Below are 112364 nucleotides of genomic sequence, written 5' to 3' on the forward strand. Positions count from 1 at the left end.
CAAAAGTCGAAATGCCGAACAGTGTGACTGTAGAGGCATAACGCTGGCATAACCGGATCAAGTGACGCCATGGTTATCCGCCGGCCGCTCAACTTCGGCTCCTACGGCCGGGACCCGCCCGGCCCGTCCGAGGGGGCCACGCCATGGCGTCCGTCCTCGCTTCGCGGCCACCGTCCGGCCACCGCCTGTTCACGGCCGTGCTCGTGCTCGCCGCCGCGCTGCGCGTGCTGGTCATACTCGGGTACGACACCGCGATGGTGTACTGGTACGACTCGTTCACCTACCTCGACACCGCCGTGCGCCTGCGGCCGAACGGGGCCTTCCACCCCGCCGGCTACTCCGCCTTCCTGTGGCTGCTGCGGCCCTTCCACAGCGTGGAGCTGGTCGCGGGGGTGCAGCACGCGATGGGGCTGGGCGTGGCCGTCATGATGTACGCCCTGTTGCGCTCGCGCGGGCTGCCCGGCTGGGGCGCCACGCTCGCCGCCCTCCCGGTGCTCTTCGACCCGTCGTTCGTCCGGCTGGAGCACGCGATCCTGTCCGACCTGCAAGTGATCTTCCTGGTGACGGCCGCGCTGCTCGTGCTGGCCCGCCGCGAGGAGGTCAGCACGCGGGCGGCGGCCGCGGCCGGCCTGCTGCTCGCCCTGGCCGGGCTCACCCGCACGGCCGCGGTGCCGCTGATCGGCATCGCCACGCTCTGGCTCCTGCTCCGGCGGGTCGGGTGGCGGCGGGCGGCGGTCCTGGCGGCGGTCCTGGCGGTGGCCGGCGCGCTGCCCCTGCTCGCCTACGCCGGCTGGTACGAACGCCACCACGGCCGGTTCGCCCTCAGCGGTTCCGACGGAGTGGCGCTGTGGGCGCGCACGATGACGTTCGCCGACTGCTCGATCATCCGGCCGCCGCCCGAGGAGGCGAAGCTCTGCCCGAACGGCACCGTCGTGGACGCCGCCTCCGAGTACGTGTGGGCCCCCGGCGCCTCGCTCAACCTGCTGCCCGGCGACCGCTTCGCGCACAACGACCTGGCCAGGTCCTTCGCCCTGCGCGCCATCGCCGCCCAGCCGCTCGACTACCTGCGGGAGGTGGCCGCGAACACCGCGCTCGCCTTCACCTGGGAGCCGGTGCCGCACCCCGACCGGATGACGCCGACCTCCAGGTTCCCGTACGGGGTCTGGACCGTGCCCGGCAACGAGCTGGTGCGGCGGGTGCGCGCCACGTACGACCCGGACATCCGGGGCATGCGCTCGGTGGAGCCGTGGGGCTCGGCGCTGGCCGCCTACCCGTACCCGTGGTTCCTGCACGGGACGCTCTTCGGCGTGCTGCTGCTGGCCGGGGCCGCCGGCTCCGCCGGGCGCCGGCGGCCGGCCGCGCTGCCGTGGACGTTCGCCGTCTTCCTCCTGGTCGCGCCGGTCGCCGCGCTCGACTTCGACCACCGCTACGTGCTGCCCGCGATCCCGCCGGCCTGCGTCGCCGCCGCGCTCGCCGTACACGGGATACCGCGGGCGCGGTATCGCCCGGCCGCCGTGGAGCGCACTACCGTACGGGTGTGAGGACGCTCGCCCTGGTCTGCGGCATGGCGGTGGTCGTCCTGTACTCGACCGTCATGGCCTACGACAACCAGCCCGGGGCCACGCCCCTCGGCCCGCCCGGTTACGCCCTGCTCTGCGCGGCCGTGCTCGCGCCGGCCTGGCTGCCCCGCAGGCCGGAGGCCGCGCTGGCGGCCCGCCCGAGGCCCGCGACGCCCTCGCCGTGATCCGCGACAGCAGCCGTCAGGCGCTGGCCGAGATGAAGGGCGTGCTCGGCGTGTTGCGGCCCCGGCCTGCGGCACCCCCCGCCCGGCGTCGCCCAGCTCTCCGCCCTGGCCAGGGGTGCGCCGGCTCCGCGCCGAACTGCCCGAGCCCGTGCTGGTGGCCGGGGCCACGGCCGCCGCCGTCGACTTCGCCCGGCACGCCGCCGACCGGTTGCCATGGATGGCGGGCGCGGTCTTCCAGTGGGACGTGCTCGGGCTCGGCACCGGAGGGCCGATCGACGCCTGGGTGCCGATGATGCTGTTCGTGATCACGTTCGGGCTGTCCATGGACTACGAGGTGTTCCTCATGTCCCGCATCCGCGAGGAGTACCGCGACGGCCTGGACAGCGGCGCCGCGGTCGCCGCCGGGCTCGCCAGGACCGCACGGGTGATCATCGCGGCGGCGGCGATCATGTTCTGCGTGTTCGCCGCCTTCGGCGCGTTCGACGACCGGGCGCTGCGCGTCATGGGGGTCGGGCTGGCCGCCGGAGTGCTGGTCGACGCCACGATCGTGCGGCTGGTCCTGGTGCCCGCCGCGATGGAGGTGCTCGGCGAGCGCGCCTGGTGGTTCCCCGGCCTGTCCTTCGCGAGGCTGACACCCGGGCGGGATGTTTCGTAGTATCCGGAAAAGCGGAGCTTGGGGGCGCCAAGGTGCCAGGGCAGAGCGTGGGAGTGGTCGTCGATCCGGCGGTGCCGCCGGGGACAGCCGGACTCCTGCGCGCCAACGCCCCGCTGCTGGGCCGGATGCGCGCGGGGTGGGTGCCGCCGGCCGGGGCCGAGCCCCAGCGGCGCAACCCCTCCAGCGTGGTCCTGCTGGCCGCCACCCCGCTGGTGATCGCGCTCATGGCGGTGCTGCTGGAGTCGCCGGCCGCGCCGCTTGGGTTCCTGCTGCTCGGCGGGTTCGTCTTCCTCGTCCTCGTCAAGATCGCCGGCATCAGCGAGGTGACCGAGGAGCACCGGCCCCATGAGCGGGCGCTGTACGACAAGGCGCGCCGGCACGAAGGCCGCTACCTGATCCCGCAGGACTTCGACGAGGAGGCGGCGGCCGTGCTGCGCCGGGCCCAGCAGGCCATCGCCACCGTGCTGCGCTCCCACGTCCACGCCGAAGGGCTGCTCGACGCCGCGCGCAACGCGATCCTGCTGCCGGAGCAGGAATGGGAGATCGCCCGCCTGCTCGCCAAGCTGTCGGCGCTGCGGAGCGAGCACCGCGAGATGCTCGCCCGCGGCCTCACCCCCGAGGCGGCGGCCGTGGTGAGGCCCCTGCAGAGCGCGCTCGACGGCAGCGCGGCGGCCGTGGCGGAGCGCGTCGAGGCGCTGGAACGTTACGCCGCCCACGTCGCCGAGGCCGAACGCGCCTACCAGGCCCGCGAACAGATCGCGGAACTGCGCGCCAGGCTGCCCCGCTACGAGGAACTGCTGGCCGAGGCCGGCGCGGGCACGATGGCCGTGGCCGAGATCGAGCGTCTGGCCGAGGACGCCGACACCGTGGAACGCGCCCTGCGGCGCAATGTCACCTCCGCGCATGAGGCTTTTCGCTATTTGGAAGGCTGACGTTCGGACAGACCGCCACATAGGATCCTTGATGTGCCGGGTCGTCATGCGAAGGTCGTCGTGGAGCCGACGGTGCCTGCCGAGACGGCCGACCTGTTCCGTGATCACCGCAAGCTGCTGCTGCGCATCCGCGCCGGGTGGACGCCCCCGGGCAAACGGCGTCCGCCGGCACTCGGGCTCGTCGCCCGGATCACCACCACCCTCGTCGCGCTGCTGGCCGTCGGCGCCGGGCTGGACTTCTTCATGGCCGGCCGCTACACCCCGTTCGTCGTCGTGATGACCCTGGCCGCGCTGCTCATCGTGGGCGTGCTCGCCAAGCCCCGCCCGGACGCCGACGCCGAGCGGCGGCAGGCGGTCGAGCGGCAGGTCTACGACAGCGCCCGCAAGTTCGCCGGCCGCTACGTGCTCCGCGAGGACCTCGACGAGGGCGCCCGCAGGCTCATGGCCCGCACCTCGGCCGCGGTCGACTCCGTGATGGAGTCCCACGTCCACGCCGAAGGGCTGCTCGACGGGGTGCGCAACGCGGTGATGCTGCCCGCCCAGGAGTGGGAGATCGCCCGCCTGCTGGCCAAGCTGTCGGAGCTGCGCGCCGGGCACCGGCAGGTCGTCGGCGAGGGCGTCACCCCCGAGGTGGCCGCCGTCGCCGAACCGCTCGCCCAGGCGCTCGACAGCAGCGAACGCGCCGTCGTGGCCCGCATCGAGGCGCTGGAACGTTACGCCGGCCACGTCGCCGACGCCGAGCGGGCCTACCGCGCGCGCGAGCAGATCGCCCGGCTCGGCGCCCAGCTGCCCCGGTACGAGGAACTCCTGGCCGAGTCCGGCGCCGGCGACTCGGCCGTGCCCGAGCTGAAACGTCTCAGCGACGACGCCGACCGGCTCGAACAGGCGCTGCGCGACAGCGTCAGCTCGGCCCACGAGGCGTTCCGTCACTTACGCGGGTGACGGCCTTTCACCCGCCGACCGCCACAGGGAGGGACGCACGCCGTTTGTCGTACAGAGAATCGAGCCCCGAGGGCAGAGTTCGCCTAGGATCCGGGTTTGTGGAAGTCGTGGTGGAGCCGGGGGTGCCGCCGGAGGACGCACAACTGATCAGGGACAGCGGCCGGATCCTGCTCAGGATGCGGCGCGGCTGGATCCCCGAGCCGCCGCGCCACGGCGTGGCCCGGTCCAGGGGCGTGGCCGTCACCGTGACCGCTGTCGCCCTCCTGCTGATCATGCTCGGCCTGATGAGCCGGGGCATCGGCCTGCTGCTGCTCGCCTTCGTCGGCGTGCCGGTGCTCCTCGTCGCGTTCGTCCGCCACGACCTCGCCGACGACGACGAGGAGGCCGTGCTCGACCGCGAGACCTACGAGCACCTGCGCTGGTACGAGGGCCGCTACGTGTTCGCCGAGGACCTCGACGAGTCCGCCAGGAGGCTGCTGGCCCGCGCGCAGCGGGCCATCGCCACCGTCAACCAGTCCGCCGTCAACACCGAAGGGCTGCTCGACGGGGTGCGCAACGCGGTGATGCTGCCCGCCCAGGAGTGGGAGATCGCCCGCCTGCTGGCCAAGCTGTCGGCGCTGCGGGCCAAGCACCGCCAGACCGTCACCGGGGCCGCCGCCCCCGAGGTCGCCGCCGTGGCCGAGCCGCTCGGGCGGGCGCTCGACAGCAGCGAGGAGGCCGTGGTGGCGCGGGTCGAGGCGCTGGAGCGATACGCCGCCAACGTCACCGAGGCCGAGCGGGCCTTCCACGCCCACCAGCAGATCGAGGAGCTGCGCGGCCGGCTCCACCAGTACGAGGAGCTGGTCGCCGAGACCGGGGCCGACGCGTTCGCGGTGCCGGAGATCGCCCGGCTCGCCGAGGACGCCGACCAGCTGGAGCAGGCGCTGCGGCGCAGCCTCAGCTCCGCGCGCGAGGCCTTCGGCCACCTGGAGCTGAGAGAACCGGGGGAGCGCGGCGAGCCGGGGGAGCCGGGGGAGCAGGGGCGGTCGTCCTAGCCGGCGGGCTGGGCGGCCCTGGCGGGCTGGGCGGTCTGCAGCAGCAGGTCGCAGAGCGCGTCGGCGGCGTCCACCCGGCCCAGCTTCTGCGCCGCCTCGCCCATCGCCGCGCGCAGGCCGGGGTCGGCCAGCAGCGGCATCAGCTCGGCCAGCAGCTGGTCGGCCGTCGGGCGCGGCTCCAGCAGCGCCCGCGCCGCGCCCGCCGACACCAGGTAGCCGGCGTTCTTGCGCTGCTCGTCGCCGCCGGTCGGGATCAGCGGGACCAGCAGTGACGGCTTGCCGATCGCGGTCAGCTCCGACACCGTGCCGGCGCCGCTGCGCGAGATCACCACGTCGGCCGCCGCGTACAGGTCGGCCAGCTCGCTCCCCACGTACGGCACCGGGTGGTAGCGGTCGGCCAGCTCCGGCGGCAGCTCCACGGCCCGCATCTGCTCGATCCAGGCGGGGCCGCACTGGTGGACGACCTGGGCGTGCGGCAGCAGCCGGGGCAGGATCTCGGCGATCAGCGTGTTGATCTGCTTGCTGCCCTGGGCACCGCCCGTCACGTAGATCAGCGGCACCTCGAACGTCAGCCCGAACAGGTCGTAGGCCGCGGCCCGCTTGCCCTGCAGCAGCTCGGGCCGGATCGGGTTGCCCGTCACCACGGCCTTCGCCCTGGCCTGGGCGGGCAGGTGTTCGAGCGACGACTCGTGCGACAGCGCGATCCGGGTCGCCAGCCTGGAAAGGATCCGGTTGGCCAGCCCCACCACCGTGGTCTGCTCGTGCATGACCAGCGGCCTGCGGATCAGCTTGGCCGCCACCCCGATCGGCACCGCCACGTAGCCCCCGGTCGACAGCACCACGTCGGGCAGGTAGCGGGCGGCGTGCCCGATCGCCTGGCACACCCCGACGGGGATGCGGAACAGGTCGGCCAGGTTGGTGCCGAGCTCGCGCAGGTTGGGGCGCCGGCGCAGCTTGCCCGTCGTGATCGCCTTGAACGGGATGCCGTGCTCGGCCGTGATCCGCGCCTCCAGGCCGTTGGCCGTGCCCACCCAGAGCACGTCGTGCGGCACCCCTCGGCGCTGGATGGCCGTCAGGGTCGTCAGGGCCGGGTAGGTGTGACCACCGGTGCCGCCGCCGGTGATCAGCAGTCGCAGGGTTGGTGACATGGGCTCAGACTATGGCCGCGCACCGGAAACCCGTGTGCCCGGTCGCCGAGTCGGGGGTGTTGGCGGTGCGCGCGGCCAGCCGGTAGCGGTTGCAGTAGGAGTCGTGGCACATGTACGAGCCGCCCCTGATCACTTTCATCGTGCCCTCGGCCGGCCCTGTGGGGTTCTCCGCGTACGGCTCCCAGCGGGTGTCCCACCAGTCGGCGGTCCACTCCCACACGTTGCCCGCCACGTTGTAGAGGCCGTAGCCGTTCGGCTGGAACGACTTGACCGGCATCGTGCCCCCGCTCGGCGCCGTCGGGAACGGGCCCTGCCAGATGTTGCACCGCTGCCGCCCCTTCGGCGCCAGCTCGTCGCCCCACGGGTAGCGGGTCCGCTCCCGGCCGCCGCGGGCGGCCATCTCCCACTCCGCCTCCGTCGGCAGCCGCTTACCCGCCCAGTGGGCGTACGCGGTCGCGTCGTGCCACGAGACGTGCACGACCGGGTGGTTCTGGCGGTCGCCGATCGAGGAGCCCGGCCCTTCGGGGGATCGCCAGGTGGCGCCCTCGACGCCCACCCACCAGGGAGCCTGCGGCACGCTCGCGTCCATGACGCCCCGCGAGGCGAACTGGCGGAACACGAACGACCAGCCGATCCGCTCGGCCTCGGTCACGTACCCGGTCTCCTTCACGAACCTGGCGAACTGGGCGTTCGTCACGCAGGCCGGGTCGATCAGGAACGGGTCCAGCGTCACCTGGCGGACCGGGCCCTCGCCGTCCTCCGGGTTGGCGTCGGGGTCGTCGCCGCCCATCGAGAACGTCCCGCCGGGGATGCGCACCATCCCCCGCGGCGGCTCCCGCCGCACCGGGCCAGGGCTCACGAGAACCGGCGCCCCGGGGGTGTCCGCCCCGCCGGCGCCGTCCCTGCTCGGCCCGCAGCACGCGCTCATCCGGCTCCTCCCAGGTGTCGACGACCTCTAGGAAGGGTAGTCGCCCCGGCCGGTCCGTCAGGACGCGGCCGTCACCCGCCGCCGGTCCCCGCCGTGCGCTAGAGGGCCGACGGCGGGCGGCGCTGCCGGGTAAGAGGGTTATGGCGCCGCACAACGCCCAACTGACCGCGGTGGAACTGCAGCGGGCGGGCGCCGACGGGAAACCCTGACAGGGTGTGGACGCTGCTCGCCGCGATCGGCTCGCTGCTGATCGCCCTCGCCCTGTCGTTTCTCGCGGTGGTGGTCATCGCGGTGGTCGTGCTCGTCTGGCTGGGGCTGATGGCCTCCATGTCGGCGAGATCGTCCTGACCTCCGTCGTCCTGACACATGGCGGCTCCGGGGTGGCGGAGCGGCCGTGAACCAGGACGAACGCTCACGTGGTGATGAAGTGGGGCCCCGCCGCGCCGGGCGAGTAGCGCAGCCGCTTCTCCAGGCACACCACCGCGCCGTTCTCCCGCTTGTTGGTGAAGCGCACGTCGTCGGCCAGCGCCCGCATGATCTGCAGCCCGCGCCCGTGCTCCGAACCGGGGGTCGCCTCCCGGACCGCCGCCGGGTCGAAGCCGTGGCCGTTGTCCGTCACCCGGATCACGCACAGGTCGTCGTAGACCATGGCGCTCACCGTGTACTCGTCGCACGGTTCCGCGTGCCGGATCACGTTGGAACACGCCTCCGTGAGCATGAGCTCGATGTCGTCGCGGATCTGTGGCTCCACGCCGAGCGAGGTCAGCGTGCCGTCCAGCATCTGCCGGATCAGCGGCACGCTCGCCGCGTCCCTCGGCAGCCGGAGCGCCATCGTCGTCTCCACTGACGCCCTCCTTCCGTGTCGAGGATGCCTCTTCCCTTGATCCGGGCGGGCAATCGTCACGGCGGGGACCGGCCTGGCGCCTCAGTCCGGCGGCAGGTGGAACAGCCGGTCGAGCGCGGTCATCCGCAGCAGGCTGCGCAGATAGGGCGTGGCCGCCACCACCCGCAGCACCGCGTCCTCGGCCGCCGCCCGCTGGTAGAGCCGGACCAGGGCGGCCAGGCCCGACGAGTCGATGAAGCCCACCCCGGACAGGTCGACGTCCACCCGCTCGACCCCTTCGCTCAGCGGGACCGACGCCAGCTCGCCCGCGGTGTCGAAGTCGAGATCACCGATCAGCGCGAGCTGGACCGTCGTGGCGTCGGGTGTATGGACCTCTATCTGCAGCGGAGTCTTGTCCAGCACCCTGACAGCCTAGCCACCACGGAAAACGTGGCGCGCCAGGAGGGTGATATCCGCGACAATCAACCCATGCATCAGCTCAGCCGCCCGAGGCTGGCGGACGCCCCGGCCATTCACGAGCTCAGCGCCGCCTGCGACACCGCGGTGCTCGGTCACCCCGACCTCACCCTCGACGACATCGCGGGCGAGCTCGCCGAACCGGGCTTCGACCTGGACCGCGACAGCTGGCTCTGGCACGGCCCCGACGGCCGGCTCGACGGCTGGGCGTGGGCGCGGCGGCCGGGCGACGGCGAGATCGTCGACGTGGACGTGCTGGTCCGGCCCGGCGTGACCGGCCTGGCCCAGCGGCTCTGGCCGCTCGTGCTGGAGCGCGCCGGCCGGCTCGCCCACGACGGCGGCCACGCCGCCGCCGTGGTCGACGTCGTCGTCCTTCGGGCCGACCACGTCAAGCGGGAGACCGTCCGGGCGTACGGGTTCGCGCCCGCGACCAGCTTCCACCGCATGCGCGTCGACTTCGACCGCCCCGTCCAGGCCCCGGAGCCGCCGCCCGGCGTCACCTTCCACGACGGCCGGGACGAGCGGGTCCGCCGCGAGGCCCACCGGGTGCACCAGGAGGGCTTCGCCGACCACTTCGGCCACGCCCGCGTCGGCTACGACCTCTGGTACGAGCGGCGGCAGGCGCACGCCACCACCGACTGGGGGCAGCTCGTCCTGGCCAGGATCGACGGCCGGCCGGCCGCGATGGTGCTCGGCAACGACCAGTTCGCCGCCGACGAGGGCTGCGGCTACGTCGCCACCCTCGCCGTGCTGCCGGAGTTCCGCGGCCGCGGCCTGGGCCGGTTGCTGCTGCGCACCGCGATCGCCGCCGACTGCGCCCGCGGCCGCAAGGGCACGATCCTGCACGTCGACGCCAACAACACCACCCCCGCGCTGGGCCTGTACGAGTCGGAGGGGATGCGCGCGGTCCTGGTCGCCGACGTCTGGCGGAGCACCGTGTAGTTCACGTCCAGATCACGTCTGGATCCGGTGCGCGGCCAGGTGGTCCAGCACCGCCTGGTTGGCCTCCCAGCCGTCGGGGAACTTCACCGGCACCCCGAGCTGCACCGGCTCCGCCGACGGGTGCGCGTCCAGCAGCTCGGCGATGCCCGCCCTGGCGACCACCACGCACGCGTGCCGGTGGCGCGAGGCCAGCACGCACAGCCGCCCTGACTCCAGGTGGAACGCGGTCGCGTCGCGCCGCCCCGACAGCGGGTGCAGCACGATCGTCATGTCGTACTCGCGGCCCTGGAGCCGGTTGGCGGTGTCCACGGTGATCTCCGGCGGCAGCCCGGCGTTCCTGATCGCCGCCACCTGGTCGCGGTGGGCCGCGCCGACCGCGATCCGGCCGGCCGTCACCGGCCGCTCGCCCTGCTCCGAGGTCGCCACCGCGCCGCGCTGCAGCAGCCTGGCCGCCAGCAGCGCCACCGCCTCCACCGCCTCGGCGTCGGTGCGCACGGTGTGCCGGTCGGGCAGCTCCAGCAGCGCCCAGCCGGACCGGGCCGCCTCCTCCAGCGCCCGGTCGTGCACCGTGCCCATGCCGCCGGTGACCAGCTCCAGCCGCCGGTCGTCCGGCCCGGTCCCCGACCGGAACCCGGTGAACGGGTAGAACGCCCGCGACACCACCGGCGCCGCCGACGCGGGCAGCCGCCACGACACCGGCAGCCGGTGCACCGGCAGGTCCGGGTTGTGCCGCAGCAGCACCGACACGGCGCTCTGCAGCGGATCCCACGACAGGCCCGACCAGCGGTCGCCGTCCACGATCGAGAACGGGTCGAGCTGTCCGGGATCGCCCACGAACAGGGCCCGCTCGAACAGCCCGGCGATGCGCAGCAGCTTGTCGGAGCGCATCTGGTAGGCCTCGTCCACGATGGCCCACGGCCAGGTCCTGCCGCTGATCCAGGCCCACTTGTCGGCGGTGGCGATGACGACGTCGGGGTCGCCGAGATCCTGCACGCGGGTGCCGACGGTCACCCCCGGCAGCTCCAGCATGCGCTGGGGCGGCACGTACCCGCCGGCCGAGAGCCGGCCCACCGTGAGCCGCGGATGCCTGTCGCAGATCCGGGCCACCAGGTCGTCCACCTGCTCGTTCGTCTGGGCGACGATCATCAGCGGCTCGCCGGTCGCCGCCAGGTGCGCGGCGGCCCGCACCACCAGCGTGGACTTGCCGGCGCCGGGCGGCGAGTCGACCACGACGCCCCGGTGCCGGGGCAGGTCGTCGAGCACCCGCCGGACGACCTCCTCAGGCGTCGGCTCGGCCTCGGGCTCGGCCTCGGGCTCGGTCACGACCACTCCTCGCGGGCGTCCTCGTCGGTCGGCTCGTACGGGCGCGGCGGGCCGCCGTGCGTCCACGGCGTCTCCTCGGGCTCCGGCAGCGCCGCCGCGCCCTGGAAGTCGTCGGTCAGCGAGCTGTAGCAGACCCGCTCGCCGACCTCGGGCACCGCACCGGGCGCCGGGGTCCTGCCCCGCCCCATCCCTTTGGTGATCTTCAGGGTGACCAGGCCGTCCAGCGCCGACACCAGCTCGGCCCCCTGCCCGCGCCGCTGCGGCGTGCCCAGCGCGGTCCCCGGCGGGATCCGTACGAGATCGTCGGTCTTGACCGTCACCAGCGGGCGCAGCTTGCGTGAGCGGCCCTCGCCTTCGGTGTGGTCGGGAGCCGTGTCGACGACCTCGCCCGCGAACGCCTCGCCCGTCAGCCGGTACTCGGCCATCACCAGCGGGTCGTCGTAGGCCCGCTGCACCTCGTAGGCGGCCTGGGCGCGCTCCATGCGCGCCAGCCGGGCCGCGGCCGCGACCGCGCCGTCGCGCCTGGCCTGCGGCGGCGCGCCCTCGGCGAGCTGCGCCATCATGCCGCTGTAGGAGGCGCGGTCGTGCTCCCACCGCTGCGCGACGCTCGCGCCCGGCGTCAGCTCGCGCAGCAGGCCGATCGCCCGCCACACCAGCCGCCACGTCGGCTCCAGCTGAGTGCGCAGCGCCTCGGCGATCCGCTCGGCGGAGCCGCTCTCCATCGCTGGCGCCAGCACCTCGGCGTCGAAGCCCGGATCGGTGGCGGGGCCGGCCGGCGGCCAGATCAGCGGGTCCTCGGCCGCGTCGTCGGGCCCTTCGGTGATCCAGGCGAGCAGCGCGGCCAGGTTGGCGTCCTCCAGCGCGCTCTGCCCGCTCGCCCAGTGGCGGCCCAGCTCGTCGGTCACGGCCGGCATGAGGGACGAGCCGGGGTACGCGGCGCGTTCGGCGAAGTACGTCAGCCACCGGCCGAGCAGCGGCACCCCCTCCGGCACCGGGAACGGCCCGTCGGTGCGCCGGAACCGGGTGGAGCGGCCGAGCAGCCGGGTGAAGGCGACCCCGGCCCGGTTCGGCACGATCAGCTGCGGCGCGTCCAGCGTCCGCTCGTACGGGTCGGCGTTGCGCCGCTCCACCGTCTCCGTCTCGCCCATGAAGCCCGTCACGTACGGCAGCAGCGCCCCGGCGAGCTCGCCCGCCCAGGCGAAGCGCAGGTCGCGGTTGCGCGGCTGGGTCACCGCCAGCAGCCGCGGCTCGCCCGGGTCGGTGCCCAGCATGGCCGCCAGGGGCGCCGCCGCCTCACCCGACAGCTTCAGCGGGATGAACACCATCGGCCGCGCCGACAGGTGGAAGTGGCGGACGGTCGCGATCGGCTGGGCGACCCCCTGCTCGATAGCCCGCAGCCGGGCCAGCGAGGTGAGCAGGCTCACGACGGGCTCCTCCCGCTCACGCCAGGCACTCCCGCCGCAGGCGTTCGGCGCCGCGCAGCAGCCGGGCGATCTCCTCCTGGCCCCGCTCCGGGGCGCGCGAGCCGTCGGCCAGCGCCAGCGCCTCCCGCACCGACGCCACCCCGCCCAGCGCGTCGCGCACGTCGCGGCCAAGCAGGTCGGAGGCGCCCTCCTGGCGGGCCTCGTCGCGGCAGAAGAAGCACAGGTCACAGGTGGACAGGCAGTCGGGCGCGTAGCGTGCCTCGGTCGCGCGGACGGCGTCGGCGAGCTCGGCGACCGGCCGGGCCGGCCGCCCGTCGCCGTCCGGCTCCAGGTCGAACGTCACGTTCTCCGGGAGCGCGGCCAGCAGCCGGTCCAGGCTCGTCATGCGGGCCAGCTGACGGCGCAGCACCGCGAGCTGCCTGCGCACGTCGACCAGCGTGGCCACCGGGCGGTTGGCGAAGTTCTCCGGGCAGACCAGCACCACGTCGTGCGCCACCCGGAGCGGGTCGTGGCCCAGCTCCTCCAGCAGCGTGCGCAGCGCGAGCACGTACACCGCCGCCTGCCGCGCCGCGGCGGCCACCGCCGCGGGATCGGCCTGCCCGTCGACCACCGCGAACGACTTGATCTCCACGATGTGGAACCGGCCGCCGAGCTGGAACGCCACGACGTCGGGCTCCAGGTAGGCGGTGTGGCCGGCGATGGCGAGCGTGAACAGCGGGTGGTCGTAGACGGTGCCCGTGCCCTCGCCCCTGGCCGCCCGGTCGATCAGCGCGCGGGTGTGGGTGTGGCGCAGGTGGGCGCCGACGTTCTCCACGTCGTGGTAGGCCACCTCGTCGATCGGCAGGCCGAGCAGCTCGCGCAGCATCCGGATCAGCTCCGCGCACCCGTCGGCCTTCACCAGCGCCTCGAACGCGTTCCCCCGGGTGATCGCGAACGGCGACTGGCCGAACGGGGCGGGGTGGCCCAGGTGGCGGGCGAGTGCGTCCTTGTCGATCCCGGCGCCGTCCATGAGCGCCCGCCGGGCGCAGCCCGGGTTGGCCGCGAGCGCGGCGATCGCGCGGGCGTCGTGCGGCTTGGGCGGCGTGGTGCCGCGCAGCGCGTCCAGCTGGTTCATCGGCCGCCTCTCATAGCCGTGACTGATCTTGGAACAGTGGTCAGCGTAGCGGCCCCGAACAGCCGGGCCAGGTCATCGAGCTGGGTTCCGGCGCGTCCGGCCAGCTCCTCCCGGTCGGCGGCGTCGCGCTCGGCGTGCACCGCCAGCTCCCGCCGGGCCGCCTCGGCCACCCGCGCCGGGTCGGGGGGCACCTCGTCGCCGGCGCCGGGGATGTTGCGCGCCATCCGGACTAACAGGCGCTCGCCCTCGGGCGAGCGCCCGCCGGGCCCGGCGGCGTGCTCGGCGATCGAGATCGCGCAGGTGAGGAAGTCGACGCGGGGGCTGAGCGGCCCGACCACCCGGCGCCGCACCGGCCACGTGCTGACGGTGAGGTAGCCCCGGGCGGGGGAGAGCCGGTCGGTCAGCGCCGCGCACAGGTAGTAGGGCCGCCCGAACGGCGACGAGCGGAACGAGCGCTCCTCGTCCCTGCGCAGGCTGGTGAGCTGGGAGCTGCGGATCGTGCCGGCCAGGAACGCGCCGCTCACCGCCACCACCAGCCGGGCCTGCGCGGGCGCGCCCAGCAGCGCCAGCGCCTGGTGGACCTGCTCGCGCACGGTCACCAGCCGCGCCCCTCGCGCCTTGGCCGCGGGCTGCTCGCCGCTCACCAGCGTGTCCCACGCCTGCTCGGCCGTGCGGAGCTCGGCCCGCAACGCTCTGGCGGCCACGCCGTCCCTGGCCCGGACCGCCCTGCGCACACCGGCTCTGAGCTCGTCGATCCGCCGTTCGAGCTCGTCCAGCCGGTCACTCATGGCGCGAGAGTATCAGGGGTTCCAGTAATTACCAGTATTTCGGTGCGTGTCTCGCGCACGCGGACGCGGGCCGCACCCGGGAAGGGCGCGGCCCGCGTACGGAAGGGTCAGGCGGAGGTGGTGACGCGGTCGGCGGGCGGGAGGCCGAGCTGGTCCGTGGGGACCTTGTGCGTCTCGCGGGCGGTCGCCACCGCCACCGCGCTGATCGCGCACAGGATGGCGGTGAAGACGCCCACGCCGACCCAGCCCTGCAGGCCGAGCCAGCCCTCGGGGGAGACGATGCCGGCCGCCGAGGCGACCGCGAAGCCGGCGATGGCGAAGCCGATCTGGGTGCCGATGGCCATGCCCGACAGCCGCACCCTGGTGGTGAACATCTCGCCGTAGAGCGAGGGCCAGATGCCGTTGGAGGCGCTGTAGACGACGCCGAGGGTGAGGATGCCGACCAGGAAGATCATCGGGTAGCTGCCGGAGTTGATCGCCGCCAGGTAGGCGAAGATCATGATCGGGCTGCCGACGGCCCCGATGAGGAACACCGGTTTGCGGCCGATCCGGTCCGACAGCGTCGCCCACAGCGGGATGGCCAGCAGCGCGGTGGCGTTGGCCACGGTGCTCACCCAGAGCATGGTGGCCCGGTCCAGGCCGACGTTCTCGACGGCGTAGTTGAGCGCCCACACGGTGAAGATCGTGCTGACCGTCGCGATCAGCGCCGCGCACACCACCCGCAGCACGCTCGCCCAGTGGTCGCGGAAGAGGATCGACAGCGGCATCCGCGGCACCGTGCCCTCGGCCACCTCCCGCTCGAACGCCGGCGTCTCCTCCAGCTTGCGCCGGATCACCCAGCCGACCACGGCGACGACCACGCTCATCCAGAACGGCACCCGCCAGCCCCACGACAGCAGCTGCTCCTCCGGCATGGCCGCGACCGGGATGAAGACCACGGTGGCCAGGATCTGCCCGAACTGGGTGCCGTTGAGTGTGAAGCTGGTGTAGTAGCCGCGCCGGTGCTCCGGGGCGTGCTCCAGGGTCATGGAGTTGGCGCTGGCCTGCTCGCCGGCGGCCGACAGGCCCTGCAGGATGCGCAGCACGACCAGCAGCACCGGGGCGAGGTCGCCGATCTGGTCGCGGGTCGGCAGGCAGCCGATGAGGAACGTCGACACCCCCATGAGGATGAGGGTGAACACCATGATGCGCTTGCGGCCGAACCGGTCGCCGTAGTGGCCGAGGAAGAACGCGCCGACGGGCCGGGCGGCGTAGGCGACGCCGAAGCTGGCCAGCGACTGGAGGGTCGCCGTGGTGGGGTCGGACTCGTCGAAGAACACCTTGGAGAAGATGAGGGCGGCGGCGCTGCCGTAGATGAAGAAGTCGTAGTACTCCAGCGCGCTGCCGATCCAGGCCGCGACGGCCGCCTTGCGTGGCGTGCCCTGGTGGGCACCGGGGGGTTGGTCGGTCACGATGGCTCCCTGAGGTGCGGCGTCGTCAGTGCGGGCCCGTGCCCCCCGTCTCGGGCCGCTCACTTGTTACGAACTAGATAGTTAATTGATCGCCATGCTCCTGTGACCGCCATCTCGTGTCAAGGGTGTCTTCACGGGACGGTCCTCGGGATGTTATGACTAACTCACTAGTTCGTACATAAATCCTGAGGGTGAGCATGACCTCCTACCTGATCGGGCTCATCGGCTCCGGCATCGGGCCGTCGCTCAGTCCCGCCCTGCACGAGCGGGAGGCGTCCCGCCTCGGCATCCCCTACGTCTACCGGCTGATCGAGGCCGGCGCCGCGGACGAGGTGGGGGAGCTGCTCCGGGCCGCGCGGCGGCTGGGCTTCGACGGGCTCAACATCACCCACCCGTGCAAGCGCGCCGTGCTCCCGCACCTGGACGAGCTGTCCGCCGACGCGGCCACCCTGGGCGCGGTCAACACGGTGGTGTTCGACGGCGACCGCGCCGTCGGGCACAACACCGACTGGACCGGCTTCGCCGAGTCGTTCGCCCGTGACCTGCCCGGCGCGCCCACCGGCCGGGTGACACAACTCGGCGCGGGCGGGGCCGGGGCGGCCGTCGGGCACGCGCTGCTCACCCTGGGCGTGGACGAGCTGACGGTGGTGGACGCGGAGCCGGAACGGGCGCGGACGCTCGCGGCGGACCTGGCCGGGAGGTTCGGCGAAGGCCGGGCGCGCCCCGCCGTCCCCGGCGACCTGCCCGCCCTGCTGCCGGACGCGGACGGGCTGGTGCACGCCACCCCCACCGGGATGGCCGACCACCCCGGGATGCCGCTGCCCGCCGCCCTGCTCCGCCCCGGCCTGTGGGTGGCCGACATCGTCTACCGGCCGCTGGAGACCGAGCTGCTGCGCCGCGCCCGCGCCCTGGGCTGCCGCACGCTCGACGGCGGCGGCATGGTCGTCTTCCAGGCCGCCCACGCCTTCCACCTGTTCACCGGCAGGAAACCGGACGCCGAACGGATGCTCGCCCACCTGACCGAACTCGTCACCGCCTGATGTTCGTCACCGCCTGACAGGAGGACGCCATGCGCAAGTCCATCGCGACCGTGTCCGTGAGCGGCACGCTGCCCGAGAAGCTGGAGGCGGTCGCCGCGGCCGGCTTCGACGGGGTGGAGGTGTTCGAGAACGACCTGATCGCCTGCCCGCTGCGGCCCGAGGAGATCCGCCGGCGCGCCGCCGACCTGGGCCTGGGCATCGACCTGTACCAGCCGCTGCGCGACTTCGAGGCGGTGCCCGGCGACGTGCTGCGGGGCAACCTGCGCCGGGCCGAGCACACGCTGGAGCTGATGACCCGGCTCGGCGCGGACACCCTGCTCGTCTGCTCGAACGTCTCCCCGGACGCCCTGCCCGACGACGCGCTCGCCGCCGAGCAGCTCCACCTGCTCGCCGAACGGGCCGCCGGTCACGGCATCCGGATCGCCTACGAGGCGCTCGCCTGGGGCCGGCACGTCAGCGAGTACCTGCACGCCTGGCGCATCGTGCGGATGGCCGGCCATCCGGGGCTGGGCGTCTGCCTGGACAGCTTCCACATCCTCTCGCGCGGCTCCGACCCCATCGGCATCGAGGCGATCCCCGGCGAGAAGATCTTCTTCCTGCAGCTCGCCGACGCGCCCCGGCTGGCCATGGACGTGCTGCAGTGGAGCCGCCACTACCGATGCTTCCCCGGCCAGGGCGGCTTCGACGTGACCGGCCTGGTACGGCACGTGCTCGCCACCGGGTACGCGGGGCCGCTGTCGCTGGAGGTGTTCAACGACGTCTTCCGCCAGTCCGACGCCCGCAGGACCGCGCTGGACGCGATGCGCTCGCTGATCGCGCTGGAGGAGACGCTGCTGCCGTCCGGCGCGCCGCCGGTCGTGCCGTCGGGGTTCGCGTTCGCCGAACTGGCTACCGGCGGCTCCGCGGAGCTTCCCGCCCTCCTGTCGGCCCTCGGCTTCGCCCGTACCGGAACCCACCGCACCAAACCGGTCGACCTGTGGGAGCAGGGCGGCGCCCGCGTCCTCCTCAACGCGACCCCCGCGACGGAAGAGACCTCCGGGGAGCCGGGACTGGTGGCGATCGGACTGGAGACGCCGGACCCGGCCGCGTCCGTGAAGCGGGCCGAGACGCTGCTGGCGCCGGTGCTGCCGCGCCGGCGCGCGCCCCGCGACGCGCCGCTGGACGCCATCGCCGCCCCCGACGGGACCGCGCTGTTCTTCTGCCGCACCGGCCACGCCGACCACCCCGACTGGACGGCCGACTTCCCGCGTGAGTCGCCCGTACCGGACGGGGACGTGACCGGGATCGACCATGTCGCGCTCACCCAGCCGTGGCAGCACTTCGACGAGGCGTCGCTGTTCTACCGCAGCGTGCTGGGGCTGCGCCCGCAGGAGAGCATGGAGGTGGCCGACCCGTACGGCCTGCTGCGCAGCCGCGCCCTGGCCGGCGGCGGCACCCGCCTGGTCGTCAACATCGCCAGGGTGGTGGGCGCCCACCAGGCGCCCCGCCAGCACGTCGCGTTCGCCGTCCGCGACCTGCGGGCGCTCGCCCGGCGGCTGCGCGCCGAGCATCCCGGCCTGCTGCTGCCCATCCCGGCCAACTACCACGACCATCTGGAGGCCAGGTACGCGACCGACCCGGAGATCAGGGAGCTGGGGCTGCTGTACGACAGGGACGAGCGGGGAGAGTTCCTCCACCTGTACACCGTTACCGCCGGGCGGGTCTTCTTCGAACTGGTGCAGCGGATCGGCGGCTACGACGGGTACGGCGCCGCCAACGCGGCCGTCCGGCTGGCGGTGCAGCACGCGGAGCGGTCATAGGATGAGGCGCATCGTCCCCCCCGCCGTCCCGTGGAGCCACATGACCTCGCAGCCAGCCACCGGTGAGCGCCGGCGCGACGCCGACCGCACCAGGGCGGAGATCCTCGAGGTCGCCCTGCGGGAGTTCGCCAGGCGCGGCTACGCGGGGGCGCGGGTGGACGAGATCGCGGAGCTGATGCGCACCACCAAGCGCATGATCTACTACTACTACGGCAGCAAGGAGAAGCTCTACATCGCCGTCCTGGAGCACGCCTACTCGGTGGTCCGCGCCGCCGAGCGCGACCTCGACGTGGAGCACCTGGCGCCGGTCGAGGCGATCCGCACGCTGGCGGAGCTGACGTTCGACCACCACGACGCGCACCGCGACTTCATCAAGCTCGTCGCGATCGAGAACATCCACGAGGCCGAGCACATCCGCAAGTCGCAGGCCCTGGCCAACCTCGGCACCCCCGTCCTCGGCGTCATCGAGCGCATCCTGGAGGCGGGCAAGGCGAGCGGCGACTTCGCCACCGAGGCCGACGCCGTCGACGTGCACATGATGATCAGCGCGTTCTGCTTCTTCCGGGTGGCCAACCAGCACACCTTCGGCGCGCTGTTCGGGCGCGACATGACCGCGCCCGAGCACCGCGACCGGCTGCGCCGCATGGTGGGCGAGATGACCGTCGCCTACCTGCGCGGCGATCAGCCACCGCCTCAGAGCCCGTAGGTCTCCAGCAGCCGCAGCCACACCTCGCTCACCGTCGGGAACGACGGCACCGCATGCCAGAGCCGCTCCAGCGGCACCTCGCCGATCACCGCGACGGTCGCCGAGTGCAGCAGCTCGGCCGTGCCCGGCCCGGCGAAGGTGACGCCGAGCAGCACCCCGCGCTCCTCGTCCACCACCGCCTTGGCCCGGCCGCGGTAGCCGTCGCCGAGCAGGTAGGCGCCGGACACGCTCGCGAGGTCGTACTCGACCGCCCGCACCCGGAACCCGGCCTCGCGGGCGGCGGCCTCGGTGCGGCCCACCGAGCAGATCTGCGGGTCGGTGAACACCACCTGCGGCGGCCCGGCCCCGTCGGCGGACGCGCGCATCGCGGGCAGGTCGTCCGGCGCCCCGGCGGCCCTGGCCGCGATGACGTCGCCGCACGCCCGCCCCTGGTACTTGCCCATGTGGGTGAGCAGGTTGCGCCCGTTGACGTCGCCCACCGCGTACAGCCAGCCGTCCGCCACCCCGGTCGCGCGCAGGCTGTCGTCCACCTCGACCGGCCGGTCCTGCGGCAGCCCGACGGTCTCCAGGCCCAGGCCCTTCGTGGCGGGCCTGCGGCCGGTGGCCACCAGCACCTCGTCGGCCACGACCGGCGGGCCCTGCGACAGGTGCACGGTCACCTCGCCGCCCGGCTCGGGCCGCTCCACCCGCTCCACCCCGGTACGCAGCCGCACGTCGATGCCCGACTCCTTGAACGACTCGGCCAGCAGCTCACCCGCGAACGGCTCCATGCGGTCCAGCAGTCCGCCGCCGCGCACCAGCATCGTCGTCCGCCGGGCGCCCAGCCCGTGCATGGCCTGCGCCATCTCGCAGCCGACCACGCCGCCGCCGATCACCGCCAGCCGGCCGGGCACGGAGGTGGCGGCGGTCACCTCGTGGCTGGTCCACGGCTGCGCCTCCCGCAGCCCCGGCACGGGCGGCACCGACGCGACGCTGCCGGTCGCCAGCACCACCGCGTGACGGGCGGTCAGCACCCGCTCGCCGCCGCCGGGAAGGTCGACGACCACCCGGCGCGGGCCGTCGAGCCGGCCGCGACCGCGCACGAACGCCGCAGGCACGCTCTCCACCCACCGCACCTGCCCGGCGTCGTCGTACCCGCTGACCGCCTCGTCGCGGCGGGCGAGCACCGCCCGCGTGTCGATCGGCGTCGTCTCCAGGCCCGGCACCCGGGACACCTCGGCGGCCAGCTCGACCGGTCGCAGCAGCGCCTTGCTGGGGATGCACGCCCAGTAGGAGCACTCGCCTCCGGCCAGGCGCTCCTCCACGATCACGGCGGACAGCCCGCCGCGCACCGCCCGGTCGGCGACGTTCTCCCCGGCAGGGCCGGCTCCGATCACGATGACGTCGTACTCGTCGGACACGTCGACCTCCCGGATGGCGTTTCCCCTGGGGGCAGTCTGCCAGCCGGCCGGCCGCCGCTCCAGGGTGCCACCCCCCCGAGACCGGAAGGCCTCCGGCTCGCCGTCAGTCGCCGAACCGGGACAGCTTCCCGTGAGCGCGCGCGTACCGCAGAGCCCACCCGAACAGCGCCACCGCCGCCCCCACGCACGCCACGCTCAGCCCGGCCGCCCACGCCATCCGGTCCCACGGCACCGCGCCGCCCGCCATGACCGTGCGCATCCCCTCGAACACGTGGGACGCGGGCGTGAACCACGCCACCACCCGCAGCGGCTCCGGCAGCACCGAGACCGGGTAGAAGATCCCGGCCAGCGGCTGCACCACGAACACCAGCGACCAGGCGATCACCTGGGCGTTCTCGCCGAACCGGAGCACCGCCGAGATGCCGACCAGCCCGAGCGACCAGCCGAACACCAGCAGCACCCCCATGAACGGCACCAGCCCCACACCCAGCCCCGTCACCCCGAACCCGTACAGCGCGTAGGCCAGCCCCGCCATCACCGCGACCGCGAACACCACCTTGCCCAGCGAGAACAGCACCAGGCCCGCCAGGTACTCGACGCTCGACAGCGGGCTCACCTGCACGTTCAGCAGGTTCCTGGACCAGATGTCCTCCAGGAACGCGATCGAGATCTCGTTGCTCGCCTTCTGCAGCACCTGCCACAGCAGCACGGCCCCGATCAGGAACGTGACCACGAACGGCACCCGCTGGGTCTGCAGGAACAGCGTCACGAACCCCCACAGCAGCAGCTCCACCGTCGGCCAGAACAGGATCTCGAACATCCTGATCGGGCTGCGGCGCAGCGCCGCGAAGTCGCGCCGCACCACGCCGAGGATCCGCTGCCACCGCGCCGGCCAGCCGAGCGGCGGCAGCGTCATGGCCGTCATCCGCGCGCCACCTTCAGGAACACCTCTTCCAGGTCCTCGGCCCCGTAGTGGCCGGCCAGCTCGGCCGGCGTCCCGGTGGCCACGATCCGCCCCGCCGCCATGAAGTGGATGCGGTCGCACATCCGTTCCACCTCGCGCATGTTGTGCGAGGTGATCAGCATCGCGCCGCCGTCCTCCCGCGACACCCGCGACAGCAGGGCGCGGATCCGGTCGCCCGCGTCCGGGTCCAGGTTGGCCGTCGGCTCGTCCAGCACCAGCAGCCGCGGCGCGTTCAGCAGCGCCTTGGCCAGCTGCACGCGGGTGCGCTGACCGGACGACAGGTCCATCATCCGCCGGTCGCGCAGCGGCCCCAGCTCCAGCAGCTCGATCATCTCCGCCACCCGCGCACGGGGCCGCCGCACCGCGTACAGGCGGGCGAACGCGTCCAGCACCTCGTGCACCAGCAGCGGCCCCGGCAGGTCCACGTAGCTCGCGGCGAAGTTGACCTGGCTGAGCACCTCGGTGCGGTGCCGCGCCAGATCCAGCCCGAACACCCGCACCTGGCCCGCGTCGGGAGTGATCAACCCGAGCAGCATGTGCAGCGTCGTCGACTTGCCGGCGCCGTTGAGCCCCAGCAGCCCCACGACCTCCCCGTCGCCGACCTCGAAACTCAGCCCGTCGACCGCGAGAACCGGGCCGAACCGCTTGACCAGCTCGATCGCCTCCAGGATGGCCACCGCCTCAGACTGCGGTGCCCGGAGCACTCAGCGCAAAGGGTTTTCCTCCAGCATGGCCAGCAGGTCCCACTCGTTCTCGCACACCCGCCGGCCGATCGCCGCCAGCTCCACCGACCGCGACTCGCCGGACAGGTGCCGCCGCGCCTGCACGGCGCAGATGACCCCCCACTTGAGCACCCCGAACGTCTCCCACCAGCGCAGGGCCTCCCGGTCCACCGGGTGTCCCGACGCCTTCTCGTACGCGGTCACGAGGTCGTCGTAGGACCCGAAGCCGCCCACCGGCAGCGGCGACCCGAACCGCCACGCCTTGACGCACAGCCAGCCGAGGTCCTCCATCGGGTCGCCCACGTGCGCCAGCTCCCAGTCGAGCACCGCCCGGACGCCCTCAGGGCCGACGATCAGGTTGCCGTTGCGGAAGTCGCCGTGCACCACGGTCCGCCGGCCGCTGTCCGGCCGCGCGGCGGCCAGCCTGCGCAGCGCCAGCTCGAAGACCGGATGCGGCTCCCCGGTCGCGTCCAGCGCCTCCCGGTACTGATTCAGCGCGTCACCGGAAGCACCGGAGCCGCCCCGACCGGCGGTCTGGGGGAGCGCCGACACCGGCATCCGGTGGATCGCCGCCAGCGCCTCCCCGCACTGCCCCGCCAGCCTCGGCAGAGCCTCCCGGTAGGCGTCGTCGCGCAGGATCCGCCGCGGGATCGTCTCACCCTCGATCCGCTCCATGAGCACGTACGCGTCACCCTCGGCCAGCACGCCGGGCACCGGAACCCCGGCCTCCCGCGCGGCCCGCATCAGCCGCGCCTCCGCGCTCAGCCCGGCGCCCAGCCCGCCCTCGGCCCCCGACCGCAGGATCAGCGGATGCCGCACCCCGTCGGGCGTGACCGCGTCCAGCGCCCACGTCTCCCGCGACGCCCCGCCGGGCAGCCGCACCAGTCCCTCGACCGAGGCCCCGCCGCCGAAGGCCTCCCGCACCACCGCGCCGGCGTCCGTCATCGGAGACCGAACTCCCAGTTGCCCCCGCCCGCGTACTCGCCGAGGATCCGCCGCCCCACCGAGTCGACGTGCACCTCGTCCGGCCCGTCGTAGATCCGCCCGGCCCGCGCGTGCCGGTACATCCGGTCCAGCGGCGTGTCCGGCGTCAGCCCCGCCGCCCCGTACACCTGGATCGCCCGGTCGATCACGTTGTGCAGCACCCGCGCCCCGACGACCTTGATCGCGCCGATCTCCACCCGCGCGTCGCCCCCGGCGTCCACCGCCTGCGCCGCCTGCAGCGTCAGCAGCCGCGCCGCCTGGATCTCCGCGTACGAGTCGAACACGTGCTGGCGCATCAGCTGCTTCTTCGCCAGCGGCTCGCCGAACGCGGTCCGCTCGTGCAGCCGCCGGCACATCAGGTCGAACGCCCGCTGCGCCTGCCCCAGCCACCGCATGCAGTGGAAGATCCGCCCCGGCCCGAGCCGCTTCTGCGCGATCACGAACCCGTGCCCGCGCCGCCCCAGCAGGTTGCCCGCCGGGACCCGCACGTCCTCGTACCGCACCTCGCAGTGCGAGCCGTGCAGCCCGAGCACCGGCGTGTCGCGCACGATCGTGTAGCCCGGCGTGTCCGTCGGCACGAGGATCATCGAGAACGCCAGGTGCGGCGGCCCGTCGTCCTCGGTCCGGCACATCACGGTCGTGTACGCCGCCTGCGACGCGCCCGTGGTGAACCACTTGTGCCCGTTGACCACCCACTCGTCGCCGTCGAGCACCGCCCGCGTCGCGAGCTGCGTCGGGTCGCTGCTCGACACCGCCGGCTCGGTCATCGCGAAACTCGGCGAGATCTCGGCCCGCACCAGCGGCGCCAGATAGCGCTCCCGCTGCTCGCCGGTCGCGTGCTCGTACAGCATGAGCGAGTCCTGCAAGGTGTACGTGCCGAGCGCGAGCTGCCCGTACTCGCTGCGTCCCTGCACCTCGTTGACGTACACGTAGTCGAGGAACGGCAGCCCGCCGCCGCCGAGCTCCTTCGGGTGGCCGAGCGCCCAGAGCCCTTCCTTCTTCGCCTCCTCCTGCAGCTCGCGGAGCGCCTCCCGGCCGCCCTCGTGCAGCGCGGGCTCGGCCGGCTCCACCCGCTCGGTCATGAACGCGTACACGGCATCCCGCAACGGGCGGACCCTGTCAGGAACGGCGAAACTCATGCAAGGATCTCAACCGAAAACGACTGTCCGGTCAACGGAGAACGGCATGCATGACGCCCCGACATCCGCCCAGATGGTCGCCGCGGTCCGCGAGTTCCTCGCCTCCGACGTGCTCCCGGCGACCGAGGGCCGGGTCCGCTTCCACACCAGGGTCGCGATCAACGTCCTTGCCATGGTCGAACGCGAGATCGAGCTCGGCCCGTCCCAGGCCCTCGACCACGAGACCCGCCTGGCCGCCCTCGGCGTCGCCTCCGACGCCGAGCTCGCCGCCGCGATCCGCGATGGCCGCCTCGACGACAACCCCATGCTGACGCCCTTCCTCCGCGACGCCGTACGAGCCAAACTCGCGGTCGCCAACCCTGACTACCGCTGAAATTTTCAGCCCGTACGAACCAGCTTCGGAAAGCCCTTTCCCCAGCTCATTCCCAGGTAGGCCCGCACACTTCGGGGCCTTGACAATGCGTCGTCATTGGCGTCGCCTCTCGTTGTCAGATACCGTCATCCGCACGGAGCGCTCCCACCCCCGGCCCCCTACCGGAAGACGGAGACCGCACAATGTCCCACGCCGGACTTCGCCACCGGGCGCGGCGCATCCTCGCCCTGCTCCTCGCCACGGTGACCCTCCTCGCCCTGCCCCTGACCGGCACCGCCTCGGCGCACGGCTCGGTCGTCGACCCCGCCTCCCGCAACTACGGCTGCTGGCTGCGCTGGGGCAGCGACTTCCAGAACCCCGCCATGCAGCAGATCGACCCCATGTGCTGGCAGGCCTGGCAGGACAACACCAACGCCATGTGGAACTGGAACGGCCTCTACCGCGACAACGTCGGCGGCAACCACCAGGCCGCCGTCCCGGACGGCCAGCTCTGCAGCGCCGGCCGCACCCAGGACGGCCGCTACCGGTCCATGGACACCCCCGGCGCCTGGACCACGACGAGCCTCGGCAGCTCGTTCAACCTGCGGCTGAACGACCAGGCCCGCCACGGCGCCGACTACATCAGGGTCTACATCACCCGCCAGGGCTACGACGCCACCACCACCCCGCTGGCCTGGAACCACCTGGAACTCGTCCGCGAGACCCCCCGGTACGCCCCCGCCGAGAACTACCTGATCACCGGCCTGACCAAGGGCTCCCGCACCGGCCGCCACGTCGTCTACACGATCTGGAAGGCGTCCCACATGGACCAGACGTACTACTTCTGCAGCGACGTCACGTTCAGCTGACCTGGGTGCGTTTCGTGAGCGGTCACGCGCATGGACACGTGGCCGCTCGCGGAGTTGTGATGGCGATCCGCCTCACTCATCCGCCGTAGCGGGCCTTCTCCGCCGCCCTCTATGGATTGCCTTGGTCTTCGACGACGAAGCTTCCCATTCCTGGCTCGGTATAGATCAGGCCGTCCTCGCGGAGTTTCCTGTAGACCTTCTGCGCGGTCACGTTGGCGATCTGAAACTCTGCCACCAGCTCCAGCACGGTGGGGATCTTGGCGCCAGGAGAGTACGCACCGGTCTCGATCCGAACCCGGATGATCTCGTACACCTGGCGCCACTTGGGGCGATTGGGCCTCAGCCTGCGTCCTGATCGTCCCCATCCCGGGCGTGGAGGACGCTTACGCGGTGCGTGACTCGAAGAACCCGGATGCCGGGACGCTCCGGTTCACCGGTGACGAGCTTCGCGCCGCCGGCCTGTCCATCCTTTAGACCTCACCCGCGAAGACGGCGGTCCCTGCCTGATCTCAGCAAGCAGGGGCCGCCGCCCCCCCAGACCTTACCGGGAGCGCCTCACCATGCACTGGCACGCCTATCACTGGACAGGCCCGGGAGTGGAACGTGCCAACGAGGCCGACCGCCGCCCCACCTCACCCGGTTTCCCCGCCTCCCTGCTGCCGCCCATGCGCACCGGCGACTGGCTGCTCAAGCCCAGGTCCCGGATGGCCGCCACCTTCGAAGGGGTGGCACCGGCGGTCGCGTGGCTGGCCGACGAGTACGGCAAGACACGCACGGCGCTGCCGCTGCCGGACCGGGTCCCGGTCGAGGAGCGACTGGAGACCGCTCGGGACCTGCTGTCACGGGGCGTGGACGTGCAGTGGGGCGAGTGGTTGCACGGCGGCCGGTTCGTCACCCTCGGCATGATCTGCTGCCCGAACCGGCACGTTCCCCATCCATGTCCTGCCCAGGGCCGCTCTTCTTCCGCGTCCGCCGGGCTGTGAGGGTGGCCCGACGGAGGGTCAGTGGGAGCCCCTGGCTGCCCGCTGCCTCTTTTCGGCGAGCGAGCGTCATGCGCCGAACCGGCCGCTACGTAGTGGGGCGACCGACTCCACCAAGCCGGCCCTCTCCAGCGCGCTGAGCACGTCCCGGATCGTCGCCGGCGGGTTGACGCGGGAGTCCACGATCTGTTGGACACAGGCCCACACGATCCGGTCGTCCAGTTCGATCTGATCAAGGATGAAGTCGTCCGGCGACTGGGCCTCCATATCCCAGGTAGTTAGTTCCTCCGCCGGGAAGTCCTTGATATTGGATGTGACAATGATCCGGGCGCCCGCCTTGATCGCGGCCTCGAGTCGTCCACTTGGCTTGCACGATGTCGGCCTGGGCGATGCGGATGAGGAGATCCCGGAGAGTGTTGCCGTAGAGGACATTGGCGTCGTGGACCACGACGAAGGCCACGTCAGATCCCCAACTCCTGGCCGGGAGCGGCGAGGTCATCGGCAGCGGACCGCCGCTTCAGATCATCACGTCGTTTGTACGCCATGAGATCCTCAACGGTGATGCGACGGTGCTTTCCCACCATCCGGTAGGGGATGGCGCCATCCTCCAGCAATCCGATCAGGTACGGCCGGGACACGTTCAGCATGTCCGCCGCCTGCTGGGTGGTGAGTTCGGCGTGGGACGGAACAACCGACACACCCCGGCCCTGCGCGGCCTGAGCCAGGATGTACGCCAGCAGACTCACGGCGTCACGCGGGAGAATCAGGGCTTCTTCGTTGCCGACCTCCCCGGCAACCGGGATGACCTCCTTCTCGGGATGTCTCATCAGATAGTCCTTGATCCGTCTGACGGCTCGGGCCGCGACCTGGGCGTCCATCGACCCGGGCTCGATCGAGCGCTTGACTTGGATGCCTGCCATGGTGACTCCTTCCCTACAATCGCATTATCCGCAACAATCGAAACAAGTGCAATCAAGGCTTGTGCGGCGCGGCGTCAAGCCCGTGTCACGGATGGCTGCCGCCTTCGAAGAGGTGGCCGCGGCGGTGACGTCGACCGGCATGTCCCCATCCGTGTCTGACGCAGGGCCGGTCTTCTTCCGCGTTCCCGGGCTGTGAGGTGGTCCGACGGCAGGAGGGTCAGTGAGAGCCCCCGGCTGCCTGCCGCCGGAGCGATGCAGGGCTCTGGGATCGCTTGCCGGCAGATGCGCTCCGATCGAGCACCGACCTTAGTTGATCTTGAGCGCGGGATGACAGGACCCGTTCTGCCAGAATCTTGGCGAATAAGACGAACATCTAGCGGCGTTCGAGGACTGACAGTGCCCACGCCGAGGATTTCCGAGAAGGGATGACGATGTCAGCTGAGCGGAAGCCGACTGCCGTAAGACAGTTGCGGCTCGTGGTGGAGGCGGAGGACTACGAAGCGGCCGTCGCCTTCTACCGGGATGTGCTGGGCTTGCCGGAGCAGGCGGCCTTCTCCGGAGGTGACGGAGCCGAGGTGGTCATCCTGGAGGCGGGACGGGCGACGCTGGAGATCGCCAACCCGGCGCAGAAACGGATGATCGACGACGTGGAGGTGGGCCGTCAGGTGGCGCCCAAGTTCCGGGTCGCGTTCGAGGTGGACGACACGCGGGAGACGACCGACCGCCTGCTGTCCGCCGGGGCCGACGAGGTCGCGCCGCCCACCGTCACGCCCTGGCAGTCGTTGAACGCCCGCCTCGACGCCCCCGGCGGTCTGCACATCACGGTCTTCCAGGAGCTGAAGAGTCTTGAGGAACGGGAGACGCTCGACGGATTCGGCACCGGGAGCTGACGGCTCCCGTCTTGTTCAACCGGTCCGTACGGTGAAGGACAGGAGGAGCGCGGCGGTCCGCTCCGGGTCCTGGAGGATGGGCGTGTGGCCGACACCGGGCAGCAGCTCGACCCGCGCGCCGGGGACGGCGAGGTAGTCGGCGGCGGAGGAAGCCCGCCACCTGCGGTCGTCCTCGCCGAAGATCACCAGTAACGGCCTGCCGAGGACCGCGAGCCGGTCCGGGAGCGGCTGCTGCCGCAGATAGTCCGTGGTGCCGTTCAAGAACGCCCGCGGGATCTGGTAGCCGGCGCGGCTGAACCCGGTGCTCGCGAACCGGCGGATCTGCTCGTCGGTCGGCGGCCACTGCGCGGGGCTGATGGCGGCCTCCGATGGGATGAAGGCGTCCAGCGCCCATGGAGCCGGTTCCGGTCATAGCTCGGTCTGGCAAGTCGCATTCCGCCAGCAAGTGATCACTAATTTCGCTCTTGTCGAGTGATCATGCAAAGGTTACGCTTTGTCCGTTTGCTCTACAGCTCTGAGCCGAGCGAGTCAGGCGTCCCAGTTGCTGGCGGCCGGATGGGGTTGACGGTCGGCGTCTTTTGATGCCTCGTTGGGTCGGAGAGTGATGGCGCATGCGCCGGACTTTGGCATGGGCTCGTTCGGCTTGGTTTATCTCCTTTATGCTGGCGGCTCTCCTGCCGGGGCTGTTTACACTTTCAGTTGGACCCGCACAGGCTAATCCCCTTGTAGCGGCCACGGACTACGCCGCCCAGGGCGAGTTAGTCGTACCGGTGCAGATGAGGGGAACGTCCGGCGTTCTGCCAAGTGTGGTAAGTAAATCGGCCACTCACGTCCAGGACGTGGCCGAACGGCATGAGCACGTCACGCAGGCGCCGGTGCGCGGCGCTCTGCCATTGGAGGACCGGCTTCCTTCGACAGGCGAGACGGCTGCAAGGGGCCTGCCATCCGGCGTCATCCGCGCCGAGCAACGCGAGCAGGCGGTCCTGGGCTGGCCACTGATCGACGACACGTATCCGGAACACGGCACACTCGTGGGAACGGTGACGCCCCTCCTCACTGTCGAGGCCACCAGCATGGGCGGGGGGACCCAAGCTGATTTCGATTTCTTCTACAACGTATGCGAAGTACTGGAAGAAGAGGAAGCCGGGAATCCGCCACCCACCCCGGAGTGCTTCCAGTCGGGCAGGCAGCAGGGAAAGAACACCTGGCGTGTCCCGGCGGGCAGGCTCAAATGGGGTCAGCAATACGAATGGTGGGTGCGGGTTGTCGACCCCGCGACCAACAGTTCAGATCAGAGCGACAGGCAGTCGTTCACCACCGGCGCGCGTCAACCATTGAGCAGTTCCCTCCTCGGAACATCGGGATCCGGTGAGTTCTCCTCGATCCTCGGAAATTACGCGACGACAGTAACGGACGCACAGGTATCTGTAGCCGGCCCCCCTCTTGCCGTGACCAGGACATACAACAGCCTGGACACCCGGACGGAAGGAATCTTCGGTGCGGGCTGGTCGACCGTCTGGGACATGAAGTTGGTGGAAGAACCCGAGGGGCTCCTGGCTCACTATCCCGACGGCCGACGGCTGCGCTTCGCTGACAAGGGAGACGGCACTTACCAACCACCTCCTGGAATGCACGCCCTGCTGGCCGAAGTGGACGGTGGTGGCTGGCGCCTCATGGACAAGTCGTCGACCAGCTTCTACTTCGACTCCTCCGGACGGCTGCAGCGTATATCAGACGCACGGGGGCGTGAGCAGACCTTGGAGTACGGCAGTGACGGCAAGATGAGCCGCGCCACAGCCACGGGAGGGCGGTCCCTGCACTTCACCTGGTCGGGCTCACGAGTGGCGACGGTGTCCACCGATCCGGTGGATGGCGAGAGCGCCACCTGGACCTACAGCTACAGCGGCGACATCCTCACATCGGTTTGCGCTCCGGTCGCCGCGCCGAACTGTGCGACCTACTCCTACCAGGATGGATCACGCTACAGGGGACTCGTCCGCGACTCCGACCCCGTCGGCTACTGGCGCCTTGGAGACGCTCAGTACGACCCGGCGGCCAACGAGGGCAGTGACGGGCGTGCCGGCGTCTACAAAAGCGTGACCCCGGGCCGGCCCGGTGCCTTGGGGGGTAGTACGGACACCGCCGGCGGTTTTAGTAAGTCGTATGTCCAACTACCGTTCTATCTGTTGTCGCGGCTCCAGGACCGAGTCTCCATCGAGGCTTGGTTCAAGACCTCGCAGAACGGCATCATCTTGTCCGCAGGTGAGCTCGGTTACGAGTTCGGGGCGACTGAGCCTGTGGTGTATGTCGGTACCGATGGACGACTCCGCGGTCAGATGGGTTTCGTCAGTAACAGCAGTGGATCGGGGTTGTACACGCCCGTCACGAGCCCGGGACCGGTCAATGACGACCAGTGGCACCACGTCGTGCTGAATGTCGATGGGGCACGGCAGCAGCTTTTCCTGGACGGCCAGTCCGTGGGGGTGCTCAACGGAACTCTTGAGCCCCGATTCCGAGCCGAGGCCTTCATCGGTAGTGGCGATCGCGCGAGCCGATGGTCGATCGATACGCCCGGAGGGCCCAATACCTCTGGTGCCTTCGCCTTCAAGGGCTCGATCGATGAGTTCGCCATCTACGGCAAACCTCTTCCCGAGGCCGAAATCCAGGGGCACTACGCGGCTCGTGTCGTTGCGCCGAACAAGCTGAAGAAGATCACCCGGCCTTCGGGACGGGTTTGGGCGGAGAACACCTACGACACAACCACTGATCGCCTCAAGGCGCACACCGACCACCACGGAGGGACTTGGCAGCTCGGCAAGCCGAGTTTCGACTGGACGACAAAGATTGCCACCGTCAAGGTCACCGATCCGCGCAACGGCGCGGTTACCTACGGATATGACGAATGGCGTGGCAACCGTATCGTTCACGAGATCGACCAGGACAACTTCAAGGCCGAGTACAAGTACGATACCGGCGGCTTCCTGAGCAAAATCACAGATCGGAACGGTAACGTATCCCGTCAATACAATGACAAACGCGGCAACGTGCTCAGCGTCAAGACCTGCCGAACCACAGATACGTGCTATCGAGAATACGCCACCTATCACGTGGACGAGGATGACGAGTTCGATCCGCTGAACGACCGCCAGCTCACCTATCGAAACGCGCGCTCGTCGAGCGAGACGGACAACAGATACCTCACCAGGATCGAGTACAACGAGTACGGCGAGCAGATCAAGGAGACGACCCCCGCCACCACCGACTTCCCCAACGGTCGATCGATCACGGTGGCCTACACCGACGGAACCGAACCGGCCGTCAACAGCGGAACGGTTCCAGCCGGCCTGCTGAAGACCTGGACCGACCCGAAGAACAACACCTGGACCATGCGCTACACGGCATCCGGTGACCTAGGGGAGCAGACCGAGCCGACCGGGCTCGTGAGCCGGTTGGAGTACGACGCCCTCGGCCGTGTCACATCAAGCAGCCAGATCTCGCAAGCCCACCCCAATGGCGTGAAGACCACCTTCACCTACGACAACCTCGGCAGGCCACTAACCCAAACGGGGCCGGGGGTGGTCAACGAGATCACCGACGTCAGGCACACCGCTCAGATCCGCTACACCTACGACCCGGACGGCAACAATCTGACCGAGACCGTCGCCGACCTGACGGGTGGCGACCCCGAGCGCACCACCACCTACACCTACGACGCCCACGGCAACGGGGAAACCAGCACAGGCCCCGAGGGGGGCGTTGTCCGCAGCACCTGGAACAACCTCGGTCTGGTCGACACGATCACTGACGAAGTGGGCTCGATCTTCGGCCACACCTACACCAAGCGGGGAGAACTGGCCACCCGCACCCTCAAGAACTGGACGGGCAGCCCCGTCAACCCGCAGCCGGCCACCGAGATCGTGCTGGAATCGCGCTCCTACGACGCCGGCGGACGCCTCGCAGCCACCGCCGACGCGATGGGCCGCAAGACCTCCTACACGTACTACAACGACAACCGGCTCTCGCAGGTCATCGCGGACGACGTCAAGCTCAACGGTTCGACCACTCCCAGGGATGTCATCCTGGAGGCGAACACGTATGACGCCGCGGGCAACCTCACGCGCAAGGTGACGGGCGGCGGCATCACGCGTGCCGACTACGAGTACGACGCGGCCGGGAGGCTCTCCTCCACCGCCCTCGACCCCAGCTCGCTCAACCGGCGAACCGTCTTCGAGTACGACGCCAGCAACCTGACGACCAAGGAGACCCGCTCAGGCGCCGGCAGCACCCGCCAAGAGATCATCAGCTACGCCTACAACGCCGCGGGCATCAAGACACGCCAGACGGTCGAGAACGGCGACCAGGACCTCATCACCACGTGGACCGTGGACGACCGCGGGCTGGTCACGGCGGTGACCGATCCGCGAGGCAACGCGGACGGCGCGACAGCGGCGGACTTCACCGTCGACAACCGTTATGACGCGCTCGGCCGCCTCATCGAGGCCAAGGCGCCGACCGTTCAGGTCGAGAAGGCGGGTACGGCAGCGACCAGCGCGAGGCCGATCGTCCGCTCCGGCTACGACACGTCCGGCAACCAGACACACCAGGTGGATGCGGAAGGCCGCACTGTCACCACGGCCTACGACAAGGCCGGCCGAGTCGTGACGGTGACGTCCCCCGCCTACACCCCGCCAGGCGGCACGGCGCTCACACCGAAGATCACCCACCAATACGACCCGGCAGGGCGTCTTACCAAGACAACCGACCCGCGCGGCCACGACACCAGCTTCGACTACGACGCCCTCGGCAACCTGGTACGCACGACCGACCCAGGTCCATCGGGACCGGGCGGTGTCTACGTCGCGGAGTACGACCTCGTAGGCGAGCAACTAGTGGCCGTCGACCCCACCGGCGCCCGTGTCCAGGCGACCTACGATGACCTCGGCCGTAAGATCACCGAGACCGCGGTCGAGCGCAAGCCGACCAACGCGGCATTCACCACCACGTTCACCTACAACGACGCCAGCATCCTGACGAAGGCTGCCGCCCCCGGCAACAAGACCACCTCGTACGTGGTCAACGCCGCAGGCGAGGTCACCTCTGCGACCGACCCCGCCAACAACACCACCACGAACACCTACGACCTGGCAGGCCGGCTGCTGCAGGTGCGTGACGCCACGCTCAACGCCACCGCCACCAGCTACGACCTTGCTGGTCGCCCCATCGAGGTCAAGGACCTAAATGGCTCCGGCACCACCCTTCGCACGATCGGCCTCGGCTACGACCCGGCCGGCAACGTGATCAGCGAGACCTCCGCCGAGCAGCACACCGTCCGCCACGCCTACGACGCCCTCAACCGGCTCACCAGCCTCACCGAACCGGTCAAGGCGAACGAAGAGATCGTCACGCGCTTCGGCTACGACGCCTCGGGCGCCCGGACCCGCCTGACCGACGGCCGTGGCAACGCCACCTGGACCACCTACAACAGCCTCGGCCTCGTCGAGCGCGTGATCGAACCGGCGACCGCCCAGCATCCGAACGAAGCCGACCGTACCTGGACCTACAGCTACGACCAGGCCGGCAACAACACGGCGATTCTGCAGCCGGGCGGCGTCCGTATCGACCGCACCTACGACCACCTCGGCCGCCTCACCCAGGAGAACGGCGCAGGGGGCGGCACCACCACCGCGGAGCGCACCTTCGGCTACGACCCCGCCGACCGCCTGACGACCGCGGGTGACTACACGCTCGAGTACAACGACCGCGGCCTCCTCACCAAGATGACGTCGCCGTCGGGCCAGCCCATCACCATGGCCTACGACGCCAACGGCAACCTCACCCAGCGCGTGGACGCCGCCGGCACCGCGAACTTCACCTGGGACAACGCCAACCGTGCCGCCACCGCGACCGACCCGGTCACCGGCCGCACCTGGACCTACGGCTACGACAAGGCCAACCGCGTCACCAGCCTGACCTCCGCGAACCCGGCCAACATCCACTCCATCAGTTACGACGACATGGGCCGCGCCACGTCCCAGACCCTGAAGAGCGGCTCCGGCAGCGAGTTGGCCAAGGTCACCTATGGCTGGGACCTCGACGACAACCTCACCACCAAGACCACAACCGGCTTGGCCGGGGCTGGCACGAATACCTACGGCTACGACCACGCCAACCGGCTTACTTCCTGGACGGCGCCCAACGGCACCACCACCGCTTACGAATGGGACGCCGCCGGAAACCGCACCAAGGCCGGTGACAAGACCTACACCTACGACGAACGTAACCGCCTGACCTCCGGCGACGGCACGGACTACAGCTACTCTGCCCGCGGCACGCTCGCGAGCCAGACCAAGGCAGGCGTCACCACCCAACTCACCTTCGACGCCTTCGACCGTCTGATCGCTGACGGCGACAGCCTCTACAGCTACGACGTCTTCGACCGCGTTACCAGTCGCATCCGCGGCACTACTAATCAGACCTTCGCCTACTCCGGCCTCGGCAACGACCTGGCCGCCATTAACGCCGGCGGAGCAGTCCAGGCTAAGTACGCCCGCGACCCCTTCGGCGCACTTCTCGGACTTCAGGAAGGAGCCACCCCGGCAACTGCTGCGTTCAGCGACATTCATGATGACCTAGTCGGTACCTTCACTGGCACCGGTGTAACCGGCTCTACTGCATTCGGTCCATTCGGAGAGATCACTGCAGAGACAGGTTCCAAGGCAAGCCTCGGCTATCAGGGCGAGTACACCGATCCGGACACCGGAAAGGTGAACATGCATGCCCGCTGGTATCAGCCTGGTACCGGCACTTTCGCCAGCCGTGACACGGCAAGTCTCAGTCCGAACCCATCCGTCCAGGCCAACCGCTACACCTACGCCAATGCTTCACCGTTGACCGGCACGGACCCGACCGGTCACTCCACAGTCCGGAGCTCCTTCGGAGGGCCGGGGGGCTGGGGCGATACTTCGCCCGGCTACTCGGGCAATCTCTGCGGCATATCCGAGGGTATTGACGTATGCGGCGGCAGTGGTGGGGACGGGGGCTTGGCCGTCGGCTATTCGTACAGCGGAGGCGGGCCTATCGCATGCGTCGGGACCTACGGCCTGGCGCTATGTAGTCCTATTAACTTCAATGTTATATATGCTTTCCCGGAGGCAGAGCGCCAAAAGCGTAATATCCTGCCTAATGGATTGAACGCACCATCTGGGTTCTGGTCGGCAAGCAGAAGAGATCGTGTTGCCTTAGAAGCTGCCGCATCCACTCCCCACATGACCGAAGACGATGTAACGTTCTTGTGGGGCGTAATTCTGGGTCCACAGGCCGCTGGTGGTTCAGCTTGGGCTGTGCAGGATCCTGACCATTCCCGACCGTATACAGTCTGGTGGAACGGTAAGTCTATCACCTTTCCATCGATAGGGGCGGCCATCAAATATATAAACGAGATGGCCGAAAAGGGTGAGCGTAAGGGTGGCATCTGCCTGCATCCGGACTGCATAGACCAAGGGGGTTATTGGATCGGCAGAACAGAAGAAATTCTAGAAGAAGAGTACTGTGGTAGAAAAAGTAGTATCTGTCGAGCTGACCCCGATCGAGCGCATCAAGAAAGTCGCGTGCGCCACCTCTTGCTGAAATTCGGCTTTAGTGCTTTCTCGATGATGCTTTGGAATGGAGAAACAGGATTAGGTCAGCAAGGGGTTAATACGGGTATTTATATTCTTGTGGACAAAAACGGGTCACCGCTCAAAGTGGGCAGAAGTACTAATCGGACCTTTGACCAAAGGCAGGGAGATTACAATAACAATCAGACGTGTAAAGCTCTAGGAGGTTGTAAAGTGATGAGAATCATAGCTACAAGAGACTTGAACCAGATCTTCGGACTTGAGGATATCTTTTTCGATGTGGGTGTTGAATTAGGGGCGTGGGCACTGCATGACAAGTTCAATGGGCAGCGACCTATTGCGGTCAATTCAGAGAATCGTCCATATTGGGTTACAGAGGGGTTGAAGAAATTGCGCCAGATGTCCGTAGGGCTACGCCTTCCTCCCGGTACGACTCTGAAACCAAGACCTGGGCAATATCAGATTCGCCCAGGGGGGATCGGCTCTGGAACCTTTGGGACGTACTCGAAGGGCTCTTCCAGTCGCTGGGGAGCTCCTCGAATAGTAATCGGAGGAACTGACAGGGGTATTAAATAGAGTCGCGGGCAGGGCGAGGACTCGAATTATTGTGTTATACGGTCGAGATAGTGAGGCGCGTGTAGCTGCAGTGAAGGATTTTTGGCTGCTCATAGAGCAATCTAAAGCAGGTAAGACGAAATCGGCCCAGGCTGAATGGCTTCGCAGACATCTCTTGCGCTACACGAGGGCCAATGTCGAAGACTTCTATCTCTGGGTGTCCGAGAGGATGAAAGATGTCAATACTTATGACATGTATGCCGCGTTCTACAATGTGTTCGAAATTGGTTCACTGGATGGCTTCTTTGAATTCCAGTCGTGGTTGATAACCTTGGGGAGGGATGCTTTCGGTCCCGTAGCTGCCGAACCGGATAATCTGATTGATATTCCTCAGGTACGCTTCCTGTTGCACCTGCTTGAGTCCGGCCGCGGATGGTCACTCGAAAATAGTCCCGGATTCGGTGGTCTGGATGCAGCTGTTTGCGATTCATATACAGCACTAGGAGGAGATGTAAACCATTTGGAGCGCCTCGTCGGATTGCAAAATCTGAATGTGTCAATCTTTGAGCTAGAGGGTGATCGATGGGATATGGACGATCCAGATCAAATTCGAGCCAGGTTGCCGAAAATCTATCGATATAAGTATCAAAAGAATGCTTAGGTCGAATGATCGTTTGCATCAGAAAATATCTGATGAGGAAGTACTAAGCAGAAACTGGGCTACTGGACCGTAGCTCGCTTGCCGGTGACGTGATGTAGAGCAGGTCTCGATCACGGAAGAAGCTGCGGACTATCTCGGGTTTCACCTGAAGTCGGTCGACAGCTCGCTCGATCCTGTCGGTCAACTCCTCCATGGACCGGACGACTGCGCGGCCCACTCGATCGTGCTTGATATTCTTCCAGACCCACTCGTCGGGATTGAGCTCCGGCGAGTACGGGGTCAGGAAGAAGATGCGTAGTCGCCCCTTGGTGGACTTCACGAATGGCTTTCGTCTCCGCCGACCGATGCGCCGGATGCCCATCGAGGATCAGGAAAATCTTTCCGGGAATGTCGTGGAGCAGCGTCTTCAGGTAGTCGATGAAGGCCGCCGAATCGATGGAGCCGACGAAGTCGAAGTGCAGCTTGCCTTGCGTGTTCACCACAGAAATCATGTTGACCGAATGCCGCCGGCCGGTGCCGCGGACAATCGGGGTATCGCCGACCGGTCCCCAAGTCGTGCCCGCGTGATGATTGGTGCGCACGCTCGCCTCATCCAGGAAGTAGATGCCGACGCCTTGGCCGATGGCCTGCGCGCGGATCGTCGGATACTCCTCCTCTTTCCGCCGGCGCACCCGTTCGGGCTCTTGTTCATACGCGCGGACCAGAGGCTTCTGCGGCGACAGGCCCAGCCGCGCCACAGTATATCCGTTCCCTTCCTAGGCCTTCCGCCGGTCCGCCGGCTCGCGAGACGGACGCAAACCTTCCCCGAAATACGCCGTCAACCTCCTTCCCTCCGGACAGCAATGCCAGAACTGAAACTGATCCCCAAGCCGGGGCTGAAGGATCAGTATCGCCCGCTGTCTATTCCCGCTGTTCGGGAACCGGATGGTGCAGGTGGCTGTGAAGATCAAATCGTGCTCGAGCCGGTCTTCGAGGCCGACATGGCCGACTGCTCGTTCGGCTTCCGCCCGCGACGGTCAGTGCACGACGCCCGCTGCGGGGTCGCGCATCTTCCAGGCCAGGCGGCGTGCCCGTGGGCGGATGGCCACCCGTTCCTTGACGGTGACGGAGAAGACGCCGCAGGCCGGGTAGGCAAAGATCGGCAGATCGGAGACCCGCTATTCGGTAACTTGCGCGATGTAGGTGCCTTTTGCTGGCAACGTCATCACGAGTCCGCGGTCGCGAAGCTCTTGAACGGCCCGTCGAACCGTGCCGAGCGCCACGCGGTACTCCTGGGCCAGGTCGCGTTCTCCAGGGAGTCGCGCGCCTGGAGAGAGTTCGCCGCTCCCGATCCTCGCGGCGATGTGGTCTGCAACCTGGACGTAGACGTAGCTCGGGCCGACTGCATCGGGGTCGAAGGTGGGCACGCTGCTGCTCATGACAACAGCCTAGAACTGGGATCAGCATCCTATATGCGTAGGTAGCGTCATGGCGCTTCACACCGCTGTATGCCGCTCTATGTGAGCCGTGAATTCCGCACCGGGAGGGGTTGGCAATGAGCGTGGCGCCGGATTTTCATGGCCCTCACGTCGGTCCTCTCCCGGAAGGTGCAGACGGGATCGAATGGCGTGAACTGTCGCCGCGCTTCTGCCGGGTCCGAATCCTTGGGCACACCTGCGAGTGCAAGGCGCGCATCTACGAACTCTGTGCTTCCGCTGGGCTCGCCTGGATCCGCAGAACCGATCGGTCCGGTGCCACTCCATCTGTTCGAGAGACTCGCGCCACATCCTATGGCGAGGCTGAGAGGCTGTGGGGCAGGCTTCTCATGGGCCAGGCCAGATAGCCGTCGAACGACTTCTCGCGCGCTCGACGGCCGCCGCCCAACGAGGGAGCGGGAGTGATCTCCTCCGCTACCTGTACTGCGGTCAGGAGGCCGGTGCCAAGGAAAGGCATCGGTACGGCGGCAGGCTCGTCGGTGCTCCTATTGAAGAGGAAGATGTGCTTGGCCCTGAAACATGACATGAGACGTCCTCTTTTCCCGGAAGCCTGTCCAGCATGATTGCTTTGGTGGCGGGTGCGACCCGCGGTACAGGACGAGGCATCGCCGTCGAGCTCGGCGCTGTCGGGGCGACGGTCTATTGCACGGGCAGGAGCACGCGGGAGCAGCGTTCGGAGATGGACCGGCCCGAGACGATCGAGGAGACGGCCGAGCTGGTGACGAAGGCCGGGGGCACCGGCATCCCCGTGCAGGTGGATCACCTGGAGGCGGACCAGGTCATGGCGCTGGCCGAACGGATCGATCGGGAGCAGGGCAGGCTCGACGTGCTGGTCAACGATGTCTGGGGCGCCGATGGGCTGTGGAACTGGAACACTCCGGTCTGGGAGCAGGATCTGGAGAAGGGGCTGAAGATCCTCCGGTTGGGGGTGCACACCCATCTGATCACCAGCCACCACGCGCTGCCGCTGCTGATCAGGAACGAGGGCGGCCTGGTCGTCGAGGTGACCGATGGCACCTGGGACTTCAACGCCCCCCGCTACCGGGAGAACCTCTACTACGACCTGGCCAAGATGTCGGTGAACCGGCTCGCCTTCACCCAGGCCCACGAGCTGCGTCCGTACGGCTGCGCGGCGGTGGCGCTGACGCCGGGGTTCCTGCGGTCGGAGGCGATGCTGGAGAACTTCGGCGTCACCGAGGCGAACTGGCGCGACGGGGCGGAGCGGGAGCCGGCGTTCGCGGTGTCGGAGACCCCGGCGTACGCGGGCCGCGCGGTCGCGGCCCTGGCCAACGACCCTGACCGGATGCGCTGGTCCGGCAAGTCGGTCGACAGCGGCACGCTGGCCAAGGAGTACGGTTTCACCGACGTGGACGGCAGCCGTCCGGACGTGTGGCGCTACCTGGCCGACACCGAAGGCGGCAACCAGGCGAACCCGGACGACTACCGGTAGAGCCACGGCCCGGGATGGTGCACCTGCCCACGACGAAGCTCCACGCGCACGTTACCGACCTTGGAAACGGCCGGGCGGGGTAGCAGTCGCCGTCTACGCTGATCAGCGGCAGGTCGGCCAGACGGTCCGTGTCCAGCCGGTCTGCCGGTCAGGCAAAGGGTCCGTGGAAGAACGTGTTCATTCCACGTCTGCCGGAGTACAATAGAGCTGTTGTTTCTGGAGGGCGGATGGCATATCGACTGGTGTTGACCACTCAGGTACGCGACTGGCTCCACGAGTTGCGTACCGGGGATCTGGTGACACGGAGGCTCGTGGCCGAGGCCATCGACCGACTCCTGGATGAGGGCCCGACTCTGGGACGCCCATTGGTGGATCGGATCAACGGCTCCGACCTGCACAATCTCAAAGAGCTGCGGCCCGGGTCCAGCGGAACCCAGCGAAGTGCGCATCCTGTTCGTCTTCGACCCTCTCCGAAATGCGGTCCTGCTGATCGCGGGCGACAAGTCTGGGCAATGGAACCAGTGGTACCGACAAGCTATCCCGCTCGCCGAGCAGTGGTATGAGGCGTACTTGAAGGAGCTGCAATGAGCACCGAGTTTCACTCCTATACGCGCGAGGAGTTCATCGCCGAGTTCGTCCACCCCGACGATCGTCAGGCGTTGGAGGAGGCGCACGAGCGCCGGGTGGCTCAGGTGCGTGGGGGGTTCCTGGCCGACATGCGCAAGAAGGTGGGACTGACCCAGGCCGAGGTGGCCCAGGCCATGGGGGTGTCCCAGCAGCGCGTCTCGGCGATCGAGAACGGGGCCATCGCCGAACTGGCCACTCTCAGCCTGTACATCCATGCCCTGGGCGGAGAACTGAAGGTCATCGCCGATTTCGGGGACACCTGGCAACGCGTCGCCTGACTGGATCTGCTGAGATCCGGCACCCCGTCCGGGTGGACCATCTGGAGACGGCCAGGTCAGGGCGCTGGTCGAACGGATCGACCGCGAGCAGGGCAGGCTCGACGTGCTGGTGAACGACGTCTGGGGCGGTGACGGGCTGTGGGACTGGAACACGCCGGTCTGGAAGCAGGACCTGGATAAGGGCCTGAGGATGCTCCGGTTGGGCGTGCACACGCACTTGATCACCAGTCATCACGCGCTGCCGCCTCACCCAGGCCCACGAGCTGCGTCCGTACGGCTGCGCGGCGGTGGCGCTCACACCCGGGTTCCTGCGGTCGGAGGCGATGCTGGAGAACTTCGGCGTCACCGAGGCCAACTGGCGCGACGGGGCGGAGCGGGAGCCGGCGTTCGCGGTGTCGGAGACCCCGGCGTACGCGGGCCGCGCGGTCGCCGCCCTGGCCACCGACCCCGACCGGATGCGCTGGTCGGGCAGGTCGGTCGACAGCGGCACGCTGGCCCAGGAGTACGGGTTCACGGACGTGGACGGCAGCCGGCCGGACGTGTGGCGCTACCTGGCCGACACCGAAGGCGGCAAGCGGGCGAACCCGGACGACTACCGGTAGAGCGCTGACATGCGGGCGGCGGCCTCCGCGGCCAGGTTCAGGGTTCAGCGGAGCAGGCGGGCGGGGGTCGTTACGCCGTTGGCTCTTGGGCGCCTATGGGGGTGTGCGCCCTCAGTCCTGCTTCGGCTGGGCGGAGGACAGCGCGCCGATGTGGTCGGCGAGCGCTGTCGGGGCGTCGAGGTGTACGAAGGTCCGTGCCCCGGGGACCTCGATGAACGTGGCGTTACGGAATGCCCTCCGCAGACGCTGACCGAGTGCGGGTTTGAAGGCGCGGTCGGCGGTGCCCCAGACGATCTGCACCGGCCCGGCGAAGTTCTTCAGGCGGGTGGAGACATCGAGCAACTCCTTGGCGTCTATGGCCTGGAGGAATCGCACGGCGTCCCGGCGGATCTCCTTGCTCCGCAGACTCGGCTCGATCCATGCCTTGGTCTGACCGGGATCCAGCTTGTTCGCGAGCAGGCCGAGCCCGAGGGGCGAGTGGCGGAAGGCTCGCCATCGCATGGGCTGGAGGTTGATCCGCATCAGGCGTTCGCCCCGGAGGAGCCGGAAGATGACGTTGTAGGGAAAGGGTGGGAAGGTGTCGAAGGCGTCGCAGTTCGTGAGCACGAGCCGGCCGATCCGGCTGGCGTCGATGTCGAGCAGGAACTGGCACAGCGCGCCCCCGGTGTCGTTGCCGACCAGTGTGACGTCGCGCAGATCAAGAGCCTCGAGAAAGGCGGCGATCTGCCGGGCCACACCGCGCGGGGATTGGTCGGCGTCGGGCCGCACCGGTACGCGGTGGGCCCCCAGCGGCCAGTCAGGCGAGTAGGAGCGGATGCCGCGGGCGGCCAGCTGGTCGGCGACGCCGGACCAGACCGACCCGTCCACGAGAAACGCGTGAACGAAGACCACCGGGGGAGCGGCTGCATCCGCGGGGCCCGCGATTCGGTAGCTGACGGTGCCGTGCGGCAGGTCGATCGTCGTCATCGGATGCCTCCGAGGAGACCCCCGCCTTCAGGCGGGGGAGGAATCGGACTCCTGCGGAGCAGGACAGGGGCAGCCGATTCGCCGCCAGGCCAACCGGCGTCTCGAACATGTGCACGATACTTGGCTGATCGCGCGCTAAGATCTGAGGCGTGGCGCAGACCGTGAAGCGGGCCTTCAGGTACCGCTTCTACCCGACCCCCGGGCAAGCTTCCGAGCTTGCCCGGACCTTCGGCTGCGTCCGCTTCGTGTACAACAAGGCACTGGAGGAACGCACCCGCGCCTACGTCCAAGAGGGCCGCCGGGTCTCCTATGTGGAGTCGTCGGCCGCCCTGACGGCGTGGAAGCGCAACGGCGAGTTCGACTTCCTGTCCGAGGTGTCGTCGGTGCCGCTCCAGCAGGCGCTGCGGCATCTTCAGGCGGGGCTCGCGAACTTCTTCGCCAAGCGCGCCAAGTACCCGGCGTTCAAGAGCAGAAGGAAGTCGCGGGCGTCGGCGGAGTACACCCGCTCGGCGTTCCGCTGGCGCGACGGCCGGTTGACGCTGGCGAAGATGGACGCGCCGCTGGACATCGTGTGGTCGCGCCCGCTGCCCGAGGGAGCCGAACCGTCCACGGTCACGGTGTCGAAGGACGCGGCCGGGCGCTGGTTCGTGTCCCTCCTGGTCGAAGAGAAGATCAGCCCTCTGCCGCCTGTCGCGTCGAAGGTGGGGATCGACGCCGGAATCACCACACTGGCCACGCTGTCCACCGGCGAGAAGATCGCCAATCCTGGCCACGAGCGCCGCGACCGGCGCAAGCTGGCCCGTGCTCAGCGGGTGCTGGCCCGCAAGGAGAAGGGTTCGGCCAACCGGGCCAAGGCCAGGCTGAAGGTGGCCAAGGTGTACGCCCGGGTCGCCGACCGCAGAAGGGATCACCTGCACAAGGTCACGACCCGGCTTGTTCGCGAGAACCAAGTGATCGCCGTGGAAGACCTGACCGTCCGCAACCTGGTCAAGAACCACAGTCTGGCCCGCGCCATCTCCGACGCGAGCTGGCGGGAACTGCGTTCCATGCTGGCGTACAAAGCCCGGTGGTACGGGCGGAGCGTGGTGGTGGTGGATCGCTGGTTCCCCTCCAGCAAGTTGTGCTCCGTGTGCGGGGCGCTGCGGGAGAAGATGCTGTTGAACGTCCGGGAATGGGAGTGCGCTTGTGGCGCGGTCCACGACCGGGACGTGAACGCGGCCAGGAACGTGCTCGCCGCCGGGCTGGCGGAGAGCTGAAACGCCTGTGGAGCTGGTGTAAGACCTCAACGAGAGTCCTCTCGGGCGGGCAACCGGCGGTGAAGCAGGAAGCCTCACGGGCGACCGTGGGAATCCCCCTCGTTTACGAGGGGGAGGAAGTCAACTGCGCTCCGTTCGGAGGAGCGATGCGATCAGCAGGTCGTAAGTGATCACTGATGCTGAGTCCTCGCGTTCGGATCGGGCCCTGAGGTGCCGGTTGCCGGGCTGTCCCAGCCGGAGACGAACCATTGGACCGCTCCCGTGGCCGGATCGTACGACCGCCGGTTGAGGATGCCGATGTCCCCTCCGTAGACGTGGATGCCGATGGTGGGCTCGTCGCCGACGGCGGTGACGGCGTGGACGTCGTCGTCGGTCGTACAGCAGACGGTGACCTGCCCGCGTTCCCACACCTGCTCGCCGGCCGGCGTCAGGGCCCTGCCCGTTTCGGACGCCGTGGGTTTGACGTAACGCTGCTCGCGTTCGGCTCCCGAGTAGACGCCGACGACGCCCCAGGTCTCGTGTCCGTGCACGGGTGTGCGCTGGCCCATGTTCCAGACCACGCACGCCAGCGACCAGCTGCCGTCGGGAGCGATGTGGAGCGGGTACGTGACATGGCGCTCGTTCGAGGGCCGTGTGACCTCCGGGGGAAGCCGGTAACCGCTGACCAGCAGAGCGGACAGCAGCTCGGCGACCCGAGCCGTGATCTCGTGCTCGTCGCCGGTGCTGCCGACGATCAGATCCACCTCGTGGATGAAGGCCTGCAGGTGATCAGGCTCCATGGTCCGACTCCTGAGCTCGCTCATCGGGCCTCCTCGGTCGGTTCGGCGCCGCTGCCCCGGCTCCGTCAGGCAGTAGTCGAAGCCGGCCCGGCCATCTCGACATCACTTGGCGGATCAGAGGCCCGCACGGGTGAACGTCACATGCGTCACTCCGCTGGGCGAGGAGACGGACTCGACCTCGTAGTTCCCCTCCAGGCCCTCCAGCCCGTCCCAGAGACGTACGCCTCGCCCCAGCAGGATGGGGACCACCACGAGGTGCATGTGGTCGATGAGCCCGGCGGCGAGGAAGTCGCGGATCACCGTGGGACCCCCGCCGATGCGGACGTCCTTGCCGTTCGCGGCCTCGCGAGCCATGTCGAGCGCTTCAGCAGGTGAGGCGTCGACGAAGTGGTAGGTCGTGCCGCCTTCCATCTCGATCGACGAGCGCGGGTGATGAGTGAGGATGAAGGTCGGCGTGTGGAACGGTGGGTTGGGGCCCCACGCGCCCTTCCACTCCGGGTCGTCGTGCCATCCAGGGTGGCCGAACTTCCCGGCGCCCATGATCTCGGCGCCGACCCCGGGATCGTGCAGCTGCACGAAGGCGTCGTCGACGCCGCCGGTGCCGCCCGTCCCACGCCACTGGCGGGTGGCGAACATCCATTCGTGGAGCCTGTCTCCGGCGTGACCGAACGGCGCCTCATGGCTCTGACCCTCACCGGTGCCGAAGCCGTCGAGTGAGACGCAGAAGGATTGGACTCGGGTGAGTGACATGGGCGGTGGTCCTTCGCTGGCGTGAGACGGATATCGATCGCGGCCTGGAGATGACCGCCGGCCGACTCCGGAAACGTTGTTCCGGATCCAACAGCCTCGCAGGTGAGAGGTGGTGTGACCAGGACCGCAAGCGGACATCTCCCGGACTTGTGGCCGTGAACCTCATGCGCTGGTACGAGCCCACGCGTTTCGCGAAGCCGGCGGGGGCCGACAGACAGGCCCGGGTTACCGGTAGAGGGCCGACATACGGGCGGCGGCTTCGGCGGTCATCGCCCGCAGCTCCGCCGGCTCCAGCACCTCCGCCTCCGGCCCGAACCGCAGCACCTGCGCGTACGCCACCTCGATCGACTCCACGCCGAGCCGGACCGTGCCGTCGGGCTGGAGTGAGGCGAGGGCGTCGGGCAGCGCGGCCGGGTCGGCGATGTGCCGCAGCATCCGCCGTCCGGCCTCGGTGAGCCGCAGCGTGATCGAGGTGCGCAGCAGCGACCGGCCGAACTCGGCCGCCTGCTCGGCCCAGAACGCGGCCAGGTCGAAGCCCGGGTCGCGGGCGAACACCTCGTCGCGCACGGTGATCTCGCCGAACCGGTCCACCCGGAACAGCAGGAACCGGGTTCCAGAACGCGCCGCGAGGTACCAGGCCCCCGCCTTCAGCACCAGCCCGTACGGCTCCAGCGCGCGGGTACGTCCCTTGTAGTCGGCCGTCACCACCCGGTCGTTCCACACCGCCCTGGCCAGCGGCGGGAGCTGCGCCGGCGGCGGGGAGTCGTGCGCGAACCAGCCGGGCGCGTCCAGGTGGAAGCGCTGCGCGGCCACGGCCGGGGCGTCGCGCAGGCCGGGGGAGAGCGCGGCGGCGGCCTTCAGCCGGGCCGTCGCCGCCACCTCCTGCAATCCCATCTCGCGCAGCGCGGCGGGCACCCCGGACAGGAACAGCGCCTCCGCCTCCGCCCGGTCCAGCCCGGTCAGCCGGGTCCGGTACCCCTCCAGCAGCCGGTACCCGCCACCGCGCCCCCGGTCGGCGTAGACGGGGACGCCGGCCGACGACAGCGCGGCCACGTCGCGGTGCACGGTCCGCTCGGAGACCTCCAGCTCGCGGGCCAGCTCCGCCGCCGTCATGCCGCGCCCGCCCTGCAGCAGCAGGACCAGCGCCATCAGCCGGGCGGCGCGCACAGCGGCATGATCACGGCGGAGGGGTGATCGGGGGAGTGGAGGACCTCGACGTCGTTCGGCACCATCGGGCCGCCGGGCCCGCCGAGCGGGTCGCCGGTGCCGGGGTTGCGGGCGATCGTCGGGTAGGCGCCCGCGGCGACGTGCACGCGGACGCGGTGGCCCCGCTTGAACCGGTGGCCGATCGGCCACAGCTCCACCCGCACCCTGCGCACGTCCCCCAGCGTATCGGCGTCCATCGGGCCGAGGCGGCGCACGCCCTCGCACACGTTCATCGAGCGCCCGTCCGGGTGCACGTCGCACACGCGGACGACCACGTCCGCGTACGGGGTGCTGGATCGGACGTGCAGCTCCGCGCTGACCGGGCCGATCATCTCCAGGTCGGAGGTCAGCGTGGGGGAGCTGTAGACGAGCACGTCGCGGCGGGCCTCCAGGCGGCGCTGGTCGCGCGGCCGGGAGTCGGCCAGCAGCACCGGGCCGCCGATCACCGGCGTCGGGTGGTCCGGGTGGTAGCGGAACCGGTCCGGCTCCGACTCCAGCGGACCGTCGGGGCCCAGGCCGAAACCGTGCTGCAGGTGCCAGCGCTGCCGCCGCATGCCGGGGACGGGCCAGTCCGGGTACTCGCGCCACTCCTCGGCCCCGGTCACGTACAGCCGCACCGGCTGGTCGCGCAGCTTGGAGAAGTCGCCCAGCAGGTGGGCGCGGAACCAGGCGAGCGCCTCGGTCATCGCCGGCATCGTGTGGTGGCTGTCGACGTGGTACCAGGGACCGATCGTCAGGTACGGCCGCCGGCCCGCCGCCCGCATCGCCAGGTAGTCCTTGAGCTGCCAGGGCAGGAACACGTCGTACCAGCCGCCGAGCATGGTGACGGCGGCGTCCACCTCGCCGACCTTGGGGGAGTGGTCGCGGCTGGTCCAGTACGGGGCCGGGTCGGCGTGGTGGGCCAGCAGGTCGCGGTAGAAGCGCAGCGGCCGGCCCGCCGACGCGAGGTCCAGCTCGGCCACCGGCCGCCCGGACAGCCCTGCCAGCACGGCCCGCCGCGTCACCCGCGGCGCGGTGATGGCCGCCGTGCCGCCGAAGCGGCGGCCCATGTGGTCGGTGAGGGTGGTCCAGCTCAGCGTCGACTCCAGCGCGAACGCGCCGCCCACGTACGCGGCGTCCCGGAACTGGGAGGCGGTGATCTGGGTGGCCATCGCCTTCAGGTCGGGGCCGGCGTACGGGGCCACGGCCCACTGGGTGAAGCCCAGGTAGGAGGGGCCGAACATGGCGAACGAGCCCCCGTACCAGGGCTGCTCGCGCATCCACGCGATCGTCGCCAGGCCGTCGTCGTGCTCGTGGCCGAGCGGGTCGAGGTCGCCGCCGGAGCCGAAGCCGCCCCGGCAGCTCTGCATCAGCACCTGGAAGCCGTTCCAGGCGAAGCCGCGCCCGTACAGCAGCCCGAACAGGCCGCGGCGGCCGTACGGGGAGCGGATGAGGACGACCGGGGCCCGCTCCGCCCCGGCCGGGACGTAGTGGTCGGCGAGCAGGGTGACGCCGTCGGGCATCCGTACGGGGACGTCACGGTGGACGTGCGCGTGTCGCATTACTAACCAGTAACATACGCGGTCCGGTGATCGGTAGCCCGGGGGACGGGCGTCCCCCGGGCCACCGGGCGCGTCACGGCGCGGTCTTGTCCGGCCGCTCCGCGATGCGGATCGCGTTGACGATCGTCGCCCCGTCACGGGCCGCGAACCTGACGTTGAGCTGGCCGTCGGTGACCCGCACCGTGTACTGCCTGCTCACCGCCGTGTACGTGCCCGCCTCCAGGGCCAGGTCCAGGGCCGGGATGGCGAGCTGGCCCTCGACCAGCACGTCGAACACCCGCCGCCCCATCGCCATGTTGCGGATCTCGGCGAAGTCCAGCTCCACCGTGTAGACGCCGTTCGGCACCGCGTCGAAGCGGTACTCCAGCATCCGCTCCCTGGCGGTCCTGAACAGCGCCTGGTCCTGGGTGTTCCTGATCGTCTTGCTCGTGCTGTAGGTGCCCGTGGAGGTGGCCACGTAGCCGTACGAGCCCGCGCTGTAGCGCCGGTCCGGCGTCCAGGCGTCACCGGCGGAGTCGGTCGAGCCGCGGGTGGCGCCCACGTCGATCGCCACCTGATGCTTGGGCACCACGACGGTTACCGCGACCTCGATCACCGGCTGGCGCCCGCTGGCCGACCTGATCAGGAGCTTGCCGGTGCGGGCCGTGCCCGGCTGCACGCCGTCGCTCGACGCCGTCACCCGCAGTGTGGCCTTCTGCCCCGTGGCCAGCTCGCCGGCGGCCGGGGTGACGCCGAGCCAGCCGCCCGCCGGGTCGGTGGTGACCGTGTACGGGGTCGGCGCGCCGAGGTTGGTCAGCTCCAGCGTGCGGGTCCTGGTCTGGCCCGCCGGCATCACCACGGTCAGCTCGGCCGCCGAGGCGGCCACCCGCCCGGTCACCAGCGCCGTGTCGATCCTGGTCACCGAGGCCGGCGGGATCGTGACGGACCGGGTGAACGTGCCGTAGTGCTCCTTGGACACCACCACGTCGTAGTCGCCCGCCAGCACCTGGCCGTAGAAGGCGCCGTCCGCGCCGGTGGTGAGCGTGGCCACGTCGCCGATCCGCACCGTCGCGCCGGGCAGCGGGTCGCCGTCGTTGGCGTCGGTCACCACGCCCGTCACCAGGCCGTGCCTGCTGGCCGTGATGGTCACGCTCTGGCCCGAGGCCAGCGCGGGCTCCTCGTACAGGTAGAGCAGCGCGTCATCGCCGGTGGCGTTCTCCACCCCGACGGTGCCGAACGCGCCCCGCTCACGGTCGCCCTCCAGGTCCTTGTAGCGGAAGCCGATCGAGCCGTCCTCGCCGAGCAGGGCCGCGAACGACACCCGCTGCGTCTGGTCGGCGTAGAACTTGACGTTGCGCCACTCCACCACGAACCGCCGGTGCGGCGCCGTCCCGGTCACGCCCGTGTACACGCCGCTGTCGGCGTCCACGATGAAGTCGTCCCAGAGCGGGTAGACCGCGTGGTTCGGGGTGGCCGTGCTCGGCAGGCGGCTGTTGCTCGGCGTCGTCAGCCGGGTCTCGGCGAAGGTGAGGAACCCGTTGGTGACGACCCACGCCCGGCTCTGGCCGGCGCCGTAGAACGGGACCGGGAACGGCAGCGTCACCTGGACCGCCTCGTCGTCGCCGGTCAGCGCCAGTTTGTCGGTGCCCGCCACGTACGGCTCGGCGCCCGCGCGGCAGGTGTAGCCGAAGTTGTCGCCGCGCAGCGGCAGCTCCACGTCCCGGGTCAGGTCGCCGCCGACCGTCACGGGCACGGTGGCGGCCGTGGAACAGCGTGAGGCCGGCGTGACGGTCAGCTCGTACGTGCCGTGCGGCAGCGTCAGCTCGTACCGGCCGGAGGCGTCGGTCACCGCGCTCAGCGGGGTGCCGGCCGCCGCGACGCGGGCGCCCGGCTCCGGCGTGCCGGCGGTGGTGACCGTGCCGGAGACCGTGGCCGTCGCCAGCGGCGTCATGGTCAGGTCCACGGTGACGGTCTGGTCGCCGGTCACGGTCGCCGTCGCGGTGCCGCGCTCGAAGCCGAACTTCGCCGCCGTCACCGCGTACTCGCCGGGCAGCAGGCGGACGAACGAGAACGCGCCGTCGTCGCCGGTCACCAGCGTCCTGTCGGTCGGGCCGTCGATCGTGACGGTCGCGCCCGACACCGGCTGCCCGCCGGCGGTGACCACGCCGCCCAGCCCGCCCAGGCTGTCCTGCGGGGTGGCCTGCACCGCGGCGTAGGCGTCGAGCCGGCCCTCGCCCCACACGTTGTTGTCCGCGGCCGTGCCGCCGCAGCTCGTGTCGGCGGTGTCGACGGCCGTGCTGTCCAGCAGCGGCCGGGTAGCGGCGATGGCGCCGTGCAGCCGCGGCGAGGCCGACCACATGAGCGCGACCGTGGCCGCCACGTGCGGCGAGGCCATCGAGGTGCCGGTGGCGGTGCCGTAGCGGTTGCCGGGCAGGGCGGATCGCACGCTCACGCCGGGGGCCGCGATGTTCGGCTTGATCTCGCCGTTCTCACCCGCACCCTTGCTGGAGTTCACGTACAGGGCGTTGTTCACGTCGAACGCGCCGGCGCTGTAGCTGATCTCGTACTGGCCGGGCGAGCCGCTGCTCTGGCAGGACGGGCCCTCGTTGCCGTTGGAGAACGCCGGGAAGATGCCCGCCGTGACCCACGCCTCGACCGTCTCCTTGTACCAGGGGTCGAACCCGTCGCCGCCCCAGGAGTTGTTGACGATGTCCGGCGCCAGGTCCGTCCGCGGGTTCTCGCCGGCGGCGTCGGTCGGCGCCAGCACCCACTGGCCGGCCGCCAGCAGCGAGGCGTCCGTGCAGGTGTTGACCTCGCAGCCCTTGGCCGCGATCCAGCGCGCCCCCGGGGCCACGCCGAGGCCGTTCGCGCCGACCATGGTGCCCATCGTGTGGGTGCCGTGGCCGTTGTTGTCGCACGGCACCGCCGTCGGGCAGATCCCCGCCGGGTCGAACCAGTTGTAGTCGTGGGTGACCGTGCCGTCCGGGTTCCTGCCCCGGTACGCGTCCCGCAGGTCCGGGTGGTCGAACTGGACGCCGGTGTCGATGTTGGCCACCACGATGCCCTCACCGCGGTTGCCCAGCTCCTCCCACACGCGCGGGGCGTTGACCCGGTCGATGTTCCACTCGACCGCGTTCACCCGCGCCTGCGCCTCGGCCGGCGCCGGCTTGGGCAGCGTCAGGGTCCTAACCGGCTCGATCCGCTCGACCTCCGGCAGCTCGGCGATCTGCGCCGCCAGCTTGGACCCGGCCGTGACCTTGACGGCGTTGACGATCCAGAACGGGGTGTACTCGGCGCGGTGCTGGTCGAGCAGCTTGCGCAGGCCCGCCTGCGTGGCGTCGGCCTTCTCGGTCTTGGCCTCGTAGACCCGCTCGGCCTTGTCCTGCTTGCCGGTGGCCCGGCGGGCGCCGCTCAGGTCGGCGTCCTCCTTCATCCGCACCCAGAACGTGGCCTTGTCGTCGCTGTCCAGCTGGGCCTGGACCGCCTTGCTGACCTTGTCGGGATCGGGTGCCGCCTGGGCCACTCCGGTCGGGACGAGCAGAGCTGCTGCGGCGACGGCTCCCATCAGGAGCGCGCGCCAGCGGGGGGTGTTCGGCACAAGCTCTCCTTCGCGCCTTCGGGAAAGAGCTGATCTTTCCGGCTCTGTGGAGAAGAGTGAAGAGAGCTTGTCGGGAATGCAAGGGGAAATCCTGACAATGCGCGCTATGTAACAAAATGTAATGTGGTCAGTTGAATTGTTGCCAGCGGTCCCAGGCGGCGCTCCACGGCTGCCGCAGCCCCCGGCACAGGAACACCGGAGTGTCCTGCTCCTCGTTGTCCACCCCCACGCCGTTGTCGACCCTGGCCCGCAGCTCACAGGACTCGTACTGCTGGTCGCGGACCATCCGGCGGACGTTCACCATCACCCCCGGGTCGCCGTCGTCCGGCGGCGGCCCGTACTCCCAGAGCTGGTTGTGGCCGGAGTAGACCCGCGTCAGGCCGCCCTGGACGAGCGAGCCGTGCTCGCCGTAGTTGCCCGTGACCACGACGGCGCGCCGCCGTTCCTCCGGCGGCAGCGAGTCGAGCACGCCGGTGACCGCGGCGTTGAACGCCGGCCAGCCGACCGACTCGCGCGCCACCTCGTTGATCATGGGGATCGGCGTGCTCCCCAGCACGGTCAGCGGCACCAGGGGCAGCGCGACCAGCGCGTTGCCCAGCCCGTTCGCGCCGAGAGACCACCCCGCCGACTTGATCCTCTCGCGCCCCGCCGCCTCGGCCGCCACGCAGCCCGCCGCGAACAGCGGCAGGATCAGGCCCGCCGTGTAGTCGAACCGGCCCCCGCTGACGACCGTCAGCACCGCGGCCGCCGGATAGGCGACGGCCAGCGCCCGCACCCGGGGGTCACGCCACAGCCGCACGAACCCGAACCCCGCCATGACCGCCACCACCGGCCCGAACAGCAGGAACTGCATCGGCACGAACAGCATCCGCATCGTCGCGCCCTCGTCCTCGCTCAGCCCGGCCGCCATCTTCAGCTGCGGCCAGTCGTGGGTGAGCTGGTAGAGGAAGTTCGGCAGCGCCAGCACGACGGCGACCAGCGCCCCCGCCCACAGCCAGCGGCTCAGCAGCAGCCGGCGCGGCCCCGCCACCAGCACGCCCGCCGCCAGCCCCAGCACCAGCATGGCGATCAGCAGCTTGTTGTACGTGGCCGCGCCGATCACCACGCCGGCCGCGAGCCACCATCGCCCGTCGCGCAGCAGCGCCCGCAGCACGAACAGGATGGCCGCCGCCCACAGCGGCAGGTCGAAGCTCACGGTCAGCAGCGTGTGGCCGCCGATCAGCGGATAGGCGCCGGTCGCCGTGCCGGCCGCGGCCAGCGTCTGCGCCACCCCGCGCCCGCCCAGCTCCCGGGCGATCAGCGCCGCCAGGACCACCAGCAGCGCCGCCGCCAGCGCGGGCAGCACCCGCAGCGTGCCCGGCGAGTCGCCGAACAGCGCCAGGGACACCCTGGCCGCCAGCGGCGTGAACGGCGGCTGGTCCACGTACCCCCAGTCAAGGTGGTCCGCCAGCACCCGGAAGTACAGTTCGTCGCGGTGATAGCCGTAATGAGGGCCGAGGGCCAGCAGCACGGTCACCAGCACGGCGCAGACCGCCGCCACCGGCCGCCACGCGAGGGGGGTGTTCATGACAGCCAACCTACGCGGCCGGCCTACGCGACGCTGATCGCCCGCGCCCTCGTCCGCGTGCCCCCGTTGCGCGATCTTGATGGGCGGGAGTAGCCTTTCCTCATGCGACATCACTCCTCGCTTCAGTGGTGGCGCCGCTCCTAGGCGGCGCGATTCTCGCATACCTCTAAAAGGCCGCCCCGGTTCGGCGGCCTTTGTTGTGTTCGCCCCCGGGGCTCGTTGATCGAAGTGCGCGAAGGGGCAGCAGTGGAGACGAGCGGATATACCACCGCCAAGGGCATCGGCGTCGAGCTCGAGGTGCGCGCGGTGTCCGAGGACGCGCTCGAAGAGATCGTGACGGCGCTGGGGGACAGGCGCGGCGGCGCGTTCTCCTCGGGGATGGACTACCCCGGCCGCTACAGCCGGTGGGCGTTCGGCTACGTGGACCCCTGCCTGGAACTGGTGGCCAAGGGCCGCGTCATCTCGGCGCGGGCGCTCAACGAGCGCGGCCGGGTGGTGCTGCCCGCCGTCGCCTCCTGCCTGCTGGCCGCGGGCAAGCCGGTCGGCGAGCCGACCGGCGACTTCGTGCAGGTGCACGTCCCGGAGTCGGAGGACCTGCTGCCGGAGGAGATGCGCAGCCGCAGGCCCACCGTCTTCACCGCCATCCGCGAGGTCATCGCCGCCTTCAAGGGCGACGACCCGCACCTCGGCCTCTACGGCGCGTTCGGCTACGACCTGGCCTTCCAGTTCGAGCCCATCAAGCACCGGCTCGAACGCCCCGCCGACCAGCGCGACCTGGTCCTGCACCTGCCCGACCGGCTCGTCGTCATCGACCGGCAGCGCGAGACGTGCTTCGAGCGCCGCTACGAGTTCACCGTCGACGGCCGCGGCACCCGCGGCCTGGAGCGCACCGGCGAGGCCCGCCCGCCGGTCGCCCCCGCTGAGGTGCCGCCCAACCCGCCCAGGGGCCAGTACGCCGAGGTCGTGGCCGCCGCCAAGGAGCGGTTCAAGCGCGGCGACCTGTTCGAGGTGGTGCCAGGCCAGGTGTTCCACGCCACCTGCGCCGACCCGGCCGGCTTCTACCGCGGGCTGCGCAAGAGCAACCCCGCCCCGTACGAGTTCATCATCAGCCTCGGCGAGGGCGAGCACCTCGTCGGCGCCTCGCCCGAGATGTACGTGCGCGTCACCGGTGACCGGGTCGAGACCTGCCCGATCTCCGGCACCATCGCCCGTGGCGCCGACCCGGTCGGCGACGCCGAGGCCATCCGCACCCTCCTGACCAGCGTCAAGGAGGAGTCGGAGCTGACCATGTGCACCGACGTCGACCGCAACGACAAGTCGCGCATCTGCGTCCCCGGCACCGTCAAGGTCATCGGCCGCCGCCAGATCGAGCTCTACTCGCGGCTCATCCACACCGTCGACCACATCGAGGGCCGGCTGCGCCCCGAGTTCGACGCGCTGGACGCCTTCCTCACCCACATGTGGGCCGTCACCGTCACCGGCGCGCCCAAGACCTGGGCCATGCAGTTCATCGAGGACCACGAGGCGACCACCCGCCGCTGGTACGGCGGCGCCATCGGGTTCATCGGCTTCGACGGCTCCATGAACACCGGCCTCACTCTGCGCACCGCCCAGATCAGGGACGGTGTGGCCACCGTGCGGGCCGGCGCCACGCTGCTGTTCGACTCCGACCCCGAGGCCGAGGAGCGCGAGACCGAGCTGAAGGCCAGCGCCCTGCTCGGCGCGCTGGCCACGGTCGGCTCCGAGGACGCCGAGCCCCAGACCCCGCACAGGGAGCAGCCGGGCCTGGGCATGAAGGTGCTGCTCGTCGACCACGAGGACTCCTTCGTCAACACCCTCGCCGACTACTTCCGCCAGGAGGGCGCGGACGTGGTGACGCTGCGCCACGGCTTCCCCGCCGCCATGATCGACGAGATCGGCCCCGACCTGATCGTGCTCTCGCCCGGGCCCGGCTGGCCGTCCGACTTCGGCATGGCCGCGCTCATCGACCAGATCTACGCCCGCGACCTGCCGGTGTTCGGCGTCTGCCTGGGCCTGCAGGCCATGGTCGAGCACGCCGGGGGCACGCTCGACCTGCTCGACCACCCCGAGCACGGCAAGCGCGGCCAGGTCTCCCGGCTCGGCGCCGGCGCGCTGCTGGACGGGCTGCCGCAGGAGTTCACCGCCGCCCGCTACCACTCGCTGCACGCCAAGCGGCCCGGCGTGGTCGGCTTCACCCCGACCGCCGTCACGCCCGACGGCAACGTGATGGCCATCGAGGACCCTGACAGGCGTCGCTTCGCCGTGCAGTTCCACCCGGAGTCGATCCTCACCGCCGAGGGCGGAGCCGGGGCGAAGGTCATCCAGAACGTGCTGCGGCTGTGCCGCCGGTGACTCGGTAAAACGACCACGGACGCGTGCGGGGCGGCCTAGAGTCTCCCGCATGCTCCCCGTAGACCTTCCCGACACGGTGCGTGACGCCCTTCTCGCCCCGCTCGTCGACCACGCCTGCCACGGGGTGCGCCGCGACGAGCTGACCCGGAGCCGGTTCGAGCTGCTGCTCAACGAGGGCGGCAGCCCGGCCCCGCCGGGCACCACGCACTTCGACACCCCGCTCGGCGCGGCCGTGCGGCGCTGGTGCGCGCCCGTGCTCGGGCTGGAGGCGCACGCGCCCCCGCCGGTCTACCTGGCGCGCCGGGCCGAGCTGGGCGCGGCCGAGGTCAACCGGCTCCTGCTGCGGGCGGCGGGCGTGTCGGCGTTCCTCGTGGACACCGGCCCCGAGGGCGCGGACCTGCTGACGGCGGGGGAGATGGGCCGCGACGGCGGGGCCGCCGCCGACGAGGTCGTCCGGATCGAGCAGATCGAGCAGGACGTGGCCGAGCTGGCGTCCGGCGGCGGGAGCGTCCTCGACTACCTCGCCGGCCTCGGCGACGAGCTGACGGCCCGCGCCGCCCGCGCCGTCGCGCTGAAGACCGCGCTGGCCGGGCGGTGCGACCTCGACCTGGACCCCGGCAGGCCGAGCCGGGGGGCCGTGCTCGCCGCCGCCAACCGGCGCCTCGCCGACCCCAAGCAGCCGCTCGCCGAGCCCGCGCTGGCCCGGCACCTGCTCTGGGCCGCCGCCGACGCCGCCAGGGACCGCGGGCTGCCGCTGCAGGTGCAGACCGGCATGGGGACGGGCATGGGGGCGGGGGCGGGCGACGCCGGGGCGCAGCCCGCCGGCCCTGCCCCGCTCGCCGGGTTCGTCAAGGCGCTGCAGCCGGCCGGGGTGCCGGTCGTCCTGCTCACCTGTTATCCCTACCAGCGCGAGGCCGCCTGTCTCGCGCACGCCTTCCCGCACGTGTACGTGGACGTCGGGCTCGCCCTGGCGCACGCCGCCGCGGGCGCCGCCCGGGTGCTGGCCGAGCTGCTGGAGCTGGCTCCGTTCCACAAGCAGCTGTACGGGTCCGGTTGCCGCGGCCTGGCCGAGACGTGCCATCTCGGCGCGGTCTACTTCCGGTGCGCGCTCGGCGCGGCGCTGAAGGCCAGGCTGGACGCGGGGGAGTGGGCCGCCGCCGACGCCGCCAGGGTCGCCCACATGATCGGGTCGGGGAACGCCCGCCGGGTGTACCGCCTGTGAGTTATTGAATCGTGATTTGTCTGGATGTCAGGTGGGCGGTGATTATCGGGGGCGCCAGAGTTCCCAACGCACACCTGGAGGTGTCGTGTCCTGGCGTCCCCCCGCTCTCGCCGCCGCGGCCCTGGCCGTCGTCCTCGCCTTACCCGGTCCCGCGCTGGCCGACGACCCGCCGCCGCAGGTCGAGCCCCGGGCCGGCACCGAAGCCCCGGCGGAGGTCAGCGGCCTCGCCGAGCCCGCCAGGGCCGGCGACCCCGTCGCCGCGGCCAGGGAGCATCTGACCAGCCCGCGCTACCGCATCGACCCGGCCGACCTGGTCCCGCTGCACACCGTCGTCGACGGCGGCGACGAGACGGTCAGGTTCGCCCAGCGTCACCGCGGCCTGCCGGTGCTCGGCGGCCAGTACCTGGTCCACTTCCGCACCGAGGGCGGGAAACGGACGGTCACCGGCGCGGGCGGACGCTACCTCACCGAGCTGGACGTCGCGACCACCCCGGCGATCACCGCCGAGCTGGCCGGACGGCTGGCCCTGGCCCGGCTCATCCCCGACCACGCCACCCGGCAGACCGCCAGGGCCGGGGCCGGCGAACTCGTCGTGGTGCCCAGGGGCGCGGGCGTGCTCGCCTGGCGGCTGCCGCTCACCGGCCGCGACGTCCGGCGCGGGCTGCCGCTGCTGCGCGACGCGTACGTGGACGCGCACACCGGGCGGCCGCTGTTCAGCGTGGACCGGCTGCGCCTGGCCGGCCCTGCCGAGGGCGCCGGCACGACCGTGTACGGCGAGCGCGTCACGCTCCAGGCGTACCAGCGCGACGACGGCGCCTACGAGCTGAGGGACCGCTCCAGGCCGATGTGGAACGGCACGACCGGCGAGATCATCACCTACGACGCCAAGGGCGCCGACCTCTTCGACGTGCTCGGACCCGGCATCCCGCCGGGGCTGGAGCCGGCCCGCTCGGCGACCCCCGAGTTCGGCCCGGAGCACACCGCGACGGGCGCCGTGGACGCCCACCACGGCGCGGGCCTCGTCTACGCGTTCTACCGCGGGCTCGGCCGTGAAGGGCTCGACGGGCGGGGCGGCAGCATGCACTCCGTGGTCAACGTCACCTGGGACGGCGAGCCGTTCATCAACGCTCTGTGGGACGGCACCAAGATGATCTACGGCGGGGGCGGGCCCGACTTCCACCCCTTCGCCGCCGCCCTGGACGTCGTCGGCCACGAGCTGACCCACGGGGTCATCGAGCACAGCGCCAACCTGCTCTACCTCAACCAGTCCGGCGCGATGAACGAGGGCCTGGCCGACTACTTCGGCAACGCCGTCGAGGTCGACACGCTCGGCGTGCCGATGACCCACCCCGACGCCAGCCTGCTGGGCGAACGGCTCTGCAAGACCGCCCCGCCCGCCGACTGCCCGACCCGCGACCTCGACGACGGCCGGCACGCCACCCGCGACTACCTCGGCGTCACCGTGGGCTTCGACGGCGGCGGCGTGCACCTCAACTCGACGATCTTCTCCGGCGCGCTGTGGGACATCAGGGAACGGCTCGGCGGCCCCAAGGCGGACCGGGTCGTCTACAAGGCGCTCACCGAGTACATGACCCCGCTCGACGACTTCGTCGACGGCCGCCGCGCCGTCGAGTCCGCCGCCCGCGCCGCACGCCTGACCGCGAGCGAGCGGCTCGTCGTGGCGGCGGCCTTCGACCGGCACGGCATCAAGCGCGGCTGGGACCGCCGCATCCCCACCGACAGCCAGGTGGTCGCCGACGACCTCATGGCGGCCTTCACCCCTCCCGGCCTGTCCGGCGACCGGTACGTGGTGACCGACGCCGCCGACGACGGCACCGGCCCCACCTACATCGTCACCGGAAGCCTGCGCGGCGGTGACCCGGTGCGACTGTCGCAGAACGACGACGTCAACGACCTGCCCGCCACCGACGGCCGGCGCGGCGTGTGGGCGTCGATGGAGACCGGCCAGGAGGTCACCTTCCGCGTCCTGTCGCGGCCGCTGGACCGCCGGTCGCCCGAGACCGTCGTGCACGAGTCGCCCGCCCTGGTCAACACCGTGGCCGTCGAAGGGGACACCGTGGTGTGGGAGGGCGTCGATCCGGTCTCCAGCGAGATGGAGGTATGGGTCAGGCGCGGCGCCGCCGCGCCCGTCAACGTCACCGCCGAGGCCGGCGTCGAGGGCTACCAGCCCACGATCAAGAACGGCAAGATCGCGTACCTGCGCGTGTGGGCGGAGGGCGACCACTTCCACACCACCCCGGCCGTCCACGACGTGGCGAGCGGGACCCAGGTCGTGCTGCCCGAGGCGCCCGGCGCGGGGGACAGGCCGTCGTCGTCCCTGCGGCCCGTCGTCACCTCGGGGCACGTGGTCTGGCTGACCGACATCGACGGCGACGGCACCGCCGCCGTCATGCGGGCGGCCACCGACGGCACGGGCGTCACCGCGCTCGTCCCCGACGGCCCGGACGCGCCGATGGCGTTCTGGCTCGACGCCGGCGACACGGCCGTCACGCTCGACGTCCTGCCCGGGCCGACGATCCAGAACCGCGACCTGCCCAAGCTGTTCCAACTGCCGATGGCGGGCGGGGCGCTGGAGCGCTTCTCCTGCAACCGGGGTGAGCAGTTCCTGCCCGCCGCCGGCGACGGCAGGCGCGTCATCTGGTTCGACGGCACCGCGGGCGACACCGACCTGGTCACCCGCGACCGGCCCGCGCGCCGCTGCTGAACACCCCCAGGTGGGGGCCCGGACGGGCTCCCACCTGTGGTTTGCTTGGGTCCCGTCACCACTCCACCGAGCACGGGGGTCAGCATGGGCAGCGTCGAAGCCGAGATCAAGTTCCGCAGCGACATGGACGTGGAACTGGTCAAATCCGCCGCGTCGGACGCCGACGTGCTCTGGGCGGCCCGGGTCTCCACGAAGGGGGAGAGCTCGCTGGCCGAGATCGAGGCTGACCCCGAGCGGTCCAAGGGCCTCATCAACTACCTGATGCGCGACAGGCACGGCACCCCGTTCGAGCACTCGTCCATGACCTTCTACGTCAGCGCGCCGATCTTCGTCTTCCGCGAGTTCATGCGTCACCGCACCTTCTCCTACAACGAGGAGTCGGGCCGCTACCGCCAGCTCGTGCCCGTCTTCTACGTGCCGGCCCGCGACCGCAAGCTGGTGCAGGAGGGCAAGCCCGGCAAGTACGTCTTCACGGACGGCACCCCCGAGCAGCACGACCTGGTGACCGAGGCGACGACCGGGAGCTACCGGCAGTCCTACCGCGCCTACCTGGAGATGCTGGAGGCCGGGGTCGCCCGCGAGGTCGCCCGGACGGTCCTGCCGGTCGGCCTCTACTCCTCGATGTACGCCACCTGCAACGCCCGCGCCCTGATGAACTTCCTCTCGCTCCGCGTCAAGCGCGAGGACTCCGCCTTCCCGTCGTTCCCGCAGCGCGAGATCGAGATGGTGGCCGAGAAGATGGAGGCGCTGTGGGCCGGGCTCATGCCGCTCACGCACGCCGCCTTCGAGGCCAACGGGCGCGTCTGCCCCTGAGGTCTGTCCCTGAGCTCTGTCCCTGAAGTCTGTCCCTGAAGTCGGCCCCGGTCAGGCCAGGGCGGGCAGGACGTACACCTCGGCGCCCGGCGGCAGCGCGCAGTCCAGTCCGCCGAGGCCCCGGGCGTTCTCGCCGCACACGACCATGCTGATGTGGCGGCGGATCCGCCCGTACTCGTCCCTGATCCGCTCCTCCAGCAGCGGATGGGTGCGGCGCAGCACGTCGAGCGCCCCGCCCAGGGTGGGCGGCGAGTCGCGGTCGGTCCCGACCGCGAACACCTTCACCTCCGTGCGGCCGCTCACCCACCGGCGCAGGGCCGCGGGCAGCACGAACACGACCAGCATCACCGGACGGGCCATGGCTCAGAGCACCGCCGCCCGCACCGTCAGCACGTCGGGCAGGTGCGCGACCACCTGCGACCAGCTCTCGCCGTCGTCGGCCGACCAGTAGACCGAGCCGTCGCGGGTGCCGAAGAACAGGCCCGCCTCCGTGGCGGTCATCGCGTCACGCAGCACGCTCGCGTACACCGGGCCCTCGGGCAGCCCGCGCTCCAGCGGCTTCCACGACTCGCCCGCGTCGGTGCTGCGGTAGACCCGGTAGCGGTGGCCGACCGGCGTGCGGTCCATGTCGGCGTTGAGCGGCAGCACGTACAGGGTGCCGGGCCGGGACGGGTGCGCCACGACGGGGAAGCCGAAGTCGGACGGCAGCGCCGAGCCGACGTCGTGCCAGGAGCCGCCGAAGTCGTCGCTGCGGTAGACGCCGAAATGGTGCTGCAGGAACAGCCGGTCGGAGTCGCCGGGGTCCATCGCCACCTTGTGCACGCACTGGCCGAACTCGGGATACTGCTGCCCCTCCGGCAGGAACGGGGCGCGGATGCCCTGGTTGGCCGCCTCCCACGACAGGCCGCCGTCGGTCGTGCGGTAGAAGCCGCCGGTGGAGATCGCCACCCCCATCACGCGCGGGTCGCCGGGGTGCGGGACGATCGTGTGCAGGCACAGCCCGCCGCCGCCGGGCTCCCACCGCGGCCGGTGCGGATGGTTCCACAGGCCCTCCACCAGGCGGTAGGTGACGCCGCCGTCCTCCGACCTGAACAGCGCCCCCGGCTCCACCCCGGCCCACACCACGCCCTCCTCCGACGGCGACGGCAGGAGCTGCCAGACGCGGGTCAGCGTGGTCCCGCACGCGTCGGGGAAGGCGATCGGCGGCCGGTCGGCCTCCTGCCAGGTCTCACCGAGGTCGTCGGAGTACATGACCGAGGGGCCGAAGTGCCCGTACTCGATCCCCGCCAGCAGGCGGGGGAGCGGGCCCCGGGTGTCGATCGCCACCGAGTGGACCCCGACGGTGGAGAACATGATCGGCTCGACGCTGAACGCGCCCCCGCCGGTGGAACGCGCGAGGAACAGGCCCTTGCGGGTGCCGATCGCGAGCATCGCGTCCGTCATGGCGTCACTCCCATAAGTCGCTCTCGGATGTCGCTCCCAGGAGGCCGGTCCGAAAAGCGCTCCCGGAAAGTCGCTCGCTTCCCGGCCATCGTGCCACGGGAGTCGCCGGCCCGCTGGTCGCCGGGTGATTTGCCGCGCGATTACCTGCGAGGTAATAGTCCGCATTCCCTGCATATCGCTAATGTTCCGGATATGGGAGCGGTGGCCGTACAAGAAGAGAATTTCGGGGAGCTGTTGCGAGGGTGGCGGCAGCGGCGCCGGGTCAGCCAGCTCGACCTGGCGATCGAGGCCGACGTGTCCGCCCGGCACATCAGCTTCCTGGAGACCGGGCGCGCCCGGCCCAGCAGGGACATGGTGATGAAGCTGGCGGAGGAGCTGGAGGTGCCGCTGCGGCACCGCAACCGGCTGCTGGTCGCGGCGGGGTTCGCGCCGGTGTTCGCCGAGCGTGAGGTGCGCGCCCCGGAGATGAGCGTGGTACGGCAGGCGCTCGACACGATCCTGGCCGGGCACGAGCCGTACCCGGCGCTGGTCGTGGACGCCGCCTGGAATCTGGTGGCGGCCAACGAGGCGGCCGGGATGTTCATGACCGGGGTGCCCGCCGAGCTGCTGAAGGAACCGGTGAACGTGATGCGGCTGTCGCTGCATCCGCAGGCGATGGGCGGCCGGCTGGTCAACCTGGCGGAGGTCCGCGCCCACCTGCTGCACCGGCTGCGCAGGCAGGCCGAGATGTCCGGCGACGGCCGGCTGACCGAGCTGCACGACGAGCTGGCGGGCTACCGGTATCCGGGCGTGGACCTGAACGTGGCGCACGTGCCCGGCCCCGGCGACATCCTGCTGCCGCTGCGGATCAGGCACGGCGACCGGGTGCTGTCCATGTTCACCACGATCGCCACCTTCGGCACGCCCGTCGAGGTGACCGCCTCGGAGCTGGCCATAGAGACGTTCTGGCCCGCCGACGAGGAGACCGCGGCCGCCTTCCGGTGATCAGATCTCGCCGTGCGCCACGTCCTGGTGGATGCGCGCGGGCGGCACCCCGTCGGCCCGCAGGTTGCGCACGGTCTCGGTGACCATCGAGGGCGGGCCGCACACGTACACCTCGTGCTCGCTCCAGGAGTGGAAGCGGCGCGTCACGTCCGGCAGGCGGCCGCGCATCCCCTCGTAGCCGGGCTGGTCCGACACCACGGGCAGCACCCGCAGCCAGGGGAACGAGGACTCCAGCCGGACCAGGTCGGGCAGGTCGTACAGCTCCGCGGCGGTGCGCGCGCCGTAGAGCAGGTGCATGGTGGGGCGGCGGCCCGAGGCGATCACCTGCTCGATGATCGCCTTGAGCGGCGCCAGCCCGGTGCCGCCGGCCACGAAGAGCAGGTCTCTCGCGCCGCGCTCCGGCGCGGCCATGGCGCCCATCGGCGGCCCCAGCATGACCGTGTCGCCGATGCGCGTGTCGCGGATCAGCGTGGTGGACACCCAGCCGCCGGGCACCGAGCGCACATGCAGCCGGATCGTGTTGTCCGGACGCGGCGCGTTCGCGATCGAATAGCTCCGCCACACCCGGGGCCAGCGCGCGGTCTGCACGGTGACGTACTGGCCCGGCCTGTACGGCAGCCGCTGCGCCGGGCGCAGGGTGAGGACCGCGATGTCGTCGTGGCGGCGCTCGTGGTCGATCACCTGCGCCAGCCACCAGGCGGGGGAGACGCCGGCGTCGGCCTCGGCCGCCTCGATCATCAGGTTGGCGGCGGCGGTGTAGGCCGACGTCCACGCCGCCTCGACCTCGGGGTTCCAGCTGTCGGTGGCGAAGCACCTGACCGTGGCGAGCAGGGCGCTGCCGATGGCGGTGTAGTGCTCGGCGACGACGCCGTACTTGCGGTGGTCCCTGCCCAGCTGGCCCAGGAAGGAGCGCATGCTCTCCGGACTGTCGACGCTCCACGCGATGCGGGTCAGCGCGCTGAAGAGGCGGTCGCGCTGCACGTCCATGGCCGGCGGGAACATCCCGCGCAGGTGCGGGTTCTCCGCGAACAGCCTGCCGTAGAAGTAGGCGGCCGCCTTGTCGGCCACCGGCTCGATGATGGAGAAGCTCTCCTTGACCAGGCTCGGATTCAATGACATATACCCAACCCGTCCTATTGACCGGAAAACCATTCCGGTCGTCTCGTCCCACCTCCCTGGCGGCTCCGGGTGAGAGCGTCCGGCCTGCCCCGGCACGTCCGAGCGCTCGAAATCCAGTCTTACACCGCCTCCGTGGCGTCACAACCTATTCGCCCGATGAGGTGCAGATCTGAACTATCAGTAATGGAGTTATGATTATCCGCATTCACCGTAATGGCTTGTCTGGACATGGAATGTGAAGAGAAATCATATTCGCCTTTAGCGGGAAATTTCGGGACCTGGGTGGTCTGTGCCCTGCTCCGGCCGTCCGGCCCCCGCCTCCCCGGCCCTCCCGCGACCCCGGCGGCGGGTTCCGGACGGACGGCCCCCGGGAGACTTGCGGGACAAGCGACATAACCGAAATGGAGTGCGCCATGATGGGGCATGCGCCTGCGCGCCAGGCCACCCCCGCACGACGCTCCCCTGGAGATGTGATGTCCCGACCGCTGATAGGCGTCAGCGCCTACTACGAAGCCGCCCGATGGGATGACTACGTGCGGGAGGCCGTGCTCTCCCCGCCCTCGTACGCCAGAGCGATCGAGCGGGCCGGCGGCGCCCCCGTCGTGCTGCCGCCGATCAACGGGCACGCCATCGCCGACTACGTGCGCGGGCTGAGCGGCATCGTGCTGACCGGCGGCACCGAGGTGGGCGCGGCCACGTACGGCGACGAGCAGGACCCGCGCGCCGGCGAGCCGCAGCCGCACCGCGACCGGTTCGAGCTGGCCCTGGCCCGCGCGGCCGTGCAGGCCGACCTGCCCGTGCTGGGCATCGCCCGCGGCATGCACGTGCTCAACGTCGCCCAGGGCGGCAGCCTCATCCCGTGGCTGCCCGAGATGCTGGAGCACGAGCGGCACAACGACCCGGGCGTGCCGCACCGCATCCAGGTGAGCGTGTCGAGCAAGCTGGGCAAGGCCGTCGGCGACCGCGTCGAGGCCGTCGCCCCGCACACCCAGTCGGTGCGCCGCCTCGGCGCCGGGCTGCTGGCCGTGGCCTGGGCCGACGACCAGATCGTGGAGGGCATCGAGCTGCAGGGCCACCGGTTCGGCGTGGGCGTGCAGTGGCACCCGGAGCGCGAGACGGGCAGCGGGACAAGCGCCGGGACGGGCAGCGGATTGTTCGATGCGCTCGTCGAGGCGGCCCGCTAGGCTTCGATCATGTCGCTGCACCCCCAGGCACGCGCGTACGTCGCCGCCTACCCGTCGGACCTGGGCGTCGACCCGGCCGCGCTCGACCTGGAGCGGATCCGCGAGATGCGCGCCGTCGACGGCCTCGCCTCCCAGCGCGGGCCGCTCACGCAGCTGCCCTCCGTCCGCGACGAGACGGCCGAGGGCGTGCCGATCCGCATCTACCGCGCCGACCGCGGCGACGGCCCGCTGCCCGTCGTCGTCTACTTCCACGGCGGCGGCTTCGTCTTCGGCAGCGTCAGGCGCAACGACGCGCTCGGCCGCGACCTGGCCATCCGCACCGGCGCGGTGGTCGTCTCGGTCGACTACCGGCTCGCCCCCGAGCACCCCTTCCCGGCAGCCGCCGACGACGCCTGGACCGTCGTGCGCGACGTCTTCGCCCGGCCCGCGTTCTACCAGTGCGACGGCAAGGTCGCGGTGGTGGGCGACAGCGCCGGCGGCAACCTCGCCGCGGTGGTCGCCTGGCAGGCGCGCGACGCCGGGCTCCGCCTGGCCCACCAGGTGCTGATCTACCCGGTGCTCGACGCGCGCATGGACACCCCGAGCTACCGCGAGTTCGCCAACGGCTACGGCCTGGACGCCGCGGAGATGGCCTGGTTCCTGCGCCAGTACGCCGGCGACGCCGACCCCGCCGACCCGCGCCTGTCGCCGGCGCGGCTGGCCTCCGCCGCCGGGCTGCCGCCCGCCACCGTGCTGACCGCCGAGTGCGACGTGCTGCGCGACGAGGGCGAACGCTACGCCGCCCGGCTGGCCGAGGAGGGGGTGCCGGTCGACCTGCGCCGCTTCGACGGCGCGGTCCACAGCTTCTTCGGCCTGCCCCGCCTGTTCGACCAGGCGGCCGAGGCCCGCGACCACGTCGCCGCCCGGCTGAAGGAGGCGCTGTGACCTACGAGCGGCTCAAGACCGACACCCCCGCCGAGGGCGTGCTGCGGATCACCATCAGCGAGCCGCGCCGGCTCAACGCCGTCGACCGGACCGGCCACCGCGAGCTGGCCGAGATCTGGCGCGACGCCGACCGCGACGACTCCGTCAGGGCCGTGCTCATCCGGGGTGAGGGCGAGGCGTTCTCCGCAGGCGGCGACCTGTCCATGATCGAGGAGATGACGCGCGACCACGACACCCGGCTGCGCGTCTTCGCCGAGGCCCGCGACATCGTCTACAACGTGCTCAACTGCGCCAAGCCGGTCGTGTCGGCCATCCAGGGGCCCGCCGTCGGCGCCGGGCTGGCCGTCGCCCTGCTCGCCGACGTCTCCGTGGCCGGCCGCACCGCCCGCATCATCGACGGCCACACCCGCCTCGGCGTCGCCGCCGGCGACCACGCCGCCATCATCTGGCCGCTGCTGTGCGGCATGGCCAAGGCCAAGTACCATCTGCTGCTCTGCGAGCCGGTCACCGGCGAGCAGGCCGAGCGGATGGGCCTGGTCAGCCTCTGCGTCGACGACGACGCCGTGCACGACACCGCCCTGGAGATCGCGGTCAAGCTCGCCGCGGGCTCGCAGGAGGCCATCCGGCTCACCAAGTACGCGCTCAACAACTGGCTGCGCCTGGCAGGGCCCGCCTTCGACGCCTCGCTGGCCATGGAGTTCCTCGGTTTCACCGGGCCTGACGTGGCCGAGGGCGTGCGGGCGCTGCGCGAGAAGCGCCCGCCCCGCTTCTCTTGACCTGAGGTGGTTTCGCCGTCGTGCCCCGGGTAGGCGCACAGACATGGAACGCATGGCCAGACCCACACGACGGGCCTGTCCGCCGGGGCCGAGAACGCAGCCTCGGGGGACGAAGCAGCGGCCCGCCGCCGGGTCACGGCCGGGGGGCGGTCAGAAGCCGCGAGGGAGGCCGAGCACCTGCGTCGCGAGGTAGTTGAGCAGAAGCTCCTCGGTCACGGGTGCCACCTTCCCGATCCGGGCGTCGGCGAGCAGGCGGGCCACCGGGTACTCCAGCGAGTACGCCATGCCGCCGTGCGTCTGGAAGGCGGCGTCGGCGGCCTCCCAGGCGGCCTGGGAGGCGGTCAGCTTGGCGATGTTGGCCTCGGTGCCACATGGCAGCTGCTGGTCGAACGACCAGGCCGCCTTGTACAGCATCAGCCTGGCCAGCTCGATCTTCGCCTTGACCTGGGCGAGCGGGAACGCGATCGCCTGGTTGGCGCCGATCGGCCGGCCGAACACCTCGCGCTCCTTGGCGTACTGCACCGCCACCCGCAGCGCCACCTCGGCGCCGCCCAGCGCGGAGGCGGCCAGCAGGATGCGCTCGGGGTTGAGGATGTCCCACAGCACCGCCGCGCCCTGGTCGACCTCGCCGACCACGTTCGCGGCCGGCACCCGCAGGTCGTCGATGAACACCATGTTGGACGGCGTCGTGTTGGCGCCCATCTTCGGGATCGGCCGGAACGACAGCCGCCCGGCCGCGACCGCGTCCGGCACGTTCACCAGGAAGACCGTCAGCCCGTGGCTGCGCGGCCTGGCCTCGGCCGCCGGGACGGTCCGGGTGACCAGCAGCATCCAGGTGGCCCGCTGCACGCCGGTGATCCAGATCTTCTGCCCGTTGAGCACGAACTCGTCGCCGTCGCGGCGCGCGGACGTGGAGATCGCCAGCGCGTTGGAGCCCGCGTCCGGCTCGGTCAGCGCGAAGCACGTCTCGATCTCCCCGGTGGCCAGCCCCGGCAGCAGCTCGTCCTGCTGCCGGCCGCTGCCGTGGCGGGTCAGGGTCATCGCCCCGAACCCGGGCGTGAGCACGTACGTGAAAGCCGATCCGCCCGCCGCGCCCGACGCCGAGATGGTCTCCGTCGCCACGGCCAGCTCCAGCAGGCCCTGGCCGCCGCCGCCGAACCGCTCCGGCACCGCCAGGCCCAGCCAGCCGCCCTTGCCCAGCTCCTCCCACACCTCCTCGGGCCAGCGCTTCTCGCTCTCGCACCGCTGCCAGTAGTCCAGGTCGTAGCGGGAACAGATGTCGGCGACGCCCTGCCGCACCGCGAGCGCGCTGTCGGGAAGAGTGAAATCCATCAAGCCATAGTAGAAGGAAGCTCTGTTCGCGGGCGAGGTCTGCGCGCGTGGAAGACGAACGCCGGCGGCGCGTTGCGCCACACCGTCCGCCCGGCCACCACCTCCTCGAACCGCTCGGACAGCAGCGCGCGGAAGCGCCGCGCCCGGCTCAGCGGGATCGCGTGCACGTACGAGAAGGTCGTGAACGCGCCGGCGTGGCTCATCACCGACGTCACCGCGCCCATCAGCGACAGCTGCAACTGCTGGGGGAAGGCCGCCCACGGCAGCCCGCTGACCACCACGTCCGCCTGCCCCAGGCTGCGCTCGGCCAGCAGCTCCGGCAGCCGGGCGGCGTCCCCGTTCACCACGTCCACGGCCGGGAAGCGCTCGGCCAGCAGCGCCGCCATCGCCTCGTTGAGCTCCACCGCCAGGTGATGGCCGCGCCCGGCCAGCCTGCGCTGGATCTCCGCGGTGAACGGGCCCGTCCCCGGCCCCAGCTCCACCACGGTCGGCTCGCCGCGCTCGGGCACCGGCGTGCAGACCGCCGCGGCGAGCCGCTGCGAACTCGGCGCGAGCGCCCCGATCGTGCCGGGTGAGCGCAGGAACTGGCCCAGGAAGAGCGAGGTGTCGTTGGCCATGGCTTGACCGTAGAGGCGAAGATCGAGTTGTCGTCTCCCCCGAAGGGACGGAGATCCGGCCAGTTGGAGGAGGGGTCATCCTCCGCCGGGAGGACTGTCCACGGGGTCCGGCTGGATACCTTGGTGGCATGAGTTGGCGTTGGCGCGGTGTGCCGTTCGACCTGCTCCTCGCCGCCGCGGGCGTCAGCCTGGACCTGCTGATGTCCGGTCAGGCGCTGAAGGGGGAGCTCCCGCCGTCCTACACGGTCGTCCCTCTGGCGTTGCTGGTCGGCGCGCCGCTCGGGTTCGTGCGGCGGTGGCCGCTCGCGACCGCGCTGTGGCTCGCGGGCGCCCTCGTCGTCACCGACCAGATGGCCGCCTACAGCTCCAACACCGCCCAGATGCTGCTGCTGGTCGCGGCAGGGTTCACCGCCTACCGGGAACGCGCCCGCGCGACCGGCGTGGCCATGGTCGCGGCCGCCGCCGCCACCGCGGCCAACCTGGCCGACCCCGGCCTGCCCTTCACCCTGGAGAGCGGCCTCTACTGCGTGGGCATCGCCGTCTTCCCGGTCGTGGTCGGCGGCTACCTGCGCGGCTCGGTGGGCGAGCTGGAGCACCGCGACGTCACGCCCGACGTGCTGCTCGCCGCCGGCGGGCTCGCCCACACCATGCTGAGCACCTGGACGAGCTGGCACTCCGGGGCCCAGCCCGCCTGGGTGACCGGCGTGCTCGCCGTCGCCGCCGGGCTGTCGCTCGGCGTGGCCAGGCGCCTGCCCGGGCTCGTCTTCCTGTTCCAGGGCGTGCTGCTCGTCGCCGCCGACACCTATCTGCCGCAGGTGGTCAACGCCAGCCTGGTGCTGGTCCTCATCGCGCTCGGCGTGTTCGCCATGCGGGTCGCCTCCTGGGTGTGGACGGCCAGCGCCTACCTGGCCACCTGCCTGCTGGCCGCGGTCGCCGTCGTCGGCCCGGACAGCGAGCCCACCGTCTTCCGCGCCGCCATCGTCTGCGCGCTCGTCGTCACCCCGGTCGCGATCGGCCGCTACCTCGGCGTCATGCAGGCCGCCGCCGCGGCCGAGCGGCTGCGCGCCCGCGAGTCCACCCGGCTCACCGTCGCGCAGATGCGCGCCGCCCAGCTCGCCGAACGCGAGCGCATCGCCCGCGACGTGCACGACATCGTCGCCCACCACGTCGGCGCGATGGTGCTGCGGGCCAGCGCCGCCCGTTACACGGCCCCCGACGGCCCCGTCGCCGACGCGCTGACCGACATCCGCGAGACCGGACACCAGGTGCTGGAGGACCTGCGCGGCCTGATCGACCTGCTGCGCGACCCCGACCGGCAGTCCAACCTCCTCGCCGACCCCAACGACGTGATCCGCGAGTCCGCCGAGCGGATGGCGGCCGCCGGCCTCGCGGTGGACCTCGAACTCGACCCGGGGACCGACCACGCCCCGCTCGTGGCCCGCACCTCGGCGGCGCGCATCGTCCAGGAAGGACTCACGAACGTGCTCAAACACGCGGGACCGGGCACCAAGGTCCGTGTCCGGGTCAGCGCCGACCGCGACGGCGTCGGCGTGGAGATCCACAACGGCCGCCCGCCCACCACGATCGAGCGCCTGCCGTCCTCCGGCCGCGGCCTGGCCGGGATGCGGGAACGGGTCCGGGCGCTCGGCGGCACCCTCAGCGCCGGGCCGGACGAGGAAGGCGGCTGGCTGCTCGCCGCCAGCCTGCCGGCGCCCAGGAGCGTCTCATGATCCGCGTCCTCATCGCCGACGACCAGGTGCTCGTACGCGCGGGTGTGCGGATGCTGCTGCAGGCCAACAGCGACATGGAGGTGGTCGGCGAGGCCGACGACGGCGCCGAGGCCGTCCGGCTGGCCGAGCGCCACCTGCCCGACGTCATCCTCATGGACCTGCGCATGCCCAGGGTCGACGGGCTGGAGGCGATCAAGCGGGTGCTCGCGGCCCGCCCCTCCACCCGCATCGTGGTACTGACCACCTTCGCCGAGGACGCCAACGTCTACGCCGCGCTGCGCGCCGGCGCCGTCGGCTTCCTGGTCAAGGACGACGAGCCGGAACGCATGATCGACGCCATCCGACGCGCCCACGCCGGCGAGCAGCTCCTCGCGCCGTCCGTGCTGCGCCGTGTCGTCGAACGCTTCCTCGACGCCGAGGAGAGCTCCGCGGGCGCGCCGCGCGGGCTCACCGAGCGCGAGATCGAGGTGCTCGCCCTGGTCGGCACCGGGCTGTCCAACGCCGAGATCGCTGAGGAGCTGCACGTCGGCGTCACGACCGTGAAGACCCACATCGCCGCCGCCATGGAGAAGCTCGGGCTCCGCAACCGCATCCAGGCGGCCGTGGTCGCGCACCGCAGCGGCCTCGTCGACGCGTCCTTCCGCCCCGTGCGTCAACCGCGCGGCGGAGCACCGGGTAGCCCGGCAGGCTGACGACCGCGGCCGGGTCCGGCGCGCATCCTGGGGTCCTCGATCGAAAGGACCAGCACCATGTCGGACACCGACCTCTTCCAGCGGCCGCCCGCCGAGACCCCCGCCCGGCCGGTCAACGGCTTCCTGCTGTACGCGCTCCGGCTCGCGATCATCGCCCAGGCCGCCGGTCTCGTGGTGGCGGGCTCGCTCGCCGGCCAGTCGGTCGCCACCGACGGGGCGATGGCCGAGGCCCACGTGATGGCCGGGCTGCTGATCCACCTCGCCGGCCTGCTGCAGCTCGTCCTCGCCGTGCTCGTGTGGCGTCCCGGCCGCGGGGCCGGCTGGCCCGCCCTGGCCAGCCTCGTGCTGTTCGCCGCCGGGATGGGCCAGCACTTCACCTGGGAGCTGCTCGGCGCGCACCTGCCCAACGGCATCGTCATGGCCGGGCTCAGCACCGCGCTGCTCATCTGGTCGTGGTCGCCCGGCGCGTCCCGCCGCCGCTAACCTCGTTCCTGTGTACGTGAAGATCTGCGGCCTGACCGACCCCGGCCACGTGGCCGCCGCCGTCGAGGCCGGCGCCGACGCCGTCGGCTTCGTGCTGACCAGCAGCTCACGCCGGATCACGCCCCAGCGGGCCGCCGAGCTGGCGTCCCGGGTGCCGCCCGAGGTGCTGACCGTGGGCGTCTTCCGCGGCGAGGACCCGGCCGAGGTGCGGGCCGCGGCGCTCGCGGCCGGCGTGCGGGCCATCCAGCTCCACGGCCACCACCCGCACGGCGACTTCACCGCGCTCAAGGACCTCGGCCGCACCCTGATCAGGGCCGTCGACGCGCGGGCCGACCTGCGGTGCGGCGCCCACGACGAGAGCCTGCTCATCGTCGACGCGCCCCGGGCCGGCTCCGGCGAGCCGTGGGACTGGTCGGCCGTGCGCGGCCGCCCCACCGGGCGGTGGCTGCTCGCGGGCGGCCTGGCGCCGGGCAACGTCGCCGAGGCCGTCGCCGCCGCCCGCCCGTGGGGGGTCGACGTCTCCAGCGGCGTCGAGACCTCGCCCGGCGTCAAGGACCCCGCGCTGATCGCCGCCTTCGTCACGGCCGCCCGCGAGGCGGCCTGACCGATGACCACACCGGCTGCCCCCGATCCGGCCGCCCCCGATCCGGCCGCCCCCGTCCCGGAAGGCGGCGATCCGGATGGGCGTGAGCCGGCTGTCGTGCTGGAGTTCCTGCGCGGGTTCGCGCGGCGGCGGGCGCCCCGGGTGGTGCCGGTGCCCGGCGGGTTCGCGGTGCTCGACGATCGCTACGCGGCCTCGTACGACGACAACAAGCTTCTCGTGTGGTCCGGCGAGGACCCCGGGGTCGTGCTCACCGCGGCGGAGGAGGTGCTGGGGGAGCGCGGCCACCGCATGGTGTGCGTGGACGACGACCGGCTGGGCCGGGCGTTCGCGCCCGCGTTCGCGGCGGCGGGCTACCAGCACGAGGAGAACGTGCTCATGGTCTTCCGCGGAGACCCGCCCCGCGTCCCGTACGCCGAGGAGTTCTCGCTGGAGACGCTGCTGCCCGAGCTGCGGGCGGCCTGGCGCGAGACGCTCCCCGACGTCGGCGACGAGGCGATCGAGCAGCTCGCCCGGCGGTCGGAGGCCCGCCTGGACGGCGCCCGCCGGGTCGGGTTCCGCGGCGTGCGCGCGGCCGGCGGCGACCTCGCCGCCCACGCCGACCTGTACGTGCACGACGGCGTGGCGCAGATCGAGGAGTTGGTGACCGCCGTGCGCCACCGGGGCAGGGGCCACGCCCGCGCGCTGATGCTCTCGCTGCTGGCCGAGGCGACCTCGGCGGCCGGGCTGGTGTTCCTGGTGGCCGACGCCGCCGACTGGCCGAGGGAGTTCTACGCCCGCCTCGGGTTCGCGGAGATCGGCCGCACGCACGCCTTCGTCCGCGCCTGACGGGGCCCGTTGGCCGGATGCGGCCCCGCTGGGCTGCACGTTCGCGCAGTAGGGTCTGGGGCGTGAGTGAAACTTCCGCCGAGGACCGGATCTGGACGGTTCCGAACCTGCTGAGCTTCCTGCGCCTCCTCGGCGTGCCCGTCTTCCTGTGGCTGATCCTCGGGCCGCGGGCGGACGGGTGGGCCCTGGCGGTGCTGGCGGTCGCCGGGTTCACCGACTGGCTCGACGGGAAGATCGCTCGGGCGTTCAACCAGACCAGCCGTCTCGGGCGGCTGATCGACCCGGCCGCGGACAAGCTGTACGTGTTCGCGACGATCCTGGCGCTGCTGGTGCGGGAGATCATCCCCTGGTGGCTGGTCGTGCTGATCCTGGCCAGGGAGCTGTTCGTCCTCTGTTCCTTCCCCGTCCTGCGCAAGCATGGCTACCGTGCACTTCAGGTGCATTTTCTGGGCAAGGCCGCCATGTTCAACCTCATGTACGCCTTCCCTCTGCTCTTCCTCGCCTCCCATCCGGGGTGGTATGCCGAAATAGCCCGCGTCGTCGGGTGGGCGTTCGCGCTGTGGGGAACGGGGCTGTATTGGTGGGCGGGCGTGTTGTACGTCGTACAGGTACGCCGGCTCGTGACCGCGACCACGAAGGAGTGAGCGGTGAAGGCGGTTGTCATGGCGGGCGGCGAAGGCACCCGGTTGCGGCCGATGACGGCCAACCAGCCCAAACCCCTGCTTCCCGTGGTCAACCGTCCGATCATGGAACACGTGCTGCGCCTGCTCAAACGGCACGGCATCACCGAGACCGTGGTCACGGTGCAGTTCCTGGCCGCGCTGGTGCGCAACTACTTCGGCGACGGCGACGAGCTCGGCATGCGCCTGCAGTACGCGACCGAGGACGTGCCCCTGGGCACCGCGGGCAGCGTCAAGAACGCCGCCGCCCGGCTGCGCGACGACCGGTTCCTGGTCATCTCCGGTGACGCGCTCACCGACATCGACCTGACCGACATGATCCGCTTCCACCGCGAGACCGGGGCGCTCGTCACGATCGGCCTCAAACGGGTGCCGAACCCGCTGGAGTTCGGCATCGTCATCGTCGACGAGGCCGGGCGGGTGCAGCGCTTCCTGGAGAAGCCCACCTGGGGCCAGGTCTTCTCCGACACGGTCAACACCGGCGTCTACGTCATGGAGCCCGAGGTGCTGGGCGACGTTCCCGGCGGCGAGCCCGCCGACTGGTCGGCCGACGTCTTCCCCCGGCTGCTGGAGCGCGGCGCCCCCATCTACGGCTACGTGGCCGAGGGCTACTGGGAGGACGTCGGCACCCACGACAGCTATCTCAAGGCCCAGGCCGACGCCCTGTCCGGCAAGGTCAGCCTGGACATCGGCGGCTTCGAGGTGTCGCCCGGCGTGTGGGTGGCGGGCTCGGCCTCGGTCGAGCCCGACGCGGTGCTCAAGGGGCCGCTGTTCATCGGCGAGTACGCCAAGGTCGAGGCCGGCGCCGAGCTGCGCGAGTACACGGTGCTCGGCAACAACGCGGTGGTGCGCGAGGGCGCCTTCCTGCACCGCGCGATCGTGCACGACAACGTCTACCTCGGCCCCGGCACCCACCTGCGCGGCTGCGTGATCGGCAAGTCCACCGACGTGATGAGCGGGGCCCGCATCGAGGAGAACGCGATCATCGGTGACGAGTGCGTCATCGAGGCGGAGGCGTACGTCTCCAGCGGGGTCAAGATCTACCCGTTCAAGACCATCGAGGCCGGCGCGGTCGTCAACACCAGCGTCATCTGGGAGTCGCGCGGCCAGCGCGGGCTGTTCGGCCCGCGCGGCGTGAGCGGGCTGGTCAACGTCGAGATCACGCCCGAGCTGTGCGTCCGGCTGGCCAGCGCCTACGCCACCACGCTCAAGAAGGGCGAGCACGTCGTCATCTCGCGCGACGCCTCGCTGGTCGCCCGGGCGTTCAAGCGGGCCGTGATCGGCGCGCTCAACGCCAGCGCGATCAACGTGCACGACCTGGAGGCCGCGCCGCTGCCGGTGGCGCGCTTCCACACCTCCAGGTCCACCGCGGCCGGCGGCATCACGCTGCGCACCACCGCCGGAGACCCGCAGAGCGTCGACATCGTCATCATGGACGACGGCGGCGCCGACCTGTCGCCCGGCGCCCAGCGCAAGCTGGAGCGCGTCTTCTCCCGCCAGGAGTTCCGCCGCGCCTTCCCCGGCGAGATCGCCGAGCTCACCTACCCGGCCAGGGCGGTCGAGGACTACACCCACGAGCTGCTGCGCCGGATCGACATGACCGGCGTGCGCGGGATGAAGGTGGTGGCCGACTGCGCGGGCGGCACCTCGTCGCTGGTGCTGCCCAGGCTGCTCGGCCGCGCCGGCATCGAGGTGCTCACCGTCAACGCCGTGCTGGACGACCTGTCGCCCACCGAGACCATCGCCGAGCGCCGCCGCGACCTGCAGCGGCTGTCGGAGCTCGTCAGCTCCTCACGGGCGGCCTTCGGGGTCAGGTTCGACCCGGTGGGGGAGCGCATCGCGCTGGTGGACGAGCAGGGCCAGCTCATCAGCGAGGAACGGGCCCTGCTGGTCGTCCTCGACCTGGTCGCCGCCGAGCGCCGCGGCGGCCAGGTGGCGCTGCCCGTCACCACCACCCGGGTCGCCGAGCAGGTGTGCCGCTTCCACGGCGTGCAGGTCCGCTGGACCGCGACCGCCGTCGACGCGCTCACCTCGGCCGCCGCCGACCCCGGCATGATCTTCGCGGGCGACGGGCGGGGCGGGTTCGTGGTGCCCGAGTTCAGCGCCGCGATCGACGGGCTGGCCGCCTTCATGCGGCTGCTCGGGCTGGTGGCCCGCACCCGGCTCTCACTCAGTCAGATAGATGCCAGGATCCCCGAGGCCCGGCTGCTCAAACGGACGATCCCGACGCAGTGGGCGGCCAAGGGCGCGGTGATGCGCTCGGTCATCGAGGCGGCCGAGTCCAGCCCCGACGGCTACCGGATCGACACCACCGACGGGGTGCGCGTCGTCGGCGGCGACGGCAGCTGGGTGCTCATCCTGCCCGCGGCCACCGAACCGATGACCGATCTGTGGGCGGAGGCCGCCGATGTCGACACCGCGCAGATCCTGCTGGAACACTGGGCCCGGGTGGTGGAGGAGGCGACATGATCCACACGACGTCGCGTTCTGTCCTCGATTTGTCGGGAAGGACCGCAAGATCGTAATGTTAAGACGCGCGGCGGCATGGACCTTCAGGTGGGGGCGGTTGTAACTTTGTCAGCGTCCGAACCTGTCATCCAGCGCCCCGCCTTGACCTTTGCCGCTGATCAGCGTAAGTTGCGGCATTCGCAAAAACGTGAAGAGCGAAGCGAGGCGCGCCCCGAGCACGTTGCCGCGACTTCGCGGTAGGAGGCCGAGCCGATCGATGCCGAGCGTCTACTGCACGCAGTGCGGGCATGCCAACCCCGAGGATGCCCGTTTCTGTTCCCGTTGTGGGACCCAGCTGACCAGACCCGAGGTCTCCGGGGACACCACATCGACGATCTCCGTCGCGGGAATAGAGGCGTACGAGGCTGAGACCGGCGACATGCTGCTGGCCGAGCGGGCTCTGGTTGAGCAGCTCCCGCCCGGCGCCGCGCTGCTCACGGTCACCCGGGGGCCCAACCAGGGGAGCCGTTTCCGGCTCGACAAGGACCTCACCACTACGGGTCGTCATCCGGAGAGCGACATCTTCCTCGACGACATCACGGTCTCGCGCCGTCACGTCGAGTTCTACCGCCACCGCGGGGGCCAGTTCTCCGTGCGCGACGTGGGCAGCCTCAACGGCACCTACGTCAACCGCGAGCGGATCGAGGAGGTTCCGCTCCACTCCGGCGACGAGGTGCAGATCGGCAAGTTCCGGCTGCTGTTCCTGATGCGGGCCACCGCCGGCGCATGAGCTCACAGGCGGCACGCTCGCACATGAGCATCGGGGAGGTGCTCGCCCTGCTGCAGGGCGAGTTCCCCGACGTCACCATCTCCAAGATCCGGTTTCTGGAGGGCGAGGGGCTGATCGAGCCCGAGCGCACCCCGTCCGGTTTCCGCAAGTTCACCCACCTGCACGTGGAGCAGCTCCGCTACATCCTGACCGAGCAGCGCGACCACTACCTGCCGCTGCGGGTCATCAAGGACAAGATGGCCGAGAACTTCGGCCGTCCCCGCGCGCTGCAGGAGACGCAGGAGGTCAGGCTCACCCGCGCCGAGCTGCTGGAGGCCGCGGGGCTCGACGAGGAGACGCTCACCGAGCTGGAGGACTACGGTCTGCTGGCGCCGGTGGTCCGGCGCTACGACGAGGAGGCGCTGAAGATCGCCCGCGCCGTGGGCGGGCTGGCCAGGTTCGGCCTGCACGCCCGTCACCTGCGCGCGGTCAAGGCCGCGGCGGAGCGGGAGGCGGGCCTGGTGGAGCAGACGGTCGCCCCCATCCTCAAACGCCGCAAACCCGGCGCCATCGGCGAGGCCGACGAGGCGGCCAGAGAGCTGTCCGCGCTGCTGCTCGATCTGCATGCCGCGCTGCTCCGTACGGGGGTTCGCGGGGTTCTGGGCCGATGAGCGGCCTGCGGGACATTCAGGGCCCGGCGGGTGTTACGTTGAAATGCAGAAGCGGACCAGCGATGACCTGAGCCGGGCCACCGGCCAGTCGAATATGGAGCAGCCCGTGTTGCAGATGGAGGTCGTGGGCGTCCGGGTAGAGATGCCCACCAATCAGCCGATCGTTCTGCTCAAGGAGGCACACGGGGACCGGTTCTTGCCCATCTGGATCGGCATGACCGAAGCGACGGCCATAGCGCTGGCCCAGGCCGACGAGCCGCCGCCCCGGCCGCTCACCCATGACCTGTTCCGGGACGTGCTGAGCGCGCTGGGCGTGGGCCTGCGCGCCGTCAACATCGTCGCCCTGCGTGACGGCATCTTCTTCGCCGACCTGGTGTTCTCCAACGGCGTAGAGGTGAGCGCGCGTCCCTCCGACTCGATCGCGCTGGCGCTGCGCACCGGCGCCCGCATCTTCGCCAGCGAGGAGGTGGTCCAGGAGGCCGGTGTGATCATCCCCGATGACCAGGAGGACGAGGTGGAGAAGTTCAGGGAGTTCCTTGACACGATCTCACCTGAGGACTTCGGCCGGGCGGGGTAGGTATTTCAGTGCATTTACGCTTCACGACGCGCCGAGCCGGATCGTTGACTGAGCATGGTCACAGTCCTACGGTGCAAGTGAAACCCGTGGTCGACCTTTTACGAACCCCCAGATGAGGCCACGGGATGAGAGAAAGCCGGAGGTCCGCGTGGCGGTCAGCAGCGGCGAGGGAAAGACGGCCGGCCAGGAAGATCCGGTGCGGCGCGAGAGTGCGCGGCAGCGTGCCGGAGAGCAGGGACTGCTCTTCGACGAGAAGCCTGCCACGCTGCCGGACGACATCGGATACCGCGGGCCCACGGCCTGCGCGGCGGCCGGCATCACCTACAGGCAGCTGGACTACTGGGCGCGCACCGGCCTGGTGGAGCCCACGATAAGAGCCGCACAGGGCTCCGGCTCCCAGCGCCTCTACAGCTTCCGCGACATCCTGGTCCTGAAAGTCGTCAAACGGCTCCTCGACACCGGAGTCTCCCTCCAGCAGATCCGTACCGCCGTCCAGCATCTGCGCGACCGCGGGGTCGCCGACCTCGCGCAGATCACGCTGATGAGCGACGGCGTCAGCGTCTACGAGTGCACCTCGGCCGACGAGGTCATCGATCTTCTCCAGGGCGGGCAGGGCGTGTTCGGCATCGCGCTCGGCCGGGTCTGGCGCGAGGTCGAAGGATCCCTCGCGGAGCTGCCGGGGGAACGGGCGGCGGTCGCGGACGACGTCCCGGCCGACCATCCCGCTGACGAACTGGCCCGGCGCCGGCGCGCGCGCCGCACCGGTTGACCGCCCCGTAACACCCCAATCCGGGTCGAGGCTGTAATCTAGGACATGCTGACGACCCCGTGCGGGAGAGACCCCGGCACGACCGGGGCGCCGAAGGAGCAACCCTCCCCGGAATCTCTCAGGCGCCCGTACCGCTCGGGTGAGGCAACTCTGGAAAGCAGGTGCGCCCGCCAGGCGCACTTCACCGACGGTGCAAGCCCTGTGCGGGTGAAGCTCTCAGGTCGTCATGACAGAGGGGGAGATCCGGCATAAGCCCGCGCCCAGCGCCGGTCTCCACAGCCTCGGGAGGCGTCTTCCATGACCGACCTGTCAGCACCGCCGTTCTCCAGCCGGCACATCGGGCCCTCGGCCGCGGAGCAGCAGCGCATGCTCCAGACCGTCGGGTTCGAGTCGGTCACGGACCTCGTGGCGGTGGCCGTGCCCGAGGCCATCAGGATCAAGGACCGGCTCGACCTGCCGCCCGCCGCGAGCGAGGCCGAGGCCATCGCCGAGCTCCGCGCGCTCGCCGGCCGCAACCAGGTGCTCACCTCGATGATCGGCCTGGGCTACCACGACACCGTCACGCCCGCCGTCATCCGCCGCAACCTCCTGGAGAACCCGGGCTGGTACACCGCCTACACCCCGTACCAGCCGGAGATCTCGCAGGGCCGGCTGGAGGCGCTGCTGAACTTCCAGACCGTCGTCTCCGACCTCACCGCGCTGCCCGTCGCCGGCGCGTCCCTGCTCGACGAGGCCACCGCGGCGGCCGAGGCCATGACGCTGGCCCGCCGCGCCGGCAAGGCCAAGAGCCCCGTGTTCGTGGTCGACGCCGACGCGCTGCCGCAGACCAAGGCGGTGCTGGCCACCCGCGCCGAACCGCTCGGCATCACGCTCGTCGAGAGCGACCTGACCGGTGACCTGCCCGAATGCTTCGGCGTGCTCGTCCAGTACCCCGGCGCGTCCGGGCGGCTGCGCGACTTCCGGGCCGTGGCCGAGCGGGCGCACGAGGCCGGCGCGCTCGTCGTGGCCGCCGCCGACCTGCTGGCGCTCACGCTCGTGGCCGCGCCGGGCGAACTCGGCGCCGACATCGCCGTCGGCTCCTCCCAGCGGTTCGGCGTGCCGTTCGGCTTCGGCGGGCCGCACGCCGCCTACATGTCCGTACGCGAGGGACTGCAGCGCCAGATGCCCGGCCGCCTGGTCGGGGTGTCGGTCGACGCCGACGGCGCGCCCGCGTACCGGCTGGCCCTGCAGACCCGCGAGCAGCACATCCGCCGCGAGAAGGCCACCAGCAACATCTGCACCGCGCAGGTGCTGCTCGCCGTCATCGCCGGCATGTACGCCGTCTACCACGGCCCCGACGGGCTGCGCCGGATCGCCCGCCGGGTCCACCGGCACGCAGCCGCGCTCGCCGAAGGGCTGCGCGAGGGCGGCGTCGAGGTGGTGCACCCGGACTTCTTCGACACCGTGCTCGCCCGCGTCCCCGGCCGGGCGGCCGCCGTCGTCGCCGCCGCGGCCGAACGCGGCGTCAACCTCTGGCAGGCCGACGCCGACCACGTCTCCGTCGCCTGCGACGAGAAGACCGGCGCGGCCGAACTGGTCAAGGTGTGGGCGGCCTTCGGTGTCGAGCGCACCGCCGCCGCGCTCGGCGAGGCCGGCGACGCGCTGCCCGCCGCGCTGCTGCGCGAGTCGGACTTCCTCACCCACCCGGTGTTCAACACCCACCGCAACGAGACGTCGATGCTGCGCTACCTGCGCAGGCTCCAGGACAAGGACATCGCGCTCGACCGTTCGATGATCCCGCTCGGCTCCTGCACGATGAAGCTGAACGCGACCACCGAGATGGAGCCCATCACCTGGCCCGAGTTCGCCGGCGTTCACCCGTACGCGCCGGAGGCGCAGGCGGTCGGCTACGGCGAGCTGATCCGGACGCTGGAGGACTGGCTCGCCGAGGTCACCGGCTACGACCGGGTCTCCATCCAGCCGAACGCGGGCTCCCAGGGCGAGTTCGCCGGCCTGCTCGCCATCCGCGCCTACCACCGCGCCAACGGCGACACCGAGCGCGACGTGTGCCTCATCCCGTCGTCCGCGCACGGCACCAACGCCGCCAGCGCCGTCATGGCCGGCATGCGGGTCGTGGTCGTGGCCTGCGACGACGACGGCAACGTCGACCTGGCCGACCTCGACGCCAAGATCGACAAGCACCGTGACCGGCTGGCCGCCATCATGGTCACCTACCCGTCGACGCACGGCGTCTACGAGGAGGCCATCACCGAGGTCTGCGCCAAGGTGCACGACGCCGGCGGTCAGGTGTACGTCGACGGGGCCAACCTCAACGCGCTCGTCGGCCTGGCCAAGCCGGGCGAGTTCGGCGCCGACGTCTCCCATCTCAACCTGCACAAGACGTTCTGCATCCCGCACGGCGGCGGCGGGCCCGGCGTCGGCCCGGTCGCCGTCCGCGCCCACCTCGCCCCGTACCTGCCCGGCCACCCGCTGCGCGACGGCTCGCCGGTCGGGCCCGTCTCCGCGGCGCCGTACGGGTCCGCCGGGATCCTGCCGATCTCGTGGGCGTACATCAGGATGATGGGCGGCGACGGCCTCACCGCCGCCACCGAGCAGGCCATCCTGTCGGCCAACTACCTCGCGCGCAGGCTCGCCCCGCACTACCCGGTCCTCTACACGGGCCGGGGCGGGCTGGTCGCCCACGAGTGCATCGTCGACCTGCGGCAGATCACCAAGGAGACCGGCGTCACGGTGGACGACGTGGCCAAGCGGCTCATCGACTACGGCTTCCACGCGCCGACCATGTCCTTCCCCGTCGCCGGCACGCTCATGATCGAGCCGACCGAGAGCGAGGACCTGGCCGAGCTGGACCGGTTCGCGGACGCGATGATCGCCATCCGGGAGGAGATCGCCAAGGTGGCCTCCGGGGCGTACGACAAGACCGACAACCCCCTGCGGAACGCCCCGCACACCGCCGAGGCGCTGACCGCCGACGACTGGACGCACCCGTACACCCGGTCCGAGGCGGGCTACCCGGTGGCGTCGCTGCGCGAGGGCAAGTACTGGGTGCCGGTGCGGCGCATCGACCAGGCCTACGGCGACCGCAACCTGGTGTGCTCCTGCCCTCCGCTGGAGGCGTACGAGGACTGACCGGCTCTCGGGGGAGTCCGCCCCGGGCGGTGCTCGGCACGCCCGGGGTGTCGGTTCTACCCGGACAAATGGGCTGATCCTGGGGTGGCGGAACGGGGTAAGCCGGACTAAACGGGCGGCGAGCAGACCGATGGGGGCAACCGAGCAGACATGATCGTGAGAACTCGTTAGGCTCGGGACGATCGTCGCCGAAGGAGCTCTCTTGACGTTCTCAGAGCTGGAGACCTCGCCGCTCGACACCGCCCGCCGCCTCGCCGAAGGCGGTGACCTCGACGGCGCCGCCGCCATCCTCGCCGAACTCGCCGCGCAGCCCGACAGCCCTGACCGGGCGCAGGCCGCCGTCGGGCTGGCCGTGGTGCTCGACCAGCGGGGCGACGTCGAGGGAGCCCGCGCCGCGGCCAGGACGGCGCTGGCCACCGGCCATCCCGAGTTCGCCGCCCAGGCCGCCTGCCACCTGGCCCAGGGGTTCGAGCGCGAGGGGCGGCCCGAACAGGCGCGCGGGGCCTGGCAGGCGGTGCTGGGGGTCGGCACTCCCGCGTACGTGCCCCTGGCCCACCTGGCGCTGGCCCGGCTGGCCGGGGAGGTCGGCGACTACGACGAGGCGGAAGCCGAGCTGCGCGCCGCCATCGAGACGGGTCACCGCGACCTGTCCGCCGACGACGACGATGAGCGGCTCGAGAACGAGCACTACGAGAACGCCGGGCAGTCAGGGGCCGGCGAGAGGGCCCTCGACGACGCCCGCGCGCAGGACGCCCGTGGGCCGGCGGCGGAGGCGCGGGTGCACGCCGCGCAGCAGCTCGCCGACCTGCTGATCGAGCGCGAGGAGCCCGGTGAGGCCGCCGACGTGCTGATCGACGCCCTTGAGGCCGCCTCCGGCGACGACGCGGCCCGGCTGCGCGTGCAGCTCGGCATCGCGCACCTGGAGATGGCCTGCGCGGAGTTCGCCGGGGCGCTGGAGGAGGGTGGCGAGGCGCAGGTGAGCGCGCTGGCGATCGAACTGCTGGCGCGTACGCTCCCGCTGCGCGGCCGGGACGACGCCGCCGGTCAGGTGTGGGCCTACGGGCTGGACCACCAGGACGAGACGCTGGCGGCGGAAGTCCGGCTCCGTTACGAGCGCTGAGGCCAGACGTGAAGGTCCTTCGGGGAACCCCCGGGTACCGTGACGTGTGTCCGCCCGGCCTGCCGTGGACCAGCGGTCGGCACGCGCGTTCCGCCCCCGTAGCCGGGATGGGCCGTATGCCTCCCTGATTGCCCGGTTGGTGCTGACCGGGGCCGGCGGGGGCGATCCGGGTTGTCAGGCCGGGTGCGGCCGGCCCGGCCGGAGGCGCGGTGGGTCGTCAGGGGCGGCGCATGAGGGCTCCCGCGGCGGCGATGTTGATCAGGACGATGGACAGCCACGCGATGATCAGTCCGGCGGTGCCCGCCTGGCTGGCGATGGCCGTCAGCGGGATGCCGATGGCCATCGAGCCCAGCGCGACCGGCACGATGGAACGCGGGTTGTCGCCCTTCGGCTTGCCCTCCTTGCCGCGCCGCTTGAGCTCCGCTTCGACCCGGGCCGTGATCGTCGCGTCGAGCCGGTCGGCCAGCGAGTCGACCAGGGCGGACTCGTAGTCGGGGCCGAGATCGCGGCGGGCGTCGATCGTCGCCCGCAGTTCGTCGCGGACATCCCTCTCCTGCTGCATGCATGACATCCTGCCGTGCCGGGGACGCGCCGTCATCAGACCTGGGAGCCATGTTGGGCTCCTCCCCAGGTACGGTGCTGCCATGGAGATCATGACCCCCCGGGGGCCGGCGCGGGTCGACGTCGAGGAGGGGGACGACGCCCGGCTCCTGCTGGTGCTGACGCACGGGTCGGCCGGGGGAGTGGACGCGCCCGACCTGCTCGCGGTGCGCGAGGCGGCGCTCGGCGTGGGGGCCGCGGTGGCCAGGGTGACGCAGGCGTTCCGGGTCGCGGGGGCGCGGGCGCCGGGGCCGGCCGAGCGGCAGGACGAGGCGTGGCTGGCCGTGCTGGGCGAGCTGCGCGCGCGGCGGCCGGGTCTGCCACTGGTCCAGGGCGGCCGGAGCAACGGGGCGCGGGTGGCCTGCCGGACCGCGCGGGCGGCCGGGGCGGTGGCGGTGGTGGCGCTGGCGTTCCCGCTGCACCCGCCCGGCAGACCGGAACGTTCCAGGGCGGACGAGCTGCGCGGCGCCGGAGTCGATGTGCTGGTGGTGAACGGTGACAGGGACCCGTTCGGGGTGCCGGACGCGGCGGACGCGACGCGGCTGGTGGTGCTCCCGGGTGAGGGGCACGATCTCAAGAAGCGCCCCGCCGTGGTGGGCGAGGTGGTCGCCGACTGGCTGACCCGATATCTCGGGTAACCGGCCGGCGGTCGCGCTGCTCGTGGTGGCTCAGGCTGCCCCGACCAGCGGGTCGGGGCGGTGCGGGGCGATGGCGGTCCCCCCGGGCAAGAGCTCACCGGTGTCCTCGAACAGGACGACGCCGTTGCACAGCAGGCTCCACCCCTGCTCGGGGTGGCAGGCCAGGGTACGGGCGGCTTCGCGGTCAGGCGCGTCGGCAGACGGACAGACCGGGTCGTGCGGGCACATCGGCGTGCCTCCGATATCTCGTGTGGATGGCTCCCGATCGAGGGGGCCGGGAGCGGCTCGGACGTACTCTTTCCAGCAAGTGTGCGATGTGCGTCACACGTTCCGACATAGCCCATTCGGACTGTTAGGGGAGGATGCCCCCGGGCGTGTGACCTCCGACACAGCGTGCCTTATGCAGGATAACGGGCCAAGCATGACACGCACACTAGGTTTGGAGCCCTCGGAGCAAAGCTTCGAGCCCGCGTTCGAAGTCGGCGTCGGCCTGCCGGTCGCGGCGCACCCACTCGTCCACCTCGGGGTCGGCCCAGCCGGAGCGCTGCACCTCGACGGCGACGCTGCCGAAGACGAAGGCCCGCAGCGTGCGCACCGCCTCCTCGGCGTCGGGCAGCCCTCCGTCGGCGAGCTGCTCGATCTGCTCCCCGACGGCGATGGCGGTGGCGCCCTTGGGCGGCTTGGTGAGCGCCAGCGCGAGCACGCCGGGGTGCTCGCGCAGCAGCTCCCGGCCCGCCCTGCACCAGGCCCGCGCCGTTTCCTGCCAGGTCGCGCCCTGGTCCACGTGGATGGCGGTGACGTGCTCGGCCAGCGCGTCCATCAGCGCCTCCTTGCCGCGTGGCAGGTGGTGGTAGATGGCCATGGCCTCGACCTGAAGGGCGTCGCCGAGCCGGCGCATGGTGAGCCTGCGCAGGCCCTGGGTGTCGGCGATGTGCAGGGCGGCCTCGATGATGCGCTCGCGGGACAGGGGGACGGGCGGTCGCTTGGCGGGCATGGTGATCATCTTACTATGTAAAGGGCCTGGCGCGCGGGAGGCCTCGCCGGACCGGTTACGGGACGGCGGCGCGGAACGCGTACCCTGGTCGCTGACAAGAACGGACAGCGTGAAGGGCAGAGTCGATGGCGTTTTTCCGTCCGCGGGTGAGCCGCGAGGCCGAGGTCCGCTACCACGCGGATGTGGAGATCTCCAAGAGCTTCCCCCAGCTGCTCGACCAGGCCAGGGAGGCGGAGCGGGTGGTGCGTGAGCTGCGCGCCGCCGACGCCGACGAGATCGAGCTGCTGGCCGCGGGCCGGGCGTTCGACAAGGCGCTGACGGAGGCGCTGCGGGCGGCCGAGGCGGGGCAGCGGGCGGCGTTCGGGGTGAAGGCCTACGACGACCGCATCGCCCGCCGCAAGGCCAGGGCGACGCCCAAGGGCGCCCAGTGGACGCGAGAGGTGGACCGCCTGCGCACGCTCCGCGAGGAGAACCGGATGTGGGGCATCCCGCGCGTGCCGCCCCCGGTGCCCTCCGCCAGGTGATCCTCCAGGCCCCCGGCCGCGGTGACGCGGAGAGCCCCGGTTCACCAGGCTGGGACGCCGAAGAGCCCCGGCACGCGCCGGGGCTCTTCGATGTTCACGGGGTCAGCTCGCCCAGTCGAGCAGGGGACGGGTGTTGCTCGGGTGGCGGAGCTTGGACAGCGACTCCTTCTCCAGCTGGCGGATCCGCTCCCGGGTGAGCCCGAGGTGCTTGCCGATCTCGTCCAGCGTGTGCGGCTTGCCGTCGATGAGGCCGAACCGCAGCGCCATGATCTTCGCCTCGCGCGGCGACAGGTTCTGCAGCACGCCCCGCAGCTGGTCGCCGAGGAGCTGCCGGTCCACGATCTCCGACGCCTCCGGCGAGTCGACGTCCTCGATCAGGTCGCCGATCGTGGTCTCGCCGTCCTCCCCGATCGTCGCGTTGAGCGAGATCGGCTGGCGGCTCGTCCGCATCAGCTCCTCGATCTGGTCGGGCGTCTTGTCCAGCTCCTTCGCCAGCTCCTCCGGGGTGGGCTCGCGGCCCATCCGCTGGTGCATCTCACGCTCGACGCGCGACAGCTTGGAGAGCATCTCCAGGACGTGCACCGGCAGCCGGATGGTGCGGGCCGAGTCGGCGAACCCGCGCTGGATCGCCTGGCGGATCCACCACATGGCGTAGGTGGAGAACTTGAAGCCCTTGGTGTAGTCGAACTTCTCCACGGCCCTGATCAGGCCCAGGTTGCCCTCCTGGACGACGTCCAGCAGCGACATGCCGCGGTCGGTGTACTTCTTGGCCACCGAGACCACCAGCCGGAGGTTGGCCTCCAGCATGTGGTCCTTGGCCGCCCTGCCGTCCTCCGCCACGAGCCGCAGCTCCTCGCGGTCCTCGTCGGACAGGTCCGGCTCGCTCTCCAGCTTGTACTCCGCGTACAGGCCGGCCTCGATCCGGCGGGCCAGCTCGACCTCCTCGGCGGCGGTGAGCAGGGTGCGGCGGCCGATGGACTTCAGGTAGGTGTGCACCGAGTCGCCCATGGCGGACTGGGTGTCGTCGAGGTCGAGCGCCTCGTGCTCCAGCTCCGCCTCGTCCGGCTCGATCGCGACGTCGTCGGGCGCGGCGTCCGGCTGCGGGCCGACCGGCTGGGAGTCGATCTCGGCCTTTGCCTCCGGGGCCTTGGAGTCGGTAGTCTGTGAGCGCGTGCTCTTCCTGGTGGGGCGCTTCGTGTCAGGCTTGTTCACGGGCTTTCTGGCAGCCTTCTTCGGGGCGGCGGAGTCGTCCTCGGCGGCCAGGTTCACCCCCGACTCGGAGAGCTCGCGCAGGATCGAACGGCCCTGGGCGGGGCTGATGCCCGCTTGGGCGAAAGCGTGGCGTAGCTCCGCGAGGGAGAGGCGGCCCTGGGCTCGCCCTCGGTCGATCAGATCCTCGAGGGTGGTGGTCGGGGCCACGGCGGTTCGGGGCATGAGGACACCTCCTCCATACGGAGTGCAAGCAAAAGTAGGCGTGTGGCGGCGCGGCCCCGGCTCCGGCCGCTTTACTCACCAGTATCAATAACGCCGTCCGGCGAGATTTGTTCCCGCGGCCAGGGAGCGGCGGGAAAAAGGGCGGACCCCCGGCGGGCGGCACGCCCAGACGGCCCAGGTCGGACTACGCGCCCTGGCGATCCACGCACACCACCCGCCCGGTCCGGTCGTGCTACTCGCCGATCTCGAACTCCCCGACCTCGGGCATGGGCATCGGCTGCGCGTCCTCCAGCCGCTCGTCGCTCCAGTAGCGGAGCACGTCCTGCGGGTCGGGGTTGATCTCGGTGGACACCACGACGTCGGCCGGCACCGAGGGGGACGGGTCCTGCTCGACGACTGCCCTGGTCGACTCTCTGACCTGGTCGAGCCTGCCCGCCGAGGCGGCCGCCGCGACCCAGACGCCGCCGGCGACGACGACGCCGACCACGGCCGCGGATGCCCACGTCTTGCGGGACTGGTTCATGAAGGCTCCCTCCCTGTCCCCACTATGACGCATCCGCACATCCATCAGGTTCCGGACTTCAGCCTCAGGAGATCAGGTTTTCCGTTGGGCAGCAGGGGGAGCCGGGGAAGCAGACGCAGGTCGCGCGGCGCGGCGTGCGGCGGCAGCCGGTCGGCGCAGTAGGCGCGCAACTGCGCGAGTGTGGGCGGATTCACAGGATCGGCCGGTACGACGACGGCCACGACCACCTCGCCCCACTCCAGGTCCGGGCGGGGGACCACGGCCACGTCGGCGACCTCGGGGTGGCCGCTCAGCACCCCGGCCACGGCTCCCGCCACCACCTTCTCGCCGCCGGTGTTGATGACGTCGTCGGCCCGGCCCAGCACCCGCAGCCGGCCGCCGGACAGCTCGCCCAGGTCGGAGGTGACGAACCAGCCGCCGTCGAAGGGGGCGGGCTCGCCGGAGCGGTAGCCGGAGAACAGCACCGGCCCCGAGATCCGGATGCGCCCGTCCGCGCCGATCTTCAGATCTACATTGTAAAGGGGGCGGCCGTCGTACACGCACCCGCCGCACGTCTCGCTCATCCCGTACGTGGTCACGATCGAGGCACCCAGCTCGCGGGCCTCGTCGAGCAGGCCGAGGCGCGGCGCCGCGCCGCCGAGCAGGATGGTGCGGAACCCTGACAGGTCGGCGCCCAGCTCGACCAGCCGGTGCAGCTGCGTCGGCACCAGTGACACGTGGTCGGCGCCCGAGTCGAGCACCGCCCGCGCGTCGAAGCGGTCGTGCAGGATCGGCTCGCTGTCGCAGAGCAGGGAGCGCACCAGCACCTGCAGCCCCGACACGTGCGCGGGGGGCAGGCAGCACAGCCACCGCTCGCCCTTGGCGGCCCCCAGCCTGCGCAGCGAGGCCGCCGCCGAGGCGCGCAGCGCCGTGGCCGACAGCATCACGCCCTTGGGCGCGCCCGTGCTGCCGCTCGTCGCGATCACCACCGCCACGTCCGGCGGCACGCCCAGCCCGTCGTCGCGGGGCTCCCCGTCGACGTGGGTGGGCCGCAGCGCCGCGATGGCGGCGTCGGCCTGCCCCGGCGTGAGCGGCAGCACCGCGGGGCCCTCACCCGACAGCGCGGCCCTGATCGCGGCGAACAGCTCGGGACCGGCCGGACGCACCACCGCGTGCAGCGGCCGGTCCGGATGCGACGGGTTCCTCCACATGCTCGTAAGGTTAATGGCGTCAGAACGGACGGCGGCGGCAGGGAGGGTCGTGACGCGTTCTCCCGTGGTGTTCCGGATTCCGATGCGCACCAGGTTCCGCGGACAGACCGTCAGGGAAGGGGTCCTCGTGCGCGGGCCCGCCGGCTGGGGAGAGTTCTCGCCGTTCCCCGAGTACGGGCCGCGCGAGTGCGCCCGCTGGCTGGCGTGCGCGCGCGAGGCCGCCTTCGACGGCTGGCCGGAGCCGGTGCGCGACACCGTCCCCGTCAACACCACCGTGCCCGCCGTGGGCCCCGAGCAGGCGCACGCCATGGTGCGGCGCTCCGGCTGCGGCACGGCCAAGGTCAAGGTGGCGGAGCGGGGCCAGAGCTTCGCCGACGACCTGGCCAGGGTCGAGGCGGTGCGGGACGCGCTCGGCCCGTCCGGCAGGCTCAGGGTGGACGTCAACGGCGCCTGGGACGTGCCGGAGGCGGTGCGCCGGCTCAAGGAGCTGAGCCGGTTCGACCTGGAGTACGCCGAGCAGCCGTGCGCCACCCTCGACGAGCTCGCTGCCGTCCGGCGGGCGTGCGACGTGCCGATCGCGGCCGACGAGTCCATCCGCCGCGCCGAGGACCCGCTCCGGGTCAGGGCGGCGGAGGCGGCCGACATCGCGGTGGTGAAGGTCCAGCCGCTGGGCGGGGTCCGCGAGGCGCTGCGCGTCGTCGAGGCGTGCGGGCTGCCCGCCGTCGTGTCCAGCGCCGTGGAGACGTCCGTGGGGCTGGCCGCCGGGCTGGCGCTGGCCGCCGCGCTGCCCGAGCTGCCCTACGCGTGCGGGCTCGGCACGATGACCCTGCTGGAGGGCGACGTGGTGGCCGACTCGCTGGTCCCGCGGGACGGCGAGCTGGCCGTGCGCCGTCCGGACGTGGACCCCGGGCGGCTGTCGGCATTCGAGATCGATTCTCCGTCGTGGCTGCGGCGGATGCAGGAGGCGTCACTGTGAACCCCGCCACCGCGCTGGCCACGGTCCTGATCGACGAGCTGGTGCGCTGCGGCCTCACCGACGTCGTGATCGCGCCCGGCTCCCGCTCCGCGCCGCTGGCGCTGGCCGTGCACGCCGAGTCGAGGCTGCGCCTGCACGTGCGCGTCGACGAGCGGTCGGCGTCGTTCCTCGCACTCGGGCTGGCCAAGCGCACCGGCCGCCCGGCGGCGGTGATCTGCTCCTCCGGCACCGCCGCGGCCAACTTCCACCCGGCGGTGATCGAGGCCGGCGAGTCCGGCGTGCCGCTGCTCGTGCTGACCGCCGACCGGCCGCCCGAGCTGCGCGGCACCGGCGCCAACCAGACCATCGACCAGCTCAAGCTGTACGGGACGGCGACGCGCTGGTTCGCCGAGGTCGGCGTCCCGGAGGACCGGCCCGGCCAGGTGGCCTACTGGCGGTCGCTGGCCGGACGGGCCTACCAGCGCGCGCTCGGGCCCGGCGACCCGGGCCCGGTCCACCTCAACCTGCCGTTCCGGGAGCCGCTGCTGCCCGACGGCGACGACTCCTGGTGCGAGCCGCTCGACGGCGGCGCGAACGGCCCGTGGGCGCGGCTGCGCGTCGCGCCGCCGCCGGTCGCCCTGCACCTCCCGCCGACCAGGCGCGGGGTGCTCGTGGTCGGTGACGGCGCGCCCAACGTGCGCCGGTACGTGGCCGCGGCGGGCATGGCCGGCTGGCCGGTGCTGTCAGAGCCCCAGGGTGGCGGCCGTTACGGCGACCACGCCGTCTCCACCTACCACTTCCTGCTCGGCCTGCCGGAGTTCGCCGCGGCCCACGCGCCCGACGTGGTCGTCACGCTGGGCCGGCCCGGCCTGTCGCGGCCGCTGCTGTCGTGGCTGCGGCGGGCCCCGGAGCACATCGTGGTCGCGCCCGACCTGAACCGCTGGCCCGACCCGACCCGCTCGGCCACCCAGGTGGCCGAGGCGGTGGAGATCCCGGTGGCCGCGGGCGACGACGACTGGCTGCACGCCTGGCGGCGGGCCGACCAGGCGGCCAGGGCGGCCCTCGACGAGGTGCTCGACTCGTCCGGGCTGAGCGAGCCGAGACTGGCCCGCGACCTGGTCGACGCGCTGCCGAACGGGGCGCTGCTGTTCTGCGGCTCCTCCATGCCGATCCGGGACCTGGACCAGGCGATGCGCCCGCGGCGCGGCATCCGGCTGATGGCCAGCCGCGGCGCGTCGGGCATCGACGGGCTGGTGTCGACGGCGATGGGGGCGGCGCTCGGCCACCAGGGGCCCTCCTACGGGCTGATCGGCGACCTGTCGTTCCTGCACGACCAGAACGGCCTGGTGCTCGGCCCGCGGGAGCCGCGCCCTGACCTGTGCCTGGTGGTGGTCAACAACGACGGGGGCGGCATCTTCTCGCTGCTGCCGCAGGCGGCCGTGCGCGACCCGTTCGAGCGCGTCTTCGGCACCCCGCACGGGGTGGACCTCGGCTACGTCACGGCCGCGACCCGCACCCCGCACACCCTCGTCCAGGACGTCTCCGAGCTGCCCAAGGCGCTGCGCGGGGAAGGGCTGCGGGTGGTGGAGGTGCGCACGGACCGCGAGGCCAACGCGCTGGTCCACGAGCGGATGAAGGACGCCGCGCAGGAGGCGGTGCGCGCCGCGCTCGCCTGATCAGCCGGACGGCGCGCGGAAGTGCCGGTCCAGGCCGGTGACCCGGATGAGCCGGGCCGTCATGGGCGGCACCCCGGCCAGCGTCAGCAGGGCCTCGCGCTGCCGGGCGCGCTCATGGACCGCCACCAGTGCGCCCAGGCCGGCCGCGTCGATGAAGGTCAGCGCGCCCAGCTCCAGGACGATCCGCCCGGGACGGGCGGCCCCGTCCATCAGCTCGAACAGGTGATCGCGCAGTAGTTCCCGCGAGGCGAGGTCCAGCTCGCCGGTCACCGCGACGGTCACGACGCCTTCGCGCACGCTCGTCGTCAGGTGGAACGCATCCATGGGACCCCCGCCCGTGTCCGTGGCCGAAGCGCGGGCGGCTGCCGGGGGTCCGGCCGCCCGTCCCCGGAGGCCGCCGGTGTGAGGTCCGGGGGTGGCGCGGGGCTGGGCGGCGCATGCGTCGCCGCGCGTTGTCAGGCTGGAGTGTAGCGGCGCTATGGCGTATTTCGCCGGAAGAACCCGAATATTGGGGAGTCGTACGGTTCAACGCTCGATGAGCGTGACCTCCAGCGAGTAGTGCGAGGCCCGGTAGACGTGCGAGCCGTGCTCGACGGCGCGGCCCTGGTCGTCGTAGGTGGTGCGGACCATGGTCAGCAGCGGGGCGCCACGCCGCTCGGCCAGCAGCCTGGCCTCCGTCTGGCTGGCCGCCCGCGCGCCGATCCGCTGGTTGGCCACCCGCATCCGCACGCCCGCCCCGCGCAGCAGCTCGTACAGGCCGCGGCCCTCCAGGCCGTCGGAGGTCAGCGGGGCCAGCCCCAGGGGCAGCCAGTTGTGCAGCAGCGCCAGCGGCTCCCCGGCGGCGAACCGGAGCCGCTCCAGGTAGAGCACCTCGGTGCCGGGCTCGACGCCGAGGATGCCGGCGATCTCCTCGTCGACCGGCCGGGGCTCCAGCCGCAGCACCTGCGTGGCCGGCTCCTGCCCGGAGCGGCGCAGGTCGTCGTAGAGGCTGGTCAGCTCCACCGACCGCTTGACCTGGCCGTGCACGACCTGGGTGCCGACGCCACGCTTGCGTACCAGCAGGCCCTTGTCGACGAGATACTGGATCGCCTGGCGGATCGTGGGCCGCGACAGGCCCAGCTTGTCGGCCAGCAGGATCTCGTTGTCCAGCCGGGAGCCGGGGGCCAGGTCGCCCTTCCTGATGGCCTCGGCGATCTGCTCGGCCACCTGGAAATAGAGCGGCACGGGGCTGGATCGATCCAGGTCGATCGCCAGGTTCGCGGTCATGCGGATCAGATTAGCTCAGGTCAGAATGTCCAGACAAATATCTCTTCCGCTGGTGCGGGGGCGGTTTCCCGCCGGCTGATCCCGTTCTGTCATGGTGGTCGTGGACGACCGCTTCTCCTGGGGGACCGATGGACGCGACCGAACTGCTCGACACCGCCGCCGAGGCCGCCAGAGCGGTGGGACCACGGCTGCGCGAGGCGTTCCGGTCGCGGCCGCAGGTGGCGCTCAAACGCGACTTCCACGACCCGGTGACCGAGCACGACAAGGCGGCCGAGGAGACCATCAGGGGCGTGCTGGAGAGCCGCTTCCCCGGCAGCGTGATCGTGGGGGAGGAGGGCGGCAGGACCGGCTCGGGCGAGCCGGTCTGGTACGTGGACCCCATCGACGGCACCGCCAACTTCGCGTCCGGGCTGCCGTACTTCTGCGTGTCGATCGCCGCCGCGGTGGCGGGGGAGCTGGTGGCCGGCATCGTGTACGACCCCGTACGCGAGGACGAGTTCACCGCCGCGGCCGGAGGGGCCTGGTGCAACGGCGAGCCCATCCGCAGCGCGGGCGCGGTGCGCGACCGGGAGGCGACGCTGCTGTGCGGGTACCCCTCGCCGCTCGACCTGGAGACGGACGGCGAGGAGGGGTTGCGCCGCTACGGCCGGATGGTCGAGGCGTTCGCGTCCGTGCGCAGGCCCGGCAGCACCGCGCTCAACCTGGCGCACGTCGCGGCGGGCTGGGCGGACGCCGTCTACGGCACCCGCGCCCAGCCGTGGGACGTGGCGGCGGGCGCCCTGCTGGTCCGCCGGGCGGGCGGCGTCTACCTGGGGGATCCTCTCGCCCCCGGCGACTATCTCGCGCACGTGGGCGGTTTCGACCTGGAGTCGTCCGCGCTCGCCGGGACGGACGTCCACAAGCGCTAGGCCCGCGCGGGTCAGCGGGTGTCCAGCAGCGAGGGGAGCTCCGCCAGGGTCGTGATGCGGGGGAAGCCCTCCGGGGCGGGGGAGAGGCCCAGCCGGTCGAGCCAGACCGAGCGCATGCCCGTCGCCGCCGGCCCCGTCACGTCGTTGGCGATGTCGTCGCCGACCAGCAGCACCTCCTCGGGCCGCAGCCCGAGCGCGGACGCCGCCGCCGTGTAGCAGGCGGCGGCCGGCTTGAAGCAGCCGCCCAGCACCTCGCCCGTCAGCACCGGGCCCGCCAGCCCTTCCAGGCCGATGGAGCGGACCTTCTCCTCCTGGATCTCCTGGGTGCCGTTGGTCAGCACCCCGAGCCGGAACCCGTCCAGCGCGGCCAGCGCCGGCGCCGCGTCGGGGAAGGCCACCCAGCCCCGCCGGTAGTGCTCGGCGAACCCGGCGAAGCCCGCGTCCAGGTCGGCGGGGGCCTCGATCGACAGCTCCGCGCAGAACGCCAGGACCCGGCGGCGCCGCTGCTCCTGCAAGGAGCACTCGCCGGCATGCCAGGCCGCCAGGTGCGGCCCCTCAAGCGCCTCCCACAGCGCGCCGGCCTCGCCGAGCCGGGGGTGGCCGGGGGCGCGCTCCGCCACCCAGGCGCCGATCGCCGTGTCCGCCGCGGTCCGGTGGTCGAGGAGGGTGCCGTCCAGGTCGAACAGGATGCCGTGGATCACGGGTCCATCCTGACAGCCTTTCCCGCGGCGGAGGGCGGTCAGGCGTCGAAGCGGCGCCGGGAGTGCTCGATGTCGCCCAGGAAGCGCTGGGTCCAGGCGCACATGCCGTCGATCGTCTCGCGCAGGGCCAGGCCAGGCTCGGTGAGGGTGTACTCGACCCGCGGCGGCACGGTCGGGTGGACGGTCCGCTCGACCAGGCCGTTGCGCTCCAGCATGCGCAGGTTCTGGGTGAGCATCTTGTGGCTGATGCCCTCGATCCGGTCGCGCAGCACGCTGAAACGCAGCGTGCCCTCGCCCAGGGTCTCGATGATCAGGAGCGCCCACTTGTTGGCGATGTCCGAGAAGATCTCCCGCGCCAGGGAGTCGGCGCGCGACAGGTCCGCGTCAAGGGGCGAGCCCGTGAATTGTTCGGTCACCATCAGGTTCCCCAGTCACCGGAAAGTGCGTTCTTCCATGTCGTGGCCAAGCTGACCGTCTACGTGGTCGACCGGACGCCCGACAAGATGGCGCTGCTCCAGGGGGTCGCCCGGGCGGCGGCGAGGCTGGGGGCGTCCCGGTGCCGCCGGGGACCCTGCTGGGCGTAGCGGCGCTGGCGATGCCCGGCCATCTGGTCGAGGTCGAGGCCACCGCGGTGGTCGACTGACGGGGTCAGGGCGTCACGCCGCCGGGGACCCACCGGCGCTCCAGCTCGCCGTCGTCGGGGGCCGGGCCGGGCAGGGGGGTGCGGGCCGGCGGCACGCGCAGGCCGTCCATGACGAGTGTCAGGTAACGGTGGCGGAGCTCGGCGGTGCGCGCCGCGTCGCCGAGCTTGATCGAGGCCAGCTGCTCGAAGACGAGCGCGAGGTCGGCGGGCGTCACGTCGGGGCGGAGCACCCCCGCCTCGACGGCCCGGCGATGCGCCCGCACCGCGAGCTCCGAGGCCAGCGCCGAGTCGCGGAAGAGCTCCTCCGTCGGCTCGAACGTGCCCGCCAGCCTGATCGTCAGCGAGCTGGTGTCGGCGTCCACGATGCCGCGCAGGTAGGCCGCGAACGCCTCCCACGGGTCACCCTCGTCGTCCACCGCCCGCCGCGCCACCTCGATGTACAGCTTGAGCCCGTCGCCGCAGAGCTTGCGCAGCAACGCCTCCTTGCTGGGGTAGCGCCGGTAGAGGGCGCTGATGCCGACGCCGGCGCGCTCGGCCACGGCGGAGATGGGGGCGGCGGGGTCGGCGGTGAAGACGGCGCGGGCCGCCGCGAGGATCAGCTCGTCGTTCCTCGCGGCCTGCGCCTTGCGGCCGCTCATGGGTGCGGTGGTCATACGGGCCAGCATACCGGAACGTAGAATTCCGTTCTGACGGGTGATTAGTCCGTATGTCTATACATGAAGATGATATTGCGGTAGAACCGGGGGCGAGCCCAACGCTCTGGAGGTGTCCCATGAGACGAACCCCTGTCGTGCTGGCCCTGGTGAGCGCCCTGGCGCTGGCCGCCTGCTCCGCGCCGGCCGAGGACGATACCCGAGGCGAGTCCGGCCCCGCCTCCCCCGCCGCCGGTGGCGGCAGCTACGCGGTGATCACCCACGGCGCCCCGGGAGACTCCTTCTGGGACGTGGTCAAGAACGGCGCCGAGGCCGCCGGGCAGGAGTACGGGGTGACGGTCACGTACCAGGGTGACGGCGACCCGGCCAAACAGTCGCAGCTCATCGACCAGGCGGTGTCCGGCAAGGCGGACGGCATCGTGGTGTCGATGGCCAACCCCGACGCGCTGCGCGAGGCCGTCGGCAAGGCGGTGGCGGCGAAGATCCCGGTGGTGACGATCAACTCGGGCGCCGGTTCGTCCAAGGAGTTCGGCGCGATCACCCACGTCGGCCAGTCGGAGGACGTGGCCGGGCGCGGCGCGGGCGAGCAGCTCAAGGCGGCCGGGGTGACCAAGCTGCTGTGCGTGATCCACGAGGCCGGCAACATCGGGCTCGACCAGCGGTGCAAGGGCGCCGAGGAGACGCTCGGCGGCACCGTCGAGCGGCTGCAGGTCGACGTGAGCAACCTGGCCGACGTCACCTCGAAGGTCACCGCCAAGCTCCAGTCCGACCAGGCGGTCAACGGGGTGCTCGCGCTCAACCCGGCCGTCGCGGTGGCCGCCAGGGACGCGATCAAGGACTCGGGGTCGCAGGCGAAGCTCGCCACCTTCGACCTGTCGGCCGACGTGGTCGCCGCCATCCAGGCCGACGAGATCATGTTCGCGGTGGACCAGCAGCAGTACCTCCAGGGCTACCTGCCGATCACGTTCCTCCACCTGTACAAGAACAACCTCAACACCGTCGGCGGCGGCCTGCCGGTGAACACCGGGCCCGGGTTCGTCACCAAGGAGAACGCCGAGCAGGTGGCCAAGCTCGCGGAGGCGGGCACGCGATGACGGCCGCCACGGGGCGCGCGGACGAGCGGGTCGCCGACGTCGGCCCGCTGCGCCGCCTGCTCATCCGGCCCGAGCTGGGCGCGGTCGTCGGGGCGATCGTGGTGTTCTCGTTCTTCGCGAGCCAGTCGGCGGTCTTCCGGTCCCTGGACGGGATCGCCAACTGGCTGGACCCGGCGGCCACGCTCGGCATCATGGCGGTGGCCGTCGCGCTGCTGATGATCGGCGGCGAGTTCGACCTGTCGGCCGGGGTGATGACCGGCACGTCCGGGCTGATCCTGGTCACGCTCGCCACCGAGTACGGCCTCGACGTCTGGGCGGCCATGACCGTCGGCCTCGTCGTGGCGCTGGCCGTCGGCCTGCTCAACGGGCTGATCGTGACCAGGACCCGGCTGCCGAGCTTCATCGTGACGCTCGGCACGTTCCTCATGCTGCAGGGCGTGAACCTGGGCGTCACCAAGCTGCTCACCGGCACCGTGCAGGTCGGCGGCCTGCGCTCGGCCTCCGGGTACGACAGCGCGCACACGCTCTTCGCGGGCACGATCCAGATCGGCGGCAGCTCGTTCCGGGTGGCGATCCTGTGGTGGCTGCTGGTCACCGCGGTCGCCACCTGGGTGCTCATGCGCTCCCGGCAGGGCAACTGGATCTTCGCGGTGGGGGGCGACGAGCGCGCCGCCCGCGCGGTCGGGGTGCCCGCCGCCCGCACGAAGATCGCGCTGTTCATGACGACGGCGTTCGCCGCCTGGCTGGTCGGCTCGATCCTGGCGCTGCGCTACACGTCCGTGCAGGCCAACGTGGGCATCGGGCAGGAGTTCATCTACATCATCGCGGCGGTGATCGGCGGCTGCCTGCTCACGGGCGGGTACGGGTCCGCGATCGGCGCGGCGATCGGGGCGGTCATCTTCGGCATGGCCGACAAGGGCATCGTGTTCCTCGGGTGGGACGCCGACTGGTTCAAGTTCTTCCTGGGGGCGATGCTGCTGCTGGCCACGCTCGCCAACCGCCTGGTCCGGCGGTACGCCGAGGAGGTGAAGCATTGATCCTGCGGACGAAGGGCATCGGCAAGTCGTTCGGCTCGGTGCTGGCGCTGCGCGAGGTGTCGATGTCGGTGGAGGCCGGCCAGGTCACCTGCGTGCTCGGCGACAACGGCGCGGGCAAGTCCACCCTCATCAAGATCCTCGCCGGGGTGCACCAGCACGACGCCGGGTCGCTGCTGGTGGACGGGGCCGAGACCCGCCTGTCCAGCCCCCGCGACGCGCTCGACCGCGGCATCGCCACCGTCTACCAGGACCTGGCCATGATCCCGCTGATGTCGGTGTGGCGGAACTTCTTCCTCGGCTCGGAGCCGCGCAAGGGCCTGGGTTTCGACGTGCGTGAGGCCAGGAGGGTCGCGCGCGACGAACTGCGCGCGATGGGCATCGACGTCCGGGACGTGGACCAGCCGGTCGGCACGCTGTCCGGCGGCGAGCGGCAGTCGGTGGCGATCGCGCGGGCGGTGTACTTCGGCGCGCGGGTGCTCATCCTCGACGAGCCCACCTCGGCGCTCGGCGTGAAGCAGGCCGGGGTGGTGCTGCGCTACATCGCCAGGGCCCGCGACCGCGGGCTGGGGGTGGTGTTCATCACCCACAACCCGCACCACGCCTACCCGGTGGGGGACCGGTTCCTCCTGCTCAACCGGGGGTCCAGCCTGGGCGAGTACGCCAAGGCCGACATCACCAGGGAGCGGCTGACCTCGCTGATGGCGGGGGAGGCGGAGCTGGAGGAACTGGCCCACGAACTCGAACGAGAATGAAATCTACAATGTAAAGGCGCCGGGCGGCTGATCGAATCCGTCCTCCCGCGGCGGGCGGCGGCGGGCGGGGCCGTAACCGCCGCCCCCGCCGGTCTCGCAGCGCAGCACGTCGCCCGCACGGACCGGCAGGGCGTTGACCTTGAGCATCTCCCGCCGGTCCGGCCGGCCGGGGTTGAGCGTCACCCGGGGCGGGGCGCCGTCCCCGCCGCCGGCCAGCCCCCATGCCGGGGTGACCGAACGCTCGAACCAGAGGGACAACGAGGTGTCGGCGGTGAACGCGTACTCGCGGACGGCCCCGTCGCCGCCCCGCCACTGACCGTCGCCGCCGGTGCCCTCGCGGATGCCGTAGCGGGTGACGCGGACCGGGAAGAGCGTCTCCACCACCTCGATCGGCATGTCGCGCAGGTCGCCGTTGACGTTGTTGATGAGCGCGCTCTCGCCGTCGCCGCCGTCCCAGGCGCCCCAGCCACCGACGGTGGCCTCCTGGCAGACGTAGAGCCTGCCGGTGCGCGGGTCGGCGCCGGTGAACTGGACGATCATCGAGTCGCCGTACGAGGCCGCGGCGGCCCTGCCGGGCAGCACCGGGGCCAGGGCCTTGACGACCAGGTCGATGAGCAGGCCCAGGTGGGAGTAGTAGTACTGGCAGGCGGCGGGCGACTCGGCGGCGAGCATCGAGCCGGGCCTGGTCCCGACCGTGAGCGGCCGGAAGGAGCCGCCGTTGAGCGGCACGTCGGCGGAGACGAGGAGCTTGTAGCCGACCCGGACGGCGGCGACGGCCTGGGCGGCGCCGCAGTTGACCGGGCCGGTGGTCTGGTCGGCGCAGTCGGTCAGGTCGACGTGCATGGTGTCGCCCGCGACGGTGACGGTGACGGTGACGGGCAGCGGGGTGGCCAGGTCGACGCCGTCGTTGTCGAGGTGGCCGGTGGCGCTGTAGACGCCGTCGGGGATGGCCGCGATGGCCTCGCGTTCGAGGCGCTCGGTCTGGGTGAATATCTGGTCGCGGGCGGCGGCGACGGTGTCGCGTCCCCACCGGGCGATGATCTCCTCCAGCCGGCGGCGGCCGGTGAGCGCGCAGCTGATCTGCGCGCGCAGGTCGCCGAGGGTGGCGTGCGGGAACCGGACGTTGCGCGCGATGACGTCGTGCGGGTCGCGGCAGGGCTCGCCGGCGTCGTAGACCTTGACCGGGCCCAGGCGCAGGCCCTCCTGGAAGATGGAGGTGGAGTCCATGGAGCCGCCGGGGTCCTTGGAGCCGACGTCGAGCCAGTGCGCGCGGGAGGCGGCGAACCCGGCGAGCTCGCCGGCCACGAAGATCGGGGCGTAGACGGTGACGTCGTTGAGGTGGGTGCCGCCGATGTAGGAGTCGTTGAGCACCCACACGTCGCCGTCGCGCCAGACGCCGGGGCCGTGCAGGCGTTCGGTCTCGCGGGTGCAGACCTCCAGGTTGCCGAGGAAGATGGGCAGGCCGGACGACTGGCCGAGCACGTGGTGGTCGCGGTCGAGCAGGGCGACGGCGCAGTCCTTGGCCTCGTAGATGACCGGGGTGTACGAGCTGCGGATGAGCGTGGTGTTCATGTCCTCGGCGGCCTGCAGGAGGGCGCAGCGGATGATCTCGGTGGTGACGGGGTCGATCACGGGTTCACCTTCAGCAGGAGGAAGCCGCGGGCGTCGGCGGTGACCAGGCAGCCGGGCGGGACGACGGTGGTGGCGGTGTCCTCGACGATCACGGCGGGTCCGGCGAGCTCGCCGTCGAGGCCGTCACGGCGCAGCACGGGGGCGGCGTGCGCGACGCCGTCGAAGATCACTTCTCGTACGGCGGCTGGCGCGGGACGCGGGGCGGCCGGGGCGGGGGCGGTCGTGCGGGGGAAGGAGCCGAGCCCGGTGGTGCGGAGCATGACGAACTCGACCGGCGCCTCGGGGGTGGCGTGGCCGTACCGGGCGGTGTGGGCGTCGGCGTAGCGGGCGGCGACGGTCGCGAGGAAGCCGGGTTCGGCCGGTTCCGCGGCGTCGCGCAGCGGGACGGTGAGGGTGTAGTCCTGGCCCTCGTAGCGCATGTCGACGGCGTGGCGGGTGCCGCGCCGGTCGGGCGGGACGCCCTGCCCGGCGAGGGCGTCGAGCGCCTCCGCCTCTAATGTCTCGAAATTTTGGGACATGTGGGTGCCGTCGAGGTCGTCCTGCGACCGGAAGTACGGCTGCGTCAGGTCGCGGCGCACGTCGGCCTCCAGCATGCCCCAGGCCGAGAACGCGCCCGGGAAGGGCGGGATGACCACCTCGGAGATGCCCAGCTCACGGGCGATGAACGCGGCGTGCATGGCGCCCGCGCCGCCGAAGGCGAGCAGCGTGAAGGCGCGCGGCTCGATGCCGTGCTCGACGGTGAGGGTGCGGATGGCCTGCGCCATCTTGGCGTTGGCCACGTCGCAGACCCCCTCGGCCAGCCGCACCGGGTCCAGGTCCAGCTCCCCGGCGAGCTTCCGTACGGCGGCGCGGGCGGCGCCGGGGTCGAGCCGCAGCCGGCCGCCGGCGAACGAGGCCGGGTCGATCCGGCCGAGCACCAGGTTGGCGTCGGTGACGGTGGGGCGGGTGCCGCCGCGGCCGTAGCAGGCGGGACCGGGCACGGCGCCGGCGGACTCGGGGCCGACCCGCAGCGCGCCCGCCTCGGTGCGCGCGACGGAGCCGCCGCCCGCGCCGACGGTGTGCAGGTTGACCACGGGCATGAGCACCGGGTGGCCCTCGATGCGGGCCTCCGGGCTGACGTCGGGGCGGCCGTCGACCACCAGCGACACGTCGAAGGAGGTGCCGCCCATGTCGACGCAGATGACGTGGGAACGGCCGAGCAGTCGGGCGGCGGCGACCCCGCCCATGGTGCCGCCGACCGGCCCCGACAGCAGGGTCTGCAACGGCCGCCGGGTCGCGTGGGCGGCGTTGACCAGGCCGCCGGAGGACTGCATGACGTGCACCGGCACGGCCAGGCCGCGCTCGGCGAAGCGCTGCTCGACGCGGGCCAGGTAGCGGCGCACGACCGGGCCGGTGTAGGCCTCCAGCACGGCCGAGGAGGTGCGCTCGTACTCGCGCCACTCGCGCGCCACCTCGTGGGAGAGCACGACGAGCGTCCCCTCGCCGAGCTCCGCGGCCAGGATCTCGCCGGCCCGCAGCTCGTGGGCCGGGTTGGCGTAGGAGAACAGCAGGCACACCGCGACGGCCTCGAAGCCCTCCTCGCGGGCGCGGCGGGCGGCGCGGCGCACGGCCTCCTCGTCGAGCGGGACGAGCTCGTCGCCGCGCCAGTCGAGCCGGCCGCCGATCTCCGTCACGTCCCGGCGCGGCACCAGCGGTGCCGGCTTGCGGTACCGCAGGTCGAACATGCGCTCGCGGTTGCCCCTGGCGATCTGGTAGACGTCCCCGGCCCCCTCCGTGGCCAGCAGCAGCACCCGGGCGCCGGCGCGCTGCAGCAGCGCGTTGAGCCCCTGGGTGGTGCCGTGCACGAAGAAGGAGATGCGGGCGGGGTCGTCCACGACCTGGCCGAGCGCGGCGAAGACGCCCTCGGCCAGGTCGTGCGGGGTGGTGGGCGCCTTCGCCGCCGTGACCTCGCCGGTCTGCTCGTCGTAGCGGACGACGTCGGTGAAGGTGCCGCCGATGTCCATGGCGACGCGATAACTCATGGGCTCGACGGTATGCCGGGATCGGCGCCGCCGCACCGTCCGGCGATCACCCCTGTCCGGTGGTCAGCGCAGTGCGGTGAAGAACGCCCGTACGTCGGCGACGAACGCGTCGGGCCGTTCCAGGGCGGCGAAGGTGCCGCCGCGGTCGTGCTCGACCCAGCCGACGATGTTGTTGTCGCGCTCGGCGAAGCGGCGGATCGGGCGCAGGATGTCCTTGGGGAACACCGAGATCGAGGTCGGCACGGTGGCCGGCTTGAGCTCCCACTCCACGGTGGTGTCCTGGTCGGTGTCGGGGGTCTCGACGAACGAGCGGGCGGCGGAGCCGGCGGTGTTGGTCAGCCAGTAGAGCGTGGCGGTGGCGAGCAGCCGGTCGGGGTCGACGCCGCCGTCGCTCCACTCGTGGTAGACGCCGGCGAACCAGGCGAGCAGGGCGACGGGGGAGTCGGCCATGCCGTAGGCGAAGGTCTGCGGCCGGGCCGACTGGATGAGCTTGTAGCCGTACTGCTCGGTCAGGTAGCGCTCGCGGAAGGCGAGCCGTTCCCGCTCGGCGTCGGTGAGGTCGTCCAGCTCGCCGGGGGCGCCGATGGGGAAGCAGATGATGCCGTTGCCGTGCATGCCGACGACCCGCTCGGGGGCCAGGACGCCGACCTCGCGGGAGATCCACGTACCCCAGTCGCCGCCCTGGACGCCGAAGCGCTCGTGGCCGAGACGGGTCATGAGCTCCAGCCAGGCGCGGGCGACCCGGTTGGAGCCCCAGCCCAGCTCGCGGGTCGGGCCCGACAGGCCGTAGCCGGGCAGGGACGGGATGACGAGGTGGAAGTCATGGCTGAGCGGCTCGATGACGTCGAGGTACTCGAGCGGGGAACTGGGCCAGCCGTGGGTGATGAGCAGCGGCAGCGCGTCCGGGTTCGCCGAGCGGACGTGCAGGAAGTGGATCCGCTGGCCGTCGATCTCGGTGACGAACTGGTCGTGCCGGTTGAGCTCGGCGCGGGCGGCGGCCCAGTCGTGGCGGCGCCAGCGGGCGACGAGGTCGCGCAGGTGGTCGAGCGGGACGCCGAGGCGCCAGCCCTGTCCGGGGACCTCGTCGGGCCAGCGCACCCGGTCGAGGCGGGCGTGCAGGTCGTCGAGGTCGGCCTGCGGGGTCTCCAGGCGGTACGGGCGGATGTCGGTCAAGCGTGGGCCTCCAGTCGATGAGTACGCTGTACCGTACACCATACGGTTCGATGGCGGCAAACGCGGGCCTAGCCTGGGAGACGTGTCCTCGTACCTCACCCTGAAGAGCCCGGTCGAGCACGAGACCGAGGCCAGGCGCTCACGCTTCATCTGCGCGATCGCCCCGGCCCGGACGACCGGGGAGGCGGCGGCGTTCATCGCCGGGCGGCGGCGGCTGCACCCGTCGGCCACGCACAACTGCACCGCCTACGTGCTCGGGCAGGAGCGCAAGGGCGACGACGACGGCGAGCCCGGCGGCACCGCCGGCACGCCGATGGTGCAGGCGCTGGTGGGACGCGGGTTCGACCGGGTGGTGGCCGTGGTGACGCGCTACTTCGGCGGCACGCTGCTCGGCGCGGGCGGGCTGGTCCGCGCCTACGGGTCGGCGGTCACCGAGACGCTGGACCGGGCCGACCCGGTGCGGATGGTGCCGGCCAGGCTGATGCTCGTGTCGGTGGCGCATGACCAGGCCGGCCGGGTGGAGAACGACCTGCGGGCCTCACGCCACCCCGTGCGCGAGGTGACCTACGGGCAGACGGTGGAGTTCGCGGTGGCGGTGGGCGCCGACGAGGTGGCCGCGTTCACCGACTGGGTGGCGACGCTGACCGCGGGCCGGGCGCGCGTGACGCCCGGCGAGCCGGTGCACCTGCCCGGCTGAGGAGTCAGCCCTCCAGGGCGTACTGCATGACCCGGAACTTGGCCTGGGCCTCGGCCAGCTCGGCGGACGGGTCGGAGTCGCCCATGATGCCGCCGCCGGCGAACAGCCGCGCCCGGCGGCCCTCGACGATGGCCGAGCGCAGCGCGATGCCCCACTCGCCGTCGCCGTGGGCGTCGATCCAGCCGACCGGGCCCGCGTAGCCGGCCCGGTCCATGCCCTCCAGCTCGCGGATGACCTCGATGGCCGTGGCCGTCGGGGTGCCGCCGACGGCCGCCGTCGGGTGCATGGCGGCCACCACGTCCAGCACGGACGCGCCGTCGGCCAGCCGGCCGGTCACGTGACTGGCCAGGTGCTGCACGTTGGGCAGCACCAGCAGCTCCGGCTCGTCGGGGGTGCGCAGCGCGGAGCAGAGCGGGGCCAGGGTCTGGCGGACCGAGGCGATCGCGCACTCGTGCTCGTGGCGGTCCTTGGCGGAGGCGAGCAGCGCCCGGCCGCGGGCCAGGTCGTCGGCCGGGCCGGTGCCGCGCGGCGTCGTGCCGGCCAGCACCAGCGACTCGATCTCCTGGCCGGTGCGCCGGATCAGCAGCTCGGGGGTGGCGCCGACCAGGCCCGCCACGGAGAACGCGTAGCACTCGGGGTAGCGGCGGGCCAGGCGCAGCAGCAGGAGCCGGACGTCGATCGGGTGCTCGGCGGTGGCCAGCAGGTCGCGGGCCAGCACGACCTTCTCCAGCTCGCCCTCCCGGATGCGGCGGGCGGCGCTGGCCACGACGTGCTCCCACTGCGGCGCGGAGAGGCTGCCGTCGCCGTAGCTGATCCGGCCCGGGTCGATGAGCGGGGTGAACGTCTCCAGCGGCGGGTCGCCGATCGTGGTCAGCCAGGCCCGCCCGTCCCGGCGCGCCAGCACGGCCTGCGGGACGACCAGGGTGGAGCCGGGAGCGTTCTCGTCGAAGGTGAAGGTGCCGAAGGCGACAGGGCCGCTGCCGGGGGAGCCCACCTCGTCGTCGACCCGCGCGCCGGCGAACACGTTCGCCAGCCACTCGCGCGCCCAGGCGAACCTGCCGGGGCCGGGCGGGACGTCGGCGCGCGCGGCCTCCCCCCAGCCGACGAGCCCCTCGCCGTGCCTGACCCACGCGTAGGGCGCCGTTCTGGGCAGACCGGCGATCAGGTTACCGGGGTCGCGTACAGGGGTGGTGCGAACCGGTAGCGGGCGGGTTGTTCCGAGCGCGACACTCACTTGAGACACTCTATGCGGGATCTGAACGTGTTCGACTGAGACCCCCGTGAATGGGGGGTTACGGTTCCTTCGTCAAGCGTCGATAGCGACTTGGTACGGAGATGGCAGGCGTTGCCCTGAGGTGATGGCCGCCTGGTGCCCGGCTGCCTACCGTGAGCGCATGATCGGTAAGGTTGCGCCGGTGCTGGCGATGGCGGGCCTGCTCGCGGGCTCGGGGGTGGCGGTCGCGGGACGGGCGGCGGCCGAGCCTTGGCGACAGGAGCCGTTGCTACAGGATCCTCTGCGACAGGAGAGGCTGCCCCGGGTGATGGCGGCGCTCGGCGACTCGATCTCCTCCGGTTTCAACAGCTGCGGGTTCTTCATCTCCTGTCGGTCGCGGTCCTGGTCGGCGGGGCGGCACGAGGGGATCGGCAGCCACTACACGCGCCTGTCCGCACTCGGCGCGGGCCTGACCGCCAAGAACCTCGCGGTGCCCGGCTCCAGCAGCGCCGGACTGCTCGCGCAGGCGCGCGAGGCGGTGGCGGCGCGGGCCGACTACGTGACCGTGCTCATCGGGGCGCAGGACGCGTGCACCGCCACCGAGCGGCAGATGACCCCGGTGACGGTCTACCGGCAGCGGCTGGAGCAGGCGCTGGACGAGCTGCGCGCGGGCGTGCCCCGGGTGCGGGTGCTCATGGCGAGCATCCCCGACGTGTACCGGCTCTGGCGGCTGGCCAAGGACCAGGCGGCGGCCCGGGGGGTGTGGAGGATCGGCCGGATCTGCCCGTCCCTGCTGGCCAGACCCACCTCCGAGGCCAGGGCCGACGAGCTCAGGCGGACCAGGGTGCGTGAGCGGGTCATGGTCTACAACCGGCAGGCGGCCGAGGCGTGCGCCGCCCGCCCTTGGTGCCGCACCGACCGCGGCGCGGTGTTCGACTACCGGTTCACGCTCGACCAGGTGAGCCGGTGGGACTACTTCCACCCGAACGTGGCGGGCCAGCAGGCGCTGGCCGAGCTCACCTTCGGCAACGGCTTCACCTGGGCCGACCCGCGCCGGCGGGCCTAGCGGCACTGGGCCAGCATGGCCCTCTTGTCGGCGCGGGTGACGGGCACCGCGTACTTGACGGCCACCTGGGCGAACCGGGTCACGTACGCGCAGCGCACCCGGCGCTGCGGCGGCAGCCAGCTCGCCGGGCCGGAGGCGTCCTTCTGCTCGTTGGCCGCGCCCTTGACCGGCAGCAGGTTGAGCGGGTCGTTGGCGAAGTCGACGCGCTTGCCCCGGCCCCAGCGCGCCGCCCCCATCCGCCAGGCGTAGGCGAGCGGCACCACATGGTCGACCTGCACCTCGCCCGCGTCGCGCTTGGACCAGCCGATGAGCTGGCCGGTGTACGGGTCCTCCAGGTCCATGGCGATCACCTCGCAGGACGAGCCCTCGCGGTAGCGGACGTTGCGGCCGTCACGGGCCAGCAGGTCGTCGCGGGTGCGGCAGCCGTTGCGCGCGTACGGGACGCCGGTGGCGGTGTCGGCCCAGTCCGCGCCGTAGCGGGCGCGGCTGTAGCCGATGCTCGGGCCGCGGCCCCTGACCTCGAGGCGGGAGATGATCGCCCGGGCGCGGGCCTTGTCCTTCTTGCCGGTGACGGGGGCGAGGCCGGGTAAAGTTCCGCTGGCGTTGCCGAGCGGGCTCGCCGTGGTGGCGGGGGGAGTGGTCTCGACGCCGTTGGCGAGGGCGACGACGATGACGGCTCCGGCGAGGAGGGCGGCGGCGTCCTTGACACTCAAGCAGGGCTCCGTGGTGCTGCGTCGGACTTCTCTGAAGAGGTTCCCTGGCCGGCCCGCTTCGACACGGTGAGGAGTGTGGGGCTGTTGGGCAAGGAGCCTGTGGACGTCCGGGTGCTGGCGGCGATCGCGGCCGGCGGCGCGGCCGGGGCGCTGGCGCGCCTGGCCGCCGAGAGCCTGCTGCCCGCGCAGCGGGGCGCGTTCCCGTGGGCGACGTTCGGGGTGAACGTGGCCGGGTGCGCGCTGATCGGCGTGCTCATGGTGGTGGTCACCGAGGTGGCGGCCAGGGCGCCGCGGCTGGCGCGGCCGTTCCTCGGGGTCGGCGTGCTGGGCGGGTTCACCACCTTCTCCACGTACGCGGTGCAGGTGCGGGACCTGCTGGCGGCCGGCGCGACCGCCGTGGCGGCGGCCTATCTGGCGGGGACGCTGGCGGCCGCCGTGGCGGCGACCTGGGCGGGCATGCGGATCACGAGAGCGCTGGCGCGGCGGTGACGGCGTTGCTGGTGGTCCTCGGGGCCGCGGTGGGGGCGCCGCTGCGCTACGTGGTGGACCGGGCCGTACGGGCCCGCCACGACTCGATGTTCCCGTGGGGGACGCTGCTGGTCAACGTGGCGGGGTCGGCGCTGCTGGGGTTCCTGGTCGCGCTGCCGGTGGGGCCCGGCTGGTCGGCGCTGCTGGGCAGCGGGTTCTGCGGGGCGCTGACCACGTACTCGACGCTGGGCCACGAGACCGTGCGGCTGGCCGAGCAGGGCGCCGGGCGGCACGCCGTGGCGAGCGCGGCGGCCAACGTGGCGCTGGGGCTGGCGGCGGCGTCAGGCGGCATGCTGGCCGCGGGCGCGCTCGCCTGAACGGCGGCGGGCTCAGCAGGCGCCGAGTGCGACGAAGGACAGGCCGGTGGCGGTGGCCACGGGGTCGGCGGAGGTCGCCCGCCGGGCGTCGCGCAGCGCGGCCGGCAGGCAGGCGCCCCGGGCGAGCCGGCGGTGCAGCTCGACCATGAGCGGCACCGCGGCCCCGTCGTTGACCAGCACCACGCTGGCCACGATGCCGGTGGTGCCGAGCTGGATGAGCGAGCTGGCCAGCCCGAGCAGCTCGTCGGCGCCTGTGGGCGCGGTCAGCCCGGAGTCGCAGCTCGACAGCACCACCTGGCGGGGCGCCCGGCGCAGCCGTTCCAGGTCGTAGACGGTGAGCGGCCCGTCGTCCACCCGCAGCGCGGAGAAGAGCGGGCTGTCGGCCCGGAAGGTGCCGTGCGCGGCCACGTGCGCCAGCCGCGCGCCGTCCATCGCGTCCAGGATCCGCGACACCGTGGCCGTCCCCTCGCCGAGCACGACCGGGGCGGGGTACTCCGGGGCGATGTCGCGTAGCTCGGCTCCCTCGGAACGCAGGCCGGGGCCGCGCACCAGCACCACCCGGCCGTCCCCCGGCGGACCCGCCCGGCGGGCGCGCAGCCAGGTGCCGGCCGACGGCGCGACGCTCACCGAGCGGTCGCGCAGGCTCGGCAGCAGCGCCCACGGCACCGCGTGCAGCCGCCCCGGCGGGACGATCACCACCTCGCCGTCGCCCAGGTGGCGGGCGGCGTCGCCGAGCAGCACCCGCTCCAGCGCCCGGCCGCTGCCCTCCACCTGGGCGAGCAGGTCGGCCGGGCTGAGCGTGGACCTGCCGTGCGCCAGCCGCGACAGGCCGAACCGGGCGATGTCGATCCCGCGCGAGGCCTCCTCGACGCTTCCCGCCGGGTAGCGGCGCACCAGGCCGGAGCCGCAGACCAGCACGTGCAGCCGGCCGTCCACGTCGACCAGCTCCAGCAGGCGGTCCGGCCCCAGCTCGGCGAGCAGCGCGGGCACGTCGCAGCCGGTCGCCGCGCCCGCGTCCTGGCCCCGGGCGTGCCGGGCGCGGGCGCGGGCGGCCCGCTCCAGGCGCAGCTGCTCGCCCGCCAGGTGCGTGGTGGGCAGCCCCTGGGCGCGGGCGTGCGCCAGCCGGTCGGTGACGGCGCGGATCGCGGCCAGGTCGGCCTGCAGGCGCTCGTCGTCGGGCGGCCGCACGGCGGGCACGGCCAGCGCGGTGGCCCGCCAGCGCTCGCTCCAGGCCAGCAGCAGCCGGGGCCGGCCCAGCCGCAGCGCGTGCCGCTGCCCGAGTGCGGCCAGCTCGGCGCCGTGGGCGCTGGCCTGGGCGCGCAGCTCGCTGGAGCCCAGCGTCGCCCGGTGCTGGTCGAGCACGTCCAGGCCGCGCCTGCAGGCCCGCATCAGCCGGGCCGGGTCGCCGTCGGCGTCGGCCCGCAGCGCCTCGGCGAGCCAGGCCACGGCCCGCGACAGGGCCGGGCCGTGGCGCCGGCCGCGCGCCGCGGCGGCCAGGTGGGTGCGGGCCGTGCCGGTGCGGCCCAGCCCGAGGGCCAGCCGGCCGGCGATCAGGTGGGCCAGCGCCAGGTCCGGCGAGGACAGCGCGGCCAGCTCGCGGGCGCAGTGCTCGGCCTCGCGCAGCAGCACCGAGTCCGCCGGCCCGGCCGCGAGCCGGGCGCGGACCTTCACCAGCCGGGCGTGCGCCCGCCACCAGCGGCGGCGCTGGCCGTCGAACAGCTCCGCGGCGCGGCCGGCGTGCCGCAGCGCGGCGTCGCTCTGCCCGGCGGCCAGCGCGCAGCCGGCCGCCGCGAGCTCCAGCTCGGCCTTCTTGGTGGCCTGGCCGCGGCTGCGCTCCAGCTGGCTCAGCGCGGCGTGCGCCTCGTCCAGCGCGTCGCGCGGCAGGCCCGCCGCCAGCAGCGCGGCGCAGCGCTGCACGGACAGCGTCGGGTCGGGCAGGCCGAGCTTGGCGAACCGCTCGGCCGCGTGGTCGAAGCAGGCCAGCGCCTCCGGCAGGTCGCCGATGCGCAGCGCGAGCACGCCCCGGTGGACGATCGCGTCGGCCGACTCCAGCTCCTGCCCCGTCGCGTTGAACAGCTCCTCGGCCCTGCGCAGGTCAGCGGCGGCCCTGGTCACGCCGCCGAGCGCCAGGTTGCAGGTGGCGCGCTCGGTGCGCGCCCGCGCCTCCCAGATCGGGTCGCCCGCCGCCCGCAGCGCGACGACGGCGCTGTTCAGGTCGCTCAGCGCGTCGCGGTGGTGGCCCAGCGTGGACAGCACGCCGCCCCGGCGCAGCAGGATGCGCCCGTGCAGGTGGCCGCTGGACTGGCGGACGGCCGCGTCGAGCGTGTTGCGGGCGGCCGTCGTACGGCCCGCGAAGGCGAGTGCGACGCCCAGCGTCGCCCGCACGTCGGCCTCCCGCTCCGCCGAGCCGGACCGGCGGGCCAGATGCCGGGCCGTCTCCAGCTCCCGCACCGCCGCGTCGATGTCGCCGAACTCGCGCAGCACGATCCCGATGGCCTGCCGGGCGAAGGACGCCTCCAGCGGCGGCGGGCCGGTCGCGAGCAGGTCACGGGCCCTGCCGAGGGCCTCCTTCGGGCGCGACAGGGCCAGCGGCAACAGGCCGGGGCCGTCCGGTCGGGGGAGCTGGGGATCCGCCGGCATCCTCCGACTTTGAACGATCTGCTGTATCACCCGCAACCCCGCGCCGATATAGGAGGGGGACAACGGACCGCCAGAGCCGGATGCGACGCCTGGGGAGAGGCCTGACACATGGACATGGTGTTCGACGCTCAGTTCCGGATCATCAAGGACGCCTTCGCCGCCCGGGGGGTGGAGGTGGCGGTGGCCTACACGCCGGACGGCGAGGTCGACTACCTGTACGAGGCCGGCCGCCTGCTGGCGCGTGACCGCGACGTCGCGCGGATCGCCGAGGCGCTGCCGCCCGGGCTGGAGCGGCTCGACCGGCGCAGCCGGGGCGAGCTGGCGGTGCTGTCGCTGGACCGGGTCGCCGGCGGCGCGATGACCGTCCCCGAGGCGCTGGCCCTCGTCGAGCAGCGGCTCGGCGCCGGACCGCGGCCGATCGACCGGCGGCCCGGCCACGAGTCCCCGGCCGGCCCGGCAGGGGAGGAGCCGCGGGCGCCCGTCGCCACGCCCGTGCACGTCCTGCACATCTCCCGGCTGTGCCCCGGCACCGAGCCCGAGGTGCCGCCGGGTGACCCCGCCGTGCCCTGGCCGCCGCCGTGCGAGGCCGGCGAGACGGTGCGGGAGGTGACCATCGGCGTGTGCGACACCGGCTGGCTGCAGCTCGACGTGGCCGCGTACCCCTGGCTGGACGGCGTCAGCGGCGACCCGGAACCGCTGGGCCCGCCGTCGCCGATCAGCGGGCTGCCGCGCATCCCCGCCTTCCGGGGGCACGGCACGTTCGTGGCGGGCGTGGCCAAGTGCCAGGCGCCCACGGCCGCCGTCTCCGTCGCCGACCACTTCTCGACCTCCGGGGCCGAGCTGGAGGACGTGATGATCGCCAAGCTGGAGGCGCTGGTCTCCCAGTCGCCGGCGCCCGACGTGATCAACCTGTCGGCCGGCACCTACACCCGCGACAACTGGTCCTCGCTCGGGTTCGAGCTGTTCCAGCAGGCCCACCCGGACGTGGTGCTGGTCGCGGCGGCCGGCAACGACGGCACCGACCGGCCGTTCTACCCGGCCGCCTACGACTGGGCCGTGTCGGTCGGCGCGCTCGGCCCCGACCAGGCGCACCGCGCCTGGTTCAGCAACCACGGCCCCTGGGTGGACGTGTACGCGCTCGGCGAGGGGCACGTCAACGCCTACGCCACCGGCGAGTACACCTACCAGGAGCCGCCCAAGCGGCCGGCCGTGCAGAACTTCGCCGGCATGGCCCGCTGGGACGGCACCTCGTTCGCGGCGCCCCTGGTCGCTGGGCTGATCGCGGACCGGATGGCGCGTACCGGGGAGTCGGCGCAGGACGCCAGGGCGGCCGTGCTGGCCTCGGCGCAGGATCTGCCCGGCGTGGGCCGG

The 112364-nt window shown here is 71.7% G+C and carries 105 protein-coding genes, 3 pseudogenes and 1 riboswitch (1 of these 109 running past the window's edge); of the genes and pseudogenes, 58 read left to right on the forward strand and 50 right to left on the reverse strand.

Going from position 1 to position 112364, the window contains the following annotated elements; translation table 11 throughout:
• Window positions 1–143 precede the first annotated feature (143 nt).
• The 6 genes from ACQEUU_RS19475 (at window position 144) to ACQEUU_RS19500 (ending at window position 5307) form a co-directional block, all read left to right on the forward strand.
• On the forward strand, window positions 144–1541 hold the full coding sequence (locus tag ACQEUU_RS19475; protein ID WP_433067874.1) for a phospholipid carrier-dependent glycosyltransferase: 1398 nt from the start codon (window positions 144–146) through the stop codon (window positions 1539–1541).
• Complete coding sequence (locus ACQEUU_RS19480) at window positions 1538–1744, forward strand: hypothetical protein (RefSeq protein WP_433067875.1); 207 nt, start codon at window positions 1538–1540, stop codon at window positions 1742–1744. The genes ACQEUU_RS19475 and ACQEUU_RS19480 overlap by 4 nt, the downstream gene beginning before the upstream one ends.
• A gap of 115 nt (window positions 1745–1859) precedes the next feature.
• Window positions 1860–2399: an MMPL family transporter gene (locus tag ACQEUU_RS19485; protein ID WP_433067877.1), complete on the forward strand. Its 540-nt coding sequence runs from the start codon at window positions 1860–1862 to the stop codon at window positions 2397–2399.
• Window positions 2400–2446: 47 nt separating this feature from the next.
• Window positions 2447–3331 (forward strand): hypothetical protein, encoded by an 885-nt coding sequence (locus ACQEUU_RS19490; protein ID WP_433067878.1) that lies wholly within the window; start codon window positions 2447–2449, stop codon window positions 3329–3331.
• A 33-nt stretch (window positions 3332–3364) separates the two neighbouring features.
• Window positions 3365–4273 carry a hypothetical protein gene (locus ACQEUU_RS19495; RefSeq protein ID WP_433067879.1) on the forward strand — a complete coding sequence of 303 codons (909 nt, stop codon included), beginning with the start codon at window positions 3365–3367 and terminating at the stop codon, window positions 4271–4273.
• A 98-nt stretch (window positions 4274–4371) separates the two neighbouring features.
• Complete coding sequence (locus ACQEUU_RS19500) at window positions 4372–5307, forward strand: hypothetical protein (RefSeq protein ID WP_433067880.1); 936 nt, start codon at window positions 4372–4374, stop codon at window positions 5305–5307.
• On the opposite strand, the gene ACQEUU_RS19505 is transcribed toward ACQEUU_RS19500, so the two are convergent.
• Together ACQEUU_RS19505 and ACQEUU_RS19510 are read right to left on the reverse strand one after the other, a co-directional pair.
• Window positions 5304–6455: a UDP-N-acetylglucosamine--N-acetylmuramyl-(pentapeptide) pyrophosphoryl-undecaprenol N-acetylglucosamine transferase gene (locus ACQEUU_RS19505; protein ID WP_433067882.1), complete on the reverse strand. Its 1152-nt coding sequence runs from the start codon at window positions 6453–6455 to the stop codon at window positions 5304–5306. The two genes, ACQEUU_RS19500 and ACQEUU_RS19505, sit on opposite strands and share 4 nt — an antisense overlap.
• A gap of 4 nt (window positions 6456–6459) precedes the next feature.
• The gene (locus tag ACQEUU_RS19510) at window positions 6460–7275 is read right to left on the reverse strand and encodes a formylglycine-generating enzyme family protein (RefSeq protein ID WP_433071897.1); all 816 of its coding nucleotides are present in this window, start codon (window positions 7273–7275) and stop codon (window positions 6460–6462) included.
• 321 nt (window positions 7276–7596) lie between these two features.
• Between ACQEUU_RS19510 and ACQEUU_RS19515 the strand changes: the two genes are divergently transcribed.
• A complete protein-coding gene (locus ACQEUU_RS19515) occupies window positions 7597–7731 on the forward strand; it encodes a hypothetical protein (protein WP_433067883.1) in 135 nt (44 codons plus the stop codon).
• A gap of 64 nt (window positions 7732–7795) precedes the next feature.
• Here ACQEUU_RS19515 and ACQEUU_RS19520 read toward each other — a convergent pair whose 3' ends face one another.
• Together ACQEUU_RS19520 and ACQEUU_RS19525 are read right to left on the reverse strand one after the other, a co-directional pair.
• Window positions 7796–8227: an ATP-binding protein gene (locus tag ACQEUU_RS19520; protein WP_433067885.1), complete on the reverse strand. Its 432-nt coding sequence runs from the start codon at window positions 8225–8227 to the stop codon at window positions 7796–7798.
• Between the two features lie 81 nt (window positions 8228–8308).
• Window positions 8309–8629: an STAS domain-containing protein gene (locus ACQEUU_RS19525; RefSeq protein WP_433067886.1), complete on the reverse strand. Its 321-nt coding sequence runs from the start codon at window positions 8627–8629 to the stop codon at window positions 8309–8311.
• Window positions 8630–8695: 66 nt separating this feature from the next.
• Here ACQEUU_RS19525 and ACQEUU_RS19530 point away from each other — a divergent pair, with 66 nt between their 5' ends.
• Window positions 8696–9625 (forward strand): GNAT family N-acetyltransferase, encoded by a 930-nt coding sequence (locus tag ACQEUU_RS19530; RefSeq protein WP_433067887.1) that lies wholly within the window; start codon window positions 8696–8698, stop codon window positions 9623–9625.
• Between the two features lie 12 nt (window positions 9626–9637).
• Here ACQEUU_RS19530 and ACQEUU_RS19535 read toward each other — a convergent pair whose 3' ends face one another.
• The 5 genes from ACQEUU_RS19535 to ACQEUU_RS19555 all read right to left on the reverse strand — a co-directional run bounded on the left by ACQEUU_RS19535 (window position 9638) and on the right by ACQEUU_RS19555 (window position 15725).
• A complete protein-coding gene (locus tag ACQEUU_RS19535; protein WP_433067888.1) occupies window positions 9638–10948 on the reverse strand; it encodes an AAA family ATPase in 1311 nt (436 codons plus the stop codon).
• Window positions 10945–12372, reverse strand: coding sequence for a hypothetical protein (locus ACQEUU_RS19540; RefSeq protein WP_433067890.1), 1428 nt, complete (start codon window positions 12370–12372; stop codon window positions 10945–10947). The genes ACQEUU_RS19535 and ACQEUU_RS19540 overlap by 4 nt, the downstream gene beginning before the upstream one ends.
• Window positions 12373–12388: 16 nt before the next feature.
• The gene (locus ACQEUU_RS19545; protein WP_433067891.1) at window positions 12389–13486 is read right to left on the reverse strand and encodes a hypothetical protein; all 1098 of its coding nucleotides are present in this window, start codon (window positions 13484–13486) and stop codon (window positions 12389–12391) included.
• Window positions 13483–14274 (reverse strand): hypothetical protein, encoded by a 792-nt coding sequence (locus ACQEUU_RS19550; protein ID WP_433067892.1) that lies wholly within the window; start codon window positions 14272–14274, stop codon window positions 13483–13485. The genes ACQEUU_RS19545 and ACQEUU_RS19550 overlap by 4 nt, the downstream gene beginning before the upstream one ends.
• Window positions 14275–14381: 107 nt before the next feature.
• Window positions 14382–15725: an MFS transporter gene (locus tag ACQEUU_RS19555; protein ID WP_433067894.1), complete on the reverse strand. Its 1344-nt coding sequence runs from the start codon at window positions 15723–15725 to the stop codon at window positions 14382–14384.
• Window positions 15726–15922: 197 nt separating this feature from the next.
• Here ACQEUU_RS19555 and ACQEUU_RS19560 point away from each other — a divergent pair, with 197 nt between their 5' ends.
• Genes ACQEUU_RS19560 through ACQEUU_RS19570 form a run of 3 tightly spaced genes read left to right on the forward strand, consistent with a single transcriptional unit; the run spans window position 15923 to window position 19270 of the window.
• Window positions 15923–16765 (forward strand): shikimate dehydrogenase, encoded by an 843-nt coding sequence (locus ACQEUU_RS19560; protein WP_433067896.1) that lies wholly within the window; start codon window positions 15923–15925, stop codon window positions 16763–16765.
• Window positions 16766–16794: 29 nt separating this feature from the next.
• Window positions 16795–18564 (forward strand): bifunctional sugar phosphate isomerase/epimerase/4-hydroxyphenylpyruvate dioxygenase family protein, encoded by a 1770-nt coding sequence (locus ACQEUU_RS19565; protein WP_433067898.1) that lies wholly within the window; start codon window positions 16795–16797, stop codon window positions 18562–18564.
• A 40-nt stretch (window positions 18565–18604) separates the two neighbouring features.
• On the forward strand, window positions 18605–19270 hold the full coding sequence (locus tag ACQEUU_RS19570) for a TetR family transcriptional regulator (RefSeq protein ID WP_433067899.1): 666 nt from the start codon (window positions 18605–18607) through the stop codon (window positions 19268–19270).
• Here the strand turns inward: ACQEUU_RS19570 and ACQEUU_RS19575 are convergent.
• The 5 genes from ACQEUU_RS19575 to ACQEUU_RS19595 form a co-directional block, all read right to left on the reverse strand.
• Entirely contained in the window at window positions 19258–20670 is a 1413-nt protein-coding gene (locus tag ACQEUU_RS19575; protein ID WP_433067901.1) for a dihydrolipoyl dehydrogenase family protein, read from the reverse strand. The two genes, ACQEUU_RS19570 and ACQEUU_RS19575, sit on opposite strands and share 13 nt — an antisense overlap.
• 103 nt (window positions 20671–20773) lie before the next feature.
• Window positions 20774–21595, reverse strand: coding sequence for an ABC transporter permease (locus tag ACQEUU_RS19580; RefSeq protein WP_433067902.1), 822 nt, complete (start codon window positions 21593–21595; stop codon window positions 20774–20776).
• Window positions 21592–22311 (reverse strand): ABC transporter ATP-binding protein, encoded by a 720-nt coding sequence (locus ACQEUU_RS19585; protein WP_433067904.1) that lies wholly within the window; start codon window positions 22309–22311, stop codon window positions 21592–21594. Before ACQEUU_RS19585 ends, ACQEUU_RS19580 begins: the two co-directional genes overlap by 4 nt.
• Window positions 22312–22338: 27 nt before the next feature.
• Window positions 22339–23301 (reverse strand): phosphotransferase family protein, encoded by a 963-nt coding sequence (locus ACQEUU_RS19590; RefSeq protein WP_433067906.1) that lies wholly within the window; start codon window positions 23299–23301, stop codon window positions 22339–22341.
• Window positions 23298–24479, reverse strand: a complete 1182-nt coding sequence (locus ACQEUU_RS19595) for an acyl-CoA dehydrogenase family protein (protein WP_433067907.1) — start codon at window positions 24477–24479, stop codon at window positions 23298–23300. Before ACQEUU_RS19595 ends, ACQEUU_RS19590 begins: the two co-directional genes overlap by 4 nt.
• Window positions 24480–24525: 46 nt before the next feature.
• On the opposite strand from ACQEUU_RS19595, the gene ACQEUU_RS19600 reads away from it, so the two are divergent.
• Window positions 24526–24852, forward strand: a complete 327-nt coding sequence (locus ACQEUU_RS19600; protein ID WP_433067909.1) for a DUF6285 domain-containing protein — start codon at window positions 24526–24528, stop codon at window positions 24850–24852.
• A 182-nt stretch (window positions 24853–25034) separates the two neighbouring features.
• Window positions 25035–25700, forward strand: coding sequence for a lytic polysaccharide monooxygenase auxiliary activity family 9 protein (locus ACQEUU_RS19605; protein WP_433067911.1), 666 nt, complete (start codon window positions 25035–25037; stop codon window positions 25698–25700).
• Window positions 25701–25809: 109 nt separating this feature from the next.
• Here the strand turns inward: ACQEUU_RS19605 and ACQEUU_RS19610 are convergent, their stop codons facing one another.
• Window positions 25810–26013, reverse strand: coding sequence for a GntR family transcriptional regulator (locus tag ACQEUU_RS19610; RefSeq protein ID WP_433067912.1), 204 nt, complete (start codon window positions 26011–26013; stop codon window positions 25810–25812).
• A 41-nt stretch (window positions 26014–26054) separates the two neighbouring features.
• Between ACQEUU_RS19610 and ACQEUU_RS19615 the strand changes: the two genes are divergently transcribed.
• Window positions 26055–26174 carry a DUF397 domain-containing protein gene (locus ACQEUU_RS19615; RefSeq protein WP_433071899.1) on the forward strand — a complete coding sequence of 40 codons (120 nt, stop codon included), beginning with the start codon at window positions 26055–26057 and terminating at the stop codon, window positions 26172–26174.
• Between the two features lie 122 nt (window positions 26175–26296).
• Window positions 26297–26683: a hypothetical protein gene (locus tag ACQEUU_RS19620; protein WP_433067914.1), complete on the forward strand. Its 387-nt coding sequence runs from the start codon at window positions 26297–26299 to the stop codon at window positions 26681–26683.
• Between the two features lie 66 nt (window positions 26684–26749).
• Here the strand turns inward: ACQEUU_RS19620 and ACQEUU_RS19625 are convergent, their stop codons facing one another.
• Window positions 26750–27112: a hypothetical protein gene (locus ACQEUU_RS19625; protein ID WP_433067916.1), complete on the reverse strand. Its 363-nt coding sequence runs from the start codon at window positions 27110–27112 to the stop codon at window positions 26750–26752.
• A gap of 29 nt (window positions 27113–27141) precedes the next feature.
• Window positions 27142–27600 carry a helix-turn-helix domain-containing protein gene (locus ACQEUU_RS19630; RefSeq protein WP_433067918.1) on the reverse strand — a complete coding sequence of 153 codons (459 nt, stop codon included), beginning with the start codon at window positions 27598–27600 and terminating at the stop codon, window positions 27142–27144.
• A gap of 431 nt (window positions 27601–28031) precedes the next feature.
• Here ACQEUU_RS19630 and ACQEUU_RS19635 point away from each other — a divergent pair, with 431 nt between their 5' ends.
• Window positions 28032–28490 (forward strand): VOC family protein, encoded by a 459-nt coding sequence (locus ACQEUU_RS19635; protein WP_433067920.1) that lies wholly within the window; start codon window positions 28032–28034, stop codon window positions 28488–28490.
• A 15-nt stretch (window positions 28491–28505) separates the two neighbouring features.
• Here ACQEUU_RS19635 and ACQEUU_RS19640 read toward each other — a convergent pair whose 3' ends face one another.
• Entirely contained in the window at window positions 28506–28877 is a 372-nt protein-coding gene (locus ACQEUU_RS19640) for an alpha/beta fold hydrolase (protein WP_433071901.1), read from the reverse strand.
• 452 nt (window positions 28878–29329) lie between these two features.
• Between ACQEUU_RS19640 and ACQEUU_RS19645 the strand changes: the two genes are divergently transcribed.
• Both ACQEUU_RS19645 and ACQEUU_RS19650 read left to right on the forward strand, forming a co-directional pair.
• The gene (locus ACQEUU_RS19645; protein WP_433067922.1) at window positions 29330–36682 is read left to right on the forward strand and encodes a LamG-like jellyroll fold domain-containing protein; all 7353 of its coding nucleotides are present in this window, start codon (window positions 29330–29332) and stop codon (window positions 36680–36682) included.
• A 70-nt stretch (window positions 36683–36752) separates the two neighbouring features.
• The gene (locus ACQEUU_RS19650) at window positions 36753–37322 is read left to right on the forward strand and encodes a DUF4240 domain-containing protein (RefSeq protein ID WP_433067923.1); all 570 of its coding nucleotides are present in this window, start codon (window positions 36753–36755) and stop codon (window positions 37320–37322) included.
• Between the two features lie 43 nt (window positions 37323–37365).
• Here the strand turns inward: ACQEUU_RS19650 and ACQEUU_RS19655 are convergent, their stop codons facing one another.
• The 3 genes and pseudogenes from ACQEUU_RS19655 to ACQEUU_RS19665 form a co-directional block, all read right to left on the reverse strand.
• Window positions 37366–37683, reverse strand: a complete 318-nt coding sequence (locus tag ACQEUU_RS19655; RefSeq protein WP_433071903.1) for a transposase — start codon at window positions 37681–37683, stop codon at window positions 37366–37368.
• Window positions 37616–38059: pseudogene (locus ACQEUU_RS19660) on the reverse strand (transposase); the annotation flags it as partial. The gene ACQEUU_RS19655 and the pseudogene ACQEUU_RS19660, both read right to left, overlap by 68 nt.
• Before the next feature lie 420 nt (window positions 38060–38479).
• Window positions 38480–38740 carry a GntR family transcriptional regulator gene (locus ACQEUU_RS19665; protein ID WP_433067924.1) on the reverse strand — a complete coding sequence of 87 codons (261 nt, stop codon included), beginning with the start codon at window positions 38738–38740 and terminating at the stop codon, window positions 38480–38482.
• A 616-nt stretch (window positions 38741–39356) separates the two neighbouring features.
• Between ACQEUU_RS19665 and ACQEUU_RS19670 the strand changes: the two genes are divergently transcribed.
• The 4 genes and pseudogenes from ACQEUU_RS19670 to ACQEUU_RS19685 all read left to right on the forward strand — a co-directional run.
• Window positions 39357–40247: an SDR family oxidoreductase gene (locus ACQEUU_RS19670; RefSeq protein ID WP_433067925.1), complete on the forward strand. Its 891-nt coding sequence runs from the start codon at window positions 39357–39359 to the stop codon at window positions 40245–40247.
• Between the two features lie 441 nt (window positions 40248–40688).
• Window positions 40689–40835: a type II toxin-antitoxin system RelE/ParE family toxin gene (locus tag ACQEUU_RS19675; protein WP_433067926.1), complete on the forward strand. Its 147-nt coding sequence runs from the start codon at window positions 40689–40691 to the stop codon at window positions 40833–40835.
• Window positions 40832–41152, forward strand: a complete 321-nt coding sequence (locus ACQEUU_RS19680) for a helix-turn-helix domain-containing protein (RefSeq protein ID WP_433067928.1) — start codon at window positions 40832–40834, stop codon at window positions 41150–41152. The genes ACQEUU_RS19675 and ACQEUU_RS19680 overlap by 4 nt, the downstream gene beginning before the upstream one ends.
• A 52-nt stretch (window positions 41153–41204) precedes the next feature.
• Window positions 41205–41754 (forward strand): annotated as a pseudogene (locus ACQEUU_RS19685) (short-chain dehydrogenase); the annotation flags it as partial.
• Between the two features lie 111 nt (window positions 41755–41865).
• Here the strand turns inward: ACQEUU_RS19685 and ACQEUU_RS19690 are convergent.
• The gene (locus ACQEUU_RS19690) at window positions 41866–42720 is read right to left on the reverse strand and encodes an alpha/beta fold hydrolase (protein WP_433067930.1); all 855 of its coding nucleotides are present in this window, start codon (window positions 42718–42720) and stop codon (window positions 41866–41868) included.
• Between the two features lie 149 nt (window positions 42721–42869).
• Here ACQEUU_RS19690 and ACQEUU_RS19695 point away from each other — a divergent pair.
• A pseudogene (locus ACQEUU_RS19695) lies at window positions 42870–44146 on the forward strand (RNA-guided endonuclease InsQ/TnpB family protein).
• Here ACQEUU_RS19695 and ACQEUU_RS19700 read toward each other — a convergent pair.
• The 6 genes from ACQEUU_RS19700 to ACQEUU_RS19725 all read right to left on the reverse strand — a co-directional run bounded on the left by ACQEUU_RS19700 (window position 44147) and on the right by ACQEUU_RS19725 (window position 53396).
• Window positions 44147–44755 (reverse strand): hypothetical protein, encoded by a 609-nt coding sequence (locus ACQEUU_RS19700; protein ID WP_433067932.1) that lies wholly within the window; start codon window positions 44753–44755, stop codon window positions 44147–44149.
• 114 nt (window positions 44756–44869) lie between these two features.
• A complete protein-coding gene (locus tag ACQEUU_RS19705; RefSeq protein ID WP_433067934.1) occupies window positions 44870–45505 on the reverse strand; it encodes a dihydrofolate reductase family protein in 636 nt (211 codons plus the stop codon).
• 225 nt (window positions 45506–45730) lie between these two features.
• Window positions 45731–46672: a helix-turn-helix transcriptional regulator gene (locus ACQEUU_RS19710; protein WP_433067935.1), complete on the reverse strand. Its 942-nt coding sequence runs from the start codon at window positions 46670–46672 to the stop codon at window positions 45731–45733.
• A complete protein-coding gene (locus ACQEUU_RS19715) occupies window positions 46654–48252 on the reverse strand; it encodes a CocE/NonD family hydrolase (RefSeq protein ID WP_433067937.1) in 1599 nt (532 codons plus the stop codon). The genes ACQEUU_RS19710 and ACQEUU_RS19715 overlap by 19 nt, the downstream gene beginning before the upstream one ends.
• Window positions 48253–48325: 73 nt before the next feature.
• Window positions 48326–51829, reverse strand: coding sequence for a S8 family serine peptidase (locus ACQEUU_RS19720; protein ID WP_433067939.1), 3504 nt, complete (start codon window positions 51827–51829; stop codon window positions 48326–48328).
• Between the two features lie 127 nt (window positions 51830–51956).
• A complete protein-coding gene (locus tag ACQEUU_RS19725) occupies window positions 51957–53396 on the reverse strand; it encodes a glycosyltransferase family 39 protein (protein ID WP_433067941.1) in 1440 nt (479 codons plus the stop codon).
• Window positions 53397–53642: 246 nt separating this feature from the next.
• On the opposite strand from ACQEUU_RS19725, the gene ACQEUU_RS19730 reads away from it, so the two are divergent.
• The 4 genes from ACQEUU_RS19730 (at window position 53643) to thyX (ending at window position 60529) form a co-directional block, all read left to right on the forward strand.
• Entirely contained in the window at window positions 53643–55769 is a 2127-nt protein-coding gene (locus ACQEUU_RS19730) for an anthranilate synthase component I (RefSeq protein WP_433067943.1), read from the forward strand.
• A gap of 49 nt (window positions 55770–55818) precedes the next feature.
• Window positions 55819–56991, forward strand: coding sequence for an amidohydrolase family protein (locus ACQEUU_RS19735; protein ID WP_433067944.1), 1173 nt, complete (start codon window positions 55819–55821; stop codon window positions 56989–56991).
• 85 nt (window positions 56992–57076) lie between these two features.
• On the forward strand, window positions 57077–59716 hold the full coding sequence (locus ACQEUU_RS19740) for a M4 family metallopeptidase (protein WP_433067946.1): 2640 nt from the start codon (window positions 57077–57079) through the stop codon (window positions 59714–59716).
• Window positions 59717–59800: 84 nt separating this feature from the next.
• The gene (gene thyX, locus ACQEUU_RS19745) at window positions 59801–60529 is read left to right on the forward strand and encodes an FAD-dependent thymidylate synthase (protein ID WP_433067947.1); all 729 of its coding nucleotides are present in this window, start codon (window positions 59801–59803) and stop codon (window positions 60527–60529) included.
• A 51-nt stretch (window positions 60530–60580) separates the two neighbouring features.
• On the opposite strand, the gene ACQEUU_RS19750 is transcribed toward thyX, so the two are convergent.
• Both ACQEUU_RS19750 and ACQEUU_RS19755 read right to left on the reverse strand, forming a co-directional pair.
• A complete protein-coding gene (locus ACQEUU_RS19750; protein ID WP_433067949.1) occupies window positions 60581–60889 on the reverse strand; it encodes a molybdopterin synthase sulfur carrier subunit in 309 nt (102 codons plus the stop codon).
• A 3-nt stretch (window positions 60890–60892) separates the two neighbouring features.
• Entirely contained in the window at window positions 60893–61972 is a 1080-nt protein-coding gene (locus tag ACQEUU_RS19755; RefSeq protein ID WP_433067951.1) for a WD40/YVTN/BNR-like repeat-containing protein, read from the reverse strand.
• Between the two features lie 192 nt (window positions 61973–62164).
• Here ACQEUU_RS19755 and ACQEUU_RS19760 point away from each other — a divergent pair, with 192 nt between their 5' ends.
• Entirely contained in the window at window positions 62165–62956 is a 792-nt protein-coding gene (locus tag ACQEUU_RS19760) for a helix-turn-helix domain-containing protein (RefSeq protein ID WP_433067953.1), read from the forward strand.
• Here ACQEUU_RS19760 and ACQEUU_RS19765 read toward each other — a convergent pair whose 3' ends face one another.
• Window positions 62957–64075 (reverse strand): globin domain-containing protein, encoded by a 1119-nt coding sequence (locus ACQEUU_RS19765; RefSeq protein ID WP_433067955.1) that lies wholly within the window; start codon window positions 64073–64075, stop codon window positions 62957–62959.
• A 473-nt stretch (window positions 64076–64548) separates the two neighbouring features.
• Between ACQEUU_RS19765 and ACQEUU_RS19770 the strand changes: the two genes are divergently transcribed.
• The 3 genes from ACQEUU_RS19770 to ACQEUU_RS19780 are packed head-to-tail and all read left to right on the forward strand — an operon-like array spanning window position 64549 to window position 66959.
• Complete coding sequence (locus ACQEUU_RS19770; protein ID WP_433067957.1) at window positions 64549–65259, forward strand: gamma-glutamyl-gamma-aminobutyrate hydrolase family protein; 711 nt, start codon at window positions 64549–64551, stop codon at window positions 65257–65259.
• 9 nt (window positions 65260–65268) lie between these two features.
• On the forward strand, window positions 65269–66183 hold the full coding sequence (locus tag ACQEUU_RS19775; protein WP_433067959.1) for an alpha/beta hydrolase: 915 nt from the start codon (window positions 65269–65271) through the stop codon (window positions 66181–66183).
• The gene (locus tag ACQEUU_RS19780; protein ID WP_433067961.1) at window positions 66180–66959 is read left to right on the forward strand and encodes an enoyl-CoA hydratase/isomerase family protein; all 780 of its coding nucleotides are present in this window, start codon (window positions 66180–66182) and stop codon (window positions 66957–66959) included. Before ACQEUU_RS19775 ends, ACQEUU_RS19780 begins: the two co-directional genes overlap by 4 nt.
• 150 nt (window positions 66960–67109) lie before the next feature.
• Here ACQEUU_RS19780 and ACQEUU_RS19785 read toward each other — a convergent pair whose 3' ends face one another.
• Window positions 67110–68291 (reverse strand): acyl-CoA dehydrogenase family protein, encoded by a 1182-nt coding sequence (locus tag ACQEUU_RS19785; RefSeq protein WP_433067962.1) that lies wholly within the window; start codon window positions 68289–68291, stop codon window positions 67110–67112.
• On the reverse strand, window positions 68291–68908 hold the full coding sequence (locus ACQEUU_RS19790) for a class I SAM-dependent methyltransferase (protein ID WP_433067964.1): 618 nt from the start codon (window positions 68906–68908) through the stop codon (window positions 68291–68293). Before ACQEUU_RS19790 ends, ACQEUU_RS19785 begins: the two co-directional genes overlap by 1 nt.
• A 128-nt stretch (window positions 68909–69036) precedes the next feature.
• Here ACQEUU_RS19790 and ACQEUU_RS19795 point away from each other — a divergent pair, with 128 nt between their 5' ends.
• The 13 genes from ACQEUU_RS19795 (at window position 69037) to ACQEUU_RS19855 (ending at window position 83405) form a co-directional block, all read left to right on the forward strand.
• Window positions 69037–70638 (forward strand): sensor histidine kinase, encoded by a 1602-nt coding sequence (locus tag ACQEUU_RS19795; RefSeq protein WP_433067966.1) that lies wholly within the window; start codon window positions 69037–69039, stop codon window positions 70636–70638.
• Window positions 70635–71330, forward strand: coding sequence for a response regulator (locus ACQEUU_RS19800; protein WP_433067968.1), 696 nt, complete (start codon window positions 70635–70637; stop codon window positions 71328–71330). Before ACQEUU_RS19795 ends, ACQEUU_RS19800 begins: the two co-directional genes overlap by 4 nt.
• 57 nt (window positions 71331–71387) lie before the next feature.
• Window positions 71388–71813 (forward strand): hypothetical protein, encoded by a 426-nt coding sequence (locus ACQEUU_RS19805; protein ID WP_433067970.1) that lies wholly within the window; start codon window positions 71388–71390, stop codon window positions 71811–71813.
• Between the two features lie 10 nt (window positions 71814–71823).
• A complete protein-coding gene (locus tag ACQEUU_RS19810) occupies window positions 71824–72417 on the forward strand; it encodes a phosphoribosylanthranilate isomerase (RefSeq protein ID WP_433067971.1) in 594 nt (197 codons plus the stop codon).
• 3 nt (window positions 72418–72420) lie between these two features.
• On the forward strand, window positions 72421–73242 hold the full coding sequence (locus ACQEUU_RS19815; protein ID WP_433067973.1) for a GNAT family N-acetyltransferase: 822 nt from the start codon (window positions 72421–72423) through the stop codon (window positions 73240–73242).
• Window positions 73243–73304: 62 nt separating this feature from the next.
• Window positions 73305–73886, forward strand: a complete 582-nt coding sequence (locus ACQEUU_RS19820) for a CDP-alcohol phosphatidyltransferase family protein (RefSeq protein ID WP_433067974.1) — start codon at window positions 73305–73307, stop codon at window positions 73884–73886.
• 3 nt (window positions 73887–73889) lie between these two features.
• On the forward strand, window positions 73890–76391 hold the full coding sequence (locus ACQEUU_RS19825; protein WP_433067976.1) for a sugar phosphate nucleotidyltransferase: 2502 nt from the start codon (window positions 73890–73892) through the stop codon (window positions 76389–76391).
• Window positions 76392–76647: 256 nt separating this feature from the next.
• A complete protein-coding gene (locus ACQEUU_RS19830; protein WP_433067977.1) occupies window positions 76648–77160 on the forward strand; it encodes an FHA domain-containing protein in 513 nt (170 codons plus the stop codon).
• 23 nt (window positions 77161–77183) lie between these two features.
• Entirely contained in the window at window positions 77184–77810 is a 627-nt protein-coding gene (ftsR, locus tag ACQEUU_RS19835) for a transcriptional regulator FtsR (protein WP_270156499.1), read from the forward strand.
• Between the two features lie 106 nt (window positions 77811–77916).
• Window positions 77917–78387, forward strand: a complete 471-nt coding sequence (locus ACQEUU_RS19840) for a bifunctional nuclease family protein (protein WP_270156498.1) — start codon at window positions 77917–77919, stop codon at window positions 78385–78387.
• 148 nt (window positions 78388–78535) lie between these two features.
• On the forward strand, window positions 78536–79156 hold the full coding sequence (locus ACQEUU_RS19845) for a MerR family transcriptional regulator (RefSeq protein ID WP_270156497.1): 621 nt from the start codon (window positions 78536–78538) through the stop codon (window positions 79154–79156).
• Between the two features lie 52 nt (window positions 79157–79208).
• Window positions 79209–79300: riboswitch (glycine riboswitch) on the forward strand.
• 153 nt (window positions 79301–79453) lie between these two features.
• Window positions 79454–82285 (forward strand): aminomethyl-transferring glycine dehydrogenase, encoded by a 2832-nt coding sequence (gcvP, locus tag ACQEUU_RS19850; protein WP_433067979.1) that lies wholly within the window; start codon window positions 79454–79456, stop codon window positions 82283–82285.
• 202 nt (window positions 82286–82487) lie between these two features.
• A complete protein-coding gene (locus tag ACQEUU_RS19855) occupies window positions 82488–83405 on the forward strand; it encodes a hypothetical protein (protein WP_433067980.1) in 918 nt (305 codons plus the stop codon).
• Window positions 83406–83622: 217 nt separating this feature from the next.
• On the opposite strand, the gene ACQEUU_RS19860 is transcribed toward ACQEUU_RS19855, so the two are convergent.
• Entirely contained in the window at window positions 83623–83967 is a 345-nt protein-coding gene (locus ACQEUU_RS19860) for a hypothetical protein (protein WP_433067982.1), read from the reverse strand.
• 82 nt (window positions 83968–84049) lie between these two features.
• On the opposite strand from ACQEUU_RS19860, the gene ACQEUU_RS19865 reads away from it, so the two are divergent.
• Window positions 84050–84643, forward strand: a complete 594-nt coding sequence (locus tag ACQEUU_RS19865) for an alpha/beta hydrolase family protein (protein ID WP_433067984.1) — start codon at window positions 84050–84052, stop codon at window positions 84641–84643.
• Window positions 84644–84673: 30 nt separating this feature from the next.
• Here the strand turns inward: ACQEUU_RS19865 and ACQEUU_RS19870 are convergent, their stop codons facing one another.
• Window positions 84674–84871 (reverse strand): DUF5999 family protein, encoded by a 198-nt coding sequence (locus ACQEUU_RS19870; protein WP_148031957.1) that lies wholly within the window; start codon window positions 84869–84871, stop codon window positions 84674–84676.
• A 205-nt stretch (window positions 84872–85076) separates the two neighbouring features.
• Window positions 85077–85637: a TetR/AcrR family transcriptional regulator C-terminal domain-containing protein gene (locus ACQEUU_RS19875; RefSeq protein ID WP_433067986.1), complete on the reverse strand. Its 561-nt coding sequence runs from the start codon at window positions 85635–85637 to the stop codon at window positions 85077–85079.
• A gap of 125 nt (window positions 85638–85762) precedes the next feature.
• Between ACQEUU_RS19875 and ACQEUU_RS19880 the strand changes: the two genes are divergently transcribed.
• A complete protein-coding gene (locus ACQEUU_RS19880; RefSeq protein WP_433067988.1) occupies window positions 85763–86161 on the forward strand; it encodes a hypothetical protein in 399 nt (132 codons plus the stop codon).
• 102 nt (window positions 86162–86263) lie between these two features.
• On the opposite strand, the gene ACQEUU_RS19885 is transcribed toward ACQEUU_RS19880, so the two are convergent.
• The 3 genes from ACQEUU_RS19885 to ACQEUU_RS19895 form a co-directional block, all read right to left on the reverse strand.
• A complete protein-coding gene (locus ACQEUU_RS19885) occupies window positions 86264–87595 on the reverse strand; it encodes an RNA polymerase sigma factor (protein ID WP_433067990.1) in 1332 nt (443 codons plus the stop codon).
• 232 nt (window positions 87596–87827) lie between these two features.
• The gene (locus ACQEUU_RS19890) at window positions 87828–88118 is read right to left on the reverse strand and encodes a hypothetical protein (RefSeq protein WP_433067991.1); all 291 of its coding nucleotides are present in this window, start codon (window positions 88116–88118) and stop codon (window positions 87828–87830) included.
• Window positions 88119–88162: 44 nt separating this feature from the next.
• On the reverse strand, window positions 88163–89308 hold the full coding sequence (locus ACQEUU_RS19895) for an AMP-binding protein (protein WP_433067992.1): 1146 nt from the start codon (window positions 89306–89308) through the stop codon (window positions 88163–88165).
• A 13-nt stretch (window positions 89309–89321) separates the two neighbouring features.
• On the opposite strand from ACQEUU_RS19895, the gene ACQEUU_RS19900 reads away from it, so the two are divergent.
• Together ACQEUU_RS19900 and menD are read left to right on the forward strand one after the other, a co-directional pair.
• Complete coding sequence (locus tag ACQEUU_RS19900) at window positions 89322–90284, forward strand: o-succinylbenzoate synthase (RefSeq protein WP_433067994.1); 963 nt, start codon at window positions 89322–89324, stop codon at window positions 90282–90284.
• Window positions 90281–91939, forward strand: coding sequence for a 2-succinyl-5-enolpyruvyl-6-hydroxy-3-cyclohexene-1-carboxylic-acid synthase (gene menD, locus ACQEUU_RS19905; protein ID WP_433067996.1), 1659 nt, complete (start codon window positions 90281–90283; stop codon window positions 91937–91939). Before ACQEUU_RS19900 ends, menD begins: the two co-directional genes overlap by 4 nt.
• Here the strand turns inward: menD and ACQEUU_RS19910 are convergent, their stop codons facing one another.
• Both ACQEUU_RS19910 and ACQEUU_RS19915 read right to left on the reverse strand, forming a co-directional pair.
• Window positions 91940–92263: an STAS domain-containing protein gene (locus ACQEUU_RS19910; protein WP_433067998.1), complete on the reverse strand. Its 324-nt coding sequence runs from the start codon at window positions 92261–92263 to the stop codon at window positions 91940–91942.
• A gap of 201 nt (window positions 92264–92464) precedes the next feature.
• Complete coding sequence (locus ACQEUU_RS19915; protein ID WP_433068000.1) at window positions 92465–93205, reverse strand: GntR family transcriptional regulator; 741 nt, start codon at window positions 93203–93205, stop codon at window positions 92465–92467.
• Between the two features lie 128 nt (window positions 93206–93333).
• Here ACQEUU_RS19915 and ACQEUU_RS19920 point away from each other — a divergent pair, with 128 nt between their 5' ends.
• Window positions 93334–94113, forward strand: coding sequence for an inositol monophosphatase family protein (locus ACQEUU_RS19920; RefSeq protein WP_433068002.1), 780 nt, complete (start codon window positions 93334–93336; stop codon window positions 94111–94113).
• An 11-nt stretch (window positions 94114–94124) separates the two neighbouring features.
• Here the strand turns inward: ACQEUU_RS19920 and ACQEUU_RS19925 are convergent, their stop codons facing one another.
• Window positions 94125–94814 carry an HAD family hydrolase gene (locus ACQEUU_RS19925; RefSeq protein ID WP_433068004.1) on the reverse strand — a complete coding sequence of 230 codons (690 nt, stop codon included), beginning with the start codon at window positions 94812–94814 and terminating at the stop codon, window positions 94125–94127.
• A gap of 38 nt (window positions 94815–94852) precedes the next feature.
• The gene (locus ACQEUU_RS19930; RefSeq protein WP_433068006.1) at window positions 94853–95233 is read right to left on the reverse strand and encodes a winged helix-turn-helix transcriptional regulator; all 381 of its coding nucleotides are present in this window, start codon (window positions 95231–95233) and stop codon (window positions 94853–94855) included.
• 39 nt (window positions 95234–95272) lie between these two features.
• Here ACQEUU_RS19930 and ACQEUU_RS19935 point away from each other — a divergent pair, with 39 nt between their 5' ends.
• Window positions 95273–95398 (forward strand): hypothetical protein, encoded by a 126-nt coding sequence (locus ACQEUU_RS19935; protein WP_433068008.1) that lies wholly within the window; start codon window positions 95273–95275, stop codon window positions 95396–95398.
• Window positions 95399–95462: 64 nt separating this feature from the next.
• On the opposite strand, the gene ACQEUU_RS19940 is transcribed toward ACQEUU_RS19935, so the two are convergent.
• The gene (locus ACQEUU_RS19940) at window positions 95463–96110 is read right to left on the reverse strand and encodes a TetR/AcrR family transcriptional regulator (RefSeq protein WP_433068009.1); all 648 of its coding nucleotides are present in this window, start codon (window positions 96108–96110) and stop codon (window positions 95463–95465) included.
• Between the two features lie 119 nt (window positions 96111–96229).
• Between ACQEUU_RS19940 and ACQEUU_RS19945 the strand changes: the two genes are divergently transcribed.
• Genes ACQEUU_RS19945 through ACQEUU_RS19955 form a run of 3 tightly spaced genes read left to right on the forward strand, consistent with a single transcriptional unit; the run spans window position 96230 to window position 98993 of the window.
• Window positions 96230–97204: a sugar ABC transporter substrate-binding protein gene (locus ACQEUU_RS19945; RefSeq protein WP_433068010.1), complete on the forward strand. Its 975-nt coding sequence runs from the start codon at window positions 96230–96232 to the stop codon at window positions 97202–97204.
• A complete protein-coding gene (locus ACQEUU_RS19950) occupies window positions 97201–98241 on the forward strand; it encodes an ABC transporter permease (protein ID WP_433068012.1) in 1041 nt (346 codons plus the stop codon). The genes ACQEUU_RS19945 and ACQEUU_RS19950 overlap by 4 nt, the downstream gene beginning before the upstream one ends.
• Window positions 98238–98993, forward strand: coding sequence for an ATP-binding cassette domain-containing protein (locus ACQEUU_RS19955; RefSeq protein WP_433068014.1), 756 nt, complete (start codon window positions 98238–98240; stop codon window positions 98991–98993). The genes ACQEUU_RS19950 and ACQEUU_RS19955 overlap by 4 nt, the downstream gene beginning before the upstream one ends.
• A 3-nt stretch (window positions 98994–98996) precedes the next feature.
• Here ACQEUU_RS19955 and ACQEUU_RS19960 read toward each other — a convergent pair whose 3' ends face one another.
• From ACQEUU_RS19960 to ACQEUU_RS19970, 3 genes are all read right to left on the reverse strand, one after another.
• Window positions 98997–100625, reverse strand: coding sequence for a hydantoinase B/oxoprolinase family protein (locus tag ACQEUU_RS19960; RefSeq protein WP_433068015.1), 1629 nt, complete (start codon window positions 100623–100625; stop codon window positions 98997–98999).
• Window positions 100622–102646 (reverse strand): hydantoinase/oxoprolinase family protein, encoded by a 2025-nt coding sequence (locus ACQEUU_RS19965; protein ID WP_433068016.1) that lies wholly within the window; start codon window positions 102644–102646, stop codon window positions 100622–100624. Before ACQEUU_RS19965 ends, ACQEUU_RS19960 begins: the two co-directional genes overlap by 4 nt.
• Before the next feature lie 63 nt (window positions 102647–102709).
• Window positions 102710–103819, reverse strand: a complete 1110-nt coding sequence (locus ACQEUU_RS19970) for an epoxide hydrolase family protein (RefSeq protein WP_433068017.1) — start codon at window positions 103817–103819, stop codon at window positions 102710–102712.
• 82 nt (window positions 103820–103901) lie between these two features.
• Between ACQEUU_RS19970 and ACQEUU_RS19975 the strand changes: the two genes are divergently transcribed.
• Window positions 103902–104516, forward strand: a complete 615-nt coding sequence (locus tag ACQEUU_RS19975) for an IMPACT family protein (RefSeq protein WP_433068018.1) — start codon at window positions 103902–103904, stop codon at window positions 104514–104516.
• A 4-nt stretch (window positions 104517–104520) separates the two neighbouring features.
• Here the strand turns inward: ACQEUU_RS19975 and ACQEUU_RS19980 are convergent, their stop codons facing one another.
• Complete coding sequence (locus ACQEUU_RS19980) at window positions 104521–105750, reverse strand: isochorismate synthase (RefSeq protein ID WP_433068019.1); 1230 nt, start codon at window positions 105748–105750, stop codon at window positions 104521–104523.
• 160 nt (window positions 105751–105910) lie between these two features.
• On the opposite strand from ACQEUU_RS19980, the gene ACQEUU_RS19985 reads away from it, so the two are divergent.
• A complete protein-coding gene (locus ACQEUU_RS19985; RefSeq protein ID WP_433068021.1) occupies window positions 105911–106795 on the forward strand; it encodes a GDSL-type esterase/lipase family protein in 885 nt (294 codons plus the stop codon).
• Here ACQEUU_RS19985 and ACQEUU_RS19990 read toward each other — a convergent pair.
• Window positions 106792–107508, reverse strand: a complete 717-nt coding sequence (locus ACQEUU_RS19990; RefSeq protein WP_433068023.1) for an HNH endonuclease family protein — start codon at window positions 107506–107508, stop codon at window positions 106792–106794. The two genes, ACQEUU_RS19985 and ACQEUU_RS19990, sit on opposite strands and share 4 nt — an antisense overlap.
• Before the next feature lie 84 nt (window positions 107509–107592).
• On the opposite strand from ACQEUU_RS19990, the gene ACQEUU_RS19995 reads away from it, so the two are divergent.
• Together ACQEUU_RS19995 and ACQEUU_RS20000 are read left to right on the forward strand one after the other, a co-directional pair.
• A complete protein-coding gene (locus tag ACQEUU_RS19995; RefSeq protein ID WP_433068025.1) occupies window positions 107593–107997 on the forward strand; it encodes a FluC/FEX family fluoride channel in 405 nt (134 codons plus the stop codon).
• Window positions 107994–108353, forward strand: a complete 360-nt coding sequence (locus ACQEUU_RS20000) for a fluoride efflux transporter FluC (protein ID WP_433068027.1) — start codon at window positions 107994–107996, stop codon at window positions 108351–108353. The genes ACQEUU_RS19995 and ACQEUU_RS20000 overlap by 4 nt, the downstream gene beginning before the upstream one ends.
• Window positions 108354–108365: 12 nt before the next feature.
• Here ACQEUU_RS20000 and ACQEUU_RS20005 read toward each other — a convergent pair whose 3' ends face one another.
• Window positions 108366–110993, reverse strand: a complete 2628-nt coding sequence (locus ACQEUU_RS20005; protein ID WP_433068029.1) for a CHAT domain-containing protein — start codon at window positions 110991–110993, stop codon at window positions 108366–108368.
• Window positions 110994–111101: 108 nt separating this feature from the next.
• Here ACQEUU_RS20005 and ACQEUU_RS20010 point away from each other — a divergent pair, with 108 nt between their 5' ends.
• Window positions 111102–112364 carry the 5' portion of a S8 family peptidase gene (locus ACQEUU_RS20010; RefSeq protein WP_433068030.1) on the forward strand. The gene runs 27 nt beyond the window's last position, so the window shows 1263 of its 1290 coding nt (coding positions 1–1263); the start codon lies at window positions 111102–111104; its stop codon lies off the right edge, out of view.

Origin of the sequence: Nonomuraea sp. CA-218870 (assembly GCF_050936535.1) — a bacterium.
GTDB classification, from domain to species: Bacteria; Actinomycetota; Actinomycetes; order Streptosporangiales; family Streptosporangiaceae; genus Nonomuraea; species Nonomuraea corallina.

Excerpts from the sequence above, each read along its gene's own strand:
- ACQEUU_RS19475 (WP_433067874.1), top strand. The coding sequence starts at position 144 with ATGGCGTCCGTCCTCGCTTCGCGGCCACCGTCCGGCCACCGCCTGTTC.
- ACQEUU_RS19505 (WP_433067882.1), bottom strand. The coding sequence starts at position 6,455 with ATGTCACCAACCCTGCGACTGCTGATCACCGGCGGCGGCACCGGTGGT.
- ACQEUU_RS19510 (WP_433071897.1), bottom strand. The coding sequence starts at position 7,275 with ATGGTGCGCATCCCCGGCGGGACGTTCTCGATGGGCGGCGACGACCCC.
- ACQEUU_RS19530 (WP_433067887.1), top strand. The coding sequence starts at position 8,696 with ATGCATCAGCTCAGCCGCCCGAGGCTGGCGGACGCCCCGGCCATTCAC.
- ACQEUU_RS19545 (WP_433067891.1), bottom strand. The coding sequence starts at position 13,486 with ATGAACCAGCTGGACGCGCTGCGCGGCACCACGCCGCCCAAGCCGCAC.
- ACQEUU_RS19550 (WP_433067892.1), bottom strand. The coding sequence starts at position 14,274 with ATGAGTGACCGGCTGGACGAGCTCGAACGGCGGATCGACGAGCTCAGA.
- ACQEUU_RS19560 (WP_433067896.1), top strand. The coding sequence starts at position 15,923 with ATGACCTCCTACCTGATCGGGCTCATCGGCTCCGGCATCGGGCCGTCG.
- ACQEUU_RS19565 (WP_433067898.1), top strand. The coding sequence starts at position 16,795 with ATGCGCAAGTCCATCGCGACCGTGTCCGTGAGCGGCACGCTGCCCGAG.
- ACQEUU_RS19570 (WP_433067899.1), top strand. The coding sequence starts at position 18,605 with ATGACCTCGCAGCCAGCCACCGGTGAGCGCCGGCGCGACGCCGACCGC.
- ACQEUU_RS19580 (WP_433067902.1), bottom strand. The coding sequence starts at position 21,595 with ATGACGGCCATGACGCTGCCGCCGCTCGGCTGGCCGGCGCGGTGGCAG.
- ACQEUU_RS19590 (WP_433067906.1), bottom strand. The coding sequence starts at position 23,301 with ATGACGGACGCCGGCGCGGTGGTGCGGGAGGCCTTCGGCGGCGGGGCC.
- ACQEUU_RS19595 (WP_433067907.1), bottom strand. The coding sequence starts at position 24,479 with ATGAGTTTCGCCGTTCCTGACAGGGTCCGCCCGTTGCGGGATGCCGTG.
- ACQEUU_RS19600 (WP_433067909.1), top strand. The coding sequence starts at position 24,526 with ATGCATGACGCCCCGACATCCGCCCAGATGGTCGCCGCGGTCCGCGAG.
- ACQEUU_RS19605 (WP_433067911.1), top strand. The coding sequence starts at position 25,035 with ATGTCCCACGCCGGACTTCGCCACCGGGCGCGGCGCATCCTCGCCCTG.
- ACQEUU_RS19625 (WP_433067916.1), bottom strand. The coding sequence starts at position 27,112 with ATGTCCTCTACGGCAACACTCTCCGGGATCTCCTCATCCGCATCGCCC.
- ACQEUU_RS19630 (WP_433067918.1), bottom strand. The coding sequence starts at position 27,600 with ATGGCAGGCATCCAAGTCAAGCGCTCGATCGAGCCCGGGTCGATGGAC.
- ACQEUU_RS19635 (WP_433067920.1), top strand. The coding sequence starts at position 28,032 with ATGTCAGCTGAGCGGAAGCCGACTGCCGTAAGACAGTTGCGGCTCGTG.
- ACQEUU_RS19655 (WP_433071903.1), bottom strand. The coding sequence starts at position 37,683 with ATGGGCATCCGGCGCATCGGTCGGCGGAGACGAAAGCCATTCGTGAAG.
- ACQEUU_RS19665 (WP_433067924.1), bottom strand. The coding sequence starts at position 38,740 with ATGAGCAGCAGCGTGCCCACCTTCGACCCCGATGCAGTCGGCCCGAGC.
- ACQEUU_RS19670 (WP_433067925.1), top strand. The coding sequence starts at position 39,357 with ATGATTGCTTTGGTGGCGGGTGCGACCCGCGGTACAGGACGAGGCATC.
- ACQEUU_RS19680 (WP_433067928.1), top strand. The coding sequence starts at position 40,832 with ATGAGCACCGAGTTTCACTCCTATACGCGCGAGGAGTTCATCGCCGAG.
- ACQEUU_RS19690 (WP_433067930.1), bottom strand. The coding sequence starts at position 42,720 with ATGACGACGATCGACCTGCCGCACGGCACCGTCAGCTACCGAATCGCG.
- ACQEUU_RS19700 (WP_433067932.1), bottom strand. The coding sequence starts at position 44,755 with ATGGAGCCTGATCACCTGCAGGCCTTCATCCACGAGGTGGATCTGATC.
- ACQEUU_RS19705 (WP_433067934.1), bottom strand. The coding sequence starts at position 45,505 with ATGTCACTCACCCGAGTCCAATCCTTCTGCGTCTCACTCGACGGCTTC.
- ACQEUU_RS19715 (WP_433067937.1), bottom strand. The coding sequence starts at position 48,252 with ATGCGACACGCGCACGTCCACCGTGACGTCCCCGTACGGATGCCCGAC.
- ACQEUU_RS19725 (WP_433067941.1), bottom strand. The coding sequence starts at position 53,396 with ATGAACACCCCCCTCGCGTGGCGGCCGGTGGCGGCGGTCTGCGCCGTG.
- ACQEUU_RS19735 (WP_433067944.1), top strand. The coding sequence starts at position 55,819 with ATGCTCCCCGTAGACCTTCCCGACACGGTGCGTGACGCCCTTCTCGCC.
- thyX (WP_433067947.1), top strand. The coding sequence starts at position 59,801 with ATGGGCAGCGTCGAAGCCGAGATCAAGTTCCGCAGCGACATGGACGTG.
- ACQEUU_RS19750 (WP_433067949.1), bottom strand. The coding sequence starts at position 60,889 with ATGGCCCGTCCGGTGATGCTGGTCGTGTTCGTGCTGCCCGCGGCCCTG.
- ACQEUU_RS19755 (WP_433067951.1), bottom strand. The coding sequence starts at position 61,972 with ATGACGGACGCGATGCTCGCGATCGGCACCCGCAAGGGCCTGTTCCTC.
- ACQEUU_RS19760 (WP_433067953.1), top strand. The coding sequence starts at position 62,165 with ATGGGAGCGGTGGCCGTACAAGAAGAGAATTTCGGGGAGCTGTTGCGA.
- ACQEUU_RS19765 (WP_433067955.1), bottom strand. The coding sequence starts at position 64,075 with ATGTCATTGAATCCGAGCCTGGTCAAGGAGAGCTTCTCCATCATCGAG.
- ACQEUU_RS19770 (WP_433067957.1), top strand. The coding sequence starts at position 64,549 with ATGTCCCGACCGCTGATAGGCGTCAGCGCCTACTACGAAGCCGCCCGA.
- ACQEUU_RS19775 (WP_433067959.1), top strand. The coding sequence starts at position 65,269 with ATGTCGCTGCACCCCCAGGCACGCGCGTACGTCGCCGCCTACCCGTCG.
- ACQEUU_RS19785 (WP_433067962.1), bottom strand. The coding sequence starts at position 68,291 with ATGGATTTCACTCTTCCCGACAGCGCGCTCGCGGTGCGGCAGGGCGTC.
- ACQEUU_RS19790 (WP_433067964.1), bottom strand. The coding sequence starts at position 68,908 with ATGGCCAACGACACCTCGCTCTTCCTGGGCCAGTTCCTGCGCTCACCC.
- ACQEUU_RS19795 (WP_433067966.1), top strand. The coding sequence starts at position 69,037 with ATGAGTTGGCGTTGGCGCGGTGTGCCGTTCGACCTGCTCCTCGCCGCC.
- ACQEUU_RS19800 (WP_433067968.1), top strand. The coding sequence starts at position 70,635 with ATGATCCGCGTCCTCATCGCCGACGACCAGGTGCTCGTACGCGCGGGT.
- ACQEUU_RS19805 (WP_433067970.1), top strand. The coding sequence starts at position 71,388 with ATGTCGGACACCGACCTCTTCCAGCGGCCGCCCGCCGAGACCCCCGCC.
- ACQEUU_RS19815 (WP_433067973.1), top strand. The coding sequence starts at position 72,421 with ATGACCACACCGGCTGCCCCCGATCCGGCCGCCCCCGATCCGGCCGCC.
- ACQEUU_RS19830 (WP_433067977.1), top strand. The coding sequence starts at position 76,648 with ATGCCGAGCGTCTACTGCACGCAGTGCGGGCATGCCAACCCCGAGGAT.
- ftsR (WP_270156499.1), top strand. The coding sequence starts at position 77,184 with ATGAGCATCGGGGAGGTGCTCGCCCTGCTGCAGGGCGAGTTCCCCGAC.
- gcvP (WP_433067979.1), top strand. The coding sequence starts at position 79,454 with ATGACCGACCTGTCAGCACCGCCGTTCTCCAGCCGGCACATCGGGCCC.
- ACQEUU_RS19860 (WP_433067982.1), bottom strand. The coding sequence starts at position 83,967 with ATGCAGCAGGAGAGGGATGTCCGCGACGAACTGCGGGCGACGATCGAC.
- ACQEUU_RS19865 (WP_433067984.1), top strand. The coding sequence starts at position 84,050 with ATGGAGATCATGACCCCCCGGGGGCCGGCGCGGGTCGACGTCGAGGAG.
- ACQEUU_RS19870 (WP_148031957.1), bottom strand. The coding sequence starts at position 84,871 with ATGTGCCCGCACGACCCGGTCTGTCCGTCTGCCGACGCGCCTGACCGC.
- ACQEUU_RS19875 (WP_433067986.1), bottom strand. The coding sequence starts at position 85,637 with ATGCCCGCCAAGCGACCGCCCGTCCCCCTGTCCCGCGAGCGCATCATC.
- ACQEUU_RS19880 (WP_433067988.1), top strand. The coding sequence starts at position 85,763 with ATGGCGTTTTTCCGTCCGCGGGTGAGCCGCGAGGCCGAGGTCCGCTAC.
- ACQEUU_RS19885 (WP_433067990.1), bottom strand. The coding sequence starts at position 87,595 with ATGCCCCGAACCGCCGTGGCCCCGACCACCACCCTCGAGGATCTGATC.
- ACQEUU_RS19890 (WP_433067991.1), bottom strand. The coding sequence starts at position 88,118 with ATGAACCAGTCCCGCAAGACGTGGGCATCCGCGGCCGTGGTCGGCGTC.
- ACQEUU_RS19895 (WP_433067992.1), bottom strand. The coding sequence starts at position 89,308 with ATGTGGAGGAACCCGTCGCATCCGGACCGGCCGCTGCACGCGGTGGTG.
- ACQEUU_RS19900 (WP_433067994.1), top strand. The coding sequence starts at position 89,322 with ATGGCGTCAGAACGGACGGCGGCGGCAGGGAGGGTCGTGACGCGTTCT.
- ACQEUU_RS19910 (WP_433067998.1), bottom strand. The coding sequence starts at position 92,263 with ATGGATGCGTTCCACCTGACGACGAGCGTGCGCGAAGGCGTCGTGACC.
- ACQEUU_RS19915 (WP_433068000.1), bottom strand. The coding sequence starts at position 93,205 with ATGACCGCGAACCTGGCGATCGACCTGGATCGATCCAGCCCCGTGCCG.
- ACQEUU_RS19920 (WP_433068002.1), top strand. The coding sequence starts at position 93,334 with ATGGACGCGACCGAACTGCTCGACACCGCCGCCGAGGCCGCCAGAGCG.
- ACQEUU_RS19930 (WP_433068006.1), bottom strand. The coding sequence starts at position 95,233 with ATGGTGACCGAACAATTCACGGGCTCGCCCCTTGACGCGGACCTGTCG.
- ACQEUU_RS19940 (WP_433068009.1), bottom strand. The coding sequence starts at position 96,110 with ATGACCACCGCACCCATGAGCGGCCGCAAGGCGCAGGCCGCGAGGAAC.
- ACQEUU_RS19945 (WP_433068010.1), top strand. The coding sequence starts at position 96,230 with ATGAGACGAACCCCTGTCGTGCTGGCCCTGGTGAGCGCCCTGGCGCTG.
- ACQEUU_RS19950 (WP_433068012.1), top strand. The coding sequence starts at position 97,201 with ATGACGGCCGCCACGGGGCGCGCGGACGAGCGGGTCGCCGACGTCGGC.
- ACQEUU_RS19965 (WP_433068016.1), bottom strand. The coding sequence starts at position 102,646 with ATGAGTTATCGCGTCGCCATGGACATCGGCGGCACCTTCACCGACGTC.
- ACQEUU_RS19985 (WP_433068021.1), top strand. The coding sequence starts at position 105,911 with ATGATCGGTAAGGTTGCGCCGGTGCTGGCGATGGCGGGCCTGCTCGCG.
- ACQEUU_RS20005 (WP_433068029.1), bottom strand. The coding sequence starts at position 110,993 with ATGCCGGCGGATCCCCAGCTCCCCCGACCGGACGGCCCCGGCCTGTTG.